We start from the raw sequence: 115,343 nt of genomic DNA on the forward strand, positions 1-115,343 counted from the left end.
TACCCCGACCGTGACGGCCAGTGGATCGTCGAGGATCTCGGGTCCACCAACGGCACGTATCTCGACCGGACCCGTCTCACCACCCCGACGCCCGTTCCGCTGGGCGCGCCGATCCGGATCGGCAAGACCGTCATCGAGCTGCGGAAGTAGTACGACAATGAGCGAGCGGAGCGAGCGAGCCGCGGCCGTCCGGGCAACGGACCCGGCCCGGCTCCCGACCGGAGGGTGGGCAGTGTGGCTCGAGACCGGCTGTACCCCGAGCCGACGGGCGAGGTGCGCATGAGTCTGTCCCTGCGCTTCGCCGCCGGATCGCACAAGGGCATGATCCGGGAGGGCAACGAGGACTCCGGCTATGCCGGTCCGCGCCTTCTCGCCATCGCCGACGGCATGGGCGGTCAGGCGGCCGGTGAGGTCGCCAGCTCCGAGGTGATCTCCACGCTCGTCCAGCTCGACGACGACGTGCCTGGTTCGGACATCCTCACCTCGCTCGGTACGGCGGTCCAGCGGGCCAACGACCAACTGCGCATGATGGTCGAGGAGGACCCCCAGCTGGAGGGCATGGGCACCACGCTCACCGCCCTGCTCTGGACCGGTCAGCGCCTGGGCCTGGTCCACGTCGGCGACTCCCGCGCGTACCTGCTGCGCGACGGCGTACTCACCCAGATCACCCAGGACCACACCTGGGTGCAGCGGCTGGTCGACGAGGGCCGGATCACCGAGGAAGAGGCCACCACCCACCCGCAGCGCTCCCTGCTGATGCGCGCGCTGGGCAGCGGCGACCACGTCGAACCCGACCTCTCCATCCGTGAAGTCCGGGCCGGCGACCGCTATTTGATCTGCTCCGACGGACTCTCCGGCGTCGTCTCCCACCAGACGATGGAAGAGACCCTCGCCAGCTACCAGGGCCCGCAGGAGACGATCCAGGAGCTCATCCAGCTCGCCCTGCGCGGCGGTGGCCCGGACAACATCACCTGCATCGTCGCCGACGTCCTCGACGTCGACAGCAACGACACCCTGGCCGGGCAGCTCAACGACACCCCGGTCATCGTCGGTGCGGTCGCCGAGAACCAGGCCACCCAGCTCCACGACGGCGGCGCGATGGAGACCCCCGCCGGACGCGCGGCGGGCCTCGGCCGTCCCGTCCCACCGCCCACGGGCGGCTTCGGCCCACCCGGAAGCGGTGACGGCCTCGGCTACGGCGGAATGCCGAACGGCTCCTTCGACGCGTACACCGACGACGACTTCATCAAGCCCGGCGGCGGCCGCAAGTGGTTGAAGAGGTCCCTGTACATCGTGCTCGCGCTGGCCGTCATCGGCGGCGGTGTGTACGGCGGTTACCGCTGGACCCAGAACCAGTTCTACGTGGGCGCCAAGAACGAACACGTCGCACTGTTCCGCGGCATCAGCCAGGACCTCGCGTGGGTCTCGCTCTCGAAGGTCGAGAAGGACCACCCCGAGATCGAACTCAAGTACCTCCCGCCCTACCAGCGCAAGCAGGTCGAGGCGACCATCGCCGAGGGCAACCTGGCGGACGCCCGCGAGAAGATCAGCGAGCTCTCGACCCAGGCATCCGCCTGCAAGAAGAACGCGCAGCGCCGCGCGGCCGAGGCGGAGAGCAACGCCCGCACCGGCGAGGGCGAAGCCGGCGGCACGGGCTCGGAGGTCACCAAGACGTCCGCCCGGTCCGACGCCACCAAGACCAAGCCGACCACAGCGACTCCCACTCCCGGCCCCAGCCTCTCGGAGGAAGAGCAGAAGCTGGTCCCGCAGTGCGGTAAGCAGTAAGCCGTAGGGGAGCCTTCAGCACCATGAGCGTTGTCACCAATACGACCACGATCGGCGCGATCGACGCGCCGAGCCGTCGCAACACCGAGCTGGGCCTGATGGCTTTCGCCATCGGCATCTCGGTGTTCGCGTACGCCAATGTGGGCCTTGCCATCGACGGCGAGCTGCCCTCCGGCATGCTCGGATACGGGCTCGGCCTGATCCTCCTCGGCGGCGTCGCCCACCTCGTAGTGCGCAAGTTCGCTCCGTACGCGGATCCGCTGCTGCTGCCACTGGCGACCCTGCTCAACGGGCTGGGGCTGGTGTTGATCTGGCGCCTGGACCAGTCGGAGCGGCTGATTGCACTGGCCAAGAACGCATATGGCGTATTCACCCCCTCCGCCCCCAGACAGCTGTTGTACTCGGCGGTCGGCGTGGCCCTGTTCGCCGCCGTGCTGTTCGCGCTCAAGGACCACCGCATCCTGCAGCGCTACACGTACATCTCGATGGTGGCGGCTCTGGTTCTGCTGATCCTGCCGATGTTCTTCCCCGGCAAGTTCGGAGCCAAGATCTGGATCACGATCGCCGGCTTCTCGATCCAGCCCGGAGAGTTCGCCAAGATCATCATTGCGATCTTCTTCGCCGGTTATCTGATGGTCAAACGCGATGCGCTGGCCCTGGCCAGCCGCCGCTTCATGGGCATGTATCTGCCCCGCGGCCGCGACCTCGGACCGATCCTGGTCATCTGGGCACTGTCGATCCTGATCCTGGTCTTCGAGACCGATCTCGGTACATCCCTGCTGTTCTTCGGCCTGTTCGTGATCATGCTGTACGTCGCGACGGAACGGACCAGCTGGATCGTTTTCGGCCTGCTGATGTCCGCAGCCGGTGCGGTCGGCGTTGCCACCTTCGAACCGCACGTCCAGTCCCGTGTGAACGCCTGGATGGACCCGTTCGCCTGCTACTCGACCGACCCGAGCGGCGCCTGCGAGCAGATCTCCAACGCCATCATGTCCTTCGGTTCCGGCGGCACCCTCGGCACCGGCTGGGGCCAGGGGCACTCCGACCTGATCGGCTTCGCCGCCAACGCCGACTTCATCCTCTCCACCGTCGGCGAAGAGCTCGGCCTCGCCGGAATGATGGCCGTCCTGCTGATCTACGGTCTGATCGTCGAGCGCGGTGTGCGCACCGCTCTCGCCGCCCGCGACCCGTTCGGCAAGCTCCTCGCGATCGGCCTCTCCGGCGCCTTCGCGATCCAGGTCTTCGTCGTCGCCGGCGGTGTCATGGGGCTCATCCCGCTGACCGGTATGACAATGCCGTTCCTCGCCGCCGGCGGTTCCTCCGTGATCGCCAACTGGGCCCTGATCGGCATCCTGATCCGGATCAGCGACACCGCACGCCGCCCCGCACCGGCCCCCGCTCCTTCCTCCGACGCCGAAATGACCCAGGTGGTCCGACCGTGAACAAGCCCCTGCGCCGGATCGCGATCTTCTGCGGCGTCCTCATCCTCGCCCTGCTCGTGCGGACCAACTACCTCCAGTACGTCCGCGCCGACGAGCTGAACACCCGCGACGAGAACCGCCGCGTGCGCATCGAGCGGTACGCCCATGAGCGCGGCAACATCATCGTCGACGGCAACCCCGTGACCAGCTCGGTCGAGACCAAGGGCAGCGACTTCAAGTACAAGCGGGCCTGGAAGAACGGCCCCATGTGGGCGCCCGTCACGGGGTACTCCTCACAGGCCTTCGACGCCTCGCAGCTCGAAAGCCTTGAGGACGGCATCCTCACCGGCAACGACGACCAGCTCTTCTTCGACCGCACCCTGTCGATGTTCACAGGCGAGAAGAAGCAGGGCGGCAACGTCGTCACCACCCTCAACGCAGCCGCCCAGAAGGCCGCCTTCCAGGGACTGGGCGACAAGAAGGGTGCCGTCGCCGCGCTCGACCCGCAGACCGGCGCCATCCTCGCCCTCGCCAGCACCCCCTCGTACGACCCCTCGACTTTCGCGGGCAACTCCAACTCGGACACGAAGGCCTGGCAGAAGCTCCTCAAGGACAAGGACAAGCCGATGCTCAACCGGGCATTGCGCGAGACCTACCCGCCCGGCTCGACCTTCAAGGTCGTCACCGCCGCCGCGGCCCTGGAGAACGGCCTCTACACCGACATCGACGGCAAGACGGACTCCCCGTTGCCCTGGCAACTCCCGCAATCCAGCGACAACCTCGCAAACGAGGGCAACATCCCGTGCGAGAACGCCTCGCTCAAGGAAGCGCTGCGGATGTCCTGCAACACCGTCTTCGGCAAGATCAGCGACGACCTCGGCAACCAGAAGATGATTGACGAAGCCAACAAGTTCGGCTTCAACAAGGAAATCTTCACGCCCGTCCGCGCCGACGCCAGTATCTACCCGAAGGACAACCGGCCGCAGAACGCCATGGCAGGTATCGGCCAGGCGTCCAACCGCGCCACTCCACTGCAGATGGCCATGGTCGCTGCCGCGGTCGCCAACGACGGCAAGCTCATGCAGCCGTACATGGTCGCCGAGCGGCAGGCTCCCAACCTCGACGTCATCTACACCCACGAGAAGGAGCAGCTCAGCCAGCCCCTCTCGGGTGAGAACGCGCAGAAGCTCCAGCAGATGATGGAGACCGTCGTCAAGAGCGGCACGGGAACCAACGCCCTCATCGACGGCGTCACTGTCGGCGGCAAGACCGGTACCGCCCAGCACGGTCTGAACAACAGCGAGAAGCCGTACGCCTGGTTCATCTCGTACGCGAAGACCGCCAGCGGCTCCCCGGTCGCAGTGGCCGTAGTGGTCGAGGACAGCCAGGCCAACAGGGACGACGTCTCCGGTGGCGGCCTCGCCGCTCCGATCGCCCGGGACGTGATGAAGGCGGTCATCGACAACAAGTAGTGACGCCCATCACATGGGGCGCCATATCTGCACATTGGGATACCGGTCAGATATCAGGTGACGGCTCTGGGCCGATCAGGTAGTGCGTGGCCGGTAGCGTATGCGCGAGCAGCACACCGCCGGACCACACACCGGTGTGGTCGGGACTGACGGAGAGGGCTGGAACAGTTATGGAAGAGCCGCGTCGCCTCGGCGGCCGGTACGAGCTGGGCTCGGTGCTCGGCCGTGGTGGCATGGCCGAGGTCTACCTCGCTCACGACACCCGGCTCGGCCGCACCGTCGCTGTGAAGACGCTGCGGACCGATCTCGCCCGCGACCCGTCCTTCCAGGCCCGGTTCCGCCGTGAGGCCCAGTCCGCCGCCTCGCTCAACCACCCGGCGATCGTTGCCGTCTACGACACCGGCGAGGACTACGTCGACGGGGTCTCCATCCCGTACATCGTGATGGAGTACGTCGACGGGTCGACGCTCAGAGAACTTCTGCACTCCGGCCGCAAACTGCTGCCCGAGCGCACCCTCGAAATGACGGTCGGGATCCTCCAGGCACTGGAGTACTCGCACCGGGCAGGCATCGTCCACCGCGACATCAAACCGGCGAACGTCATGCTGACGCGTACCGGCCAGGTCAAGGTCATGGACTTCGGCATCGCCCGCGCCATGGGTGACTCCGGCATGACGATGACCCAGACGTCGGCCGTCATCGGCACCGCCCAGTACCTCTCCCCGGAGCAGGCCAAGGGCGAGCAGGTCGACGCGCGTTCCGACCTGTATTCGACCGGCTGCCTGCTCTACGAGCTGCTGACGGTCCGGCCGCCGTTCATCGGTGACTCACCTGTCGCGGTTGCCTACCAGCACGTACGGGAAGAACCGCAGCCCCCCAGCAACTTCGACCCCGAGATCACGCCCGAAATGGACGCGATCGTGTTGAAGGCCCTGGTCAAGGACCCGGACTACCGCTACCAGTCGGCCGATGAAATGCGCGCCGACATCGAGGCCTGCCTCGACGGCCGACCGGTCGCCGCCACTGCGGCGATGGGCGCGGCCGGCTACGGCGGCTACGACGGGTACGGGCAGGACCAGCCGACCACGGCGCTGCGCGCTGCCGACCAGCACGGCGCCCAGACCTCCATGCTTCCCCCGGTCAACCCGGACGACGGCGGCTACGGACACGACGACCGCCCGGACCGCCGGCGCCAGAAGAAGAGCAACACCTCGACGATCCTGCTGATCGCGGCGGGCATTCTGGTGCTGATCGGCGCGATCCTGATCGGCAGATCCGTCTTCGGCGGCGACAACAGCGACAACGGCAAGGTCGACGTGCCGAACATGGTCGGGTCGACCGTGGACGAGGCGAAGGATCTCGCGACCAACGCCGGCGTCCTCCTCAAGGTCGGCTCGAAGGAACCCTGCGAGGACCAGCCCAACGGGAAGATCTGCAGCCAGACCCCCAAGGACGGCCAGATGCGGGAGAACGAGACCGTCACGGTCGTCGTCTCCAGCGGTGCGCCGAAGGTCGAGGTCCCGGACGTCACGAATCAGTCCGAGGACGACGCCCGCAAGACACTGGAGGAGAAGGGCTTCACGGTGCGGGTCGTCGCGTCCGAGTCCTCCGACGCGGAACCCGGCACCGTGCTCGACCAGAACCCCAAGGGCGGCGCGAAGGCCAAGCGGGAGTCCGAGGTCAAGATCACGGTCGCCAGGCAGAAGACCCAGAACATTCCCCCCGTGATCGGCAAGTCGTACGACGAGGCGGTGGCCCAACTCAACGGAGTCGGCTTCCAGAACGTCTCGCAGACCCCCGTCGACTCGGAGAAGCCGGCGGGTGAGGTCATCGACCAGACCCCTTCGCCGACGGATGGCAAGAAGCCGCTGGACACCCAGATTGTTCTGAAGGTCTCCAAGGGCCCCGCCCAGCCGGAGCAGGTCACGATCCCCGGCGACATCTACGGCAAGCGGTACCAAGATGTGAAGGCCCAGCTCGAAGGCATGGGTCTGGTGGTCGCGCTCGCCCCCAACTCGGTCGACAAGCCGGGCGCCACGGTGGTGAACAGCAACCCGGCCCCCACCAGCCCGGTAGCCAAGGGCAGCACGGTCACCCTCTTGACCGTCGGGGGCGGCGGGGACGGCAATATCTTCGGCGGCCCGTCCGGCTTGACGAACTGACCCTCAGAACACCGCACCACTCATCGGGCCCCGGCACCGCAACGGTGATCGGGGCCCTTTGCTGTGCGCGCCGCGATGCCTGCTGTCCCGGCATACCGCACGTGCAGTCGCAAACCGATCGTATCGTCATATGTCCCGAATCGTTGGACCGTTGGGGTGGCGTGGGGATCAGACCTCACCCAGCTCGCACCGGCATCCGAGACGAGTCGAAAGGACATGAACGTGATCAACGATGCAGTACTGCTGGAGTTGAGGTCTCTACGAGCAAGCATCGGGGAACAGACGGAAGCGTTGGACAGGGTCAAGGTGTTGTCGCTGCTGCCGGACGGCATGCATGTGACGACGGCGATGGTGGCGGCGTGCTTCGAGGTAGGAATTGCAGCCATCAAATCGTTGGTCAAAGATCACCGCGAGGAGATACGAAGCAACGGCTACCGTCTCCTGACTGGGCCGGAACTGAGGTCCTTCAAGGACCTCAGTCAGGTCAAGTCGCGCACACCGTCGCTCGCCATCTTCAGTCGCCGAGCCGTCCTCAACGTCGCCATGCTCCTCCGGGACAGCGAAGTCGCACGTCAGGTGCGTACATACCTGCTCGACAGGGAGTACGCGGCGCGGACCCAGCCTGTGGATAACTTTGTCCATGGTGAGCCCGAGTCCCTCGACGCCTGCATCGACCGACGCATCACCCACATTCTCGGCAAGACCGTCGTCCCCATGTTCAACGCCCTCATCGAGGCCTCCGGTGAGCAGCACAAGGAGCTGATCTCTCTACGGGACGACGTCAAAAAGATCGAGCGGAAGCTCTGCAACCATCACCACCGGCTCAGGCGCCTCGAACAGGCTCAGGGCCCGCGCCCGTACACCGGCGTCATGGCGTCGATCGACGCCATGAGCTGGAGGGAGTTCGAGCATCACGTCGCCGTCCTGCTTCGCCGCGACGGCTGCACCGACGTCGTGGTGCACGGCGGCCCCGGCGACCGTGGAGTGGACGTCACCGCACTGACTGCGGACGGCCGCAGTGTCGTCGTGCAGTGCAAGAGCTTCGCCCCTTACCGTCCGGTCTGGAGTGGCGAAGTACAGAAGTTCCTGGGCGCCTCCAGGGTCCAGCACCGGGCAGACGTGGCTCTCTTCGTAGCGACCACCTCCTTCACACCCGATGCACGCGCCATAGCCGAGACCCACGGCATCACGGCCGTGGACCGAGGCCACCTCGAGAAGTGGAGCGCCGGGGTGCCACTCCCGGTCCTGCAGTAGCCGATCAAGAGTCCACCGGACGTAGAGAGGCCCGAAGTCGCAAAAGGAAGTTGCGGCTTCGGGCCTTTCGCCATCCTAGGGTCAGCGCAGCTCCACCGGTTTCGTACGGTCCTTGTCGACCTTCTCCGTACGCACCAGCTCGCCCCACACGATGTACCGGTACCTCGACGTATAGACCGGCGTGCACGTCGTCAGCGTGATGTAGCGGCCGGGCTTCTTCACGCCCGCTTCCTTCGGGACCGGCTGGAGCACCTTGACGTTGTACTTCGACGTCTGGGGAAGCTCCTTGAAGACCTTGTAGACGTACCAGGTGTCCTTGGTCTCGAAGACGACCGCGTCGCCCGTCTTCACCTTGTCGATGTTGTGGAACTTCGCCCCGTGCCCGTCGCGGTGCGCCGCCAGCGTGAAGTTGCCCTGCTTGTCCCAGGGGAGAGCCGACTTCACCGGGTCCGTGTAATAGCCGGCGATGCCGTCGTTGAGGTTCTCGGTGTCGGTGCCCTTCTTGACCAGCACCTCGCCGTTCTTCATCGCGGGCACGTGCAGGAAGCCGATGCCGTCCTTGGTGTCGAGGGCGCCTGGTCCGTCGGCCCAGCGGTCGCGGACGGTGTGTCCCTGCTTCTCGGCCTCGCGGTCGGCGAGCACATTGGTCCACCACAGGGAGTAGACGACGAACAGGCCCAGCACCAGGCCTGCAGTGATCAGCAGCTCACCGAAGAGACTGACCGCGGTCGCCACGGGGTGACGGTCCCTGCTCCGCACCGGGGGCGCGGACTCGTCGGTCTGTTCTTCCTGCTGCTGGGTCCTCGCTGCCACCGCACCCGTCCCTGTTGTGATGATGTTCAGCCGACGAGCGCGTCGGGCTTTCCCTTGCTGCGCGGCCGTTCGTCGACCATCTTGCCCCAGACGATCAACCGGTACGTACTTGTGAATTCGGGCGTACAGGTCGTCAGAGTGATGTAGCGGCCGGGCTTTGTGAAACCCGATCCGGGTGGCACCGGTCCGATCACGGAGACGTTGGACGGCGACGTCTGCGGAAGGACGCTGGTCATCTCGTACGTGTAGTACGCGTCCTGCGTCTCGACCACGATCGGGTCACCCTTGCGCAGCCTGTTGATGTAGCGGAACGGTTCGCCGTGCGTGTTGCGGTGACCGGCCAGCGCGAAGTTGCCCTTCGCGGCCGACGGCATCGCCGTACGGAGCGCGCCGTCGCCGTAGTGACCGACCATGCCGCGGTCGAGGACCTTCTCCTTGCTGGTGCCCTCGGCGATCGGCGCGACCACATCGAGTTTCGGGATGTGGATGATGGCGAAGCCCTGCCCCGGCTCGAAAGCTCCGGGCTTGCGGTCGCCCTTCGCCCAGTCGTCCTGGATCTTGTGCGTCTCGTTGCCGGCGATCTGGTCCGCGCGCACATTCGTCCACCACAGCTGGTATGTGACGAACAGCAGCATCAGTACACCGAGCGAGATGAACAGCTCGCCGACGACCCGGCTGGCGACGACGGCGGGGCTGTCCTTGGCCGCGCGGGCGGCGCGCCTCGCCTCGACGCGCGTCAGCGGTCTCCCGTCCGGCGCCGTCGATTCCGACCGGCCTTCCGGCCGCGGGTCGGCGCGTCGACGGCCGTGCCCCTTGGCGGCGCGCCGGCGCTCGGCGCGGCCGCCGACGGGTGGGTCCGTCCGCGGTCCGGGTTCGGCCGGCTCCGGGCGGGAGTCGGCAGCCGCCGTGCTGTCCGCGTCGGGCTCCGGTGCGTACTCGGACACGTACTGCGGCTCCGCCACCGGTCGCAGTGGAGGTGCGGGTGGAGGCATCGCACGATCGGCCGTGCGCCGGGGATCGGCCGTCCGCAGACCGACCGTCTCGTCGTTGAGGGGGAGCGGCTGAGGCGAAGACGCCGTGACGGGCTCCTGCTGCCCGTACCAGTCCCGTTCGTACCCCTCGGGGTCGTACCACTCGCGCGGCGGCCCCTGGGGCTCTTGAGCCCCTTGTGACGCCTGTGGCTGCCCGCCCTGCGCCGCCCCGGTGTCGGCCCCCTCCGCCGGAGGGTTCTCCCCCTGGAACCACGGCGAGGCGTGCTGCCCCGGCAGTGGATCGTTCAGGGGATCCGCCAACTGGTCGACTGCCGCCTCGAACGCGCCCGTGGCCTCGTACGCATGTTGCTCGTACGGGCCGTCCTGTCCGGGGTCGTGCTCGGGACGGAGTGCGGTCACGCGACGGCCTTGCCCACCACCGGCGCGAGCCCCACCGACCTCGCGACAGCGCCCGCATCACCGCACTGCGTCAGCCAGTTGGCCAGCATCAGATGGCCGTACTCCGTCAGCACCGACTCCGGATGGAACTGCACGCCCTCCACCGCCAGGTCCCGGTGGCGCAGGCCCATGATGATGCCGTCGGCCGTGCGCGCCGTGACCTCCAACTCCTGCGGGATCGTGTCCGGTTCGGCGGCGAGCGAGTGGTAGCGGGTCGCGGTGAACGGGGACGGCAGTCCGGCGAAAACGCCCTTGCCCTCGTGGGTCACCGGCGACGTCTTGCCGTGCAGCAGCTCCGGGGCGCGGTCCACCACACCGCCGTATGCCACGGCCATCGACTGCATGCCGAGGCAGACACCGAAGACCGGAACGCCGGTCGCAGCACAATGGCGCACCATGTCGACGCAGACGCCGGCCTGCTCGGGGGTGCCGGGGCCGGGCGAGAGCAGGACGCCGTCGAAGCCGTCCTGGGCATGGGCCGTGGTCACCTCGTCGTTGCGCAGCACTTCGCACTGGGCGCCGAGTTGGTAGAGGTACTGAACGAGGTTGAAGACAAAACTGTCGTAGTTGTCGACGACAAGGATGCGGGCGCTCACTGGCCGGCCCCCGTTCCGCTCGTGCCGTCGACCGTCACGTCGCCGAACGGGAGCAGCGGTTCGGCCCACGGGAAGACGTACTGGAAAAGCACATAGACGACGGCGAGCGCCAGGACGAGCGAGATGAGCCCGCGCACCCACACATTGCCCGGCAGATGCTTCCAGATCCAGCCGTACATGCTGTCCCCTCCATTCGGTACGGGACCAGACTAAAGGGCCGGGGCTTGGGCGTGGGTCAGCTGTGGAAAGCTGCGGGTCTGCCGTCGGTCACAGGCTGGGTCGCGTCGAGATGCGCCCAGGCGATCAGCCGGTGGCTGCTACCCCATTCGGGGTCGCAGGTCGTCAGCGTCAGATAGCGTCCGGGGCCGTCGAAGCCGGACTTGCGGGGGACGGGGTCGATCACACCGGTGTCGTTCGGCACGGTCCGGTAGGGCTCCCTGTCGATTCGGTACGTGAACCATGTCGTGCCGTCCGTCACGATCACCGCGTCGCCGGGGCGCAGTTTCGGGAAATCCTTGAAGGGGTCCCCGTACGTGCGTCGGTGTCCGGCCACGGCAAAGTTGCCTGTCGCGCCGAGGGAGGCGGTTCCCCGGTAGTGACCGAGGCCCTTCTGCAACGTTCTGACCTTGGTGTTCTCCAGGATGGGCCACTCCCAGCCCTTGCCGAGGCGGGGGATGTACAGCATCGCGAACGCCTTCCCGTCCGGGTACGCGGCGGGTGCGGGCGGCGCGGGCGCGGTGGAAGCGGACGCATTGGCGGTGGGCGAGGACGAGGGCGACACGGTCGGCGCGGGTGCGGACACGGCCCCGCGAGCCCACCGGTCCTGAAGGCCGTCGATCTGCCCCTCGGTCGCGCCGGCGGCCTTCACCCCGGTCCAGAACAGCACGTACACCACAAAGAGGATGATCAGGGCGCCAACGGTGATGCACAGTTCGCTGAACGTCCTGACGATCAGTCGCACCGACACCGGTCGGCCTCCCCGGAACCGCTCGCTACTTCACCGGCTTCGCATAGTGGAGATCCACTGTGCCCGAGTAGCCGGGAAGAGTCACCGCCTCGCGCTCGTCGACTTTCCAGCCCAGACCGTACGCCTTCACGTACAGCAGGTAGTTCTGGATCGCCGGGGAGTTGTCGAGGGCCTTCTTGAGGCTGTCCGGGTTGCCGACCGCGGTGATCTTGTACGGGGGTGAATAGACCCGGCCCTGCAGGATCAGGGTGTTGCCGACGCAGCGCACGGCACTGGTGGAGATCAGTCGCTGGTCCATGACCCGGATACCGCGGGCGCCGCCCTGCCAGAGAGCATTGACGACCGCCTGCAGATCCTGCTGGTGAATGACCAGGTCATTGGGTTGCGGGTCGGGGTAGCCGGGCTTCGCGGTGGCGTCCGGCGGGGCATCGTCGAGGGTGACGGCGACGGCCCGGCCGGAGAGCTTCGTGGTGCCCGCCTCCCGCTCCAGCGCCTTGAGCCTGGCGTCCTCCGCCTTCGTGCTGCCGTCGTCGCGCTGGGCGAGAGCATCGATGTCGTCGCGCAGGGACGCGTTGGAGTCGTCGAGCGCCGCGTTCTTCCCGCTGCGCTGCTGGATCAGGTCGGAGAGCTTCAGCAGCGAGGAGTCGGTGCGGATGTTGGTGCCCTTGGCCGTGTTGGCGCTGGTGACGAAGATCAGTCCGGCGAGGGCGAACACGGCAGCGGTGAGCACCCGGACCGGGTGCCTGAAGGGGCGCCGGACCGGGTCTTGGGGAGAGTCGGCAGAATTGCTCAACGTACCCTTATCTCCTTCGGCGCCACGGAAGCACTACGCTAACGGACGCCCGGGGGAGGCAGCATTCCCCCTCGCGCCCCGGCGCCAGCCATAGTTCCCTGCGCGGTCACGCAGCGCATCGACAGGAGAGTTCCTCGTGCCGAAGTCACGTATCCGCAAGAAGGCCGACTTCACGCCGCCCCCGGCGAAGCAGACAACCAACATAAAGCTGACCAACCGCAGTTGGGTGGCGCCGGTGATGCTGGCGTTCTTCCTGATCGGTCTGGCCTGGATCGTCGTTTTCTATGTGACCGACGGCGATCTGCCGATCAATGCGCTCGGGAACTGGAACATCGTCGTCGGCTTCGGCTTCATCGCCGGCGGCTTCGGCGTCTCCACACAGTGGAAGTAGCTCCACCTCGTACCCGGCACCACAGCTGACCCCGGTATTGCAACCCTTGCCCTGAGTTACCCACAGCGTTATCCACAGGCGGGGGAAAAGGTCAGACGATCTGTGGATAACTCCTTGGATGTTGACGCCGGTGTGACTGCAGCCTCCCCCGTCGAGGGGTGGCACGCCCCTTGTCCGGGCTGGAAAAACCCAGCTCAGCGACAAGGGGCACAGTTGTACCCACAGAATGCACAAGATCACGCCCCTGCTGTGGACAACTGCACGAAGGGCGACCTCGGCCGGTCCGCGATCACCCCTGTGATCAGGTCAGTGCGGCCGTTCTCGCGACCACGATGAGGATCACTGCCGCCAGGACCAGCGCACAGGTGCCGTACTGCACCAGCGCACGCCGCCCGCGCGGTGCATGCACCATGGCGATGGCGATCACCGTGCCCGCGATCAGACCGCCGACATGCGCCTGCCAGGCGATTCCACCCCAGGTGAAGGTGAAGAGCAGGTTCAGCGCGAGGAGCACGAGGACCGGCCGCATGTCGTAGTTCAGGCGGCGCATGAGCACGGCGGTGGCGCCCAGCAGACCGAAGATGGCGCCGGAGGCACCGAGCGAGGGCTGATTCGGTGCGGCGAGCCAGTAGGTGAGAGCGCTGCCCGCCAGGCCTGAGAGCAGATAGAGCGCGAGATAGCGGGCGCGCCCGAGCGCTGCCTCCAGGGGGCCGCCGAGCCACCACAGTCCCAGCATGTTGAACGCGATGTGCCACACCTCCTGGTGCAGGAACATCGATGTCACCAGCCGGTACCACTGGCCCTCCGCAACACCTTCCGGCGGGCCGCCGTAGTAGAGGTTGGCCCGGCCGAAGAGCGTCAGGTCCTGGAGCAGCGCCCCCTTCACGTGAACCACGATGAACAGGGCGATATTGAGAGCGAGCAGGATCTTGGTGACCAGCCGGGGGTCGGCCGCGACGGTGCCGCCGGCGAGGGTGCGCGGCTGATTGGCCGCCGGTCCGTGCCCCGTGCCGGATCCCTGGCGGACGCAGTCCGGACACTGGAAGCCGACCGAGGCGCTGACCATGCACTCGGTGCAGATCGGGCGGTCGCAGCGGGTGCAGCGGATCCCTGTCTCACGGCCCGGGTGGCGGTAGCAGCCGAGCGGGCCGTCGGTGGCGGCGGAGTGGTCCCGGCTGCCGGGCGGCTGCTCGTCCATCGGTCCCATCACTTCCTGGTCCCCTCGGTATCTCTCGTGAGCGGCAGCGCACACAAAGCCGCCCTGCTCATCCGCTATGTAAGCAGTACGGACAAGCAGGGCGGTTGGTTCCCGTCAGAGGAATCAGAGAGTGATCACCTGGTGACCACCGGAGATCATCGGGTCTCGACGACGACCGACTCGATCACCACGTCCTGCACCGGACGGTCGGTGCGGGCGTTGGTCTGGGTGCCGGCGATGGCGTCCACGACCTTCTTGCTGGCCTCGTCCGTCACCTCACCGAAGATGGTGTGCTTGCCGGTCAGCCACGCGGTGGGCGAGACGGTGACGAAGAACTGCGAGCCGTTGGTGCCCGGGCCGGCGTTGGCCATGGCCAGCAGATACGGCTTGTTGAAGCTGAGGTCCGGGTGGAACTCGTCACCGAACTCGTAGCCCGGGCCACCGGTGCCGTTGCCCAGCGGGTCGCCACCCTGGATCATGAAGCCGCTGATGACACGGTGGAAGACGGTGCCGTCGTACAGCCGGTCCTTGGACTTCTTGCCGGTCGCGGGGTGGGTCCACTCGCGCTCGCCCGTGGCGAGCTCGACGAAGTTCTTGACCGTCTTGGGCGCGTGGTTCGGCAGAAGCCGGATCTCGATGTCGCCTTGGTTGGTCTTCAAGGTGGCGTAAAGCTGCTCGGCCACGATCTGCCTTCCGTAAGTCTTCGCTGACGTCCACCGATCCTCGCACGGACCATCCCTCACGGCGCCCGACCGCCACCCGCGAACGGACATCCCTCACCTTCTTGCCTGATTTCACGCCGCTCGCCTGCCGCTTCCCGCAGGAACAAATGAGGCCAAGCGCGTGACGAACCGGCGCGTACTGAGCTGAACCGTGGCATTGTCGTCGGCAAGCTCCCCTTGCACCGCATTGCCCGAGGACGTCTCTCACGACCGTCCCTCACAACGGTCGCTCATGACCCGGATGCCCGCCCCACATGCCACTTGGGCCACCGGCAGGCATGATCTCGAAATGGGTGGAAAGGCGGAGTACTACCCGCCACCAAGGAGGAGGATCCCGTGACCCGCATCGACAGCGTGCGCGCCGCAACCGACTCGGCGAAGGAGAGCGTGCAGCACGCCGCGGAAGTGGTGGCGCCCTACGCCGAAACGGCCAAGGACCAGGCCGCACGCTATGCGCACGAGGCCCGTACGCGGCTCGCGCCGAAGGCGTCGAAAGCAGCCCAACAGGCCCGCGTCCAGTACGACGCATATCTGGCACCACATATCGAACTGGCCCGCTCTCATGTGCCACCCAAGGTCGACGAGGCCGCGCAGCGCGCCGCGCTCCGCACCCGCCGGGCCGCCAAGAACGCCGCGGAGTACACCGTGCCCCGCGTCGAGTCCGCGGTGGCCGCCGCCCAGCCCGTCGCCGAGGAGGCCACGTCCCGCAGCATCGCGGCCCTGGCCGCCCTGCGCGGGCAGGTCACGCCGAAGGAGATCCAGCAGCTGGCCAGAAGGAACAGGAGGCGGGCCAAGGCCGGCCGCGCGCTCAAGGGTTTCGCCGTGGTCTCCCTGCTGGCGGCCGCCGCCTATGCCGCCTGGCGGTGGTGGGACAAGCAGGCCAACCCGGACTGGCTGGTCGAACCCCCCGCCCCCACGGAGGTCTCCGACCGCGCACCGTTGGCCTCGGTCGACGGCAGCGGCCCGACGGTCCTCGACCCCGAGGTCCGGGCCAAGCAGGACGACACCGGCCCCGACGGGACGGACGAGGTGGACGGAACTGACCTCGACGACCGCCGCTGAGCCACCGGCCCAACAGAACGGGCGCCGGAAAACCCTGAGGTTTTCCGGCGCCCGTTGTGTTGTCCGTGGTGACCATCGGCAGAAGAGAAGAGTGGACTTTCCGCTTCCGCCCCGATCCTCTCCCACGAATGCACTACGCCGTCGTCCATGAAGACGAGGGAGTCGCCGACTTCGCGTGCGCGGCCTGGCCGACAAGGCCGGCAACTACCCCCTCCCAGCTCTCCGGTGGGCAGCAACAGCGCGTCGCCATCGCCCGCGCCCTGGCGATGGAACCCAAGTTGATGCTCTTCGACGAGCCCACCTCCGCTCTCGACCCCGAACTCGTCGGCGACGTCCTCGACGTCATGCGCGGCCTCGCCGAAGACGGCATGACCATGGTCGTCGTCACCCACGAAATGGGCTGGCACACGTATCGCTCGAAGAACTCAGGCACGACGACTGGATCGGCGCGGCCGATCCCCGTGACCCGTGCGAACGCCTCGTGTCGTGGGCCTGCGCCCAGCACTCCTTCGAGCCCGTGCACACCCTGCGTACGGACGACTACGCAGTCGTCCAGGGATTCGTCGCAGCAGGCGCGGGCGTGGCGCTCATCCCCCGGCTCGCCCTCGGCCCCGCGCGCGAGGACGTCGCCGTACGACGGCTCAAGGGCGCCCCGCTGGCACGGGAGATCAGCGTTGCCGTGCTCCGTACCACCGCCGCGCGCAGCATTCGCGAGCTGGTGGAGGCCCTCACCGAACAGGCGAGGCTGATCCAGCGGCGCTGGAGCGATGCGGACGCCGACGCCGGACTCGCGTAGCGGGCTTCGCGCGGTCCTCGTCAGCCACTGCCGCGGACTCGCTTTCGTCCCGCTTCCCGATGGATGCCACACGGCGGCGGTACAGCGGACCCGCACTGACACGGTGCTGACGTCAGAAACGCAGAGACTCCCCTGGTCTGCGTTTCCACAGGCCAGGGGAGTCTCTACAGATGTGGAGCCTAGGAGATTCGAACTCCTGACATCTGCCTTGCAAAGGCAGCGCTCTACCAACTGAGCTAAGGCCCCGAAAAGCGGACAGCACCGGACGCATCAGCGTCTCGGTCACCGCCGCAGACCAGACTACCGGGTGACCCCCTGAATCTTCCAAAAAGATTGGGGCTCCCGGTCGGCAACCCCTCTCCGTAAGATGCTCGTCGAGGTTCGCAGCAGCGAAGCCGCAGCGAAGGGGAGACGCAATGGACGCAGCTCAGCAAGAGGCAACGGCAAGAGCCAGGGAGCTTCAGCGCAGTTGGTACGGAGAGCCACTGGGGGCGCTCTTCCGTAGGCTGATCGATGATCTCGGCCTGAATCAGGCCCGGCTCGCCGCCGTACTCGGGCTGTCCGCCCCCATGCTCTCCCAGCTGATGAGCGGCCAGCGCGCGAAGATCGGCAACCCGGCGGTCGTCCAGCGTGTCCAGGCCCTGCAGGAACTGGCCGGCCATGTCGCCGACGGCAGCGTCAGCGCGGGGGAGGCCACCGACCGCATGGAAGAGATCAAGAAGTCCCAGGGCGGTTCCGTCCTCACCGGCACCGGTCAGACCTCGACCACCGGCGGGGCACCCACCGTCCGGCGTGTGGTCCGCGAGATCCAGTCGCTGCTGCGGTCGGTATCGGCCGCCGGGGACATCATCGATGCCGCCGACTCCCTCGCCCCGACCCACCCGGAACTGGCAGAGTTCCTCAAGGTGTACGGAGCAGGGCGCACCGCGGACGCTGTCGCGCACTACGAGGGACACCAGGGCTAGGGCCTGTCCGACAAGTCCTAGGGCACTACCCCGAGAGCCGGGCACGAGCCGAAACAGGAACTGGGAGCGGGCGCAGCGCAATGGGTGAGGTCTTCGCGGGTCGGTACGAGCTGATCGATCCGATCGGACGTGGTGGCGTCGGCGCCGTCTGGCGTGCCTGGGACCACCGGCGCCGCCGGTACGTGGCGGCCAAGGTGCTCCAGCAGAGCGACGCGCACACGCTGCTGCGCTTCGTCCGCGAGCAGGCACTGCGGATCGAGCATCCGCATGTGCTCGCCCCGGCCAGTTGGGCTGCGGACGACGACAAGGTCCTGTTCACCATGGATCTGGTCAGCGGCGGCTCGCTGGCACATGTCATCGGCGACTACGGCCCGCTGCCCCCGCGCTTCGTCTGCACGCTGCTGGACCAGCTGTTGTCCGGGCTGTCGACGGTGCACGCGGAGGGGGTCGTGCACCGCGACATCAAGCCCGCCAACATCCTGATGGAGGCCACCGGCACCGGCCGGCCGCATCTGCGGCTCTCCGACTTCGGTATCTCCATGCGCAAGGGCGAGCCGCGCCTCACCGAGACCAACTATGTGGTGGGAACGCCGGGTTACTTCGCGCCCGAGCAGATGATGGGTGCGGAGCCCGACTTCCCGGCGGATCTCTTCGCCGTCGGTCTCGTCGCGCTGTATCTGTTGCAGGGTCAGAAGCCCGACTCCAGGGCTCTCGTCGAGCATTTCGCGTCGCACGGCACGCCCAGCGCCCCGCAAGGCATCCCGGAACCGCTGTGGCAGGTCCTCGCGGGCCTGCTCCAGCCGGATCCTCATGCCCGGTTCCGGACGGCCACGGGCGCGCGCAAGGCCCTGACCGCCGCTGTCGAGATGCTGCCGGAGCCCGGCGTCGACGACGAACCGGTGGAGGTCTTCGACCAGATCGGCCCGCTGCCCGCCGGATTCGGTCCCGCAGGCCCCCTCGCGGCCCCCCGAACTCCCGCCCAACCCACGCATGCCTCGCAGAACGTACAGATCACACCCACGGGCCAGGAACTCCAGCAGGACGCCCATCTGTCCAAACAGCCGCCTGTACAGCCGTCCGTACCGCAGCCGCACACCCCGTCGCCGTCCCAGATGTCGGAGACGGGCAGCTTCCACCTCGCCCCGCCTCCGCAGCAGCCACCCAGCCCCCAGCCACAGGCCCAGCCCCAGCCGGTGCAGCCGGCCGTTTTCCCCCATCCGCTCCCGGCGCATACAGGCTCCCCTTTCCCTGCCGCCGCGCCGGATCCCTCCCAGGCCCCGACAGCCGCGGTGCAGCACGAACAAGCTCTCACTCGTGCTTACACCGCTCAGCAGCCGCAGGTTCCCCATCCCACAGTGGGAGTTCCCGCGCACGTTCCGCAGAAGCGTCCGGGACCGCCCCCGAAGGTGGCGGTCCCGGTCCTGCTGGTGGCGCTGATCTGTTTCGCCGTGGGCATCTGGGCGCTGACGCAGACCTGAGTTCGCCGCCCTCAGCCGCTGACGGCTCCGGACCGCCAGGCCCGCGCCCGGAATCACCAGGCCTGCGGCGGACCTCCGTACGGCGGCTGTCCGGCCGTGCCCACGGCTGCCTGCCCGCCCGCGACGGTCTCCGCGCGTCGCCGCGCGAGCAGCGTCCACGCCCCGAGCCCGAGCACGAGCACGGCGCCCGCGCCGATCCCGACGGCGGCAACCACCTTCATCGTGTCGCTCTTGGCGGCCTGCGGGGCGCTCTGCCCGCTCCTGGCCATGTCCTTGTCGTCCTGTGTGACACCGAAGACCCCGGCGGAACCCTCGTACGGCGACGGACCCGCGGCGTTCTCGACCTTCACCTTGAGGGTCATCGGGATCGCCTTCTTGCCGTAAGCTTTCTCGACCTCCGGGCTCAGCGTCACCGACAGGTAGTACCAGCCCGCGAACCGCATGGCGCTGACATCGGCGCCGGAGGCGAACCGGTTCTCGTACGCCACCGGGGGCAGCGGATCCAGTGACACGGAGGCCGGCCTGCCGGAGTACGACAGCGGCGAGGCCTCGTCGACATGGCCGTGCGCCGGATTGTCCAGGGACAGCGCGAGCGCGCTGCCTACGTATTCGTCCGATCCGTCGACGCTGTTGCCGAGATCGACGGTGGCGAAGATCTGCTGTCCCCAGTCCACCGGCACCTGGTAGAAGCGGGTCTGCCCCGGCTCGATGCTGTCATCCCACTCGCCGGTCTCCAGGCTGGTGGCGTCGTAATAACTGGTGCCGCCCGGCCGCTCCTGCGCGGCCTGGGTGGGCGGTGACGGCGACGCCGACGGCCAGTTCGCCGGCGCCTCGGTCGGTACCGACCCGCCCTTCTTCAGCTTCGGCTCCGACTCGTAGCGGAGCTCCAGGTCCCACTCCTCCGGAGTCGAGGTCTCCTTGCCCTCCCGCTCGACCAGCACGTTGTACGTACCGGCCTCGTTGCAGGTGGTGCTGTCCTTCTCCGGGACCCGGTACGCGTAAGCGGCGATCGGGCGGGGGAACTCCGCCGACTCGAACCTGGCATCCTCCGAGCTGCACTGCAGGTCGGTGCTGTCCCGGATGCTGACCTTAATGCCGTCCCCGTACGCGACCTGACCACCGAGCTTGGGCACCGCCACCGCCGAGACATACGCATTCGTGTCGGCATCGAGGTCGAGGCGGTAGTAGAGCTTCTCGCCCGGCTTGATCGAGCTCTTGTACACGGATCCGGGGGTCAGTGCCGACGCGTCGGTGCTGACCTCCGCGCCCCGAACCGCCTTGGCCTCGGGGTCGAAGGTGTACGGAGCAGGCTCCCCGGCCGCGTACGCCTGCCCCGGCAGCGCCGCCACCGCGCACATCGCCGCGACCGCGGTCAGCGTCGCCCGGCCCCTGTTGCGCTGCCTCATCACGCGCTTCCCCTCGTCGTCTGGGTGGCCACCCTGCGGCGGCTGCGCACGAACACGAGCCCCGCGATCACAACCACCACGGCGCCCGCCCCGGCAGCGGCCGCGATGCCCGTCCATCCTGCCCCGCCCGTACCATCGCTGTCTGCGGCCGCAGTCGAATTGCCCCTCTTGTCCGGCCCGTTGTCCGTCTTCTTCCCGAGGACGGCCGCACCGTGCTCCGGTCCGGCCCGCTCGTCGCCGAGCACTGATACCCGAAGCACCACGCCGATCTGCGGGTTCTCGGCGATCTCAGCGGCCCGCGCACCCAGCGTCACGGAAATGCAGAACTCGCCAGACCGTCCACGACCGTGCCCACTGCGCTACGCGCAGTCTCCATCCGGGTCCGGCCGGTGCCGTCGTCGTCCGCCATGGATCCGGAGGAGTCGAGCACCATGACAAGGCTGCTGTTGTCCGGGGCAGCCATGCCCGGCGGCGCGGCAGCTGCACCATGGGCGCCGTGGGCTCCGGATCCCGCCGCCGCGGCCGGCAGCGCTCCTGCCATCAGGGCGAGCAGCGCCCCGCCGGCCCATGTCCCCACTGCTGTTGCAGTCCAGCGGTGATTGAGTCCTCTCACCCGTGCCCCCTCGGCCGAAATTCCGGCTTCTTTGCTCACGCAACTTATTGATTTGCGTAGGTGAACTCAAGGGCACAGGTGTCACGGTCCCGCAACAGCACGAGGCCCCGGCCGCTCAGCGACCGGGGCCCCGCAAAAGGCTGTTCTGTCTCACACACCCGAACCTGCGGGCACGGAGTCAGTCGCCTCCGTCCACAGATCCTGCTCGGCGCGATCCGCCTGGATCTGGCGGTACACGAGGAGCCCGCCGATGGCGGCCAGTGCGACCAGGAGAAGCTTCTTCACCGCGCGACCTCGTCTTTCCTTGACGTAGGAGACTTCTGCCGCCCGACTATACACACCGGCCGATATCGATCGGTTACCTCCCCGCGACCCGGCCGGCGCCCGGGCAAACCCCACCATCCCGACCAGCCCGCGCCGACTCGTCCAGCCCGGTTGAACCATACGAGTGGTGTTCATCTGAAGATCGGCGGATCGCTGGCGTCGATCCCTGAAATCGCAAGCCGGATCCACATCATCAGAAAGGTAAGCAAACCGGACCACCCGAAAGCGAGGGGCCATGAGCGCCTTCAAGGTCAAGAGCATCTGGACCGCCTTCATCACCGCCTTCTTCGCGCTTCTCGCGTCGATGGGGCTCATCAGCGCCCCCGCCGCGACCGCGCAGCAGCCGACGGCCACGAACCAGGAGCACACGGGTGCTGCCACCGCAACCGCGACCACTCCGTCGGTGCGATGGACCCTTCCGCGTGACAGGGCGCTGCCCCCCACCATGAAGCAGCGCATCCGCGCCGAGGCGCACGGCTCGTCACCGGCCGCCAGGAATCTGACCGTGGACACGAGGAACACCCTGGGCGCCACAGGCACCACAGGTGCCGCCCGCATCGCTCACGGCGCCCCGGCGGGAAAGGCATCACCCCTTCCACCGTGAGAGCGGCGCACCCGACGCACAGGGCCCCTGGTCCGGTTCACACCGGACGGGGGCTTTTTCGTGCGCCCGCGGACGCCCTCGCGGCGTTGCACCGTCCCACGCGCGACAACCGCACCCGGCCGGCCCGTAAGCCCCCACCACAACCGCCCCCGGCGCAACCGATCCCCCAACAGCGCCAGGCGAACCGCAGACAACGGAGAACCCCGACACGCGCAGGCAGCCCGCACACCCCCGCGCACACAGAAGGCCCGGTATCTCCGAAGAGATACCGGGCCTTCTGTTGTCCCTGTGGGGCCAACAGGATTTGAACCTATGGCCTCATCCTTACCAGGTCGGTCCGTGGGCGTCGCGCACCACGGCCAGTCCTGGCCGGTGCTGGGTCCACCTGCCGCGTGAGTCCGGCGGGATTCGCCGGTACCGGCAGTGTTGGTGTCAGCCACTGATGTCATCGCCGGATGGCTCTCTTGGGGCGCCTTGTGCCGCCTCGCCTTCCTCGTCCTCGTCGCACCCATGGCGTCGGGCAAACGCTGCCGTGCCTGCTCCAGACGACCGGCGTGGTCGCGCATGAAGATCTCAACGAGCGACTTCTCCAGGGTGCCGGAGATCGCGTAGATGCCTGACGGCGCGGTCCGGGACGATCGCATCGAGTGGATGACGACCCGCGGGAAGCGGCGGCCATGCTCGCCGACCTTCTGGGAGATCCGCTCATCGGCCTGATGTCGGCCGACAATCACGAGCGCAAGCATGATCGGCGAGAGGGCTAGGGGCTCCGCTGAGCGAAGGCCCAAGCGAACCACGCCACGCCGATCACGCAGATCACGAATCCCGCGAGAAGGATCCAACGCACAAAGGCCCAATCCAGCTTCCCGCGCTCGAAGGGATCCCCGTCATCGGTGCTGTCGGACCAACCGTGATCAGTCATGGCGCCCCCGCTGTCCCTGAGGTGTGAGCCTCGGCACAGCAGCCGAACCCACTGCACTCGGGGCTGCTGGCAGATCTGCTCATTGGCTGATGTCAGCCGGAGATGTCAAAGACCCCCAACCATGATCGGTTGGGGGTCTTTGTACTGGTGGGGCTAACAGGATTTGAACCTGTGGCCTCATCCTTATCAGGGATGCGCTCTAACCAACTGAGCTATAGCCCCGCCGCGCTGCGCGCTGACTTCTGAAGATTAGCGCACGTCGGGGCCAGTCCCAAAATCGATACCCGAAGCCCTACTCGTCCTCGGCCAGCGTGAGCTCCACGCCGCCCACGAAGCCCGCCGACAAGTTGTAGATGAAGGCGCCCAGCGTCGCCAGCGCGGTGGCCAGCACCACGTCGATCACCGCGATGACCGACGTGAAGATGAGAACGCGCGGAAGCGACAGGAACGACTGCAGATCGAAGCCGTTGCTCTCGTTGGAACCGGTCGCCTCGCTGATCGTGCCGCCCACGGTGGAGAAGACGCCCATGGCGTCCATCACCATCCACAGGACCGCGGCCGCCACGATGGTGCAGATGCCGAGCGCGATGGAGAGCAGGAAGCTGACCTTCATCACCGACCACGGGTCGGCCTTCGCCACCCGCAGTCGCGCCTTACGGATGCGCGGAGTTGTCCGCGCCCCCGTCCGGGGCAGACGGGTCGCCTGCGTGCCACCGGCGCCCTGTGTGCCGTGCTGCTGCGCTCCTTGGGGCCGGCCGCCCTGCGTCCCGCCCGCGGGCGAGGCGTACGCCTGTGGCGGGTGGTAAGGCCCGCCTGCCTGCCCCGGTGCGGGCTCGCGCTCACCGGGCAGCGGCCCGGTCGCGTATCCCTCGTACTGGGGCTGAGGCCCCCGGGTGTCTGTCACAGTGCCCCCTTGGGAGTCCGTGGCAGGGCCACGGGCACCGTTCGCTCCAGCTCCGGAAGCGGCCGAACCGGCGCCCGTGGCTCCACTCACGCTCTACTCCTCGTGCTCCCCGGCCGAAGGCGACATGCCTTCGACAGTGCCCTCGACAGTCGACTCGGCTGTCGTCACCTCGGCAGTCGTCTCAGCCGTCTCGCCCTCGGCGTCATCGGCCCCGTCGACCTCTTCGGCCTCGCGGCCGGCCTCGGCGTTACGAGCGATACCGACGACGGCATCGCGCTTGCCCAGATTGATCAGTTGGACGCCCATGGTGTCACGGCCCGTCTCCCTGACTTCATTGACTCGCGTACGAATCACACCACCGCCGAGCGTGATGGCAAGGATCTCATCCGTCTCCTCGACCACCAGCGCGCCGACCAGCGAGCCCCTGTCCTCCACGATCTTGGCGGCCTTGATGCCGAGGCCGCCGCGACCCTGAACGCGGTACTCGTCGACGGCGGTCCGCTTCGCGTACCCGCCATCGGTGGCAGTGAAGACGAACGTACCTGGCCGGACGACATTCATCGAGAGCAGTTCGTCGCCCTCGCGGAAACTCATCCCCTTGACACCCGAAGTGGCACGGCCCATCGGGCGCAGCGCTTCGTCCGTCGCAGTGAACCTGATCGACTGGGCCTTCTTGCTGATGAGCAGCAGATCGTCCTCGGCCGAAACCAGCTCCGCACCGATCAGCTCGTCGTCGCTGCCGTCCTCCGTCTCACGGAGGTTGATCGCGATGACACCGCCCGAGCGCGGCGAGTCGTAGTCCTTCAGCACGGTCTTCTTCACCAGGCCGCCCTTGGTGGCCAGGATCAGATACGGCGCGGCCTCGTAGTCGCGGATCGCCAGGATCTCGGCGATCTGCTCGTCCGGCTGGAAGGCCAGCAGGTTGGCGACATGCTGCCCACGCGCATCACGGCCGGCGTCCGGAAGCTCGTACGCCTTGGCCCGGTAGACCCGGCCCTTGTTGGTGAAGAACAGCAGCCAGTGGTGGGTCGTCGACACGAAGAAGTGGTCGACGATGTCGTCTTCCTTGAGCTTCGTGCCGCGTACGCCCTTGCCGCCGCGCTTCTGCGAGCGGTAGTCGTCCGTCTTCGTACGCTTCACATAGCCGCCGCGCGAGATCGTGACGACGATGTCCTCCTCGGCGATCAGGTCCTCGATGGACATGTCACCGTCGAAGGGCACCAGCTTGGAGCGTCGGTCGTCGCCGAACTTGTCGACGATCGCCCCCAGCTCTTCGCTGACGATCTGCCGCTGCCGCTCGGGCGACGCCAGGATCTGGTTGTACTCGTTGATCTTCGCCTGGAGCTCGTCGTGCTCGGCCGTGATCTTCTGGTGCTCCAGCGCGGCCAGTCGGCGCAGCTGCATCTCCAGGATCGCGTTCGCCTGGATCTCGTCGATCTCCAGGAGGCCCATCAGGCCCTCACGGGCGATCTCGACCGTCTGGCTGCGCCGGATGAGGGCGATGACCTCGTCGATCGCGTCGAGCGCCTTGAGCAGACCGCGCAGGATGTGCGCCCGCTCCTCCGCCTTACGCAGGCGGAACCTCGTACGCCGGACGATGACCTCGATCTGGTGCGTCACCCAGTGGCGGATGAACGCGTCGATCGACAGCGTGCGCGGCACCCCGTCGACCAGGGCCAGCATGTTCGCGCCGAAGTTCGTCTGCAGGTCGGTGTGCTTGTACAGGTTGTTCAGTACGACCTTGGCGACCGCGTCCCTCTTCAGCACGACCACGAGGCGCTGGCCGGTGCGCGAGGACGTCTCGTCACGGACGTCCGCGATCCCGCCGACCTTGCCGTCCTTGACCAGGTCGGCGATCTTCTGCGCGAGGTTGTCGGGGTTGGTCTGGTACGGAAGCTCCGTGACGACCAGGCACTGCCGGTTCTGGATCTCCTCGACCGCGACGACCGCGCGCATCGTGATGGACCCACGGCCCGTGCGGTACGCCTCCTCGATGCCCTTGCGGCCCACGACGAGCGCACCGGTCGGGAAGTCCGGGCCCTTGATCCGCTCGATCAGGGCGTCCAGCAGCTCCTCGTGCGAGGCCTCCGGGTGCTCCAGGTACCACTGCGCACCGGACGCGACCTCGCGCAGGTTGTGCGGCGGAATGTTGGTCGCCATGCCGACCGCGATACCCGCGGAACCGTTGACCAGCAGGTTCGGGAAGCGCGCCGGCAGGACCGTCGGCTCCTGATTACGGCCGTCGTAGTTGTCCTGGAAGTCGACGGTCTCCTCGTCGATGTCCCGGACCATCTCCATGGACTGCGGCATCATCTTGCACTCGGTGTACCGCATGGCGGCAGCCGGGTCGTTGCCCGGAGAACCGAAGTTGCCGTTGGAGTCCACCAGCGGCATCCGCATCGACCACGGCTGCGCCAGTCGCACCAGTGCGTCGTAGATCGACGAGTCACCGTGCGGGTGGTACGTACCCATGACGTCACCGACGACACGGGCGCACTTGTAGAAGCCCTTCTCAGGCCGGTAGCCGCCGTCGTACATCGCGTACAGCACACGGCGGTGGACGGGCTTGAGACCGTCCCGTACGTCGGGCAGCGCACGCGACACGATGACGGACATCGCGTAGTCGAGGTAGGAGCGCTGCATCTCCGTCTCGAGCCCGACGGGCTCGACACGCATGCCCACACCCGCGGTTGCGGGTTCCTCTTCGGGCGTCACAGGGGTGTTCTCGTCGGCCATTGCTGGTCAAAGTCCTTTCGAGCGGCGGCTTGCTGGTACGGCCGACTCAGATGTCGAGGAAGCGGACGTCCTTGGCGTTGCGCTGGATGAACGAGCGCCGCGCCTCGACGTCCTCACCCATCAGCACCGAGAAGAGGTCGTCGGCCTGCGCCGCGTCGTCCAGCGTGACCTGGCCGAGCACCCGGTGGTCGACGTCCATCGTGGTGATGCGCAGCTCCTCGGCGTTCATCTCGCCGAGACCCTTGAAGCGCTGGATCGAGTCTTCCTTGATCCGCTTGCCGTTCTGCTTGCCGAGCTCGACAAGGGCGTCGCGCTCGCGGTCCGAGTACGCGTACTCGAAGTCGTCCCGACCCCACTTGATCTTGTAGAGCGGCGGGCGGGAAAGGTAGACGTGCCCGGCCTCGACCAGCGGACGCAGGAAGCGGAAGAGGAACGTCAGCAGCAGGGTGTTGATGTGCTGACCGTCGACGTCGGCGTCCGCCATCAGAATGATCTTGTGATAGCGGAGCTTCTCGATGTCGAAGTCCTCGTGGACTCCGGTGCCGAAGGCCGAGATCAGCGCCTGGACCTCGGTGTTCTGCAGGATCTTGTCGACCCGGGCCTTCTCGACGTTCAGGATCTTGCCTCGGATCGGCAGGATGGCCTGGTACATCGGGTTGCGGCCGGACTTCGCCGAACCACCGGCGGAGTCACCCTCGACGATGAAGATCTCGCACTTCGTCGGGTCGTTGGACTGGCAGTCGCTCAGCTTGCCCGGCAGCGAGGCGCTCTCCAGGAGACCCTTGCGACGCGTCAGATCGCGCGCCTTGCGGGCCGCAACGCGGGCCGTGGCCGCCGCGATGCCCTTACGGACGATGTCCGCAGCCTCGTTCGGGTTCCGGTCGAACCAGTCCGTGAGGTGCTCGTGGACGACCTTCTGGACGAAGGTCTTCGCCTCCGTGTTGCCCAGCTTGGTCTTCGTCTGACCCTCGAACTGCGGCTCGCCCAGCTTCACCGAGATGATCGCCGTCAGACCCTCACGGATGTCGTCACCGGTGAGGTTGTCGTCCTTCTCACGCAGCAGCTTCTTGTCCCGCGCGTACTTGTTGACCAGCGTGGTCAGCGCCGCACGGAAGCCTTCCTCGTGGGTGCCGCCCTCATGCGTGTGGATCGTGTTCGCGAAGGAGTACACACCCTCGCTGTACTGCGTGTTCCACTGCATCGCGATCTCGGCCGAGAGGAGTCGCTCCTTGTCCTCGGCCTCGATGTCGATCACCGACTGGTGAATGACGTCGCCCTTGCGGGAGTTGAGGTACTTCACGAAGTCGACGATGCCGCCCTCGTAGTGGTACGTGACCGTGCGGGCCGCTTCCTCCTCGGCGATCTCGACCGCCTCCGCGACATCCGCACCCGCCGTCGCCTTCGCCGACTCACGCTCGTCGGTGAGCTTGATCGTCAGACCCTTGTTGAGGAACGCCATCTCCTGGAAGCGGCGCGCCAGAGTCTCGAAGGAGTACTCGGTGGTCTCGAAGATGTCACCGTCGGCCCAGAAGGTGACCGTCGTCCCCGACTCCTCGGTGGCCTCGTTACGGGCCAGCGGCGCCGTCGGCACACCGAGCTTGTAGTCCTGGGTCCAGCGGTAGCCGTCCCGCCTGACCTCGACGGAGACGCGCGACGACAGCGCGTTCACCACGGAGACACCTACACCGTGGAGACCGCCGGAGACGGCATAACCGCCGCCGCCGAACTTACCGCCGGCATGCAGCACGGTCAGCACGACCTCGACGGCCGGCTTCTTCTCCGACGGCACGATGTCGACCGGGATACCACGGCCGTTGTCGATCACACGAACCCCGCCGTCGGGGAGGATCGTAACGTCGATCGTGTCCGCGTGCCCGGCCAGGGCCTCGTCGACCGAGTTGTCGACCACTTCCTGCACCAAGTGGTGCAGGCCACGCTCACCGGTCGAGCCGATGTACATACCAGGTCGCTTGCGGACCGCGTCCAAGCCCTCGAGGACGGTGATCGCGCTGGCGTCGTACGAGGCAGTTACCCCGCCGCTCTCACCGGGTGTGGACGGAATGTTCTCGTTGGGGTTGCCGGAATCGGCCACGAAGCGCCCTTTCTGGCACAGCACAGGCCGTTCTCCGGGCAGGCGGGAGCGGCTGCGTCGTTCGGCTTGTATCGACGACTCCCGCGAAGATGCGGGATTGTTCACCAGTCTACCGGTAGCGCCGACATGAATGGGGGTTTGCCGGTACCTGAGTCCGCATGTGCCGCCCTGAATGAGCGCCTGACGACTCCCCATATTCAGGATGGGGCCCTAAGAGGCTCACGCGGGCATTGAGCGCTTCGGCCTGTCAACCTCCCGCTACGGTGAGGGACGCATCAGCCGATCCGTACGGTTTCAATCGCCACAGAACGACATATCCCGGAACCCGCGGGCAGCACAACGCACCAGGCAGCACACCGCCACAGCCGAGCCTCGGCGGAACCGGGAACGGTTGCCGCCGGAGGCCGACAGAGGGCCGAACAAGGAGAGAAAGTGCAGGTCAGCCGTACGTGTCGCCCGGGCCGGTGCTCCCCGGCGCGCGCAGCGGACCGAACCTGCGCTGCGGACCGCCCGGCCCCAGCACCTTGATCAACTTCACTGTGCCGTGCCCCAGATCCGCATTGAGCCGCGCCACCAGCTGCGGCGCCAGCAGCCGCAGCTGCGTCGCCCACGCCGTCGAGTCGCACTGCACCGTGAGCACCCGCTCCTCGGGGTCCTCGTCATAACGCAACGGCACACAGTGATTGGCCAGATCCTCACCGACGATCTGCGGCCACCGACCCATCACCCCGCCCACCGCAGCAGGCGCCTCCCAGCCACGCTCGGTGATCAGACGATTGATCGCAGCGCCCAGCGGCAACGGATCACGGCCGTCCGCCCGCGCCCCGGAACGCAGACCGCCACCCCGTCTGGCCTGCTTCTTCTGCTGGGCCGCAGCGCCCCGCGCCCGGGCCTGCTCCTTCGCGGCACGCAACGCCACCCGAGCCAGATCGACCCCCGACGCCTCCGGCTGCTTCGTCTCGCGCGCCGGTTCCTGCGGGCCCGAGCCGCCGGCAGCGCCCATGCCCTTCGCCGCACCACCGGAGCCACTCATACGCGCTCCACCTCGCCCGCCGAAACCGTGTACCGCGTACCCGCCAACACGCCCGGAACGTCATCGTCCACCGCGGCCGTCACCAGCACCTGCTCGCCCGGAGCCACCAACTCCGCCAACCGCTCCCTGCGCCGCGCATCCAGCTCGGCGAAGACATCGTCCAGGACGAGCACCGGCTCATTGCCCTCGCTGCGCAGCAGATCGTACGAAGCCAGCCGCAGCGCCAACGCGTACGACCAGGACTCGCCATGGCTCGCGTACCCCTTGGCGGGCATGCCGCGCAGCCCCAACAGCAGATCGTCGCGGTGCGGGCCGACCAGCGTCACACCCCGCTCGATCTCCTGCTTACGCACCTCCGCGAGGGCGGCGATCAGCTGCTCGTACAGCTCGTCCCGGGTACGGGCCGGCTCCACGCCCGCACCGACCGAACTGCGGTACTCCAAGGTCACGGGGCCACCGCCGGGCGCGACATCCGCATACGCCTTGTCGGCCAGCGGCTGCAGGGTCGCGATCAGATCGAGCCGCTGCGCCAGCAGCTCCGCGCCCACCCGGCCCAGATGCTGGTCCCACACATCGAGGGTGGACAGATCCATCGACCGGCCACCGTGCCGGCGCGCCATCGCCGCAGATTTCAGCAGGGTGTTGCGCTGCTTCAGCACCCGCTCGTAGTCCGAGCGGACCCCCGCCATCCGCGGCGAACGCGCCGTGATCAGCTCGTCGAGGAAGCGCCGGCGCTCCCCGGGATCGCCCTTGACCAGCGCCAGATCCTCCGGAGCGAACAGCACCGTCCGTACGATCCCCAGCACATCACGCGGCCTGACCTGCGACGATCTATTGATCCTGGCGCGATTGGCCTTGCCCGGGTTGAGCTCGAGCTCGATCAGCTGGGAGCGCTCGCCCTGTGCGACGGCGGCCCGGATGACAGCCCGGTCCGCGCCCATCCGTACGAGCGGCGCGTCGGAGGAGACGCGGTGGCTGCCGAGCGTCGCGAGGTAGCCGACGGCCTCGACGAGATTCGTCTTGCCCTGACCGTTGGCACCCACGAACGCGGTGACGCCCGAATCAAGAGGTACCTCGACCCGGGCGTACGAGCGGAAGTTGGCCAGCGAGAGATGCGTGACATGCATGGGTGTACGCCGACCTTCCCGGCTTCCTGCTCCGTGCTCCGTAGCGCGGGCCGGTGATGCTGGTCCGGCCCGCCTTGCGTTGCGGTTACTTCTTGTTCTCGACCGCGTGGCCGCCGAACTGGTTGCGCAGCGCCGCGATCATCTTCATCTGCGGGGAGTCGTCCTGCCGCGAGGCGAAACGCGCGAAGAGCGACGCGGTGATCGCGGGCAGCGGCACCGCGTTGTCGATCGCCGCCTCCACCGTCCAGCGTCCCTCACCCGAGTCGGCGGCGAAGCCGCGCAGCTTGTCGAGGTGCTCGTCGTCGTCCAGCGCGTTGACCGCCAGGTCGAGCAGCCAGGAACGGATGACCGTGCCCTCCTGCCAGGAGCGGAAGACCTCACGTACGTCGGTGACGGAGTCGACCTTCTCCAGCAGTTCCCAGCCCTCGGCGTAGGCCTGCATCATGGCGTACTCGATGCCGTTGTGGACCATCTTCGCGAAGTGGCCGGCGCCGACCTTGCCCGCGTGGACGGAGCCGAAGTCACCCTCCGGCTTCAGGGCGTCGAAGATCGGCTGGACCTTCGCCACGTGGGCGGCGTCGCCGCCGTACATCAGCGCGTAGCCGTTCTCCAGGCCCCAGACGCCACCGGAGACACCGCAGTCGACGAAGCCGATGCCCTTGATGCCCAGCTCGACCGCGTGCTTCTCGTCGTCCGTCCAGCGGGAGTTCCCGCCGTCCACGACGATGTCGCCGGGCGACAGCAGCGCGGCCAGCTCGTCGATCGTGGACTGTGTCGCCGCACCGGCCGGGACCATCACCCAGATGACCCGCGGGCCCTTCAGCTTGCCCACAAGCTCTTCGAGACTGTGGACATCGGAGACGTCCGGATTGCGGTCATAACCGAGGACGGTGTGGCCTGCGCGGCGGATGCGCTCGCGCATGTTGCCGCCCATCTTGCCGAGGCCGACGAGACCGAGCTCCATCAGAGATTCCTTAAGCGTTGTGCCGATTCGTACCCAAAGCCGAGCGTACGCCCGGGCGGGGACAGGCCGACGGGCATGCTCGGCGCTGAGCGTGCCCGTCGGGATCTGCCGTGACGGACCGACGGTCGTATCAGCCGGAGAGGCGGACCGGCATGATCAGGTACTTGTACGCGTCATCCGCCTCGGCATCCACCGCGGGCCGGCCGCTGAGCAGCGCAGGCTTGGTGGACGTCGTGAAGGAGAGCTGGGCGACCGGGGAGTCGATCGCGCTGAGCCCGTCGAGCAGGAACGTCGGGTTGAAGGCGATCGAGATGTCGTCGCCGTCCAGCACGGCGTCGACACGCTCCACAGCCTGTGCATCGTCGCTGGAACCGGCTTCCAGGATCAGCACACCCTGCTCGAAGCTGAGCCGCACCGGGGTGTTCCGCTCGGCGACGAGAGCCACACGCTTGACAGCCTCGACGAACGGGGCGGTCTCGATCACCGCGACCGAGTTGAACTCGGTGGGGAACAGCGTCCGGTACTTCGGCAGATCACCTTCGAGCAGCCGCGTGGTGGTTCGCCGGCCCGCGCCCTCGAAGCCGATGAGGCCCTCACCGGCACCCGAGCCGGACAGGGCCAGAGTCACCGTGTCCCCACTGGTCAGCGCCTTGGCGGTATCCAGCAGCGTCTTGGCGGGCACCAGGGCGACGGCCGAGGCGTCCGGGTTCTCCGGCTTCCACAGGAACTCACGGACCGCGAAGCGGTAGCGGTCGGTGGAGGCCAGGGTGACCGTGTCGCCCTCGATCTCGATCCGCACACCGGTCAGGACGGGCAGCGTGTCGTCGCGACCCGCCGCGATGGCGACCTGGGCGGCGGCGGAGGCGAAGACCTCGCCGGGGACCGTGCCCGTCGCGGTCGGCATCTGCGGCAGCGCCGGGTACTCCTCCACAGGAAGGGTGTGGAGTGTGAATCGCGAGGAGCCGCAGACCACCGTGGCCCGTACACCGTCGGTGGAAATCTCCACCGGGCGGTTGGGAAGGGCGCGGCAGATGTCGGCGAGCAGTCGGCCGGAGACCAGCACCGTGCCGTCCTCCTCGACCTCGGCGTCCACCGAGACCCGGGCCGAGACCTCGTAGTCGAAGCTCGAGAAGCTGAGAGCCCCGTCCTCAGCCTTCAGCAGAAGGCCCGCAAGAACGGGCGCCGGCGGACGGGCCGGAAGGCTGCGAGCCACCCAGGCCACCGCCTCCGCGAGTACATCGCGCTCCACCCGGATCTTCACCGGAACCGCCTCCTGCTGTTGCTCGCTCGCCCTGCTGGCCTTCGTCGTCTGGTCGGGGTCACTCCGCCGATGGCAGGAGGAGGACGCCGGGGACCAGTCTGACGTACGGCACCGACACTCGGTGCTGCTCGGGGTCAAGTCGCGACAAGAGGTTCGGGGAGCTCCGGCGTCGAGTTGTGCACAGGCCCCACTTCGAAGCAGATTCCGAGCTAACTCTAAGTGGCAGTAGTAGTAGGGGCTGTGGAAACCGTGGATAACGTCGTTTCCGCAGGTCAGACCCCATTTTTTGTCCACCGGCCCTGTGGGCGGCACCGGTGGACAACCCGGTGTTTCTGTGGACACACGAAAGTTCTGCACACCCGATGCACAGGGCGGGGGTGTTTCTCCCCAGGGCTGTCCCCAGCTTTACCCAGGTTCCCCACAGCCCAACCAGGCTCCTTGGTGTGACGCCTTTCACTCTGCGCGGTGAAAGGCGGTGTCACGTTGCCGAACAGTGGACAGGGGTGTGGAGAAGCTGGGGACAACATGGCCCTGCCTGTGGGCCGCCAGTGGACAACATCGGATGCTCCTTGTGGACGAATATTCTGTCCACAGGCTGTGGATCACTGTTGGCCACAAATCCCCAGGCTCTTGACCTGGCCTGATGAAGTATCGGCCGTCGTCCCTGTGGAAGCAGTATGGACAACTTGGTGGTCCCCAGGCTGTGGAGGGCGAATTCTCCCCAGATCTGTGGAGAACCCCAGGTCGGAGGCATGTATTCGAACACCGGGGTCGCGACGGAGACGCACGGAAGCCGTTCGAAGGGGTCTCGGACGCGCTCCGGACGCCCGTCGGAAGCGTTCTTGAGGCCCGTCGAGACGGTGCGGGGGTCCGCGGAGACGTTTCAGAAGCCCCCTGGAGGACCTCGGGGAGACCTTCGCGGGCGTCCCCGAAACGACGAAGGGCGCCCCGAGGACTGTGTGAGAGTCCGTCCGGGGCGCCCGTCCGGCGCCGTACAGAGAACGTGACAGATGCCGTACCGGCGCTCCGTCAGCCGTTCTTGATGCGGTTGGTGAGTTCGGTGACCTGGTTGTAGATGGAGCGTCGCTCCGCCATCAGCGCACGGATCTTGCGGTCAGCGTGCATCACGGTCGTATGGTCGCGACCGCCGAACTGCGCGCCGATCTTGGGCAGCGAGAGATCGGTCAGCTCGCGGCAGAGGTACATCGCGATCTGGCGAGCTGTCACCAGCACCCGGCTGCGCGAGGATCCGCAGAGATCCTCCACCGTCAGACCGAAGTAGTCCGCGGTCGCCGCCATGATGGCCGACGCCGTGATTTCCGGGGCCGAGTCCTCGCCGCCCGGGATCAGGTCCTTGAGCACGATCTCGGTCAGTCCGAGGTCCACCGGCTGCCGGTTGAGGCTGGCGAAGGCCGTCACCCGGATCAGCGCGCCCTCCAGCTCGCGGATGTTGCGCGAGATACGGGACGCGATGAACTCCAGGACCTCCGGCGGGGCGTTGAGCTGCTCCTGCACAGCCTTCTTGCGGAGGATCGCGATCCGCGTCTCCAGCTCCGGCGGCTGCACATCGGTGGTCAGCCCCCACTCGAAGCGGTTCCGCAGCCGGTCCTCCAGGGTGACCAGCTGCTTGGGCGGCCGGTCCGAGGACAGCACGATCTGCTTGTTGGCGTTGTGGAGCGTATTGAAGGTGTGGAAGAACTCCTCCTGCGTCGACTCCTTGCTCGCCAGGAACTGGATGTCGTCGACCAGCAGGATGTCCACATCGCGGTACCGCTTGCGGAAGGTGTCGCCCTTGCCGTCGCGGATCGAGTTGATGAACTCGTTGGTGAACTCCTCGGAGCTCACGTAGCGCACCCGGGTGCCCGGGTAGAGGCTGCGCGCGTAGTGCCCGATGGCATGCAGCAAGTGGGTCTTGCCGAGCCCCGACTCCCCATAGATGAAGAGGGGGTTGTACGCCTTCGCGGGTGCCTCGGCGACGGCGACGGCAGCCGCGTGCGCGAACCGGTTGGACGCGCCGATGACAAAGGTGTCGAAGAGGTACTTCGGGTTCAGCCGGGCATGCGGCTCGCCGGGACCGGGCGCGGGTGCGGGCTGTGCGCCCATCGGCCCGGTGGCGCCGCCGGGGCGTCCGGTGCCGGGACCACCCTGCCGGTGCTGGGGCTCGGGCAGGGCGTGACGCCCCGGGCGCTGTTGCTCGTAACCCTGGCGCTCGGGCGGCTGCGACCGGTAGTCGTGCTGCGGCTGCTGCGGACGGTAGTCGTGCTGCTGCTCACGCCACTGCTCCGCGGATGTGTCGCGCTCCTGGAAACCGCCGAGCCGGGGCTGCTGCCAGGAAAGATCCTCAGGAGTGCGCGGCCAGGCGCCCGGCTCGGGGCGCTGCTGCTGGTAGTCGGGGTAGGCCGGCCGGGCCGTCGGCATGCCGTCGTCCGCGGGCCGGTGGCCGTAACCCTCGTACCCGTCGTCCTGCTGCCGTTCGTCGTGCTGCGGTCCCTGGTAGCGGTGCTGCTGCGGCTGCTGGGACTGGTGCATCGGGGGCGCCGGCGGGTTCGGCGGTTCGCCGGCGGAGTCGTCGACGGTGATCGCGATCCGGATCGGGCGGCCGCACTCCCGGCTCAGCGTTTCGCTGATGAGCGGCGCGAGCCGGCCCTCCAGGACACGCTTGCCCCATTCGTTGGGGACGGCGAGCAGTGCAGTGTCGGCGACGAGTGCGAGCGGCTGGCAGCGCTCGATCCACTGCTTGTCCTTCGGCTCGATGCCCTGCTGGCCCTCCCCGAGGAGCTGCTCCAGCACTCGTGGCCACACTGCGGCAAGATCGGCAGGTACGTCAGCCACAAGGCACGCTCTCTCGCTGGTCCCACGAATGTGTGGTTCTCGGGACGGGATGGGTAAGGCCCGGCAGGCGGGAAGAAAAAGAACCGGAGTTCAGCCACGGTAGTCAGGCCGACCCGCGTCGTTCAAGTTGTTGTCCACAGGCTGTGTACAGCGCGGGTCGTGGTAAGGCCGTCGCAGGGCCACCGCAGAGCCGGTTTGACCGGATGGCGTAGCCGCGCGTACCGTGACCAGGTCGAGTTGTCGATGGCTGCTGCCGCCTGCCTCCGATGGGCAAAGATCACGATCAGTGATTGTGAAGCGGTGCACTAAGGCGTTTACGCGAGTCTCTCGTGGGCGCACGGTGACAGCCAGGCGATGTCCCGCCAACACACGATCATTTCTGGAGCCCCCGAGTGAGCAAGCGCACCTTCCAGCCGAACAACCGTCGTCGCGCGAAGACCCACGGCTTCCGGCTGCGTATGCGCACCCGTGCCGGCCGCGCGATTCTCGCGTCCCGCCGTGGCAAGGGTCGCGCCAACCTGTCCGCCTGATCGCGTACAGGTCATGACGTGCTGCCTACCGAGAATCGGCTGAGGCGGCGCGAGGACTTCGCGACCGCAGTACGTCGAGGACGCCGGGCCGGCCGCCCGCTACTCGTCGTTCATCTACGCAGCGGTGCAACGGACCCGCACGTGACTGGGGAGAGTGCTCCCCCGCCGCGTGCGGGTTTCGTTGTCAGCAAAGCCGTGGGTGGCGCGGTCGTACGCACAGCGGTGAAGCGGAGGCTTCGCCATCTGGTCCGCGAACGACTGGCCCTGCTGCCCCCCGGTAGCCTGGTTGTCGTACGAGCGCTGCCCGGATCGGGCGACGCCGACCATGAACAGCTGGCCCGAGACCTGGACGCCGCCCTTCAGCGGCTGCTGGGAGGGGGCGTGCGATGAAGTACCCGCTGCTGGCTCTTATCAAGCTGTATCAGTGGACGATCAGCCCACTACTCGGGCCCGTCTGCCGTTACTACCCGTCGTGTTCCCACTATGGATATACGGCGATCGACCGGCACGGAGCGATCAAGGGAACGGCGCTGACCGCATGGCGCATCCTGCGATGCAATCCGTGGTCACCCGGCGGCGTGGATCACGTTCCGCCACGCAAACGCCCGCGTTGGCACGAACTGCTGCGTAATGCAATACGTGGCAACAAGGGCGGGGACTCCGCCGCTGATGTGCCTCCTGGGGGGACGGTCTCCGAACCTCCCAGCCTGGCCTCAGAGACCTCGCCCAAAGCTCAAGGAGCCTGATTAGTGGACACGATTGCCAGTCTGTTCAGCTTTATCACCTACCCCGTTTCGTGGGTCATCGTCCAGTTCCACAAGCTGTACGGAGCGATCTTCGGCGATGACACAGGGTGGGCCTGGGGCCTGTCCATCGTGTCCCTGGTGGTGCTGATCCGGATCTGCCTGATCCCGCTTTTTGTTAAGCAGATCAAGTCGACCCGGAACATGCAGGTGCTCCAGCCGAAGATGAAGGCGATCCAGGAGCGCTACAAGAGCGACAAGCAGCGTCAGTCCGAAGAGATGATGAAGCTGTACAAGGAGACGGGTACCAACCCGCTCTCCTCGTGCCTTCCCATCCTGGCGCAGTCGCCGTTCTTCTTCGCCCTCTATCACGTGCTCTCGGCCATCGCCTCGGGCAAGACGATCGGTGTCATCAACCAGCCGCTGCTGGACAGTGCCCGGCAGGCACACATCTTCGGCGCTCCACTGGCTGCGAAGTTCACCGACAGCGCGTCGGAGGTCGCCGCTCTCGGTGCCTCGCTGACCGACGTCCGCGTCGTCACCGCGGTCATGATCGTGATGATGTCGGCGTCGCAGTTCTTCACCCAGCGCCAGCTGATGACGAAGAACGTCGACCTGACGGTCAAGACGCCGTACATGCAGCAGCAGAAGATGCTGATGTACATCTTCCCGCTGATCTTTGCCGTCATGGGCATCAACTTCCCCGTCGGTGTCCTCGTCTACTGGCTGACCACCAACGTCTGGACCATGGGTCAGCAGATGTACGTGATCAACCAGAACCCGACCCCGGGCAGCAAGGCGCAGGACCAGTACCTGGGACGTCTGCTGAAGAGCGTTACCGCTCACGGTGAGGTGCGCGGCAGGACCAAGCGCAACACCGTCAAGCGGATCGTCTCCAAGGGCTCGGACCGCAACGACATCGAGCGGAAGTTCATCGCCGGACTGTCCAAGCTCGGCCTCGCCGCCCAGGAGGACGGCACGGTGATCAAGAGCGACACCGCTCTCGCCGAGGCCGAGGGCGGAGCCGCGCAGAAGCGCCAGCAGCCCAAGCGCCAGACCAAGGCGAAGCGTCAGAGCGGTGCCGCCCAGCAGGGCGCGGCGAAGGAGGCCGATTCCCCCGAATCGGAGCCCAAGACCTCGCTGGAGAAGCAGGACGCACCGCAGGACGACAAGCCCAAGCCGGCGGGCAAGCCCGCGTCCGGCTCCTCACGCCAAGCCAAGTCCGGACAGCGCAAGGGTCCGCAGCGGCCCAAGCACCCGTCCAAGAAGTAAGAAGGAGTCCATCCGTGACGGAAGGCACCACCTCCACGGCCGCTGAGGGCAGCGACACCTTGACCCGCCTCGAGCAGGAAGGGGAGATCGCAGCCGACTACCTCGAGGGCCTGCTCGACATCGCCGACCTCGACGGTGACATCGACATGGATGTCGAGGCGGACCGGGCCGCGGTCTCGATCATCAGCGACTCGGCACGTGAACTGCAGAAGCTCGTGGGCCGCGACGGTGAGGTGCTGGAGGCGCTCCAGGAGCTGACGCGACTGGCCGTGCACCGGGAGACCGGTGACCGCAGCCGGCTGATGCTGGACATCGCGGGCTTCCGGGCCAAGAAGCGTGCGGTCCTCGCGGAGCTGGGTGCCAAGGCCGCGGACGAGGTCAAGAAGACCGGCGAACCGGTCAGGCTGGACCCGATGACGCCGTTCGAGCGCAAGGTTGTGCATGATGCGGTTGCGGCCGCAGGTCTGCGCAGTGAGTCGGAGGGCGAGGAGCCGCAGCGCTTCGTCGTCGTACTCCCGGCCTGACCGGACCCCTGTTCTGTCGGCCCCGTCTGTTCGCAGGCGGGGCCGATCTTTGTCAGCCTGATAGTCAGCCACCCACAGTGCGGTAATGCGGTACGGAAGGACGGTTCCCGTGACGGCGGAGGTAGAACTTCCCCAGGCGCCCGAAGGGGCGCGGGCGGTTTTCGGTGAGTTCTTCCCGGAGGCTGTCCGGTACGCGGAGCTGCTTGCCGATGCCGGGGTCAAGCGAGGGCTGATCGGTCCTCGTGAGGTGCCGCGGCTGTGGGAGCGGCACCTGCTGAACTGTGCGGTGCTCTCCGAGGTCGTGCCCGAGGGCGTCACGGTCTGCGATGTGGGTTCCGGCGCCGGTCTCCCGGGTATTCCGCTGGCGCTGGTGCGTCCGGATCTGAAGATCACCCTGTTGGAGCCGCTGCTGCGGCGGACGAATTTCCTTCAGGAAGTTGTCGAGCTGCTGGGGCTGGACCACGTGACGGTCGTCCGCGGCCGGGCCGAGGAGGTCCTGGGGACGCTGCAGCCGGTTCATGTCGTGACCGCTCGCGCCGTGGCGCCGCTCGATCGGCTGGCGGGCTGGGGCGTGCCACTGCTGCGTCCGTACGGAGAGATGCTTGCGCTCAAGGGCGATACCGCCGAGGAGGAGCTCAGCGGCGCGCGTGCGGCCTTGAGCAAGCTCGGTGTGGTGGACACCGAGGTGCTGCACGTCGGTGAGGGCGTGGTCGAACCGATGTCCACCGTGGTGCGGGTGGTGGTCGGTGAGAGTCCGGGCGGTGTGAGGTTCGCCGCAAAGAGGGCGAAGGCTGCCAGGGTCAGCCGTACACGGCGGCGTCGCTGAGGCCGCGCCGTAACGCTGTGGCATAGCCAGTTACATACGGTTTGCGCCGTTTACCAGTGATGCTCCGCGCAAGCGGCCATATGCACCGCATGCGGAGTGTCGTGCCCCTGTAGCTACGCTGCAGGGGCATCGTGTTTCACGTGAAACGTCGCTCTCTGCTGCATGGAATCATCAGTCGCGGTCGCGCGGCTGCCGCGCCGCGGCATCGCAAGCCCGTCAGGGCTACGGGGTTGTCCACAGGAGTGGATTCATCCACAGAAGAGTGGGCCTCGCTGGTTCGCGACCCCGAAAGCATGGCAGGCTCTGCTCATTGCGAGCCTGAAGTCGAGGAGAGTGAATCCGTGCGGTCCGACGCCAACATCGCGGGACCGATGACCGATCCGGTCCCCGGTCCCCGAACCGAATCGGCGGGGGACGGTGTTTCACGTGAAACACCGCCGCCGATGGATGACACACCCATCGGCCGTGCAGCCCAGCTGGCCGTCGAGGCCCTCGGCCGTGCCGGCGAGGGGCTGCCCCGTCCTGACCAGACGCGCGTCATGGTGGTGGCCAACCAGAAGGGCGGGGTGGGCAAGACCACTACGACGGTCAACCTTGCCGCCTCGCTGGCCCTTCACGGCGCACGCGTTCTCGTGGTCGACCTCGACCCGCAGGGCAATGCCTCCACGGCACTGGGCATTGATCACCATGCCGAAGTTCCCTCGATCTATGACGTCCTGGTCGAGAGCAGGCCGCTCTCCGACGTGGTTCAGCCCGTCCCGGACGTCGAAGGTCTCTTCTGCGCCCCGGCCACCATCGATCTCGCCGGTGCGGAGATCGAGCTGGTGTCGCTGGTGGCGCGGGAGAGTCGACTGCAGCGGGCGATTCAGGCGTATGAGCAGCCGTTGGACTACATCCTCATCGACTGCCCGCCTTCGCTCGGTCTGCTGACGGTCAATGCCCTGGTCGCTGGCGCCGAAGTGCTGATTCCTATTCAGTGCGAGTACTACGCGCTGGAGGGATTGGGGCAGCTGCTGAGGAACGTCGACCTCGTTCGGGGGCACCTCAACCCCGATCTGCATGTGTCGACGATCCTGCTCACCATGTACGACGGCAGGACCAGGCTCGCTTCTCAGGTGGCGGAGGAGGTGCGCAGCCACTTCGGTAAGGAGGTGCTGCGCACAAGCATTCCTCGATCCGTACGGATCTCGGAGGCGCCGAGCTACGGACAGACCGTGTTGACCTACGACCCGGGTTCCAGCGGGTCCCTGTCGTATCTTGAAGCCGCTCGTGAGATCGCCTTTCGGGGGGTCGGGGTGCATTACGAGGCTCAGCATGCCCAGACGGGCAGCCAGAACAGCCAGCAGAACATTTCGGAGGGGATCCAGTGAGTGAGCGTCGTAGAGGGTTGGGGCGTGGGCTCGGTGCGCTGATTCCCGCTGCCCCGCAGGAACGTCAGGTGCCGGCCTCCGGAGCGGGTTCGGACTCGCCGGGGGTGAGCCCGGTGATGACCTCCGAGCGAGGCGTGGCCGCCGCGAAGGTGACCACACTCACGGCTGCTCCCGTGGTGCCGGAGCCGAGCGCACCCGCCGACTCCGAGTCGTCCGCGGGACCGACGGATGCCGCGGGGGCGTACTTCGCCGAGGTTCCTATCGGATCCATCACTCCGAACCCTCGTCAGCCGCGTGAGGTGTTCGACGAGGACGCGCTCGCGGAGCTGGTCACCTCCATCAAGGAGGTCGGCCTGCTCCAGCCCGTAGTCGTGCGGAAGCTGGGGCCGGAACGGTACGAGCTCATCATGGGCGAGCGGCGCTGGAGGGCCTGCCGTGAGGCCGGTCTGGAGCGGATCCCGGCCATTGTCCGGGCCACGGACGACGAGAAGCTGCTTCTGGATGCGCTCCTGGAGAACCTGCACCGGGCTCAATTGAACCCGCTGGAGGAGGCAGCCGCGTACGACCAGCTGCTCAAGGACTTCAAGTGCACGCATGATCAGCTGGCCGACCGGATCGGGCGCTCCCGTCCGCAGGTGTCCAACACGCTGCGACTGCTGCGCCTGTCTCCGCCGGTGCAGCGCAGGGTCGCTGCCGGGGTGCTGTCCGCTGGCCATGCGAGGGCGCTGCTGTCCGTGGACGACTCCGAGGAGCAGGACCGGCTGGCCCATCGCATCGTGGCCGAGGGGCTCTCCGTGCGAGCGGTCGAGGAGATCGTGACGCTGATGAGCTCCCGCCCCAGCAGCACTCCCAAGTCCAAGGGACCTCGGGCCGGCGGCCGGTTGTCGCCCGCGCTCTCCGACCTTGCTTCGCGGCTCTCCGACCGCTTCGAGACCAGGGTGAAGGTCGACCTCGGACAGAAGAAGGGAAAGATTGTCGTCGAGTTCGCCTCGATGGAAGATCTCGACCGCATTCTCGGCAGCCTGGCGCCAGGAGAGGGCCGGGTGCTGGAGCGGGGTCTCTCCGACGAGACTGCCGAGGACGGCGAGAGCTGACGTCCGGCGGAACGTCGGGGCGGGCTGTATTCCGGAACATGCCGGAATACAGCCCGCCCTTTGCTTTCTCACGGTATCGACTTCATCTCCGGGTGGATACGATTCGTTCTGGTATGGCACATCAGCTTGATCCACCTCGGCGGAGGGAGGGCCATGCGATCAGTGAGCCGCAGCCAACTGGTGACAGTGGGGCTGGGCCTGGGGGCTGTCGGAGGATTTGTCGGCGGCCTGCTCCGTGAACGGAGCGCATTGGCCGCCGCACGCGATGCGGCGGGCGAAGGAAGCGAGGAACAGCCTTCATGGGACGGCGGCTCGTACCGCTCACACTGGATAACCTTCCCGATCTCCCCAAGCGGTGCCGCTCGTGTGTCTTCTGGGAACTTGATCCGGTCAGTGGGGAAGCTGCGATAAAGGCAGGGACCCCGGAGCTGGAGAAGGAGGCCTGGATCTCCGCTGTCCTTCTGGAATGGGGATCCTGCGGCCGTGTCGTCTACGTGGACGACGTACCGGTCGGCTTCGTTCTCTATGCACCACCGGCGTATGTGCCGCGCTCGACGGCCTTTCCCACCAGCCCGGTCTCCCCTGACGCCGTGCAGTTGATGACTGCTTGGATCACGCCCGGCTACCAGGGCCAGGGACTCGGGCGTGTCATGGTGCAGACCGTCGCCAAGGATCTGCTGCGACGGGGATTCAAGGCGATCGAGGCGTTCGGGGATGCCCGGTGGAAGGAACCGGCGTGTGTGCTCCCGGCAGACCATCTGCTGGCGGTGGGCTTCAAGACCGTACGTCCGCATCCGGTTCATCCACGGCTGAGACTGGAGCTGCGCACGACGCTCTCGTGGAAGGAAGACGTCGAGCTGGCGCTGGACCGGCTGCTCGGTGCCGTGCAGAAGGAGCCGGCGCTGCGCCCGCTGTGATCCGGGAGCCACGACAACGTGAAACGGGTCCATCCCCAGGGGATGGACCCGTTTCACGTGAAACAGCGGACCGTGGCCTTACTCGGCGATGAAGCCTTCGAGGTCGCGGAGGATGGCGGCCTTCGGCTTGGCGCCGACGATGGTCTTGGCGACCTCGCCGCCCTGGTACACGTTCAACGTCGGGATGGACATCACGCCGTACTTGGCAGCGGTGGCCGGGTTCTCGTCGATGTTGAGCTTGACGATCTCGATCTTGTCGCCGTGCTCAGCCGCGATTGCCTCCAGCGACGGGGCGATCTGGCGGCACGGACCGCACCAGGCGGCCCAGAAGTCCACCAGTACGGGCTTCTCGCTCTTCAGGACGTCCTCGTCGAAGGAGTCGTCAGTCACGTTCTTCAGGGCGCCGGCCACGGCGGCCTCCTTAACTTTGCGGGGTGTGGGGTGAGAGGCGTGGATCAGACGGCGGCCGCAGCGGCCTTCTCCTCGTCGGCGAGCGCGGAAAGGAAGCGCTCGGCGTCGAGGGCGGCGGAGCAGCCGGTGCCGGCAGCGGTGATGGCCTGCCGGTAAGTGTGGTCGACGACGTCGCCGGCACCGAAGACGCCGGTCACGTTGGTGCGCGTCGACGGAGCACTGACCTTGAGGTAGCCCTCGTCATCGAGGTCGAGCTGGCCCTTGAAGAGCTCCGTACGCGGGTCGTGGCCGACAGCGATGAAAAGGCCGGTGACCGCGAGCTCGGACATCTCGCCGGTCTTGGTGTTGCGTAGCGTCAGCCCGGAGAGCTTCTGCTCGCCGTGGACCCCGGCGACCTCGCTGTCCCAGGCGAACTTGATCTTCGGGTCGGCGAAGGCTCGCTCCTGCATGGCCTTGGAGGCCCGCAGCGAGTCGCGGCGGTGGACGATCGTGACCGACTTGGCGAAGCGGGAGAGGAACGTTGCCTCCTCCATAGCCGTGTCGCCACCGCCGACCACGGCGATGTCCTGGTCCTTGAAGAAGAAGCCGTCACAGGTCGCGCACCAGGAGACACCACGTCCGGAGAGGGCGTCCTCGTTCGGCAGGCCGAGCTTCCGGTGCTGAGAGCCGGTGGTGACGATGACGGCCTTGGCGCGGTGCACCGTGCCTGCCGTGTCGGTGACGGTCTTGATGTCACCGGCCAGATCGACGGCAACCACATCGTCGGGGATGAGCTCGGCACCGAACCGCTCCGCCTGGGCGCGCATGTTGTCCATGAGCTCGGGGCCCATGATGCCGTCCTGGAACCCCGGGAAGTTCTCCACGTCGGTGGTGTTCATCAGAGCGCCACCAGCAGTCACGGCGCCCTCGAACACCAGGGGCTTCAGCGACGCACGCGCGGTATAGAGGGCCGCGGTGTAGCCCGCAGGCCCGGAGCCGATGATGATCACATTACGGACGTCGCTCACGGGTTTCTTCCTCGTCTCTGCAGACTGCCTACTGTCCACGCCTAATGGGGTCGGTTCAACGACTCACACCCCACCCAACGGATCCTACGGGGGATGCATTCCCGACGTGCCGGAGCGGCGCCCGGCACGATTCTCAGGGGCGGGCGTAGCTGTGGGTCAGGAGCAGCTTGCCCTTGCCCGTGGGGTCTGCGTCGACACAGCTGGCGTCCATGACATAGGCCTGGACGAGCGCCGCGCTGGTCTGGTGCGGCAGGACTACGAGGTAGGCGTGCGTTCCTTCGTAGGTGCCTTCCTCGATGGCGAGAGCGGCAGTCCTTCGTCCGATGCCCTGCTGGATGCAGGCCGGGACTGTCACTGCGGGGGTACGCAGCGGCGTTTTGGGCGAGGAGGGCGTGGCGGACTCGGTATCCGGCGTCGACTGCATCTCGACGGACGGTGCTCGCTTCTCGTCTGATTCCCCTGAGGCGGGCATGCCGGTGTTGTTCAGGAGCGCTTCCACGTGTCGGCTGAGCGGAGAACCCGAGAACGCGTTCACTCCGTCCTCGGGGGCGCTGACGCCGCTGTCGGCAGCCTTGGCCTTGCTGGCCCCTGAAGAGTCCGCGGAATTCTGGACCGTCTGCAGCATGAGGACGCTCACGCCGACCATGGCTGCACCGAGGGCTGTGCCGAGAACGATGCCGCGGCGGCGGCGTCGTGCGGGTCGGCGGCCGGGGCCGGTGGTGGCCCGCGGGTGTCCCGTGGGGCGGTCCGCGAGGGCGGGCTGTGTCTCCTGGCCCTCTGCCTCCTGATCTCCGGCTTCCTGATCGTGTCCTACGACGGCCTCTGTTTCACGTGAAACATCTGCCGCGTCGTCCGGGGTGCGAAGTGGTTCGGCGGCCAGTGCGGCATGGATGCGGTCTGCGATGTCGTCGGGCATGCGCTCGGGAGCAGGCAGGGCGCCGAGCAGCGCACGGATCTCTTCGAGAGAGACCAGGACCTCTCTGCAGATGCCGCACTCGTCCACGTGACGGCGTACTTCCGCCGTGCGGGACGGAGACAGCAGCCCTTCGGTGAGGTCGGAGATCTCCGAGACATCCGGGTGCTGGGTCGTGTCGGCCGTTGATGTCATGTTTGCCCACCTCCGCCCTTCGCTCCGGCAGGATCACTGGTTCCTGCGTCCCTCGGCCCCGACGCGGGTGGGACGGATGCTCTCTGCGTCCGGTTCCTTCTGACGCCTAGTTCACCGGCCTCTCCGCCCTCGCTGCGCAGATGGACAAGCAGAGGAGCGAGCCGGGCCCGGCCCCGCGCGCAGCGGCTCTTCACCGTGCCGGTCGGTACGTCGAGGATGCGGGCGGCCTCGGCCACGGGGTATCCCTGCATGTCCACGAGGACAAGCGCGGCGCGCTGCTCGGCGGGAAGGGTGCCGAGCGCTGCCAGAAGTTCACGGTGCAGATCCTGGCGTTCGGCCGGCGCCTCGGCGGATTCGTGAGGCTCAAGAAGCTGCTCGAGCCGCTCGGTGTCGTCGACCGGTGAGGTCCTGCGTGTGGCGGCCTTACGGACCCGGTCGAGGCATGCGTTGACAGTGATGCGGTGCAGCCAGGTGGTGACGGCGGACTGGCCACGGAAGGTATGGGCGGCCCGGAAGGCGGAGACCAGGGCGTCCTGGACCGCATCGGCTGCTTCCTCACGGTCACCCAGGGTCCGTAGTGCCACGGCCCACAGCCGGTCTCGGTGGCGTCGGACGAGCTCACCGAAAGCATCCGGTTCACCGGCTACATGGCGAGCGAGGAGGTCTGAGTCGCTGAGTGGCTCTGACGGCTCGGAGGCCACCTCCCCTCCCTCCCTCTGTGCGTCGGGGCCGTCTGTCTATCACGATTCATATGTCGTGCGGCATAGAGATGAGGAAGATCGGTTCAGCGAAGGCTGCGATCACCACCGGCCGGACATGCGGCAGGCCGGCAGGGAGGTTGGTCCCTGCCGGCCTGCTCGGTCAGCCGAGTACGGAGATCTCCGAGATCCCGCCACGGAAGGAACTTGCCGAACCGTCCGGTGGGAGTTCTGTGACATGGATCAGCACGTAGCGGGTGCGTACGGGCTTGGTGAGTGTCTCCTCCAGGATGCTTCCTGCCTTGCTCAGCTTGGTGAGGCGCTGCGGGAAGTCCGAAAGCGACGACGGAGCGGAGGTGTCTTCGGCAGCTGCGAGCACTTCGATCTTCTGGCCGCTGCGGTACAGCTGGGCCTTGATGCCTCTGACGTTCTGCACACTGCCCAGGTCAACGACTATGCCGCTGCCGTCTCTGCGGGGCGCGAGGTTCCCGAAATTCGGGTAGCCCTCGTACCTGGGGGTGATCCAGGCCGTGTCGGACTTGCCGTCGACGGCGTTCGGTGCGTCCTGTTGCTTGATTCCCGACCCGCTGGGCATGAACTCTGTCGCACCGCTGAGCCGCAGCGGCTTGGCCGGGGCAGGCGAAGGTTTGTCACCGTTCTCCGGATCCGTCTGTGTGGTCCCCGGGTCGTCCGTCTCCTTGCCTCGGTCGAGGAGTGTCTCCGCGAGCTGCCAGCTGCCGAGGCCCAGGGCCGCGATGAGGAGGGCTGACACGGCCCACTTGAGCGCCTTGCCGGTGCGACTCTGGAGCGGTGCCGGCGGTGTGGCCATCACGGGCTGCGTCACGGGAACGCCGGGGCTGGCGGGCGGACGCCCGTAGCTGCCCTGCTGATAGGTCGTGCGCTGGTACTCCGGCGGAGCCGTGAAGGTGGGCTCCGGCGGGCGGATGCGGGGCATCGCCGCGACCGCCTTGGCCAGCTCGTCCGGTGTGGTGCACGGCTGCTCCTGCCGGGAAGCGGTGGCCCCGTCGTTGACGAGGGCACGCATGGCGAGTTCGGAGAGACCGCGGTGAACTCCGGCCCGCACCTGGTCGGGGGCGATCAGCCCCACACCCTTGGGGAGCCCGGTGAGACCGTAGGCATCGATCTCGTACGGCCAGCGCTGCGTCAATGCGGCATAGAGCAGGGCGCCGATCGCCTCGGTGTCCGCGCGCTGCGGACCGTCGGCGGTAATGCCGCGCAGGGCGGCGTTCACGGCGAGGCCACGGATCCGGTACTGGCCGGTCGAACTCCGCAGTACCGCACCCGGGGTGAGCCTCAGATGCGCGAGGCCCTCACGGTGCGCGGCCGCCATGGCCTGGGATACCTGGCTGACCAGTTGGTAGGCGTCGTGAGCGTCCATCGGACCGGCGGCCAGCAGAGCCGTCAGCTCGGTGGCGTCGGGGAGCCATTCGTGGACGACATAGACGAGGTCGTCCTCCTCGACCGCGTCGAGAACCTGCACGAATCGCGGGTCCCCGAGCAGCGCGGAGGACCGGGCCGCGGCCAGCACGGAACGGGCTCGCGGATGGTCCGCCGGGAGCAGATGGACACCCACCGCGCGGCGCAGTTTCTCGTCGACAGCACGCCAGCTGCTGAATCCGTCCAGACGGGTGACGCACTCCTCCAACCGGTAGCGTCTGGCCAGTTTGTGACCGCTGTGCAGGTCCGGGGTCGCTGCGGCGGCTTCAGAGCTGCTTCGCTCACCGTCCGCGTCCTGGGGGCTTGTGCCCTCCGTGTCCTGGGCTTCTGTCGTCCCGTCGGTCGTGGCCTCGTCCGCCTTGGCGGTCAGCGGTTCATCACCGCTGTTGTCGGCCACGTCGACGGCAGCCGTGCTACGTTCCGCCACCGTCGTTCCTGCCTCCCCATCCGTTGCGCGATGCCAGCCAGCTCTGCACAGTCACGCCAATTGTGCCCACACTCCAGCGCTATGCACGACACACGGAGACCGGCGATGGTTGTGCGGGCTGCCGGTCTTCAGCGTCCGAGCCGTCCGCGGACCATACCGACCATGCCGTTGATCTCTTCGATCCGCATCCGCTTCGCAGCGACGAAGAAGACCCCCATGAGCGCGGCCCCGCCCAAGATCAACGCGACCAGCGAACCGAAAGCACCCTCGCCCAGGCTCAGCAGCAGGGCGAAGCCCACGCCGCCGCCGATGATCGCTGCAGGGATCGCTGCGAGGCACAGGCGGGCGTACGTACGCACGACATGGGCGCCGTCCAGGTCGCCGCCCAGCCGGTTGCGCAGTCGACGCCAGGCGATGCCCACGCCGACGGCGTAGGCCAGCCCGTACGAGGCCGCCATGCCGACGACCGCCCACTGGGCCGGAAGGACCACGTAGCAGAGAGCGGAGGCGGCAGCGTTGACCGCGGCGACGATGACCGTGTTGTAGAACGGCGTGCGGGTGTCCTCGTACGCATAGAAGCCGCGCAGCACGACGTACTGCACGGAGTACGGGATGAGGCCGAGTCCGAACGCCATCAGGATGAAGCCCATGGACCGGGCAGCCTCGGTGCCGCTGGACGAGTACAGCAGGGTGCACATCGGGACGCCGAGCGCGAGAAATGCGAAGGCCACCGGCACGATCGCCACGGCGGAGTTGCGCAGCCCCTGGGAGATGTCGTCACGGACCGCGCCGGGGTCGTTGTCGTGGGCGGCGCGGGAGATACGGGGCAGCAGGGCCGCCATGACCGAGACGGTGATGATCGCCTGCGGCATTCCCCAGATCAGCTGGGCATTGGAGTAGGCGAGGAAACCCGCGCCGTTCCTACCGGAAGCCTTGCCGGCCGCGGTCGCCAGCTGCGTGACGACCAGGACACCGGCCTGGTTGGCGAAGACGAACAGGACGGTCCACTTGGCCAGCTTGACCGTTTTACCGAGGCCGTGGCCCTTCCAGTCGAAGCGCGGACGGAAGCGGAACCCGGCCTCGCGCAGATACGGAATCATCGCCAGGGCCTGGACGACCAGACCGAGCAGCGTGCCGATGCCCAGCAGCCGGATGCCCTCCGGCGGAATGGTCTGCACACCCATGTGGGATTCGGCGGAGGTGCCGTAGACCCAGATGAACATGCCGAACGTGAAGATCATGACGATGTTGTTGAGGACCGGGGTCCACATCATCGCGCCGAACCTGCCGCGGGCGTTCAGGATCTGGCCCATCACCACATGCACGCCCATGAAGAAGATGGTGGGCAGGCAGTACCGGGCAAACGTGGTGGCGACGTTGTCGGCCGCCGGGTCGTTCGCGATCGTGCTCGACATCAGGTGGATCAACAGGGGTGCGGCGAAGACCGCGATCGCCACGATCACGCCGAGCGCGACCATCACAAGGGTCAGCAGACGGTTGGCATAGGCCTCGCCGCCGTCCTCGTCGTCCTTCATGGAACGGACGAGCTGAGGAACGAAGACCGAGTTGAGTCCGCCGCCGACGGTGAGGATGTAGATCATTGTCGGCAGCGTGTAGGCGATGGTGAAGCTGTCACCGAGCAGCGCCGCACCCAACGCAGCGGTGATCACCAGGCTGCGTACGAATCCGGTGAGCCGGGACACCAGGGTGCCGGCCGCCATCACCGCGCTGGACTTCAGCAGGCTGGAGGCCCGGCCGCCGGACTTCGGCGGGGCGGGCGTCGGAGCCGGTTCGGGCTCGGGCGGAACGGGGGGCCCGGCCGGCCCCTCCTGGTCCCGGAACAGGTGCGCGAACGCATCCGGTTCCTCGTGGCCCCCGGACGCCTGGGTGACGAGGTCGTCGACGCCGACGAACTGGGTGGTTGCCGCGTCTTCGCCGTACGGCAGATGCCGGGACGGCCCGGCGGGCTCGGGCGGCGGGGTCTGCGCCCAGACGCGCGGATCGGGGGCGTACTGCGCCGCGGGCGGCTGCTGGTAGAGCGGCTGCGGAGACTGGTATGTGCCAGGGGGCGGGGGCGGGTGCGCGGCGCGGTCGTACAGCACCTCGGCCACCGGGTCCTGGGCGGAGAGGTCCTGGGCGCGGTAGGGATCGTGGTTGTACGCGTCCTGGAGGTACGGGTCCGGCGCCGGATCCACCTGCCCCGGGTCCGAAGGCGTCGGGGATCCGTCGGAAGGCCCAGCTCCGCCCGCACCCTGACCGCGGTCACCGTCGTACGGCGCGTTCATCGATACCCCACCTCATTGTCCCCGGCCGACCGGCCACGACAGACATCGCTCAACGGTCCACTTTCTCACCCGTGCCCGACGGCTCCCCGCTTTCCGGACCGGTGTCCGGCGTCGGGTCACTCGGCTGCTCGGGTTCACCGCCTTCGCCTCCGGACGGGCCGTCCGCGTTGGCACGCTTGCGATGGGTGTACATCCTGATGCCCGCGAGGACCAGCAGCAACAGTCCGCCGGCGATCACCAGCAGCACGGTCGGTGTGACCTCTGAGACCTTCACCGTGAAGGTCATCTCCTCGCCGTACGGCGTGTTGTCCTCGGTGTAGAGCTGCGCCCTCACCTGCACCTGGCCGTTGGCGTTCGCCGAGGCGTCGAACTTCACGGACTGGCTGTGGCCACCCGCGATGCGGATCGGTTTCTCCGCCACGGCGCCGCCGTCGTTCAGCCTGAGCCGCGTCGCGTTGTCCGACTTCAGCCGGAGAACAAGATGATCGACACCCTGCACCAGCTTGTTCTGCACGGTCACCGGGATGGTGGCACTGCGGCCGGACAGGGTGACGTCCGACTTGGAGATGAGTTGCACCTCGTTGGTGAGGCCGTGCAGATACGTGCGAACCGCGTCCCGGTACTGCTGTGCCTCCAGCGGCTTGCCGCGCCACGAGGTCGACATGGACCGGTTGATCGCGTTGCCGAAGGGTGTGACCACCCGCTCGGGCTGGGTGAGGATGACCCGGAAGCTGTCGAGTGAGGCCTGGGTGGCCTTGATGTCCTGGAAGGCCTGGGTGGGCAGCTCCTGGCTGCGGAGCTTCCTCGGGTACTGGGAAGTCCCGGGAACCCTCGTCGTCGCGTCGGCGTCGGGCTTCGCCTCGGCTGCGTCCACCAGGTCGAGGGGCTGCGTCCACCGTTCGTCGTCGAGGGCGTGCAGGGCGCGTGCCATCGACTGTGCCTGAGCGGCGGTCGGCATCCTCTGCGGTGCGACGACGATGCTGCGTTCGGCGTCCGTGTCCTGGTTGTTCAGGGCGAGGGTCGTGGCGAGGAACTTCTGAACGGCGAGGGTGGAATTCCCCGCATTGGACATGTCCCCCTCGAAGGCCCTGGAGAGCCGGTAGTCGGCGACGACAGCGGTGGTGCCGCCACCGATCGGACGGGCCGCGCTCGGCGTGTACGGCAGTCCCCCGGTCTCCTGGAGGCTGTCGCTGCGGGCGATCACGTTGTGCGCGCCGGCCGATGTGGCGACATCGACGATCGACGGATCGATGGCGCCTTCGACCGGCCACGCGAAGTCCGTGGACGGCTTCACATGCAGGACGGTCTCCACCGTGGGGCCGGCCACCTCGGTGGCGTTCTGCAGGTGGCTGAGGCTTCCCGAGACGTTCTTTCCGCGGTGGGCGAGGGACGCCAGATCCGGGTCGGCGAACGGCAGCGCGACGACCTTGTCGTCCGCCACAGCTGTCTCCAGCTTGGTGAGCCACTGCTTGGCGACGGCCTGGTTCTTCCCGGCGATGGTGGTATCGCCGACCTTGATGCGGTAGCTCTTCGTCATCGCGTCGACACCGGCCAGCAGATCCGGGTCGATCACCCAGGTCACAGGAAGCTGGGTGCCCAGCGAGACCATCTGCTCGAGGCGCCCGCCCGGAGCGAGCTCCGCGGCGAGGTCGTCGTCGGCGAAGACCGGGGTCTGCTGCTCGTCGGAACCCGTCTCGGCAGTGAGGTGGGCCGACGCGATCAGCGGCCAGAGATAGGTGATCCGGGTCCTGGAGTCACTTTCGTCCTCCTGCCAGGGAAGGAAGGTCCGCTCGATGCCGAGGACCTGCTCGTACGGGGCACGGGAGGTCTGTCCGGACAGCGAGACGCCGAACTGGTAGACACCGGCGTCGTCGAGCCCCAGCTTGCCCACGGGCACGGACAGCGTGAAGTTCTGGGTGATCCCGGACGGGAGCTTCGCGATCTTCAGCGTGTACTTGCCGCCGATCGCCGCCGGATCGCTGCCGGGCACATACCCGGTGCGTTCGGCTGCCGCGTCGATGGATGTCCTGCCGAACAGTCGCGGCCCCACCCGCAGGTCGACCCGGGCATCGGTGACCGCTTCCTTGCTCCTGTTGGTCAAAGTGCCGGAGACAGTGAGTGTGTCCCCCTTCACCGGCGCGCTGGGCGCCAGGGAGTCCAGGGTCACGTCGACGGTGCTGGAGCCGGTCGGAGCCTTGCTCGCCTCGTCGGCCTGCGCTCCGGGCACGGCCGGACCGGCCAGGAGAGCGGCGACGAGCGGCGCTCCGAGGATCACGGAGGCTGTGCGCCGCAGCCACCGGCGGGCAGGAGAGTGACTGATCCCCTGAATGTCTGCCGCCTCGGCCACGCGCCTGTCCGTCCCTCGTCGTAGTCAGCTGCTGTCGATCGTTGTCGGTTGCTGCGTCCCCGCATGGTAACGATGTGCGCGGGGGCCACGTGCTGGGGAGTGCGCTTGGTGGTGATCGGGAGAGTCTTGCAGGGCGGAAAGAAACGATGACGCCCGGGCCGGTCCGGGCACGTACCCTTTTCTGTTGTGCCGAACGCCAATGAAGACATCTCCAGTGCCCTGACCCAGGTGCAGCACCGCGCAGTCAGCGAACTGCTGCGAGTGTCCCCGGTCGCCGACGACCTCGCCCGCCGTTTCCAGGATGCCGGATTCAGTCTCGCCCTGGTCGGCGGCTCGGTCCGGGACGCGCTTCTCGGCAGGCTGGGGAACGACCTGGACTTCACCACTGATGCCCGCCCCGAGGACGTCCTGAAGATCGTCCGTCCGTGGGCGGACTCGGTGTGGGAGGTCGGTATCGCCTTCGGCACGGTGGGGTGCCAGAAGAACGGCTACCAGATCGAAGTCACCACGTATCGGTCAGAGGCGTACGACAGGACCTCGCGCAAGCCGGAGGTTTCCTACGGCGACTCCATCGAGGAAGACCTCGTACGTCGCGACTTCACGGTCAATGCGATGGCCGTCGCGCTGCCGCAGAAGGACTTCATCGACCCGCACGGCGGCCTCGAGGACCTGGCGGAGCGCGTGCTGCGCACCCCCGGGACGCCCGAGGAGTCGTTCTCCGACGACCCGCTGCGCATGCTGCGCGCCGCGCGCTTCGCCGCGCAGTTGGACTTCGACGTCGCCCCCGACGTGGTCACCGCGATGACCGAGATGGCAGGACGCATCGAGATCGTCTCAGCGGAACGGGTCCGTGAGGAGCTCAACAAGCTGCTGCTCTCCGCTCACCCCCGGAAGGGCCTTGGCCTGCTGGTCTCCACGGGACTGGCACAGCAGGTGCTGCCGGAGCTGCCCGCGCTGCGACTGGAAAGTGACGAGCATCACCGTCACAAGGACGTCTACGAGCACTCGCTGACCGTCCTGGAGCAGGCGATCGATCTGGAGGAGGACGGGCCCGATCTGACCCTGCGGCTCGCTGCGCTGCTCCATGACATCGGCAAGCCGCGGACCCGGCGCTTCGAGAAGGACGGGCGCGTCTCGTTCCATCACCACGAGGTGGTGGGCGCCAAAATGGTCAAGAAGCGAATGGCCGAGCTCAAGTACTCCAACGACATGATCAAGGACGTCTCGAAGCTGGTGGAGCTGCATCTGCGCTTCCACGGCTACGGCGACGGGGAGTGGACCGACTCCGCAGTTCGTCGGTATGTGCGCGATGCGGGTCCGCTGCTGGAACGGCTGCACAAACTGACCCGCTCGGACTGCACGACGCGGAACAAGCGCAAGGCCGGTGCCCTCTCGCGGACGTATGACGCACTCGAGGAGCGCATTACACAGCTGAAGAACCAGGAAGAGCTGGATGCCATCCGGCCCGACCTGGACGGCAACGAGATCATGCAGACGCTGGGTGTCGGTCCTGGGCCGGTCATCGGCAAGGCGTACGCGTTCCTGCTGGAGCTGCGGATGGAACACGGCCCGATGGGGCACGACACCGCGGTCGCTGAGCTCAAGAAGTGGTGGGCCGCGCAGACCTGAGGTCGGAGCCGGCGTCATGTTTCACGTGAAACATGACGCGACCGATGGGGCGAGGGGCACTGTTTCACGTGAAACAGTGCCCCTCGTCGCGGTCTTCCTGGCGGTTCACGGCGTCCTCGTTTCCGTGGTGGCGCTCGGTGCGCTCACAGGTCTGAAGTTTTGGGGCGGCCGGCCCTGCGGTGGCGGAACGCCGGGGTGGCCGCCGTCATAGCACTCCAGCGACACGGCTCCACCGGAACATCGTCACTGCGACGATCGTGTAGAGCGCGGCAACTCCGATCACCACTGCGGCCGACTCGCCGTCAGGAGGCAGGACAAGGGCGGCCACTGCGGCAGCGCCCACAAAGGCCACGTTGAACAGCACGTCGTACAGGGAGAAGATCCGGCCGCGGAAGGAGTCGTCCACCGACGTCTGTACGACGGTGTCCGTTGCGATCTTCGCTCCCTGGGTGACCAGTCCGAGGACGAACGCCGCGACCAACATCGGGCCCGGGCTGAACCACAACCCCAGTGCGGGTTCGAGGACGGCGGCCGCGGCTGCACAGGCCGCCATCCAGCGGAACCGGCCGAGCCACCCCACCGCCCAGGGCGTCACCACGGCCGCCGCGAAGAATCCCGCACCTGAGAACCCCGCGGCAAGGACGAGCAGCGCCAGTCCGCCGGAGTTGCTGTCGGACCAGGCGTACCGGCACAGCATCAGCACCATGACGGTCAGCGCCCCGTAGCAGAACCGGATCACCGTGATGGCGGCCAGCGCCCGTGCTGCGTCCTTCCGTTCCGCCAGATGGCGCAGTCCGCCGACGAGTCCCCGTGCGGTGGCGGCCAGGGCGTCCCTCAGCCGGAGACGGGGGCTGCCCGGATCCGGCCCGAGGAGATCGGCCGCAAGGCGCAGGGATGCGAGCGCCGACGCAAGGTAGAGCCCCGCTCCCAGCAGCACGACCGCCGCATCGGAGTCCGCCGCGACCAGACGCACGGCGAAGGCAAGGCCCCCGCCTGCCGTGGCGGCGAGCGTTCCCGCTGTCGGTGAGAGCGAGTTGGCCATGACCAGCCGGTCCTCGTCGACGACCCGGGGCAGTGCGGCCGAAAGGCCCGCCAGCACAAAGCGGTTGACGGCGGTGACGCACAGGGCCGAGGCGTAGAAGAGCCAGTCGGGCGCGGTGCCGAGGATCAACAGGGCGGTGCAGCAGGCGAGGGCGCTGCGCAGCAGATTGCCGTACAGAAAGACCTGGCGGCGCGGCCAGCGGTCCAGGAAGACGCCGGCGAAGGGGCCGATGAGCGAGTACGGAAGCAGTAGTACGGCCATCGCGGAGGCGATGGCTCCCGCCGATGTCTGCTTCTCCGGGGAGAAGACGACGTGTGCGGCGAGGGCGACCTGGTAGACGCCGTCGGCGGACTGGGAGAGGAGCCGTACGGCGAGCAGACGACGGAAGTTCCGAAGGCGCAGGAGTACGCGCAGATCACGTACGACGGGCATGAGGGCAAGGGTCACATACGTTGAGGGTCCCCGGGCGGATTACCCGGGGACCCTCAACGATGCGGGAGAGGAAGAGCGTTGCCGCTCATCGCCCTCCTACGATGACGCGCCGTTTCCGGTCGGGTCAGCGCTCGACGTCGCCGTTGATGAACTTCTCGACGTTCTCGCGGGCCTCGTCGTCGAAGTACTGGACCGGCGGGGACTTCATGAAGTACGAGGACGCGGAGAGGATCGGGCCACCGATGCCGCGGTCCTTGGCGATCTTCGCGGCACGCACGGCGTCGATGATGACACCGGCGGAGTTCGGGGAGTCCCAGACCTCGAGCTTGTACTCCAGGTTCAGCGGAACGTCACCGAAGGCGCGGCCCTCGAGGCGCACGTACGCCCACTTGCGGTCGTCCAGCCAGGCCACGTAGTCAGACGGGCCGATGTGCACGTTGTCCGCACCCAGCTCACGGTCACGGATCTGGGAGGTGACGGCCTGCGTCTTGGAGATCTTCTTGGACTCGAGGCGCTCACGCTCGAGCATGTTCTTGAAGTCCATGTTGCCGCCGACGTTCAGCTGCATCGTGCGGTCCAGGACGACGCCCCGGTCCTCGAAGAGCTTCGCCATCACGCGGTGCGTGATGGTGGCGCCGACCTGCGACTTGATGTCGTCACCGACGATCGGAACACCGGCCTCGGTGAACTTGTCAGCCCACTCCTTGGTGCCGGCGATGAAGACCGGGAGGGCGTTGACGAACGCGACCTTGGCGTCGATGGCGCACTGCGCGTAGAACTTCGCAGCGACCTCGGAACCGACGGGCAGGTAGCAGACGAGAACGTCGACCTGCTTGTCCTTGAGGACCTGGACGATGTCGACCGGGGCCTCGGTGGACTCCTCGATGGTCTCGCGGTAGTACTTGCCCAGACCGTCGTGGGTGTGGCCGCGCTGGACCGTCACGCCGGTGTTCGGCACGTCGGCGATCTTGATCGTGTTGTTCTCGCTCGCGCCGATGGCGTCCGCGAGGTCGAGGCCGACCTTCTTCGCGTCGACATCGAAGGCGGCGACGAACTCGACGTCACGCACGTGGTACTCGCCGAACTGGACGTGCATCAGACCGGGCACCTTGCCGGCCGGATCGGCGTCCTTGTAGTACTCGACGCCCTGCACCAGCGAGGCGGCGCAGTTGCCCACGCCGACGATGGCTACGCGAACCGAACCCATTCCGGTTGCTCCCTGTGTTGAGTGTTCTCGGTGATTCCGATGAAGGCCCTGCGGAACTGCCGGGACTTCATTTGCCGGTGTCGTCGGACGGATCCGGCGGGGTATGACCCCGATGCCGGGGCAGGCCGTCCGACTCTCCTGCTGTGTTCTGCGGAGCCGAGCCCTCGGGCGAGGATCGTCGCTGATCCCGTCCCGACCGCTCGCTCTCGATGAGCTCGTTCAGCCAGCGCACTTCGCGCTCCACGGACTCCATGCCGTGTCGCTGCAGCTCAAGTGTGTAGTCGTCGAGTCGTTCGCGGGTTCGTGCCAGAGAGGCGCGCATCTTCTCCAGGCGCTCCTCCAGCCGGCTGCGGCGGCCTTCCAGCACGCGCATCCGCACCTCGTGCTCCGTCTGCCCGAAGAAGGCGAAGCGGGCTGCGAAGTGCTCGTCCTCCCAGGAGTCGGGGCCGGTGTGCGAGAGCAGCTCCTCGAAGTGCTCCTTACCTTCTGCCGTCAGCCGGTAGACGATCTTGGCGCGGCGCCCAGCCAGTGAAGAAGCAGGGGCGACCGCACGGCCGGTGACGGGCGGGAGGTCGACGGGAGCATTTCCCGTCTCCTCGATCAACCAGCCGTTGGCGACCAGCGTCTTGAGGCAGGGGTAGAGGGTGCCGTAGCTGAAGGCGCGGAAGATCCCCAACGAGGTGTTGAGGCGTTTGCGCAGTTCGTACCCGTGCATCGGCGACTCGCGGAGCAGGCCGAGTACGGCGAATTCGAGGATGCCGGAGCGTCTGCTCAACTTCGCCTCCTCCTTACTCCGAGTGCTCTCGCGGAGCCCTATGCCGAGCTGATGTATCGACTCGATACATCCAGACGATAGATCGCTCGTCGCGTTGCGACAAGTGGGACCGTCGTGAACGGCGTCACATCATCAATTCGTAGGAAGCGACTTGCGTTATTTGGGGTGAACTTCGGCTCTAGGGGGGTTTTGGCCGTGCGTAGTCTGTGCGGGATGCAGACCACCGGGAACCGTGTGGCGTCCGCGCGCGTCAGTCATCGCGGACCGACCGGATCGGCTGCGGATGAGCCTGTCGCAGGGCTGGTCCGTAATTCGGGGGGACCGGATCTCAACTGCCGCTTCCAGGCGTTCTCGCCTGCCCGAGGAGTAGTCGTTCGATGAGCGAGCACCGTCGCAAAACGCAGCAACCGCAAGGTGGCGGGCGTGCCGCGGCCAGACGAGCCGCCCAGTCGTCCTCAGGACGCCGTGCAGCGCCGTCACGCGGAGTAACGTCCGAGTCACCTTCCGATTCTTATGGCGGGGAGAGTCCGTACGGCGGACGCGCCGAGGCCAGGAGGGCCGCCCAGCGTGGCGGGCGTCGTGCCGCCGAGGGGGGTGGCGCAGGTTATGGCGGAGGAGGTCGCCGTCGTGGTGGCGGCGACGGGCGCGAAGGCCCCGGCCGGGGTCGGGGGCGCGGCAATCAGCCTCCTGCCAAGAAGCGCTTCATCGACTACCCGCGCGCCGGCAAGTACGGAGCAAGGCGCTGGCTGCCGTCGTGGAGGCTGGTCTCCGGTCTGTGCATCGGCTTCCTCGGCCTGCTCATGGGCTTCGCCGGGCTGGCGTACGCGATGGTCGGCACGCCCAAGGTGAAGGATGCTGCCAAGGCGCAGAACAACGTCTACTACTGGGCGAACGGCAAGCAGATGGTCGCCACGGGTGGTGGGACCAACCGTCAGATCATCGATTACTCGCAGATCCCCGCAGCCATGCGGAACGCTGTCATCTCAGCAGAGAACAAGTCGTTCGAAACGGACAGTGGTATCGACCCCATGGGTATCGCCCGGGCCCTCTACAACATGGCCAAGGGTGGTGAGACCCAGGGTGGCTCGACGATCACCCAGCAGTATGTGAAGAACTCGCGGCTCTCTCAGGATCAGACGCTGAGCCGCAAGTTCGAGGAGTTGTTCATCACGCTCAAGGTCGGCAAAACGATGGACAAGAAGGACATCATGGCCGACTACCTCAACATCTCGTACTACGGACGAGGTGCATCGGGGATCCAGGCCGCGGCTCGTACGTACTACGGGACGGACGCCAGGGACCTGGACGCGAGCCAGTGTGCCTTCCTGGCCACGTTGCTCAAGGGCGCGACCTACTACGACCCGGCGGGTGCGCCCGAGTACGACCCCATACAGGCCACCCGGGCGAAGAACCTGGATCGCGCGAAGAAGCGCTGGGCCTGGATCCTCGAGGAAGAGGTGAAGGACGGCCGGATGAAGCCCGAGGATCGCCAGAAGTTCCTGAAGCAGGGATTCCCCATGCCGGACCCGCCGAAGAAGGGTGCGGAGTTGGACGGCCAGATCGGTTATCTGGTGGACCTGGCCAAGTCGAACTTCCTCAACAACAACACCAAGGGCATCACCGCGGACAAGCTTGCCCAGGGCGGATACGAGATCCACACCACCTTCGTGAAGGGCAAGGTGGACAAGCTCAACGCCGCGGTCAAGAAGGTCTACGACAACAAGATCAAGCCGAAGCAGCGCCCCAAGACGGACACGCACGTCCAGTTCGGTGGAGCTTCGGTGGATCCGAAAACTGGTGCCATCGCCGCGATCTACGGCGGCCAGAATGCGACGACGCACTACACCAACAACGCCGACACCACCGGTGCGCAGGTCGGTTCGACCTTCAAGCCGTTCGTGCTGACGGCCGCGATGGAGTACGGCAAACGTGACCCGGCCGGCGGCCCGGATCAGGACGAATCGCAGACTACGAAGGTCTCGCCGAAGAGCATCTACAACGCCGACGACCTGCTGAAGATCAAGAAGTACAACGGTGAGGTCTGGACCGACGAGAATGGCAAGGAGTGGCTGCAGTCGAATGACGGCCATGAGTCGAGGGGCAACATCACCCTTCGCGAGGCCATGCAGTGGTCCGCCAACTCCCCGTACGTCCAGCTCGGCATGGACGTCGGCACCGACAAGGTGAAGGACGTCGCCATCGCCGCAGGCCTGCGCGACGACAGCTCCATGGCGGACTCGACCGTTCCGTCCTTCTCCATCGGTACGTCCCAGCCGAGTGCCATCCGGATGGCGGGGGCGTACGGCACCTTCGCCACCAGCGGCATGCAGCACGATCCGTACTCGGTCGAAAATGTCAAGTACCGCGGCGAGGTCATCTATCAGCACAAGAAGGTCAACAAGCGCGCCTTCGACACCGCCATCGCCGACAACGTCACCGACGTTCTGAAGAACGTCGTGGAGAAGGGGACCGGCACGCCTGCCCAGCTCCCCGGCCGCGACGTGGCGGGCAAGACGGGTACGACGGACGACAACAAGTCCGCCTGGTTCGTGGGCTACACCCCGCAGCTGTCGACGGCCATCAGCATGTACCGGCTGGACGACAACGAGAAGCACAAGAACCGTAAGTTCGAGAAGATGTACGGGACGGGTGGCGAGAGGACGATCCACGGTGCGTCGTTCCCGGCCCAGATCTGGCACGACTACATGCTTGAAGCGCTGAAGGGAACTCCGCCCGAGAGCTTCCCGAAGCCGGAGCCCTGGGGCGACACGGTCTATGGCGGTGGCGCGAAGAGCCCCAGCCCGACGCCGAGCATCGTCCCTTCGGAGACCCCCTCCAGCACACCGTCCTCGACGCCTTCGAGCACCCCGTCCTTCCCGAACCCCGGCCCGAGCAAGAGCTGCAAGGCGTGGGACTGGAACTGCCAGGACAGCAATGGCGGCACCAACACAGGCGGCAGCACCGGAACGACCGACGGCAGCACGGGAGGAACGCCCGTGCCCTCGACAGACCCGACGTCGTCCCCCGGGGGCGCCGGTGGCGGCAACGGCAACGGCAACGGGAACGGGAACATCTTCGGAGGTCCGGCCGGGTAGCGCCCGGCAGGCAAGCGCTCCACTCGGCCGACAGGCCGGCGAAGGGGGAGCCGCAGGAGACGTCCCCAGGGCCGCCGCACCACTCGGTGCGGCGGCCCTCGCCGTTTCCACAGTCCCGTACGGCAGGATGTGCGGCATGCCAAGCGCAGAGGACACGAGCGTGCACCAGGAGCGGCCCGTCGTACGGCCCACGCAACAGGACGAGATCGCGGCGGCCGGCAGCGAGCTGATCGGCGGCCGGTCGGGACGCTGGGCGAGGACCGGCACCAGCCCGCTCACACCCGTGCGTGTCGTCGCGCTGGTGGCCATCGGGATGTTTGCGCTCGGCATGGTGCAGAAGGCGCCCTGCTACAACTGGGCATGGTTCAGAGGTGCCAGTTCGCAGTACACGCATGCCTGCTACTCCGACATTCCGCATCTCTTCGTCGGGCGTGGCTTCGCCGACGGCCTCGTGCCGTACTTCGACCGGCTGAGCGGCGACATGCAGTACCTCGAGTACCCCGTACTGACGGGTGTGTTCATGCAGGTCGCGGCCTGGCTGACGCCCGGCGGCTCCATGCAGTACCGCGAGCAGATGTACTGGATGGTCAACGCGGGCATGCTCATGATCTGTACCGCGGTCATGGCCGTGTGTGTCGCCCGTACGCACCGGCGCCGCCCGTGGGACGGGCTGCTGGTCGCCCTGGCGCCCGCCTTCGCGCTCACCGCGACGATCAACTGGGACCTGCTGGCCGTCGCCCTGACGGCCGCGGCCATGCTCATGTGGTCCCGGCAGCGGGCGCTGGCGTTCGGCGTCCTCATCGGCCTCGCCACGGCCGCCAAGCTCTATCCCGTATTCCTGCTGGGGCCGATCTTCGTGCTCTGCTGGCGCGCGGGCAAATGGCGGGAGTTCTTCGTGGCGACGCTCGGCGCGGCCGCATCCTGGCTGGTGGTGAACCTGCCGGTGATGGTGTTCGCGCCCGAGGGGTGGAAGAAGTTCTACACGTTCAGCCATGACCGGCCGCTCGACTTCGGTTCGTTCTGGCTGATCATCGCGCAGCGTGCCGGGATCTCCATCTCGGTCGACACCGTCAACAACATTTCGCTGCTGCTGACGATCCTGCTGTGCGCGGGCATCGGCGTGCTGACACTGATGGCCCCGCGCCGGCCCCGCTTCGCTCAGCTGGCGTTTCTCGTCGTCGCGGCGTTCATCCTCACCAACAAGGTCTATTCACCGCAGTACGTGCTGTGGCTGATCCCTCTTGCGGCGCTGGCCAGGCCGCGCTGGCGGGACTTCCTCATCTGGCAGGCGTGCGAGGTCATGTACTTCCTGGGGATCTGGATGTACCTCGCGTACACGACGAGCGGCGACAAGCACCAGGGGCTGCCGACGGAGGGCTACCAGCTGGCGATCGCCGTGCATCTGCTGGGCACGCTGTACCTCTGCGCCGTCGTCGTACGGGACATCCTGATGCCGGAGCGGGACGTCGTACGCCGCGACGGGTCGGACGATCCGTCGGGCGGGGTGCTCGACGGGGCCGAGGACGTCTTTGTGCTGGGCCACGCAGCGACGCACCGGCCGCGGCACGCGGCGCACGCGGTCGAGGGACCGTGGGTGGAGTGGGGCGCGGCGCAAGAATCGGCCGCCGACTGAACAGGGCTTCGCCGGAAGGCTGCGAGCCCTCGGCGAGGCCCTGGCCTCAACGGTCGTTCTCCGGGTCGGCCCAGCGCCTCAGCGGTCGACGAGACGGTCGAACTGGGTGGTCGTGTGGCGCAGATGGGCGACCAGCTCGTCCCCGACCTTCGGCTCCGGCGCGTCCGCAGGTACGAACAGGATCGACACCTGCATGTGCGGCGGCTCGGCGAACCAGCGCTGCTTGCCCGCCCAGACGAACGGTGACAGGTTGCGGTTGACCGTGGCCAGGCCGGCGCGGGCGACGCCCTTGGCCCGCGGCATCACGCCGTGCAGGGCCTTCGGGGCCTCCAGACCCACGCCGTGCGACGTACCGCCGGCGACGACCACCAGCCAGCCGTCGGAGGCGGCCCTCTGCTGGCGGTAGCCGAACCGGTCGCCCTTGACGACACGTGTGACGTCGAGGACGGAGCCCCGGTACTCCGTCGCGTCGTGGTCGCCGAGCCACAGCCGCGTGCCGATACGGGCGCGGAAGCGGGTCTGCGGGAACTGCTGCTGAAGCCGGGCCAGTTCCTCGGCACGCAGATGGCTGACGAACATGGTGTGCAGCGGCAGCCGGGCCGCCCGCAGGCGGTCCATCCAGCCGATGACCTCCTCGACGGCGTCCGAGCCGTCCGTCCGGTCCAGCGGCAGGTGCAGGGCAAAACCTTCGAGGCGTACGTCCTCGATGGCGGCGTGCAGCTGCCCCAGCTCCTCCTCCTTGACGCCGTGACGCTTCATCGAGCTCATGCACTCGATGACGACACGGGCCCCGACCAGGGCGTGCACACCGTCCACGGAGGACACGGACCGGATGACGCGGTCGGGCAGCGGCACCGGCTCCTCGCCCCGCCGGAACGGGGTGAGCACCAGCAGATCGCCGCTGAACCAGTCCTTTATGCGGGCCGCCTCATAGGTGGTGCCGACGGCCAGGGTGTCGGAGCCGAAGCGGATCGCCTCGTCGGCGAGCCGCTCGTGACCGAAGCCGTATCCGTTGCCCTTGCAGACCGGGACGAGCCCGGGGAACTGGTCGAGCACGGATTTCTGGTGCGCCCGCCAGCGCGCGGTGTCGACGTAGAGGGAGAGCGCCATGGCTGGTCCGGAACCTTTCTGGTGGCTGCGGTGTATCAGAGGTATGCGGAGCTTGATGAAGTGCCTGAGATTGTTGGCCTGCCTTCAGGCATGCCTGCTGAAGCACCTATTGAAACGAATGAAGCCGGTTTCGTCAGCGGCGCGACATGTACATATCGAGAGCCTTGTGGAGCAGCTTGTTGAGCGGGAAGTCCCACTCGCCGACGTACTCGACGGCTTCGCCGCCGGTACCGACCTTGAACTGGATCAGACCGAAGAGGTGGTCCGTCTCGTCGAGCGAGTCGCTGATGCCGCGCAGGTCGTAGACGGTCGCGCCCATCGCATACGAGTCGCGCAGCATGCGCCACTGCATCGCGTTCGAGGGCCGGACCTCGCGCCCGATGTTGTCGGATGCGCCGTACGAGTACCAGACGTGGCCACCGACGACGAGCATCGTCGCCGCCGACAGGTTCACGCCGTTGTGCCGCGCGAAATAGAGCCGCATGCGGTTGGGGTCCTCGGAGTTGAGTACCGTCCACATGCGCTGGAAATAAGAGAGCGGGCGCGGCCGGAAGTGGTCGCGGACCGCGGTGATCTCGTACAGCCGCTGCCATTCGGCGAGGTCCTCGTAACTGCCCTGGACGACCTCGACACCGGCCTTCTCGGCCTTCTTGATGTTGCGGCGCCACAGCTGGTTGAAGCCCTTGAGGACGTCTTCCAACGACCGGTTGGCCAGCGGGACCTGGAAGACATACCGCGGCTGTACGTCACCGAATCCGGCGCCGCCGTCCTCGCCCTGCTGCCAGCCCATCTTCCTCAGCCGGTCAGCGACTTCGAAGGCACGAGGCTCGATGTGGGTGGCCTCGACGTCGCGCAGACGCTTCACATCAGGGTCCTGGATACCGGACTTGATGGCGGCCGCGTCCCAGCGACGGATGACGACCGGCGGGCCCATCTTCACGGAGAAGGCCCCCTGCTGCTTGAGATGCGCCAGCATCGGCTGCAGCCAGTCGTCCAGGTTCGGGGCGTACCAGTTGATGACCGGGCCCTCGGGGAGGTACGCGAGGTACCTCTTGATCTTGGGCAGCTGGCGGTACAGGACTAGGCCGGCGCCGACCAACTTGCCGCTCTTGTCGAACCATCCCAGATTCTCCGAGCGCCATTCGGTCTTCACATCAGCCCACGCCGGGACCTGGCAGTGACTGGCCGAAGGCAGACTCTGGATGTACGCCAGATGCTGCTCTCGGCTGATGGTCCTCAGGGTCAGGCTCATGTCGGGGCGCTCCTCGGCAGGTGTGTCCCCATCGGTCAGGGGCTCCGGCTCTCGCGCCGAAGCCTACTGCGACCGGGGAGCGCCCCGTCTGGCCCTATGGGACCTTGCCGACCCGGTGGAACCCGGCGGCCCGGTCCACCGGGACCTGGACGGTCCCGTGGTGTGGACCGGCGCCGGGTCCCGATGTGTTCGGCCGGGTCCGGGCCGGGATCAGCCGACCACGCCGCCGAAGAGGCCTCCATGGGCCATGCCCAGGAAGAATCCGATGGCGGACGCGCCCATGCCGAGGATCAGCGGGAACCTCTCGCGCGTGGTCACCGAGATGTACTGCCCGTACGCACCCGTCAGGATCCCGACGAGTCCGGCCCACGAGCTGATCAGATGCAGACTGTGGAACATCGCCGTCACGAAGGCGAGAAGGCCGAGAACGATGGTCACCGCCACCAGGGTGTCCTGGAGCGGATGGGGCCTGCCGTCCGTGGCCAGCAGGGAAACGGCAGGGCGGGTTCGCATTGTCTGTGCCATGGAGTACCTCCTGGCCGAAAGGCGGCGCATGGTGTCGCCGCTCACACCCGATGTGTACAGATTGCGTCTCCTGAGCACCGGATTTCAACCGGAAGCCGGTGTGCGGGTACTCTGTACGGTCTGCACCGGTGTCTGCCCAGGCCAGCACATCAGCCCCTCTCGATGGAGGGCGTTGTCAGTGTCGGCTGTTTTACTCGGAGACACTGTTGCTTTACGCATCACGACCCTCCTGCCACGGAACGACCGTGGCCGCTGAGTCCAAAGGAGGTGGGTTCCACATGCGTCACTACGAGGTGATGGTCATCCTCGACCCCGATCTCGAGGAGCGCGCTGTCTCCCCGCTGATCGAGAACTTCCTCTCCGTCGTCCGTGAGGGCAACGGAAAGGTTGAGAAGGTCGACACCTGGGGCCGTCGTCGTCTCGCTTACGAGATCAAGAAGAAGCCCGAGGGCATCTACTCGGTCATCGATCTGCAGGCCGAGCCTGCGATCGTCAAGGAGCTCGACCGCCAGATGAACCTGAACGAGTCGGTCCTCCGGACCAAGGTCCTCCGTCCCGAGATCCACTGAGCATCTAGCTCAGCGGTCATCGGGTTCGAGTAGCAGCAAGCAGCCAGAAGCAATCCCCGCCGAGAGGTTCACCCATGGCAGGCGAGACCGTCATCACGGTCGTCGGCAATCTCGTCGACGACCCCGAGCTGCGCTTCACCCCGTCCGGTGCGGCGGTCGCGAAGTTCCGTGTCGCGTCCACTCCCCGCATCTTCGACCGGCAGACCAATGAGTGGAAGGACGGCGAAGGCCTGTTCCTCACCTGCTCGGTCTGGCGACAGGCGGCGGAGAACGTCGCCGAGTCGCTCCAGCGAGGCATGCGCGTTGTCGTGCAGGGCCGGCTGAAGCAGCGGTCGTACGAAGACCGCGAGGGCGTGAAGCGCACGGTCTACGAGCTGGACGTCGAGGAAGTCGGCCCCAGCCTCAAGAGCGCCACGGCCAAGGTCACCAAAACCACCGGTCGCGGTGGCCAGGGCGGCCAGGGTGGTTACGGCGGTGGCCAGCAGGGCGGCGGCAACTGGGGCGGCGGTCCCAGTGGCGGTGGCCAGCAGGGTGGCGGCGGTGCTCCCGCCGACGACCCGTGGGCCACCAGCGCGCCGGCCGGCGGCCAGCAGGGCGGGGGTCAGCAGGGCGGCGGAGGCGGTTGGGGCGGAAGCTCCGGCGGTTCCGGCGGTTCTGGTGGCGGCTACTCGGACGAGCCTCCCTTCTAGGGAAGCTCGTACCCCCACTTCTTGATCACACAGGAGAAACACCATGGCGAAGCCGCCTGTGCGCAAGCCTAAGAAGAAGGTCTGCGCGTTCTGCAAGGACAAGACCCAGTACGTGGACTACAAGGACACGAACATGCTGCGGAAGTTCATTTCCGACCGCGGCAAGATCCGTGCCCGCCGCGTCACCGGCAACTGCACGCAGCACCAGCGTGACGTCGCCACGGCAGTCAAGAACAGCCGTGAGATGGCGCTGCTGCCCTACACGTCCACCGCGCGATAAGGGAAGGGTGACCGAATAATGAAGATCATCCTCACCCACGAGGTCTCCGGCCTCGGCACTGCCGGCGACGTCGTCGACGTCAAGGACGGGTACGCCCGTAACTACCTGGTTCCGCGTGGCTTTGCCATCCGCTGGACCAAGGGCGGCGAGAAGGACGTGGCGCAGATCCGCCGCGCCCGCAAGATCCACGAGATCGCGACGATCGAGCAGGCCAACGAGGTCAAGGCCAAGCTCGAGGCCGTGAAGGTCCGTCTGGCTGTTCGCTCCGGCGACGCCGGCCGTCTCTTCGGCTCCGTCACCCCGGCCGACATCGCCTCGGCGATCAAGGCTGCCGGTGGCCCGGACGTCGACAAGCGTCGCGTCGAGCTCGGCTCGCCGATCAAGACGCTCGGCGGACACCAGGTGTCCGTGCGTCTGCACCCCGAGGTTGCGGCGAAGCTCGGCATCGAGGTCGTTGCTGCCTAAGGGCAGAGCTCACCAGAGCAGGTGAGGGGCCGCACTCCACGGGAGTGCGGCCCCTCGTCGTTTCACGTGAAACAGGCTCCGCGGCCGGTGGTCAGCGGGTGGCCCCGGTGACGATCCACTTGCCCGAACGAGTCCGCAGCCAGAGCGTCACCATGCGCACTGTCATCATCAGGGTCATCGCCCACCACAGAGCCGTCAGCCCCCCGCCGATCGTGGGCACAAGCAGGGCGACCGGAGCGAAGACGGTCAGAGTGATCAGCATGGCCCAGGCGAGGTAACGGCCGTCCCCCGCGCCCATGAGTACACCGTCCAGGACGAAGACCACGCCGGCGATCGGCTGGGACAGCGCCACCACCAGCAAGGCCGGGATGAGTGTGTCCTGCACTGCTCCGTCGCCGGTGAAGAGCGGGATGAACAGGGGTCTGGCGAGCATGATCAGTGCCCCGAGCACCACACCCGAGGCAATGCCCCACTGGACCATGCGACGGCATGCCTCACGTGCGCCCTGGGTGTCATTGGCTCCCAGATAGCGGCCGATGATGGCCTGCCCGGCGATGGCAATGGCATCGAGGGCGAAAGCCATCAGGCTCCACAGGGAGAGGATGATCTGGTGGGCGGCGATATCGGTGTCGCCGAGGCGTGCGGCGACGGCGGTGGCGATCATCAGTACGGCACGGAGCGACAGCGTACGGACCAGCAGGGGGACGCCGGCCCGCGCGCTGGCCCTGATCCCTGTCGCGTCGGGGCGCAACGAAGCCCCGTGCCGACGTGCTCCCCGTACCACCACGATCAGATAGGCGGCAGCCATCCCGAACTGGGCGATGACCGTGCCCCAGGCCGATCCGGCGATGCCGAGCCCGGCGCCGTAGACAAGACCCGCGTTGAGGGCGCCGTTGGCCGCGAAGCCGCCGATGGCGACATAGAGCGGGGTTCTGGTGTCCTGCAGGCCGCGGAGCACGCCGGTCGCGGCCATCACGATGAGCATGGCGGGGATGCCGAGACTGGATATCCGCAGATAGGTGGTGGCGTACGGGGCAGCGGTGTCGGAGGCGCCGAAGATCCCGACGAGCCAGGAGGCCGAGGGAAGCGTCACGGCTATGACGGCGACGCCGAGGAGCAGGGCCAGCCAGATGCCGTCCATACCCTGCCGTATCGCGGAGGCAAGATCGCCTGCCCCTACCCGCCGGGCGACCGCTGCCGTGGTGGCGTACGCGAGGAAGACGAAGATGCTGACGGCGGTGGTCAGCAGTGCCGCGGCGACGCCCAGGCCGGCCAGTTGCGGTGTGCCCAGATGACCGACGATGGCGCTGTCGACCAGGACGAAGAGCGGCTCGGCCACGAGTGCGCCGAAGGCGGGGACGGCGAGCGCGATGATCTCGCGATCGTGCCGTCGGCGGCTGGAGTGCGAGGTCGCTGGGGCCAGGGTCATAGGCGCCAATCTAACCTTCCACAGGTAACGGATGCAATGCGATAGTGGTCCTTACATTTGCTGGTGTGTTGTGTTCTTCTGCACCTGGTTTGCCGTGATCTTGTGCCGAGTCGGAAAGTTTTTCTCCCCCACAGCCCGTGGACGGAGAAAGGCCAGGTCACGGCAGTGGTCATGGCCGCGTTATGAGTTTGTCCACAGTGCTGTCCCCCGCTCCGTGCACAGGTTCTGCGGAGTTCTCCACAGCATCTGATCCGTCGTCCACATGCCCTGTGGATAACCAGATTGGCTGACGGTGCCGGGGCGCCTACCGTGGACCGGCGCCCACACCCCGTTTCAGCCCTGGAATCCCACAGAAGCTCGACGTGATGGAACCGGAGTCGAGCGTCTTGATTGTCGGTGCTGTGCCGTAAGAAGGAGTGGCACGGCGAGGGTCCGCGGAGCGGACGGGAGGAGGTGGCCGGTGAGTATTCCCGAGCCTTTGGACGACCCCTGGACCGACGCCGGTCCCAGTGACCGTCTGCCTGTTTCTCGCCAGCGTCGCGGTGACAGCCGGGAACGTGGTGAGCAGCACGACCGCGGCCGGGAGAGCAGCGGCTGGGACAGCGGATCGCCCGGCTTCGAGCGTGTACCTCCGCAGGACCTCGACGCCGAGCAGTCGGTTCTCGGCGGCATGCTGCTGTCCAAGGACGCCATCGCCGACGTTGTGGAGATCATCAAGGGGCACGACTTCTACCGCCCCGCCCATGAGACCGTCTTCCAGGCGATCCTCGACCTCTATGCCAAGGGCGAGCCGGCCGACCCGATCACGGTCGCGGCCGAGCTGGTCAAGCGCGGCGAGATCACCAAGGTGGGCGGCGCCCCCTATCTGCACACTCTCGTCCAGTCCGTGCCGACCGCGGCGAACGCTTCGTACTACGCGGAGATCGTCCACGAGCGGGCGGTCCTGCGGCGGCTCGTCGAGGCCGGCACGAAGATCACGCAGATGGGATACGCGGCCGACGGCGATGTCGACGAGATCGTCAACTCCGCGCAGGCCGAGATCTACGCCGTCACCGAGCAGCGCACCAGCGAGGACTATCTGCCGCTCGGCGACATCATGGAAGGCGCACTCGACGAGATCGAGGCGATCGGATCGCGCTCCGGTGAGATGACCGGTGTACCGACCGGCTTCACCGACTTCGACGCGCTGACCAACGGCCTGCACCCAGGCCAGATGATCGTCATCGCGGCACGCCCGGCCATGGGTAAGTCCACGCTGGCCCTGGACTTCGCCCGGGCCGCTTCCATCAAGCACAACCTGCCCAGCGTGATCTTCTCCCTCGAAATGGGGCGCAACGAGATCGCGATGCGTCTGCTGTCCGCCGAGGCGCGGGTGGCGCTGCACCACATGCGCTCCGGCACGATGACCGACGAGGACTGGACGCGGCTGGCCCGCCGGATGCCGGACGTCTCGGCCGCCCCGCTCTACATCGACGATTCGCCGAACCTGTCGATGATGGAGATCCGGGCGAAGTGTCGCCGTCTGAAGCAGCGGAACGACATCAAGCTGGTGATCATCGACTATCTGCAGCTGATGCAGTCCGGTGGTTCGAAGCGGGCCGAGAGCCGTCAGCAGGAGGTCTCGGACATGTCCCGAAACCTCAAGCTGCTGGCGAAGGAGCTGGAGCTGCCGGTCATCGCGCTGTCCCAGCTGAACCGTGGTCCTGAGCAGCGCACGGACAAGAAGCCGATGGTGTCCGACCTGCGTGAATCCGGCTCCATCGAGCAGGATGCCGACATGGTGATCCTGCTGCACCGCGAGGACGCGTACGAGAAGGAGTCCCCGCGAGCGGGCGAGGCGGACCTGATGGTGGCCAAGCACCGTAACGGTCCGACGGCGACGATCACCGTGGCGTTCCAGGGCCACTACTCACGCTTCGTGGACATGGCGCAGACCTGAGGTGTGCCCGGCGGAACATCGCCGTGACCTGGGTGCGTTCCCCGGTGGGCCGTGTGTGACGCACCGGGGGCCGGGATTGCGCGAGGGCGGCCCGGCCATGCTTGCCGCGTTCGCCCGACGTGGTCACTCCGTCGGGATGATCCGCGTGACGATCGTCTCCACCAGCCGGGCCAGGTCGCGGTCGGCGGTGTCGCCGCCGGTGAGCATGCCGGGCAAGGTGAAGTGATCCAGCAGCAGGCCCGTCATGGCGAGGTAGAGCACGAGGAAGGCGTCGGCATCGCCCGGCAGGCCGGCCTCCCGGTGGAAGCGGGCGTTCTCGTCCAGGTCGGCGCGAACAGTTCGGTTGAGGTGGTCGCGGAGGGCCGGCCGGCGGGTGGCCTCCAGACGCAGTTCCAGCATGGCGAGATAGCCGGTGCGGTCGTCCGCCATGCGCTGCACCAGCCACTGCATCAGCTCGGTGACCAGCTCGCGTGAGGGCGTCGGGCGCATGGCCTCCTCGACCCCGACCGGGTCCGGTGTCATCCGGTCGGTGATCCGGACACCCGTCTGCATGAACAGATCGTCCCGACCGGTGAAGTAGTTGGACGATGTGCCCACGGGGACGCCCGCCCGTGCATCGACCGCGCGGAAGGTGAGTCCTCGTGCGCCCTCTTGCGCCAGCACCTCGATGGCCGCGTCGACGAGCGCCGTCCTGCGCTCGGGGTTCCTGACCATGCGTATCTCCGCATCCTTTGGCTCATCGGTGGAAAGGGATTGCTCAACCACTACATATGAAGCACTATGAGTGTAGTGGTTGAGCGCTCCGCCAACCCTCATCGAACGGGGACCTCGTGCGAAAGCTGACCTACTTCATTGCCTGCTCCATCGATGGCTTCATCGGGGACCCGGGCGGCGACGCGTCGTCCATGTACCCGTTCGTGAACGAGGAGTTCATCGAGTTCCTCACGTCCCAGTATCCGGAGACGGTTGCGACCGAGGGCCGCCGCCAGCTCGGCTTTCACGACGCGGAGAATCAGAAGTTCGACACCGTGATCCAGGGAAGGGGCAGCTACCAGCTGGCGCTGGACATGAACATCACCAGTCCGTACGCCCAGCTGCGTGAGCTCGTGGCCTCGCGGACCCTGAAGGAATCGCCCGACCCGAACGTCGAGCTCATCTCGGACGATGTGGTCGGCAGGGTGCGGGAACTCAAGGCGCAGGACAGCGAGCTCGGAATCTGGCTCTGCGGCGGCTCACAGCTCGCGGGGGAGTTGCTCGACGAGATCGACGAGCTCGTGATCAAGACGTATCCGCTGGTCTACGGATCGGGCATGCCCATGTTCGGTTCGGATTTCGCGGCCACCGAGTTCGCGCTGGAGTCGGTGCGTATCTTCGACAACGGGGTGTTGGTCAGGACGTACAGCCGCAAGCGCTGACCTCTCGGCCCGCATACAGCGAAATGAGGTCGCCACGGAGCGGTTGCGCCGGTACTTGTTGACCATGACCTACCACTCAGAAGAACTGCTTCCCGGCACACAGCGCGCTCTGCTGCACCGCATCGCCACTGCGCAGGCCGAAGGCCGCGCCCCCTCAATCGTCGCCGCGGTGCAGCGCCAGGGCCGGACCGTCTGGAGCGGCTCCCGCAGCTGCGTCGACGGCCATGCCCCTGACGCCGATACGCAGTTCAGGATCGGTTCCCTCACCAAGACCTTCACCGCCGTACTGGTTCTGCGGCTGCGCGACGAGGGCCTGCTGGATCTCGACGACCCACTGGAGAAGCATCTGCCCGGCACAGGCGTCGGCGGTGTCAGCATCCTTCAGCTGCTCGGCCACAGCGCGGGACTGGGCGCCGAGTCGCCCGCACCCTGGTGGGAGCGGACGCCGGGCACGCTCCGTCCCGAACTCGCCGATGTCCTCGGCGAGCAGACCCGGATGCATCCTCCGGGCCGACGGCATCACTACTCCAACCCCGGCTACACACTGCTCGGCGCGCTGATCGAGGCGGTACGCGGGGCATCCTGGGCGGAGGTGCTGGAGCGCGAGATTCTGGAGCCGCTGGGCATGAGCCGTACGTCCACCCAGCCGCAGGCGCCGCACGCGGGTGGCTGGGCGGTGCATCCCTGGGCCGATGCCTTGCTGCCCGAACCTGCCGAGGACCTCGGCCTGATGGCTCCGGCAGGGCAGCTCTGGTCCACGGCCACCGACCTCCTCCGATTCGCCTCCTTCCTCGCCGAGGGGGACGACCGGGTTCTCGGCGCCGCCTCGGTGGAGGAGATGCGCGCGCCGTCGGCGCCGCCCGAGTCCGGTGACTGGGAGGGCAATTACGGTCTCGGCCTGCAGGTTGTACACCAGGACGGGCGCACCCTTCTCGGGCACACCGGTTCGCTGCCGGGCTTCCTGGCAGCGCTCTGGCTCAGCACCGAGGACGATGTGGCTGCGGTGGTGCTCACCAACACCACCTCGGGACTGTTCGTCGGTGAGGTCGCCGCAGACCTCGTGGGGATCGTCGCCGAGGCCGAGCCCCGTATCCCGGAGCCCTGGCGTCCGCTGACCGAGGTCGACGCGGAACTCCTCGCCCTCACCGGTCCTTGGTACTGGGGCACGCGTCCGAACATCCTGCAGCTGACCGCGGACGGGGGGCTGACACTGCAGCCGCTGCGTGGCAGTGGCCGTGGCGCCCGCTTCGTCGCGCAGCCTGACGGCAGCTGGATCGGTCTGGACGGGTACTACGCCGGAGAGACGCTCCGCGTCGTCAGGGCCGGCGACGGCAGCGTGAGCCACCTCGACCTGGGGTCGTTCGTCTTCACGCGTGAACCGTACGACCCTGCATCGGCCGTCCCCGGTGGGGTGGACGCAGAGGGCTGGCGAGGCCTCGGCGCCTGAGTGTCACGCCGTCGCGGCCCTGTGCCGCGTCGGCCTCAGGTTTCACGTGAAACGCGACGCGCGGTGACCGATACAGGCCGCCGACGCGGGCCGCTCAGGCCGTCAACTCCCTTTCCAATGGCGTACGGAAACGCGGAGTGATCCGCGTTTCACCCACCCATCCCGACAGCCGGGACGCCTCCGCCTCGATCGCGGTGGTGGCCTCCCGGCCGGCGTCGGTCAACAGCCGCCACATCGTCTCACCGTCGGCGCGCTGAGCCCAGCCGCCCACGATCCGGCCGTTCCACCACACCGTCGGTCCGACATTGCCGGCCCGGTCGAATAGCGCCGCCCGGTACTCGGCCGGAAAGTGGAAGCCGCGATCGGCCCAGCCCATCGCGCTCGGGTCGAGGGCCGGCAGCAGCGCCGCCCAGGGTTCCAGGACCGGTTCGGGTTCCGTGTCCCCCGGCGAGACCCAGCCCGTGGCACCGTTGTCGAGCCGGACCTCCTCGGCTCCGGCGGCTTCCAGCGCCTGGCGTACCTGGCCCAGGCTCCAGCCCGTCCACCACTTCAGGTCGGCCTCGGTCGCTGGGCCGTACGAGCGGAGCCAGCGCAGGGCCAGTTCCGCCTGTGCTGCTGCGGGCTCCCGGGCGGGCCAGGGCTCGGCTGCTGTCCATCGGAACTGGCTGGACGTCCAGGAGCCGCGCGGCCTGTCCCTGCGGATCAGGCCGTCGGCCGCCAGCACTCGTATGACGCGTGTGGCGACGCCCTGCACCGTCTCCTGCTTCTTGCCGGGAAAGACCGTGATCTTCGTACGCAGCGCCGGTACGGCGGCGGACAGCTCACTGCCGGTGGCGGAGCCGCGAGCCGTCAGGGCGGCGAGAGTCTCCTTCTCCGTCTCGGCGAGCCAGTGCGCGTCCAGTCCGTGCCCGTCGTCCCGCAGGTGCTTGAGGAAGGTCCGGCGCTCCTTGGCGGCCACAGCCCGGGCGTTCGACGCGTCGACGTACGGAGCGAGCCCGTGCGACACGGTGAAGAGGGTGTTGCGCATGGAGAGCAGCCGGACCAGCGAGACATCCTCGTAGAGAGCCCGTTCCACCGCGCCGACGCTTGCCTCGGACAGCCGGGCGCAGACGGAGAGAAAGACCGTGGCCGCGTCGGTGGCGTGCAGAGCCACGACCGCGTCGGCCACGGAGTCCGCCGACGCTGCCCGTACGGAGGGTGCCAGGAGATGGCGCCGGCCGAGCCTGGTCCTGCGCTGTGCGTCGCTGATGCCGTGCACCGGGACCTCCTTCGGTCCTTGGGATCCCGCCGTCCGGCTGGGAGCAGCGGTCAGAGGGCGAGCTTGAAGCCCACATGGCTGGCGATGAAGCCGAGTCGCTCGTAGAAGCGATGCGCATCGGTCCGGGTCGCGTCGGACGTCAGCTGGACCAACTGGCAGTCCTGGCGCCGGGATTCGTCCACGGCCCACTGGATCAGCCGAGTGCCGAGGCCGCTCCCGCGCTCATCGGCATGGACACGGACGCCCTCGATGATCGAGCGCGTCGAGCCGCGCCGGGACAGCCCGGGGATCACGGTCAGCTGCAGGGTCCCCACGACAGCGCCGTCGCGTACGGCGACTACCAGATGCTGGTTCGGGTCGTGGGCGAGCCGCTGGAACGCGGCGCGGTACGGGGCGAGGTCATCCGGTGACTCGCGCTGTGCGCCCAGTGGATCGTCCGCCAGCATGGCCACGACGGCCGGGATGTCGGTGAGGGCGGCAGGCCGTATCTCCAGATCGCTCATGACCGGCAGACTACGCAGATCACACGGTCCGCGCGGGGACCTTCAGCTCTTCGACCGTCCTGACGAGGGGAGCCAGCTCGGGATTCTTGGCGGCCTCGTCGAGAGCGGCACGCAACGCCGTGTCATTGGTCGGCCGGGCCTCGGCGAGAAGAGTGAGGCCGGCTTCGGTGACATCCGTGTAGATGCCGCGGCGGTCGGTGTCGCAGAGGTACCGGGTCAGCAGCCCCCGGTCCTCGAGACGGGTGACCAGGCGAGTGGTGGCGCTCTGACTGAGTACGACGGCGTCCGCGACCTGCTTCATCTGGAGATGGCCGCCCGGGCCGTTGTGCTGCCGGCTCAGGACGTCGAGCAGGGAGTACTCCCGCACGCTGAGGCCGTGCCCGGACTGCAGGGCCCGTTCGATGCGGGCCTCGATGTTGCCGTGGAGCAGGGAGAGGGCGCACCAGCCCTGGGAGAGGGCGGTCAGTGCGGGATCCGTCGCTGTCATGGTCTCTCCTCCGTGCGGGAGCTGCTTCCGTCCAGGATAGGGGACATCTGCAATAGCCCGCGCTTGCAATTAATCGGCGTCTGCAATTATTGTCGACGCTTGTAAGGCGCAGACGCAATCTTCTGGGAAGGTGAAACCCATGCCGCTCGCGCTCCTCGCCCTCGCCATCGGGGCATTCGGTATCGGAACCACCGAGTTCGTGATCATGGGGCTGCTCCCCGAGGTTGCTGCGGACTTCCAGGTCTCCATCCCGACCGCAGGATTCCTGGTCACGGGCTACGCCCTCGGTGTCGTACTAGGTGCCCCGCTGATGACGGTCCTCGGCACCCGGGTCACCCGCAAACGCATGCTGTTGCTCCTGATGGGGCTGTTCATCCTGGGCAATGCGGTGTCCGCCGTAGCCCCCGTCTTCGGCGTGATGCTCGCGGGACGGGTGATCGCCTCACTCGCCCACGGCGCCTTCTTCGGCATCGGCTCGGTCGTCGCGGCCGATCTGGTCGCCCCGCAGAAGAAGGCCGGCGCGATCGCCATGATGTTCACCGGCCTCACCGTCGCCAATGTCGTCGGCGTACCGCTGGGCACGTACATCGGGCAGAGCGTCGGGTGGCGCACCACGTTCTTCATCGTCGCGGCCCTCGGAGTCGTCGGCCTCCTCGGTGTGGCCAAGCTGGTTCCCGAGCAGCCGAGGGCCGAGGGCGTACGGCTCCGCCACGAGCTGGCCGCGTTCCGCAATGTGCAGGTGCTGCTCGCCATGGCGATGACCGTCCTGGGCTTCGGCGGTGTCTTCGCTGCGATCACCTACATCACGCCGATGATGACCGAGATCGCGGGCTACTCCGCGTCCTCCGTCACATGGCTGCTGGTCCTCTTCGGGCTCGGCATGGTCGGGGGCAATCTGCTCGGCGGCAAGTTCGCCGATCGCCACCTGATGCCGATGCTGTACGTGTCACTGGGCGCCCTCGCCGTGGTCCTGGCCCTGTTCACCCTGACCGCCCACAACAAGATCGCGGCAGCCGTCACCATCGTTCTGATCGGCGGCCTGGGCTTCGCGACCGTACCGCCGCTGCAGAAGCGCGTGCTCGACCAGGCCGCGGGTGCCCCGACCCTTGCCTCCGCCGTCAACATCGGCGCCTTCAACCTCGGCAACGCACTGTCGGCGTGGCTCGGCGGCATCGTCATCGCGGCGGGCCTCGGCTACACCGCACCCAACTGGGTCGGCGCCGCACTGGCCGCATCTGCCCTGGTCCTCGCCGTCCTCTCCAGCGTCCTGGAACGCCGGACGGTCACGCACAGCCGACGCGTCGCCGGTCACGTCCCCGAGCCGGTCGCAGTCGCCGAAGCCCGGCGCTGACACCCCCGCAGCCACCACACGTACATACGCCCCACCGCACCAAGGAGATATCCCGCATGACCACCACCCTCTCGCCGGCCGCCGTCACACCGCTGACCATCCAGGACGCGGAAGCGCTCATCGCCACTGCTCGCACCGCCGCGGAGGCCGCCGGTGTCACCGCTGCCGTCACGGTCCTCGACGCGGGCGGTCACCTGCTGGCTTTCCGGCGCGACGACCGGGCCGTTCTCATCGCGGGGGAGACCAGCACCCGCAAGGCGTACACGGCCCTCCAGCTCGGTGCCCCGACCGCCGACCTCGTCGACGCGGTCCAGCCGGGCGGGCTCTTCCACACCCTGCCGACCGCCCTTGACCGGCCGCTGCTCTTCATCGCCGGTGGGGTCCCGGTCTTTCGTGACGGCCGGCTGATCGGCGCCGTCGGCGTGGGCGGCGGCGCACCCGAGCAGGACCACGGCTTCGCGACGGCTGCTGTGGAGGCGCTCGCCTAGTCGGCGAACCACCGCACAGACAGAGGAAACGCATGAATGTCCGTTCCCGAGCGCCTGGAGAGCCACGGCACTCGGGGGCGGACATTCGCGGTTGCGCGGGCTGACAACACTTCGGCCGACCGGTCGGCGTCAGCCCGTCGCCACAGTCAGCGGCGCGAAGCGACGGGTCCAGTCGCCCGGCAGCTCCGGGGCCCGGTAGGTCATCACCGTGGTACCGGAATCGGCTTGCAGACCGCACTCCTTGAGCAGGCTCAGCAGCTCCTCGTGGCGTGCGTCGATATCCACGCGAAGGGGACGGTCCGTTGCCTTCGCGAGCGAGGTGACGAGCGCCTTCGCCGTGTCGGTGTCCCGGGCGATCAGCGGACCGACCGCATGGATCCGCTCACTCGGCCAGATCGCCGCGTAACCCACCAGCTCACCGTCGTCCTCCGCGACCCGCAGGTGGTCCGCGAACGCCGGCAGCCGGGCGAGAAGGTGCGTCCGGTCGGCACCGAAGACCTCGGTATCCAGCCGGAGCATGGCATGCAGATCCCCGGCGGCGGCCGGGCGGACGGTTACGGCACCTGCCGTCGGAACGCCGTCGCTCGATGCGTCGCTCGGCCGGAAGTGCCCGATCACTCGCTCTGCCCGCCCCACCGTTTCGAAGCCGAGCTCTTCGTAGAGCGGCCGCCCCGACTCCGTCGCGTACAGACTGAGCGAGGTATCCCCGGTCGCCTCGATCACATGGCCCATCAGACGACGGGCGATCCCCTGCCGTGTGTACCGCTCGGCGACGAGCAGCATGCCGATGGCGGCGAGGCCCTGGCCGTAGGAGGTCAGCACACAGGCGGCCATCAGGCCTTTGCCCTCGGGGTCGTCGATGCCGTAGCCCGTCCCCGCGGAGAGGAGCAGGCCCCATCGGAGCTCATCACGCGGCCAGCCGCGGTCCTCACAGAGATCGGCACAGGGGACCAGGTCTCCCCGGGTGAGACGCCGGACGGGTGCGTCGGCGTGCGGACGGGGCAGTGGGCTGGGCATGAGGTTCAGGCTGTCCGACGCAGTGATCGCTCGTCCACCGCTTTACCGGAACTGGCCGAGACGCGTAGCCGTCGGCCGCGCCGGGTCGGCCCCCATGGCTTCAGTACCGAGACCGCGGTGATGAAGAGATATGTGGCTGTTGCCACGGAAGGCGCGACGACCAGATTGATGTCGACGGCGCCCTGTGCCGCGGCTTCGTTGATGCCCGGTCGCAGCGAGAAGATCGACAGGGCCGTGGTGATCAGAGTGAGCCAGAACTTCGTCCAGACCCAACGGTGTCTGGCCAGGCCCCACGGGGTGCCGAGCGCCAGCACGAGACCGCTGAGGAGCGAGACCAGAGCGACGGGCACGACCAACCAGTCACCGAAGATCTTCATGGCGCGGGTCGCGGCCTGCGCGGTGGTGGTATCGCCGGTCAGGAAGGCCGTGATCCCGAGTGTCAGCAGGCCGACGGTGAGGCCCAGCCAACTGACGGAGACCGCGACATGGGCGACCAGGAGACTTCGGCGAGCGGGACGCTTGAGTGGTTTCACGTGAAACACGGTGCCTGGCAAAGGCAGTTGGGCGTCCGGCAGCGGGAGTATCCGTGCGTACTTGCTCGGGCGTACGTGGTGCCCTCCTGTCGCACTCTCCGGGCGGGTGCGGTGGGTCGAAGCCCTGCCGTGGATTCCGGGTACGGCCATGGGGCAAGGGAGCGTAACGGGAAACGTGGTTCGGATACCCGGACTTTCCGTTATTTGTCCGGCCTGGAGTCGGCGCAGGCATGCTGGGGCGAGGGGCCGCACGCGGTGGCTGCGAGCACTGTCGGCACGCAAGGCGACCAGAAGATGTTCGAGGCGAGGCACAGTTATGGACGCTCCGGCCACCATGCCCGGCGACGAAACTCTCAGATCTCCCGATGCGACCCTGATCCACCGCACCTTGACGGAGATCGTCCCTGTCGCGGACCAGGCCACCTCGTACTTCTACGCCTTGCTCTTCGTCCGCCACCCCGAACTGCGCGCCCTGTTCCCGGCCGCGATGGACACCCAGCGAGACCGTCTCCTGCGGGCGCTCCTGACGGCCGCCGACCGCATGGACGACCCCGATGGGCTAACCGCGTACCTCGGCGGACTGGCCCGGGGACACCGCAAATACGGCACCCTGCCCACGCACTATCCGGCGGTCGGCGAGGCCCTCCTCGGCGCCCTGAGCCGCTACGCCACCACGTGGGACGGGGCGGCCGAGGCGGCCTGGATCCGCACCTACACCACCCTGTCGCAGATCATGATCGACGCGGCCGCCGAGGACGAGGAACGAGCGCCCGCCTGGTGGGTCGCGGAGGTCGTCTCCCATGACCTCAGAACGCCCGACATAGCGATTCTCACGCTCCGCCCCGACCAGGCCTACCCCTTCCTGGCCGGCCAGTACACCGCCCTGGAAACCCCGTGGTGGCCGCGGATCTGGCGGCATTACTCCTTCGCCTCGGCGCCACGGCCCGACGGTCTGCTCACGTTCCACATCAAGGCGGTTCCGGCGGGCTGGGTCTCCAACGCATTGGTGCACCGGACCCGCCCCGGCGATGTCCTGCGGCTCGGCCCGCCCACCGGCTCGATGACGGTCGACCACACCACCCACAACGGTCTGCTCTGTCTGGGAGGCGGCACGGGCATCGCACCCATCAAGGCGCTCGTCGAGGATGTCGCCGAACACGGCGACCGGCGCCCGATGCAGGTCTTCTACGGTGCACGCAGCGACCGCGACCTGTACGACATCGACACGATGCTGCGGCTCCAGCAGACCTTTCCCTGGCTCGCTGTCCGCCCGGTGGTCTCCGGCGGGTCGGGCAGGGGACTGAAGGGCCTGTTGCCCGACGCGGTGCGCGAGCTCGGCCCGTGGCACGAGTACGACGCCTATCTCTCGGGCCCGCCGGGGATGATCCGCAGCGGCGTGGACGTACTCACGGGCATCGGCATGCCGCCCGGGCGCATCCGATACGACTCCGTCGAGGAACTGGCACCCACGACGGGCCCGGCCTGAACACGAGCCTGCCCCAGCTGGAGCAGGAGCAGGCAGAAGCAGGTCCCGGTGTCCCGGATCAGCCCAGGTCCGGCGCGTGCATCGCCCGCACGCCCTCGATATTGCCGTCCAGGTAGTGCCGCAATGACAGCGGTACGAGATGAACGGCGGCGATCCCGATCCGGCTGAACGGCACCCGTACGACGTCGTACTCGCCGCACGGATCCTCGATCTCGGGGCCGTGCCGGCGGGACAGGTCCATCGAGTCCAGCCGGCAGACGAAGAAGTGCTGCACCTTCACGCCTTTCACCCCACCGCCCTCGATGTGCTCCACGGTGTCGACGAAGCAGGGGACCACATCGGTGATCTTGGCGCCGAGCTCCTCGTCCACCTCGCGGTGCAGAGCGTCGACAACGGTTGCGTCCTCGGGCTCGACCCCGCCGCCCGGCGTGAGCCAGTACGGATCCACCCCAGGCTTGGTGCGCTTGATGAGGATGAGGTCGTTGCCGTCGAGCAAGATGGCGCGTGCGGTGCGCTTGACCACAGGACGTTCGGTCATGGCAAGAGAGTGGCCCACAGAACCCGTTCTGAAACACCCGCACGCCCGGGGGTCACCAGTCGGCTGCAGCGCGCACCAGCCACTCGTGCGCCCGCGCGATGTGAGCCAGGGCGAGTGTGCCGGTCCGCGCGGCCAGGAAGTAGGTGCGCAGCGGCGGGACCGGCGGGTCCAGGAGCGCCACCACCTCGCCGCGCTCCAGCGGCCCCTCGCAGAGATAGCGCGGCAGTACGGCAAGCCCGGCGCCCGCGGCGGTGCACTCCAGGACAGCCCGCAGATCCGGTGCTATGACGGTGCCCGCGGCCGTGGGACGGCAGTCGAAGACAGCCGCCCAGTAGCGGGAGACGAACGGCAGGCTCTCGTGCACTTCCACCACCGGCAGCTGCTCCAGCACCACAGGACCTTTGTGCCGCAGCGTGCCGGGGCCGAGGCGCGCGGCCCAGCGCGGGGAAGCGACCAGCACATGCTCCTCGTCGCAGAGCGGAGTCGCGGTGAGCAGCCCACCGCGCGGCCGGGCCGTTGCGATGGCCAGATCATGGTGTCCGGCGGCGAGGCCTTCCAGCGTCTCCTCGGCGTTGGCGAGGAACGAGCTGCGCAGGGCGAGGCCGTGGGAGACGAGGGGGGTGAGTGCGGGCAGAGCGCGCAGCGAGACGAATTCCGGGGGCCCGGCCAGATGCAGCGTCCGTACGGTCGACTCCTCGTCGACCCCGCTCTCGGCGATCTCGACCAGCGCGTCCAGATGGGGGGCGGCCCGGTGCGCGAGTTCGTCGCCCATGGTCGTCGGGGTCACGCCGCGGGCCCTGCGCAGGAAGAGCGGGCGGCCCAGCTGCCGTTCCAGTGTGCGTATCTGCGAGGTGACCGCGGGCTGGGAGAGGCCGAGCAGCGCGGCGGCCCGGGTGAAGGATCCGGCCCGGTGCACCGTCACGAAAGTACGCAGCAGGGCCAGGTCCACGTCCTGTCCCCTCCCACCCTTGCGAAGCGTCCGACCCGAACAACTATAAATATGTCGATAGGTCGCTGTCGCTACTGTGATTGGACACTGACGCAGAGTCAATTAGCCTTGTGCAGGCGGTTCTTCGCGCGTGGAACCGGGACGGTCCGAGCCACGAGGGGGGAGGCTCGGACCGTCCGTACGGCCATGTCTTCCTGTGCGCGGCCGGCTCAGCGCCGGCCCACCGCCTCGTCCAGCGCCCGCTCCACGTCGGCCACCAGGTCGTCCGCGTCCTCGGCCCCGACCGAGAACCGGATGAAGCCTTCCGGCACGGCGTCGCCGCCCCAGCGCGCCCGCCGCTCGGCGGTGGAACGCACGCCGCCGAAGCTCGTGGCGTCGTCGACCAGCCGCAGCCCGGCCAGGAAGCGCTCGGCGATCTCGCGGTCGGGCAGCACGAACGACACCACGGAGCCGAAGCGCCGCATCTGCCGCACGGCCACCGGGTACGAAGGGTCGGTGGGCAGCCCGGGATACCGCAGCCCGGTGACCTCCTGGCGCTTGCCCAGCGCCTCGGCCAGAACGAGCGCGTTCGCGCACTGCCGGTCGATCCGCAGTTCCAGCGTGGCCAGCGAACGGTGCGCGAGCCAGGCCTCCATCGGTCCGGGGATCGCCCCGACGACCTTGCGCCAGCGCCGCACGCCCGCCGCCAGTTCCGGATCGCGGCACGTCACGTGGCCGAGCAGGATGTCACCGTGTCCGGTCATGCCCTTGGTGTCACTGGCCACCGAGAAATCGGCGCCCAGCTCCAGCGGACGCTGACCGAGCGGGGTGGCGAGCGTGTTGTCGACAGCCACCAGGACGCCGGCCCCGTGCGCGGCCTCGATGAGCCGCCGCAGGTCGCAGACGTCGAGCCCAGGGTTGGACGGTGTCTCGATCCACAGCAGCCGGGCCCCTTCCAGGACCGCCAGCTGTGCGTCGCCTCCGGTCGGCGCGGTCCGCACCTCGACGCCGTACGCCTCCAGCTGCTGACGCACGAGCGGCAGCGCCTGATAGCCGTCGTCGGGCAGGACGACCGTGTCACCGGACCGCACCTGGGACAGCAGTACGGCTGAGATCGCCGCCATGCCGGAGGCGAACACCGTGGTCTCGACCGTCTCCCCCGGCGCTTCGAGCTCGCCGATGGCCCGCTCCAGATGGGTCCAGGTCGGATTGGTGTCCCGGCCGTACGTGTACGGGCCGGTCGGCTCGCCGGAGAGGTGGAAGTGCGCGGCGAATACCGGACCGGGCAGTGTGGGTTCGTACTGCTCCGGTTCGGGAAGCCCCGCCCGTACCGCCCGGGTTCCGTCACCCATGGTGCTCATGCTGTTCCTTCTGTTCTCTGGTCGTGCCGGCACTTCTGATCCAGCTGATCCTGCTGGTTCTGCTGATCGCTCTGATTCGGTCGGATCAGTCCTCGTCCGGCAGGACGACATTCAGTGCCCAGGACACGACCGAGATGATCAGGCCGCCGAGCACGGCGGTCCAGAAGCCCTCGACATGGAAACTGAGGTCGAACTGGTCGGCCAGCCAGGAGGTCAGCAGCAGCATCAGCGCGTTCACCACAAGGGTGATCAGACCCAGTGTGAGGATGAACAGCGGCAGGGTGAGCACCTTGACTATGGGCTTCACCACGAAGTTCACCAGCCCGAAGAGCAGGGCCACGAGTATCAGGGTGAGCACCTTGCGACCGGTACTGCCGCCGGACAGCGTGATGTTGTCGAGCAGCCAGATGGCCACGGCCAGCGCACCTGCGTTGGCGATCGTCTTGACTACAAAATTCTTCATGTGTCTGATCGTGGCAGACATGATCGGTGGCGAACACCGGCAGAACGAAAGCAAGGGGCGGACGGGCCATGAAGGCATTCAGACTGGACGAACTGGAGGCGGAACGGGCCGCCAACGACGGCGCGTATCTGCAGTTCCTGCGGGAGCGGAACATGTCCGTCGGCCTGTACGCGCTGGACGCCGGCGACCTCGATCCGCAGCAGCCGCACAACCAGGACGAGGTCTACCTCATTGTCAGCGGCCGCGCCTCGATCACCGTCGGCATGGAGACCACGCAGGTGGGCAGGGGAAGCGTGGTGTACGTACCGGCCGGTGTGGCCCACAAGTTCCACCACATCACCGAGGATCTGCGGGTCATGGTGGTGTTCTCTCCGCCGGAGAGCTGAGCCGGGCCCTCAGGGATCCCTAAGGGTTCGATCAGGGGAGTTCGGGGGCTCCGGTGCCCCCGCAGGCCACCCCCGCGCCTCTAGCATCGAAGCAGGTGCTCATCGAAGCCGTTACGCACAGAGACGAGGTTGGGACGATGGCCGTTCGGGAGATATTCGCGGGGATGCCCTGGTGGGTGAAGTGGGTCGCGGTGCCCGTCATCGCGATCGTCGTGTTCGGCGGCCTGATCGCCAGCGTGATCGGGTTCGTGATCGGTCTGCTCTTCAAGGTCCTGGTCTTCGTGATCCTGGTCGGCGGGCTCGTGTTCGTCGTACGGAAGTTCATGTCGTCCTCGTCGTCACGCGGCGACTGGTAGGCGGCGGCCGGTCACCAGTCGGGCAATTAGCCCAGCTGAGCTAAGTACCAGACGAAACGACACCCCTTGCGGACGCTGCCGCTACAGTGGCGGTCCGCTGTCGTTGCCTGGGAAACAACTGTCCGTCACCACCCTGACCAGTGGTTTGTGTACACGCCCGGTCTCCGGACCCCAGGTCTGCGGCAGGTCCGTGGGGGCGGCCCCCACGAACGGGCTGACTGCCCGTCACCATGCCTGGGGGTGACCTTTGACCACGGCATCGAGTACCGCTGTCCCGACGTTGATCGGTTCGGTTCAGCGGGCATTGAGGCTGTTGGAGGCTGTGGGCGCCCATCGGGACGGGGCGCCTGCGAAGCAGCTCGCACGGGAAGCGGGGCTCCCCCTTCCCACTGCCTATCACCTGTTGCGCACCCTGACCCATGAAGGCTATCTGCGCCGGGAGAACGGTGTGTTCCTCTTCGGCTCCGCCGCCGAGAGGCTGGTCGACGACGGTGCGCTGCAGAATCGTCGCAGCACCATGGCCCAGTCGCTGGCCCGCTGGCGCGACATCATCGGTGCACCGGTGTACTGCGCCGTCTACCGCGAGGGCGAGATCGAACTCATCGCGGTCGCCGACACCCCCGCAGCACCTGCGGTCGAGGAGTGGGCCTCGTTCCGGGAGACCGGACATGCTCATGCGATCGGCCAGTGCCTACTGAGCCGGCTCGACGAGAAGGCCCGTGAGGACCATCTGGATCGTCACCCTGTGCAGCCGCTGACCCGGTACTCGGTGCGGGACCGACCGGCGTTTCTTGAGCGGTTGAGGTCGTTGGAGCGAACGGAACCTGTTGTCGAACGACAGGAGTACGCCCTCGGAACGGTCTGCGCCGCCATCCCGATCGCAGTCGGATTCACGGCCGCCGCCATGGCCATTTCGGTACCTCTCGACGAGGAAGATCGCTTGCTCCCCGCAGTCGAACGACTACGCATTGAAGTGTCGAGCCTCTTGCGTTCGTTCGTGTTCTCTATCAGTATCTGAAAAATCACTCCTTGTGATCTGCTATCGCGTGCACCACGATGGCGTCAATAGGGCCATGGGGGATCATTCCTGGCCAGATTCATCTACTGCGGGGTTGAACGATGCGCGAGTCGGTTCAAGCTGAGGTCATGATGAGTTTCCTCGTCTCCGAGGAGCTCTCATTCCGTATCCCGGTGGAGCTCCGGTACGAGGTATGCGATCCGTACGCGATCCGGATGACCTTCCATCTGCCCGGTGACGCCCCCGTCACCTGGGCTTTCGGTCGTGAGCTGCTGTTGGACGGCCTCAACAGCCCCAGCGGTGACGGTGATGTGCACATCAGTCCCACGGAGCCCGAGGGGCTGTCGGACGTACACATCCGGCTTCAGGTCGGCGCGGATCGCGCTCTCTTCAGGGCCGGCACCGCGCCACTCGTTGCGTTTCTCGACCGGACGGACAAACTCGTCCCCCTCGGCCAGGAGTGCACGCTGAGTGACTTCGAGGGCAACCTCGAGGAGGCGCTTGGCCGGATCCTGGCCAAGGAACAGAACGCCGGCTGAAAAGGTTTGCGCCGACGGTCGGCGCACCGGTCGAACGCGGTACTGCCGAACGGGTGATATCTGCACCGCGCCGACCCGCCACTGCCTTGAGCGTCAATGCCTCGCCCTGCGACGCCGGCCCCTTCCGTTCCGTGCGGGTGCCGAAGCTCCGGCTTCCGCGCCGAGCCCTGTGCGGTCCGCGGAGACGACCAGCGCCGCCAGCACCGTCGTCACCGGCACCGAGGCGACCAGCCCGATCGACCCGACCAGCGTTCGTACGATCTCCTCCGCCACGAGTTCGCTGTTGGCCACCGTGCCCACGCTGCTCTGCGCGATCGAGAACAGCAGCAGAAGGGGAAGCGCGGCGCCGGCGTAGGCGAGCACCAGCGTGTTGACCACTGAGGCGATGTGGTCGCGACCGATCCTGATACCTGCCCGGTACAGCTTCCGCGCACCCATCGTCGGGTCGGCCTGGTGCAGCTCCCAGACCGCCGATGTCTGGGTGACCGTCACATCGTCCAGCACGCCGAGCGAGCCGATGATGACACCGGCCAGCAGCAGGCCGCTCATGTCGATGTGGGGGTACAGACCGTGGATGAGGCCGGTGCTGTCGTCGGTGTTGCCGGTCAGGCTCGCCCAGTCGATGAAGAGTGAACCGAGCAGCCCGATCAGCAGCAGCGAGATCAGCGTGCCGATGACCGCGACCGAGGTGCGGGCGGTCAGCCCGTGACACATGTAGAGCGCGATCAGCATGATCGCGCTGGCCCCGACGACCGCGACCAGCAGCGGGTTCGAACCCTGCAGGATCGCGGGGAGGATGAACAGGGTCAGCACGGCGAACGACACGGCGAGCGCGATCAGCGCCATCACCCCGCGCAGCCTGCCCACCACGACCACTGCGAGAGCGAAGATCCCGGCCAGCAGAGCCATCGGGACTTTCCGGTCCACATCCGTCACGGAGTACTGAAGGTCATGGGGCGCGTCGGGCGCGTACGCGACGATCACGTCCTGTCCCTCGTGCAACTGCCGTGGCGCGTCGGGCTGAACGATCTCGACGAAGGTCCTTCCCTTGTCGTGGCCGGTCGTCACCTCGATCGTGGCCTTCTCGCACAGCCCCGGCTCCTGGCCGGGAGTGGCGTTCCCCGTCGGCGTCGTGGTGTTGCCGGTGGCCGGGGTCTGCGCGGCGTTCACGTCCTTGCAGTCGACCTTGTCGACGTTCACCACCGTGGCCTGCTGGGTCTGCCGGTCGAAGCCGACGCCGGTGCGCTCGTGCGCGGGTGCACCACCCGGCCAGAGCACCACCATGCCGACGACGACGGCGGTGGCGAACGGGATCAGGACGGCCGCGATGACCTTGCGCAGATGTTTCGAGACCGGCGCGGCAGGCCCGTGGCTGTGCGAGTGACCGTGCTGATGGTCCTGCGGTCCGGAGTCATTTTGAGGGGACGTCACCGGGGGATCATCGCAAGAAGAGAAGGGGTCCACTGTTCAGTACGCCTCGAAGGGCGCTAGCTTGGTGGCACCTTTGTACACGCGGGAGCTCGGAGCACCGGGCTGAGAGGGCGCTGATATCCGTACATCCGTACGGGACAGGCTGCGCCGACCGCCGAACCTGTTACCGGGTAATGCCGGCGTAGGGAGTAGGTCTCATGACCACATCGGACGCACGCACGCCTGCCTCGAACCAGAGCGACGAGGCCGGAAAGTCCATCGGCTGGCACAAGGGATACGTCCAGGGCTCGCGCCCGGACCTCCGGGTGCCGGTCCGGCAGGTGCACCTCACCAACGGCGACGCCGTGACGCTGTACGACACGTCCGGGCCGTACACCGATCCCGCCACCGACACCGACGTCCGCCGCGGCCTCGCGCCGCTGCGGGAGAACTGGATCGTCGCCCGCGGCGACACCGAGGAGTACGCGGGCCGCCCGGTCCGCCCCGAGGACGACGGGCTCAAGCACACCTCGCCCCGCGGCGGACTGCGCAACCTCGACGCGGTCTTCCCCGGCCGCCCGCGGCAGCCGCGCCGCAGCCGCGACGGGCAGCCGGTGACCCAGCTCGCGTACGCCCGCCGGGGCGAGATCACCCCGGAGATGGAGTACGTGGCGATCCGGGAGAACGTCGAACCCGAGGTCGTGCGTGAGGAGATCGCCGCCGGCCGGGCGGTCCTGCCGGCCAACGTCAACCACCCGGAGATCGAGCCGATGATCATCGGTAAGCGGTTCCTGGTGAAGGTCAACGCCAACATCGGCAACTCCGCGGTCACCTCCTCCATCGAGGAGGAGGTCGAGAAGATGACGTGGGCGACGCGGTGGGGCGCCGACACGGTCATGGATCTCTCCACCGGCCGCAACATCCACACCACCCGCGAGTGGGTTCTGCGCAACTCCCCGGTGCCGATCGGCACCGTTCCGCTCTACCAGGCCCTCGAAAAGGTCGACGGCAGGGCGGAGGAACTGACCTGGGAGATCTACAAGGACACCGTCATCGAACAGGCCGAGCAGGGTGTCGACTACATGACGGTCCATGCCGGCGTGCGCCTCCCGTACGTCCCGCTCACCGCCCGCCGCAAGACCGGCATCGTCTCCCGCGGCGGTTCGATCATGGCGGCCTGGTGCCTGGCGCACCACAAGGAGTCGTTCCTGTATGACAACTTCGAGGAGCTCTGCGAGATCCTCGCGGCGTACGACGTGACGTACTCGCTGGGCGACGGGCTGCGTCCCGGCTCGATCGCCGACGCCAACGACGAGGCGCAGTTCGCCGAACTGCGCACGCTCGGCGAACTCAACACGATCGCCAAGCGGTTCGGCGTCCAGACGATGATCGAGGGCCCGGGCCATGTCCCGATGCACAAGATCAAGGAGAACATCGACCTCCAGCAGGAGATCTGCGAGGAGGCGCCGTTCTACACGCTCGGCCCGCTGACCACCGATGTGGCCCCGGCGTACGACCACATCACCTCGGGCATCGGCGCCGCGATGATCGCCTGGTGGGGGACGGCGATGCTCTGCTACGTCACGCCCAAGGAGCACCTGGGCCTGCCCAACCGGGACGACGTGAAGACGGGCGTCATCACCTACAAGATCGCGGCCCATGCGGCCGACCTCGCCAAGGGGCACCCGGGTGCTCAGGACTGGGACGACGCGCTGTCGGACGCGCGCTTCGAGTTCCGGTGGGAGGACCAGTTCAACCTGGCTCTCGACCCGGACACGGCGCGGGAGTTCCACGACGAGACGCTGCCGGCGGAACCGGCGAAGACGGCTCACTTCTGCTCGATGTGCGGCCCGAAGTTCTGCTCGATGAAGATCTCCCAGGACATCCGTCGTGAGCACGGCGGTTCGCAGTCGGAGATCGAGGCGGGCATGGCGGAGAAGTCCAAGGAGTTCGCGGCGGCCGGCAACCGCGTCTATCTGCCGATCGCGGACTGAGTCATCGGGTGGAGCACTGCGCCGGGGCGCTGCGGGAACCGTCCCGGCTCAGTGCACCTCTGCGGGGCCGAAGACCAGAAGGAAGAGCAGGGCCACGGGGACAACGAGACCCGCTCCGATCGCCGGCACGAGGACGACGAACAAGGGATTCGGCCCCGGTCAGTCCAGCTCGTGTTCCGGGCCGCCGAAGTCCGGGCTGGTGAAGTCGGGGCTGGTGAACGACGGGCGGGGACCCGCCGCCGGGCCCTCCTCCGGGCCCGAGAAGTCCGGCCTGGAGTAGCCGATCTTCGGGATGCGGTTGGCCGAACGGTGCGGTGTACGAGATGCAGGGCCGGCCGTGGGATCGGCGAGCGCATCCCGCAGGAACGGCAGGATGCCCCGCTCCAGCAGCGCATGGCGCCAGGCCTCCCTGGCGCGCGCCACATCCTCCGGCAGCTCGTCCTCGGTGTCCTCGGCCGGCAGCGACGTCGAGCCGTTGCGCAGCGCCGTGGTGAGCAGTCCGATGGCGGCGGCCAGTATCGCTGCCGCCATGACCGCCGCGAAGAACCAGCCGGCGGTGACCATGGTGTCGGCGAACGACGGGGGCCGATTGAGCATCTTCAGGATGTAGCCGACCAGCAGGAAGATCAGCGCGGCGGTGCCCGCGAGCATCGGCGCCAGGACGGTGACGACCGCCCCTATGCCGGCGCCCGGCCGGTCCGGATCGTCCGCTTCGGACCCGAGGCCCGAACCCTGGGCCGAGTCGGCGGCCGGTCCGCGCAGCTCCTCGCGGACCTTCACGTAGTGGTCGTACTCGGTGGCTGCCGCCGCGGTGATCAGGGCCGTGGCGTTCAGCGCCATGGTGCGCAGCTGTTCGGTGTTGAGTCGTTCGCCGACTCCGGCCAGATCCGGTCGCTCGTGCGCGTGACGTAGCGCATCGCCGAGGATCCGCTCGTACTCGGGTCGGTCCTCGGCCAGCAGGTGCGGAGCGCTGTTCATGTGCATCCCCCGATGCTCCGTTGGGCCTGAGTACCCGCTTGGACCGGGCAGTTGGGCGGAAACGGAGGAGAGCCTGCTACTGATAGGCCGATGGTAGAGCGCCCACGGCACGGGGTGACAGGGGGTTTCCGTAAATAGGCCCAGTGGTCGGCGTGGTCAGGTCGTGGATGCGTCTTCCCCGAAGACCGTCAGTCATGCAACGGAAGCCGGACGACCAGCAGCTTTCCGGCCATGGTCACACCGCCGTCCATGGCGATGGCGAGCCCGTCCGCGTACAGGTGAGGGCCGTCCACCACGGGGCCGGCGCTGTCCTCGCCGTCCTCCGAGCCGACCTCGCCGAGCAGATACGGAATGGGGCTGTGACCATGGACGATGCGCTGTCCGCCGTACGCCGCCATCAGCTCCTGGACCGCCTGCGAGCCCCCCTCGTCGCGGAAGGCGAACCGCTTGGTGAGCTTGCGGAACAGGTCCCAGCACTCGTCGGCGTCGTTACGCGTGAGAATGGCGTGCACGGTCTCGTTGACGTCTTCGATGGTGGAGCCGTAGTCGAGGTACGCCGTCGTGTCGGAGTGCATCAGAAGGTGCCCGTCCTCCTCGACGACCGCGTCGAGACGGGACATCCACTGGAGGTGGACGTCCTGGAGCCGCTCCATGTCGGTCTTCTGGCCGCCGTTGAGCAGCCAGGCGGCCTGGAAGGTGGCGGTGCCCGCACCGGAGTTGACCGGCGTGTCGGCGAACCGCTTGGCGCCGATGAGCAGCAGTTCGTGGTTGCCCATCAGGGCCTTGCAGTAGCCGCCCGCGGCCGCGGCCTCGGCGGACAGACGCATGACCAGGTCGATGACACCGATGCCGTCCGGACCGCGGTCGGTGAAGTCGCCGAGGAACCAGAGCCGGGCGTTGCCAGCGGCCCAGGCACCTTCGGCGTCGATGAGGCCCTGTTCCATGAGGGCGTCGCGAAGCTCGTCCAGATAGCCGTGGACGTCGCCGACCACGTACAGCGGTCCGAGCCCCTGGTCCGTGGCGGGCCGCGGATCCGGGACGGTCTGCACCTGGACGGTGTCACCGCGGTTGATCACGGGAAGATCGCGCGCGGTGGGTGTGTATCCCTCCGGCTCGTCGCCCGGTACGGCATTGCCGGGGTGCGGCGCCGCGGGCGGCGCCGGAGTCTGCGCATAGGGCGGCACACGGAAGTCACGCAACGTCGCCGTCCGCTCCACGGGTTCCTGACCGGCCCCCTGTGTCATCGACCCCTCCACCACCGTCGCGCCGCCGTACACCTGACGGGCCCTGCTGGTCGGGGTGGTCCGCGGTGTCGTGCGCCCATCATAGGAATGCGGATCGTGCAGTGTGATGCACCAGGGGTGGTGAATCCGGGCGCACGACAGGTTCACCGGGCGATTGGTCCCAATTGGCCTGATCAATCCCTGGACGGGGACCGAGGTGGGCTGACCGTGGTGCGGGGCGGACGGCGTTGCGAGGACGTCCGGACGATGAGTTCGGTCGGTATGACCCGCTCCACCGGACCGTCCTGGTCGACGCCTTCGATCGCGTCGATGAGGAGCTGGACGACCGCGGTGCCGATCTGGCGCGGTTTGAGTGAGAGCGTGGTGATGGGGGGCTCGGTCGTCGCGTACACGGTGGACTCGCTGCAGCAGACGAGCAGCAGATCCTCGGGGACGCGCAATCCGTACCGGCGGGCGGCCGCCAGCAGGTCGGTGCCGTTGGGGTCGAAGAGCCCGTACACGGCGTCGGGCCGGTCCGGGCGGGCGAGGAGCCGGTCGGCTGCGACCGCTCCCGCGCACGGGTCGTGGGCGGGATAGGACTCGTACACCGGATCCTGGCCCACACGCTCGCACCAGTGGAGGTATGCGGTGGTGGAGAGCCGGGTGTACGTGTCGGTGGTGGTGCCGGTGAGCAGGCCGATCCGGCGGGCCCCGGCGGCGGCGAGGTGGTCGAGGAGGTCGAGCACGGCGGCCCGGTGGTCGTTGTCCACCCACGCGGTGACCGGCAGGGTGCCGGCGGGGCGGCCGTCCGAGACGACGGGCAGCCCCTGGCGGACGAGTTCGGTGACGACCGGGTCCTGGTCGGAGGGGTCGATGACGACGGTGCCGTCGAGGGCGACGTTCGACCAGACGTCGTGGCGTGAGGTGGCGGGAAGGATGACAAGGGCGTAGCCACGGGCGAGCGCGGCGGACGTGGCCGCTCTGGCCATCTCGGCGAAGTAGGCGAATTCGGTGAAGGTGAAAGGTTCATCCCCGTACGTCGTCACGGTCAGGCCGATGAGGCCGGACTTGCCGGTACGGAGGGTTCGGGCCGCGGCGGACGGGCGGTAGCCCAGGCGCTCGGCGACCTCGCGGACATGGCGGCGGGTGGCGTCCGGGAGCCGTCCCTTGCCGTTGAGCGCGTCGGAGACGGTCGTGATGGAGACCCCGGCGGCGGCGGCCACATCCCGGATTCCCGCTCGTCCCTGCCGGCCGCCGCGCCGGGGTGTCTCCGTCCGGCTCACCTGGTGCTTCCCTGCTGCTGTCATGGCGAGCCGATAGTAGGGCTCGGGCAGGCGGTTGGGCCGGTCGCATATTCACGCATTGACAGGCACGTTTCTGCATGATCATTTGATGCCAAATGCCTTGCAAAGCAAGGATGTTGATGGAGTCGACGGCAGTGTGTGATGCGTCGATGAGGATGGGCCTACCAAATGGCCGATGTTTCGAAGAGGTCTCAACTCACCTCTTCGGGGGATGCGCGCTACGGAGTGAGCCACCGGCGCACGCCGGGATGAGGGACGCTCCCCCCATTCCCGGCCCACCGGACGATTCCTTCGCTCGCCCATTCGCACCGGCGCGCAATCCTCATAAGGTGAGCAGTATTGATGTGTACGACGGTCGAGGAGGACCTGCGGTGAGCGAGACGAGCCCCAAGCTGCGTGCCGAACTGGACGGTGTCCCCGCCTATGTGCCGGGCAGGCCGGCGGCGGCCGACGGGCCGCTCGCGTTCAAGCTGTCCTCCAACGAGAACCCGTATCCGCCGCTGCCCGGCGTGATGGAGTCGGCCCTGGCCGCGGCCGCGAACTTCAACCGCTACCCGGACATGGCCTGCACCGGTCTGATGAACGAGCTGGCCGACCGGTTCGGCGTGCCCGTCTCGCACCTCGCCACCGGAACCGGCTCCGTCGGGGTGGCGCAGCAGCTGCTCCAGGCCACGTCGGGCCCGGGCGACGAGGTCATCTACGCCTGGCGCTCCTTCGAGGCGTACCCGATCATCACCCAGGTCAGCGGCGCGACCTCGGTGAAGGTGCCGCTGACCGACGGCGAGGTGCACGACCTCGACGCGATGGCGGACGCGATCACGGACCGTACCCGGATGATCTTCGTCTGCAACCCGAACAACCCGACCGGGACGGTGGTGCGCAGGGCCGAGCTGGAGCGGTTCCTGGACCGGGTGCCGGGCGATGTGCTCGTGGTGCTGGACGAGGCGTACAAGGAGTTCATCCGCGATGTCGAGGTGCCGGACGGCATCGAGATCTACCGGGACCGGCCCAATGTGGCGGTGCTGCGGACGTTCTCCAAGGCCTACGGTCTGGCCGGTCTGCGGGTCGGATTCGCAGTGGCCCACGAGCCGGTGGCGGCCGCACTGCGCAAGACGGCGGTGCCGTTCGGGGTCAGTCAGCTGGCACAGGATGCGGCGGTCGCCTCGCTGCGTGCCGAGGACGAACTGCTCGGCCGGGTCGGATCCCTGGTCTGCGAGCGCATCCGGGTGCACAAGGCTCTGGTGAGCCAGGGCTGGACCGTTCCGGAGTCGCAGGCCAACTTCGTCTGGCTGCGGCTCGGCGACCGCACGCTGGACTTCGCCGGGGCGTGCGAGCGGGCCGGAGTCGTGGTCAGGCCGTTCGCGGGCGAGGGCGTGCGGGTGTCGATCGGCGAGGACGAAGCGAACGACGTGTTCCTGAGGGTGGCGGACGCGTACCGCAAGGAGCTGTAACCGAAGTCCCGCTTGCGCGTACGGCGCGAGCCTCGTGCGTGCAGCGGTGGGTGTACATGCCGCGGCCGGGCTCGCGCTTGCCGCGACCAGTCGTGGCGCGGCGTGTACGCGTGCACCGGAAGGCCCCGTACCTCTCGTTCGTCGAGGTGCGGGGCCTTCGCGTGGGAGCGTCCCGATAGGGGGACCCCCCTCGAACACCCCGAAAGTCCGTGCGCCATAATGCTTGTGAATGTGAACGCGTTCACAAGCGCGTCCTGTTCCTCCCGTGATCGGTCGGTTTGCAGTGCACACTTCCGCTCACTACGGCGACGTAAGGAGAAGACGACGTGGAGCTAGCTCTGGCGCCCGAGACCTTGGCGCGATGGCAGTTCGGAATCACCACCGTCTACCACTTCCTCTTCGTTCCCCTGACGATCTCTCTCGCCGCGCTCACCGCCGGCCTGCAGACCGCCTGGGTGCGGACCGAGAATGAGAAGTACCTCAGGGCCACCAAGTTCTGGGGCAAGCTCTTCCTGATCAACATCGCCATGGGTGTCGTCACCGGCATCGTGCAGGAGTTCCAGTTCGGCATGAACTGGTCCGACTACTCGCGCTTCGTCGGCGACGTCTTCGGCGCCCCGCTGGCCTTCGAGGCGCTGATCGCCTTCTTCTTCGAGTCCACCTTCATCGGGCTGTGGATCTTCGGCTGGGACAAGCTGCCGAAGAAGATCCACCTCGCCTGCATCTGGATGGTCTCCATCGGGACGATCCTCTCCGCGTACTTCATCCTCGCGGCGAACTCCTGGATGCAGCACCCGGTCGGCTACCGGATCAACAAGGAACGAGGCCGGGCCGAGCTCACCGACTTCTGGCATGTGCTCACCCAGAACACCGCGCTCACCCAGTTCTTCCACACCATCACGGCGGCCTTCCTGGTCGGCGGCGCGTTCATGGTCGGCATCGCCGCCTTCCACCTGGCGCGCAAGCAGCACATCCCGGTGATGCGCACCTCGCTGCGGCTCGGACTGATCACCGTCGTGATCGCCGGACTCCTCACCGCCGTCAGCGGCGACCTGCTCGGCAAGGTCATGTTCAAGCAGCAGCCGATGAAGATGGCCGCCGCCGAGGCTCTCTGGGAGGGGCAGAACTCGGCACCCTTCTCGATCTTCGCGGTCGGCGATGTGGCCAAGGGGCACAACACCGTGGAGATCTCCGTCCCGGGGATACTGTCGTTCCTCGCGGACGACAACTTCCACTCGTACATCCCCGGCATCAACGACATCAACAAGGCCGAGCAGGAGAGGTTCGGACCCGGCGACTACCGGCCCAACATCCCGGTCGCCTTCTGGAGCTTCCGCTGGATGATCGGCTTCGGCATGGCGTCCTTCGGTCTCGGACTGCTCGGACTGTGGCTGACACGGAAGAAGTTCATGCTGCGACCGGGGCTGCGGACCGGTGAGGACGAGGTGCCGCATCTGGTCCTCTTCAAGAGCAAGGCACTCAGCCCGAAACTCACCAAGCTCTACTGGATCGTCGCCCTCTGGACGCTGCTCTTCCCGCTGATCGCCAACTCCTGGGGCTGGATCTTCACCGAGACGGGCCGCCAGCCCTGGGTCGTCTTCGGGGTTCTGCAGACCCGAGACGCCGTCTCCCCCGGCGTCTCGCAGGGCGAGGTGCTCACCTCGATGATCCTCTTCACCCTGCTCTACGCGGCGCTCGCTGTGATCGAGGTCAAACTGCTCACGAAGTACATCAAGGCCGGGCCGCCAGAACTCACGGAGTCCGACCTCAACCCGCCCACCAAGATCGGCGGCGACGACCATGACGACGCCGACCGGCCGATGGCCTTCTCCTACTGAGAGCAGAGGAGCGGAGAGATGGAACTCCACGACGTCTGGTTCGTCCTCATCGCCGTCCTCTGGACCGGCTACTTCTTCCTGGAGGGATTCGACTTCGGGATCGGTGTCCTCACCAAGCTGCTGGCCCGTGACCGCCAGGAACGGCGGGTCCTGATCAATACGATCGGGCCCGTCTGGGACGGCAATGAGGTATGGCTGCTCACCGCGGGCGGCGCTACCTTCGCCGCCTTCCCGGAGTGGTACGCCACGCTGTTCTCCGGCTTCTACCTGCCGCTGCTGATCATCCTGCTCTGCCTGATCGTGCGCGGTGTCGCCTTCGAGTACCGGGCGAAGCGGCCCGAGGAGAAGTGGCAGACCAACTGGGAACACGCGATCTTCTGGACTTCGCTGATCCCGGCCCTGCTCTGGGGCGTGGCCTTCGGGAACATCGTGCGCGGCGTGAAGATCGATGCCGACATGGAGTACGTGGGCAACTTCGCGGACCTGCTCAACCCGTACGCGATCCTCGGCGGTCTGGTCACGCTCTTCCTGTTCACCTTCCACGGTGCGGTGTTCGCCGCACTCAAGACGGTCGGGGACATCCGGGAACGGGCGCGGGGCATGGCGCTCAAGCTGGGTCTGGTCACCGCGGTGCTCGCGCTCGGTTTCCTGATCTGGACCCAGGTCGACAACGGCGACGGCGAGAGCCTTGTCGCGATGATCATCGCTGTGCTGGCGCTGGTCGGAGCGATCGGTGCCATAGCGGTGGGACGTGAGGGCTGGTCGTTCGCGCTCTCCGGAGTGACCATCACCGCTGCGGTCGCGATGCTCTTCCTGACGCTCTTCCCGAACGTCATGCCGTCCTCGCTGAACGACGCCTGGAACCTCACGGTCACCAACGCCTCGTCCAGTCCGTACACGCTGAAGATCATGACCTGGTGCGCTGGGATCGCCACCCCCGTGGTGATGCTGTACCAGGGATGGACGTACTGGGTGTTCCGCAAGCGGATCGGCACGCAGCACATCGCCGAAGCGCACTGACGCACCCGGGCCTCTCTTTCGGGCGGGCGAAGGGCCCCGTCCCTTCGCCCGCCCCGGTCCACCGAACGAGCTCTCTGGGGGCTGTTTCACGTGAAACCGATCGACCCGCGTCTGCTCCGTTACGCCCGCGCCACCCGGCTCTTCCTGGCGGCCGTGGTGGCACTCGGAGTGGTCGGGGCTGCGCTGGTCATCACCCAGGCCATGCTCATCGCCGACGTGGTGGTGGGCGGGTTCGAGGACGGGCTCACCGTTCCCGGGCTGCGCACCCCGCTGATCCTGCTCGTGGCGGTCGCGCTCGGCCGCGGGCTGGTCTCCTGGCTGACCGAGCTGGCCGCGTACCGGGCCAGTGCGGCGGTCAAGTCCGAGCTCCGCGGCCGGCTGCTCGACCGGGCGGCGGCGCTCGGGCCGGACTGGCTGAGCGGCCAGCGCACCGGTTCACTGGTGGCGCTCGCCACCCGTGGTGTCGACGCGCTGGACGACTACTTCGCGCGCTATCTGCCGCAGCTCGGACTCGCGGTGGTCGTTCCGGTGGCAGTCCTCGCCAGGATCGTCACCGAGGACTGGGTATCGGCAGCGATCATCGTGGTCACGCTGCCGCTCATCCCGCTCTTCATGATTCTGATCGGCTGGGCCACCCAGTCCCGGATGGACCGCCAGTGGCAGCTGCTCTCGCGGCTCTCCGGACACTTTCTCGACGTGGTCGCCGGACTGCCGACGCTGAAGGTCTTCGGCCGCGCCAAGGCCCAGGCCGAGTCCATCCGCACCATCACCTCGCAGTACCGCAGGGCCACCCTGCGGACCCTGCGGATCGCCTTTCTGTCGTCCTTCGCCCTGGAGCTCCTCGCCACCCTTTCGGTGGCACTGGTCGCCGTCACCATCGGCATGCGGCTCGTGCACGGTGAACTCGACCTCTACACCGGCCTGGTGGTGCTGATCCTCGCGCCCGAGGCCTATCTGCCGATCCGGCAGGTCGGGGCGCAGTACCACGCGGCAGCCGAGGGGCTTGCGGCCGCGGAGGAGATCTTCGCGATTCTGGAGACCGAGCCGCAGGCGGGCGGTACGGCGGACGTCCCGCCGTCGCTGCGGCTGGAGCTGGAGGGGGTGACCGTCCGGCACGAGGGCCGTGCCGAACCTTCGCTGGACGGGGCCTCGCTGGTGGTGGACGAGGGGGAGACCGTCGCCCTGGTCGGCCCGAGTGGTGTCGGGAAGTCCACGCTGCTCAATGTGGTGCTGGGGTTCGCGGCGCCCGACGAGGGACGGATACGGGTCGGCGGCGTCGATCTGGCGACGCTCGCGCCCGAGCGCTGGCGGGAACGGATCGCCTGGGTGCCGCAGCGCCCACAGCTCTTCGCGGGCACGATCGCGGAGAACGTACGGCTGGCCCGGCCGGACGCGGACGACAGCGCGGTGACGGCGGCGCTGCGGGACGCGGGGGCGTACGACTTCGTGGCGGAACTGCCCGACGGCGCGCAGACGCTCCTCGGCGAGGACGGCGCGGGACTCTCCGCCGGTCAGCGGCAGCGGCTCGCCCTTGCGCGGGCGTTCCTCGCCGACCGGCCGCTCCTGCTGCTCGACGAGCCGACCGCGAGCCTGGACGGCGAGACGGAGGCGGGGATCGTCGAGGCGGTACGGAGGCTGGCGGCGGGGCGGACCGTGCTGCTGGTCGTGCACCGTCCGGCGCTGCTCTCGATCGCCGACCGGGTGGTGGAGCTGGAACCCGGTGCGGCACCGGAACGGCAGTGGGCAACGGCGCCGGACGAGGGGGCGGCCGTGGTGCCCCGTCAGGCGCGCACGGACGGCTCCGGGAACCGGGACACGTACGGAGCCGGGCAGGAGTCCGAGGTGCTGCGGGAGACCGCAGCCCGGTCCGGGCAGGTACTCGCCCGGGTCCGGGAGGCCGCAGGGGCACAGCGCGGACAACTGGCGCTCGCACTGCTGCTGAGCAGCCTCGCTCTGGCGTCGGCCGTCGGACTCATGGCCGTCTCCGGCTGGCTGATCTCCCGCGCCTCCGAACAGCCCCCGGTGCTCTATCTGATGGTCGCCGTGACAGCGACCCGCGCCTTCGGGCTCGGGCGCGCCGTCTTCCGCTACGCCGAGCGTCTCGTCTCGCACGACGCTGTGCTGAAGATGCTCGCCGAGCTGCGCGTCGCCGTGTACCGCGGACTGGAACGCATCGCGCCGGCCGGACTGGGCCGGACGCGGCGAGGGGATCTGCTGTCCCGGCTCGTCGCCGATGTGGACGCGCTGCAGGACTACTGGCTGCGGTGGCTGCTGCCTGCCGGAACCGCGGTCGTGGTGGGAGCTGCGGCAGCCGGGTTCACCGGCTGGCTGCTGCCCCAGGCGGGTGTCGTGCTCGCTCTCGGACTGCTGCTGGCCGGGGTCGGGGTGCCGCTCGTGAGTGGCGCCTGTGCCCGTCGCGCGGAACGCCAACTGGCGCCCGCGCGGGCCGATCTGGCCACCCGGATCACCGATCTGCTCGGCGGGACCGCCGAACTGACCGTCGCGGGCGCGCTGCCCGCGCGCAAGGAGAGGACGCGGGAGGCCGACACCGTCCTGACCCGGATCGCATCACGCGCGGCGACGGCCACCGCACTCGGCGGCGGCCTCTCCGCCCTTATCTGCGGCCTCACCGTCGTCGCCGCCGCACTCGTCGCTCTCCCGGCTGTTCACGACGGACGGCTGGAGGGTGTGGAACTCGCGGTGGTGGTGCTCACCCCGCTTGCCGCCTTCGAGGCCGTCACCGGGCTGCCACTCGCCGTGCAGTACCGGCAGCGGGTCAAGCGGAGCGCGGAGCGGGTGTACGAGGTGCTGGACGCCCCGGTGCCGGTGCACGAGCCCCTGACCCCGGCCGAAGCCCCCGCGACACCTTTCCCGCTGGAGGTACGGGGGGTGGCGGCCCGCCATGCGGGAGCGTCGCGGGACGCCCTGGACTCCGTCGACCTGACGCTGACCGCAGGCCGGCGCATTGCGGTCGTCGGCCCCTCGGGCTCCGGGAAGACCACCCTCGCGCAGGTCCTGCTCCGCTTCCTGGACGCGCGGGCGGGGACGTACCGGATCGGTGGTGTGGAGGCCTCGGCGCTGGACGGGGACACCGTCCGGCGGTTCGTCGGGCTCTGTGCCCAGGACGCGCATGTCTTCGACAGCTCCATCCGGGAGAACCTGCGGCTGGCCCGTACCGTCGCAACGGACGACGAGCTGCGGGCCGCCCTCGCCCGGGCACGGCTGCTCGACTGGGCAGAAGCGCTGCCCGACGGGCTCGACACCCTCGTCGGCGAGCACGGGGCGCGTCTCTCCGGCGGCCAGCGCCAGCGGCTCGCGCTGGCCCGGGCGCTCCTCGCCGACTTTCCCGTGCTCGTTCTGGACGAGCCCGCAGAGCATCTCGACCTGGCGACGGCGGACGCCCTGACCGCAGATCTGCTGGTCGCGACCGAGGGACGTACGACAGTCCTGATCACCCATCGACTGGCGGGGCTCGAAGCGGTCGACGAGGTATTGGTGATGGACGCAGGCAGGATCGTGCAGCGTGGTCCGTATGCCGCTCTCGCGGCGACGGACGGCCCGCTGCGCCGGATGCTGGAGCGCGAACGGGAGACCGTGCGGGAGGCGGATCGAGTGCCGGACGGTGCCGCGCGGGCGTAGCAGGAGGGCGGCGGCTGCCGGATCGATTCGCAGGACCCACCGGTCCACTTTCCTCCCCATATAGGACTAACTAGGCTCTGGGTATGGCAGAGCAGGACCCGAAGGACTCACTCGAAGCCGCAACGCAGGCGACCCGCGGTCTGCAGGGCCTGTCCACCGAGCTCACCGCCCGCGTCCCGCAACTGCTGGAAGCGATGCGATCCGTCGGCACCGGGCTCGATCTGCACTCCACCCTCGATCGGATCTGCGAGACCGCCGCCGAGCTCACTCACGCCGATTACGCCGCCATCGGCGTCGCCGACGAGGGGGGCAAGGGGCTCTCCGACTTCCTCACACACGGGGTGTCGACAGAGGTGGAAGCCGCCATCGGGCACCGGCCCGACGGGCACCGGGGGCTTCTCGGTGCACTGCTCCACGACCCGGCCCCTGTGAAGCTCGCCGATCTGACGGCCGATCCGAGGTTCGCCGGATTTCCGCCGGGCCATCCCCCGATGCGGACCTTCCTCGGCGTCCCGATCCGGGTGCAGGGCGAGATTTTCGGCAATCTCTATCTGGCCGAGAAGGACGGCGGGGGCGAGTTCACCGACTACGACCTGCACATGGTTCGGGTGCTCGCCACGGAGGCCGGGATCGCCATCGGCAACGCCCGGCTGTACGAGGCGGCACGCCAGCGCGAGCGGTGGATCGACGGATCGGTGGCCGTGACCACCGCGCTGCTCTCCGGCGGGGACGCCGACGATGCCCTCGCCGTCGTCGCCGAGCAGGCTCGCCATCTCGCTGCCTCCGCCGCGGGGATCGTGCTTCTTCCGGCCGAGGGGGGCGGGCTGGAGGTCGTCGCCGTCTCCGCCGACGAGCCGTCCGCCCCGCTCGGGGTGATCATCGGCCCGGAGAGCCCGGTGGTGGCGAAGCTGCTGGCCGGCGAGGCGGTCTTCACGGACGACTCGGCCACCGACTTCCGCATGGTCACCGGTCTTGCCCACCGGTTCGGCCCGAGCATGCTGCTGCCGCTGCACAGCGGCGGACGGGTGCTCGGCGCACTCGCCACCCCGCGGGCCCGGGGCGACCGGCCGTTCACCGAGACCGAACGGACCCTGGCCACACAGTTCGCCTCGCAGGCCGCACTCGCGCTGATGATGGCCGAGGCGCAGCGGGACCGGGAGCGGCTCGCAGTGTATGAGGACCGTGACCGGATCGCCCGTGACCTGCACGATCTCGTCATCCAGCGGCTGTTCGCCACCGGGATGATGCTGGAGAGCGCCCAGCGCCGGTCGGCGGTGCCCGAGGTGCAGACCGGTGTCGGCCGGGCGGTCGACGAACTGGACGTGACCATTCAGGAGATCCGTACCGCGATCTTCGCGCTGCAGCAGGAACCCGCCGAAGCACCGTCCGGGCTGCGCATCCGCGTCCTGCGCGAGATCAACATGGCGGCCGTCCCGCTCGGCTTCAAGCCCGCGCACCGCTTCCTCGGCCCGGTCGACTCACTGGTCGGCGAACTGACCGGCAAGAACCTGATCGCGGCGTTGCGGGAGGCGCTGTCGAACGCCTTCCGGCATGCCGGGGCGTCCCGCATCGACGTGGTGGTCGATGCGACTGTCACGCTGCCCGACGGACGCGACGCGGTACGTCTGTCGGTCGCCGACGACGGGGTGGGCATCCCGGAGGGCGGCCGGCGCAGCGGGCTGCGGAACCTGGCGCGCCGGGCGGAATCGCTGGGTGGGGCGAGCTGGTTCGGGCCGGGAATCGCTGAGGACGGGGGCGGCACGACGGTGGTGTGGGAGGCACCGCTGTGACGGCCGTCTTTCGGCGGTTCGGGCGGGCCTCGGGGTGAACGGCGTCTCAGCCTTCGCTACGGTGCCTCCGGCGCTCGGCCACGAGCTGCTCGATGACGACCGCGACACCGTCCTCGTTGTTGGTGACGGTCCGGCCGGAGGCGGCGGCCAGCGCTGCGGGGTGGGCGTTGCCCATCGCGTACGAGGTGCCCGCCCAGCTCAGCATCTCCACGTCATTCGGCATGTCCCCGAAGGCGACGACCTCGGCGGGCGAGATGCCGCGTTCGGCGCAGCAGAGCGCCAGCGTGCTGGCCTTGGAGACGCCGGGACCGCTGACTTCCAGCAGGGCCGTGGGGCTGGACCGGGTGAAGGACGCTCGGTCACCGGCTGCGGTGTGAGCCACTTCGAGGAATTCGTCCGGTGCCAGTTCCGCGTGGTGCGCGAGGAGCTTCAGCACGGGGGCGCCTGAGCCCCGCACCTCTTCGTGGAGCAGCTTCTCGGCGATGGCGACGGTGGCACCCGGGTCGAGGTGGAACGGCGGGTAGGACGGTTCGTAGTGGATGCCGGTGGTCAGCTCGACGGCGAACGAGGTGCCGGGGGCGGCCACACGCAGGGTGTGGACGACAGCGAGGGCGACGTCGCGATCCAGCGGCCGGACCTGGACCAGCTCGCCGCCCGCGTGCAGATCGGCGACCGCGGCGCCGTTCGCGCAGATCGCCAGACCATGGCCGTGGACATGGTCGCTGACGACATCCATCCAGCGGGCCGGCCGGCCGGTGACGAAGAAGACCTCGATCCCGGCCTCCTCGGCTGCGGCGAGCGCCGCGATTGTGCGGTCCGAGACGGTTTTGTCGTCGCGCAGCAGAGTGCCGTCCAGATCGGTTGCAATCAGCCGGGGAACGGCAGGCAGAGGCGAATCGATAGCTGAGGTCACCCAGCCATTCTCGCGTACGGGAGCGCACGGGTGTGCGGAGGGGCGCGCATTTGAGGATGCGCGCCCCTGAGCTGGGGAACATGCCTAAGGCATATGCCAGAGGATCCGACGAGCCGCTGCCGCGCTGTCGGTGGCGGGTGTGCAGCCAGTGGGCGCGGCGGGCGGCAGGTGCGGGTCAGCCGAGCTGGGACAGGCCCTCCGTGGCGATCCGCTCGAAGACCTTTTCGTCCGCCGCGAAGTCGGAGTCCGCGATCGGCGTGTGGATGACGATCTCCGTGAAGCCCAGCTCGAAGTGGGTGCCCGCGAAGTCCACGAACGCGTCGAAGGACTCCAGCGGGCGGTCCGGGGTGAAGCCGGTGAGCAGGATCTTGTCCAGCTCGGCCACATCCCGGCCGACGGCCTCGCAGGCCGTGCCGAGCTTGGTGATCTGCCCGCGGATGGCCTCCACGGACTGCTCCGGGGTGCCCGTCTCGAACAGCTTGGGGTCCCCGGTGGTGACCCATGCCTGGCCGTACTGTGCGGCGAGCTTCAGCCCGCGCGGCCCGGTGGCGGCCACCGCGAAGGGCAGCCGCGGCCGCTGTACACAGCCGGGGATGTTCCGCGCCTCGTTCGCCACGTAGAGCTCGCCCTCGTGCGTGACCGACGGCTCCCGCAGCAACCGGTCGAGCAGTGGCACGAACTCGGCGAAGTGATCCGCCCGTTCGCGCGGGGTCCACGGCTCTTCGTCGCTCCTGCGCAGCGTCGTGGCGTCGAAACCGTTGCCGCCTGCGCCGATGCCGAGGGTGATACGTCCGTCGGAGACATCGTCCAGCGTGATGAGGTCCTTGGCCAAGGTCACCGGGTGCCGGAAGTTGGGGGACGTGACAAGCGTGCCCAGACGCAGCCGCTCGGTGACGGCGGCCGCGGCGGTCAGGGTCGGAACCGCACCGAACCACGGTCCGTCGCGGAAGGTCCGCCAGGCCAGATGGTCATACGTGTACGCGGCGTGGAACCCCAGCTCCTCGGCGCGCTGCCAGACCTTCCGGCCGTCGCTCCAGCGGTGGATCGGCAGAATTACAGTGCTCAGACGCATACCTACGACCATACGGTGGACGTGCTGCGGACAAAAAAGCCCATGACAGCCCCTAACGACGGACGCTGCGGCTGAGCCAGGGCGACAGAGTTCCGCGCGGCACGAGCTCCTTGTAGGCCTCGTCGCCGGGCAGCGGCACAACCAGCCACCAGCCGGGCGGGAAGACCTTGCCCTTCACATGGGCCATCCCGGTGTGGACCGACCGCAGGAAGGCGGGCACGGAGTCGCGCGGGACGTCGGGGAACTCGATGCCGTCGACAGTGATCTTCGCGTCGTCCTCAGGGAAGACCTGAATGGTGACGGCCGGGGAGCCGCTCAGCTCGACGAAGGCCTCGTGCGGCAGCGAGCCGTCCGGATCGATGACCGAGAAGGCGCCGGCGGAAGTACGCCGGGAGACCTGGTCGGCGCCGATGTCATCGGTGGTCCGCACCTCCAGATCGAATGCGCGGGCGACCTCGCGGATCGCTACGACTACGGCTTCGGTGCTGGCGAAGTGCGGATGGTCCATGCTCACGATCATGCCGCGTGCCACCGGTCGGTGCACTGGGTCGGTGTGGTGGGCGGCGGTGGGATCGGACCCCGGTCGGTTCCGTTCGGGTTCAGCCGGGGAAGCGCAGGAACTCCGGCGGTACCGCCTCCGTGAGCCAGACCCCGTTCGCGCTGACGTAGAAGACGTGACCCGCTCGGTGCATCGCGGCCGCGTCCACGGAGAGGACGACAGGTCGGCCGCGCCGGGCACCGACATGGGTCGCCGTCTCACGGTCGGGCGAGAGGTGGACGTGGCGTCGGTTCATGGGGCGTAGCCCCTCGGCACGGATCGCGTCCAGGGCGTGGCCCACCGTGCCGTGGTAGAGGTACGCGGGCGGCTCGACCGGCGGCAGATCGAGGTCCACCGGGACGGTGTGGCCCTGACTCGCACGGATGCGGTCGCCTTCGATGGCGTAGCGCTGTTTGTCGTTGACCGCGACGACGTGATCGAGCTCGGCCCGGGTGATGGGGAAGTTGTGCCGGGCCGTGGCGCGGAGCAGCTCGTCGATCGGCACCCAGCCGTTCGCATCGAGAGCGATGCCGATCCGCTCGGGGTGATGCCGCAGGTGTTTCGAAAGGTACTTGGACACCTTGACGGTGCGTCTTTCGTCCATCCCGCAAGAGTGCCCGTGACGATCTCGTCGGCGCATCCGGATTTGCTCAGGATTCACACCGGCGATTTTCGTCCACAGGTTTGATCCACAGTCAACTTGAGTTATCCACAGGGGATTTGGCGATTCTGTGGACAAGTGACTGTGAAATCAATCCATTTGGTCAACTTGGCTGATTTTGAAGTGTGATGTGGCAAGTGCATCCAATGTCCGTGCCTGGACTTCGCGTTCGGTGGCCGCCATGACGAAGGCCGCGACGTTCTGTGGCCCAACGAGCTGTTCGACAGCCCGGATTGTGTCCGGTTCCAGCAGTACGGGACGGGATTCGCCCGCAGCCGGGGCCGGACCGAGCGGTGTGTCCGCACCGAGGTGATGCTGGAGGTGACGGGTCGCGAACGTCCGCATGGCGCGCGCCAGTTCCGCATCGACTGTCTGCTGGGCGAGCGGGCGGAGTCGCCGCACGAGCTCGGCGGCCTCGGCCGCATCCGCGTCCGTCGGCGGACGATGACCGAGGTAGCGCGCGAACACATGCTCCGTGGTGAACTCCAGGAACCGGCAAGCGATGTGTTCGACCTGGCCGCGAAGTTCCCTAAGATGACCGGAGATTGCGGTCAGCGGTACGCCGGCTCCATGCAACTCGACTGCTACCGAAAGCTCTTGTGGACTCGGCACCAGAAATTCGTCGGGCCGTCCCGGGATCGGCTCGAGCACACCGAGCTCGACCGCCTCGGCGACCGCCTGGTCGTCCTGCACACCTCCGAACTTCCCGTGCAGCTCGTCCCGGGTGATCCGGTCGGCCTGTTCGTCCGTCCAGGGCCCGTGCACCTCGGCGACGAGCCCGAGCACCCCGCCGAGACCGCGGCCCGCGTCCCACGCCTCCAGCAGTTCCTTGATGCTGGCCAGCGTGTAACCGCGGTCCAGCAGGTCGGCGATCTGCCGGAGCCGGGCGAGATGCGTGTCCCCGTACACATTGGCCCGGCCGCGTCGCTCCGGTGTCGGCAGCAGTCCCCGGTCCTGGTAGGCCCGGATCGTGCGGACCGTGGCGCCGCTTGCATGCGCCAGGTCCTCGATCCGGTACTCGGCGGCAGACCGGCTCGTCACCGCCGATGTTCCCTTCCCGGTCACAGCGGCGGCTTCAGCCGGGCGATCCCGCGCAGCGCGCCGGGGCCGAACCTGGACAGGAACCGGGCGGCGCGGGCCTCCGGTGTCACCGGCACCACGGCCCGGTTGTGCACCACGGCCTCGACGATCGCGTCGGCGACCTTCTCCGGAGGGTAGTTGCGCAGCCCGTACAGCCGGCTGGTCCGCTTCTGCAGCCGTTTCTCCTCGGCGGCGTCGGCCCCGGCGAAGCGTGTCGTCGCAGTGATGTTGGTGTTCACGATGCCGGGGCAGATCGCGCTGACCCCGATCGAGCGCTCGGCCAGTTCGGCCCGCAGGCACTCGCTGAGCATCAGCACGGCCGCCTTGGAGGTGCTGTACGCGGGCAGCGCCCGGGACGGCTGATACGCGGCGGCGGATGCGGTGTTGACGATGTGGCCGCCCTGGCCACGCTCGGCCATCTGCTTGCCGAAGAGCCGGCAGCCGTGGATGACTCCCCACAGATTGACGTCGAGGACGTTCTTCCATTCCTCGCTCGTGGTCTCCAGGAAGGAGCCCGACAGTCCGATCCCGGCGTTGTTGACCAGGACGTCGACGATGCCGTACTCGGCGGCGACCTTCTCGGCGAGCTTCTCCATCGCCTGTTCGTCGCTGACGTCGACCGCCTCGCCCCAGGCCGCGGGGGAGCCGATCAGACGGGCCATCTCGGCCGTTCTGGCCGCCCCTTCCGCGTCCCGGTCCACGGCCACCACCCGGGCGCCGGCCTCGGCGAAGGCGAACGCGGTGGCCCGTCCGATACCGCCGGCCGCGCCCGTCACCAGCACCAGCTGCCCGCCGAACCGGTCCGCGTGCGCCCCGGTCGGTGCGGGGTCGGGGAGCGGCCGCCCGTCCACCTGGGCCGACTCGATGCCGGCCACGAACTCGCTGATCCAGGAAGCCAGCTGGTCCGGCCGGGTGCGTGGTACCCAGTGCTTGGCCGGCAGGGTGCGCCGCACCAATTGCGGTGCCCACAGCTCCAGTTGGTCGTAGAGACGCTCCGAAAGGAAGATGTCACCGGTCGGTGTGATCAGCTGGACCGGCACATGTGCGAAAGCGTCTTCACGCGGCCTGCGCAGCCGGGCACGGACGTTGTCGCGGTAGAGCCAGGCGCCGTGCGCCGCGTCGTTCGGCAGGGACGGTGTCGGGTAGTCGCCCGCGGGCACGCTCTCCAGCCGCTGCAGTATCCGGGGCCACCGCTTGCCGAGCGGACCGCGCCAGGCAAGCTCCGGCAGCACCGGAGTGTGCAGCATGTACACGTACCAGGACTTGGCGCCCTGGCCGAGCAGCTGGCCGACCCGGCGCGGGGTGGGCCGGGACATCCGCTGCTTGATCCAGTGCCCGAAGTGGTCCAGGGAGGGACCCGACATCGAAGTGAAGGAAGCGATCCGGCCCTCGGTGCGCTTGACCGTCGCGAACTCCCACGACTGGACCGAACCCCAGTCGTGCCCGACCAGATGCACCGCCCGGTCCGGGCTCACCGCATCGGCCACGGCCAGGAAGTCGTCGGTCAGCTTCTCCAGCGTGAACCCGCCGCGCAGCGGCGTCGGAGCCGTCGACCGGCCGTGTCCGCGTACGTCGTACAGCACGACATGCCACTGCTCGGCCAGCTGTTCCGCGACCTCCGTCCAGACTTCCTTGCTGTCCGGGTATCCGTGCACGAGCACGACCGTGGGACGCGTCTCGTCGCCCAGTTCGGCAACGCACAACTCGATCCCGCCGGTGCTTACCCGGCGTTCGCGGATCCCCGGCACATCCTGAAGACTCACGCCGCCACCCTCTCCTCGGCCCAGCGCCGCACATGCGGCAGATCGTCGTCCAGCCAGAAGGCGCTCTGTTCGGGGTCCTTGGAGTCGGTGACGACCAGGATTTCTTCGAACTTGGCGCCTGTGCCACGGAATCCGAGATGGGGCTCGACCGCCCACAGCCCCGGCTGCGGCGGATGGTCGGAGAAGCTGTACGGACTCCACAGCGGCGACCAGCCGTCCCGGTGCCCGTGCAGTGCATCGCTGACCAGCCCCTTGAGCGACTGCGTACCGAACCCGAAGACACGCGGGGACCAACGGCGTTCGGCGACGCGGTCGATCTTGTGAGCGATGACTCCGAAGGGGTACGCGCGATGTCTGTTGGCGTACCCCTGCCTGATCATCAGGCGCTCGACGTCCTCATAGATCTCGCGCAACGAACGCCGCTCGCGCACCTCGCGCAGAATCAGCGCGCGGTGGGCCTCCAGATCGGCGAGGAGCTTGTCGTGCAGCGGGTTGAGCCCGAGACAGCCGGAATATCCGATGTCCGCCGTGAACCCCTTGTACACCGGAGCCATGTCGAGGATGAACGGCATCCCCGGCTCCAGCTTCCGGTTGGTCGGGAAGAACTGCAGCGGCACCTTGAAACCGGCGAACGCCGTACGGTCCCCGAACCAGGCGAACGGGAGATGGAACCAGTCCCGCACCCCGCGCTCGCGCAGCCACTCCCGCTGCATCCGGGCCGCCTCGCGCTCCGTCACGCCCGGTTCGAGCCGGGCGGCGACCGCCTCCGCGCATGCGTACGCGAGGCGCTGCACCTCTCTGAACCCCTGGAGTTCCGGGGCCGTTGCGTCCTTCACCGGTGATGCCATGCCACCGTCCGTCCCATGCCGTGTGCGGTACGTGCTCGTAACGTGACATTGATGAATGTGACAATGCTCGGCGGCTACGTCAAGGGGCGTGCGCAGACCTGTGGACAACTCCATGAGCACCCCGCACCGGCCCGCCTCCGGCCCCACCCCTTGCTTTCGTCCTTCTGCCCTCCGTCGTCCTCCTTGCTTTCGTCGCGCTCCGCCGTCCTCCTTCGTGGGGTCCCCCTACGGGTCCGTACGACTGGAGTCTGATGCGGATCCAGCCGCCTGGTCTGACGACCGGTGTGGCCCGCGCCACTACCTTCGAGTACGTGACTGTGATCGCAACCGAAAGCCTGAGCAAGCGGTTCCCCCGGGTGACCGCTCTTGACCGGCTCTCCCTGGACATCGGGCCCGGTGTAACCGGCCTGGTGGGTGCCAATGGAGCCGGCAAGTCCACACTGATCAAGATCCTGCTGGGTCTGTCCCCCGCCACCGAAGGCCGGGCCGCGGTGCTCGGGCTGGACGTCGCCACCAGTGGCGCCGCCATCCGGGAACGGGTCGGCTACATGCCCGAGCACGACTGCCTGCCGCCGGACGTCTCGGCCACCGAGTTCGTCGTCCACATGGCGCGGATGTCCGGGCTGCCGCCGACGGCGGCGCGCGAGCGCACCGCCGACACCCTGCGCCATGTGGGGCTGTACGAGGAGCGCTACCGCCCCATCGGCGGCTACTCGACCGGTATGAAGCAGCGTGTGAAGCTGGCTCAGGCGCTGGTCCACGACCCGCAGCTGGTCCTCCTCGACGAACCGACCAACGGGCTGGACCCGGTCGGGCGGGACGAGATGCTCGGCCTGATCCGCCGCATCCACACCGACTTCGGCATCTCGGTCCTGGTGACCTCGCACCTCCTGGGCGAGCTGGAGCGCACCTGCGACCATGTCGTCGTCATCGACGGCGGCGCGCTGCTGCGCTCCAGCTCCACCAGCGATTTCACCCAGACCACCACGACCCTCGCGGTCGAGGTCACCGACAGCGACACCCACCCGGACGGCACGGACGCACTGCGCCGGGCGCTGACGGCGGCCGGGGTCAGGCTCGTGGGCAGCGACGGCATCGAGGCCGACAGCCTGCCCGGCGCCGGTCACATCCTGCTGATCGAGGCCACCGGTGAGGAGACGTACGACATCGTCCGCGACAGCGTCGCCGGGCTCGGGCTCGGACTCGTGCGGATGGAACAGCGACGCCACCACATCGCCGAGGTCTTCCGTACCGAAGGCACCACAGAGGCCGCGGAGACAGCCCTGGCCGGCGCCGCACAGCAGAAGGGGAGCGGTCACGATGAGCACTGAGACCGGGGCCGTGACCGGGAGCGACAACACCCGGATCCACAACATCGGGTACCGCGCCTACGACGGCCCGCGCCTGGGCCGCAGCTATGCCCGCCGCTCGCTCTACTCGCAGTCCCTGCGGGGCTCCTTCGGACTGGGCCGTTCCGCCAAGTCCAAGGTGCTGCCGATGCTGCTCTTCGGTGTGATGTGCATGGTCGCGCTGATCACCGTGGCCGTCGCGATGGTCGCGCCCGACGCGACGAAGCTCATGATGAAGTACACGGACTTTGCCATCTATCTGCAGGCCGTCATCGGCCTCTTCATCGCTTCGCAGGCACCGCAGTCCGTCTCCCGGGATCTCCGCTTCAAGAGTGTCCCCCTCTACTTCTCCCGGCCCATCGAGCGGGCCGACTACGTCGTCGCCAAGTACGCCGCCATGGCATCCGCCCTGTTCATCCTCACCGTGACGCCGCTTCTGGTGATGTACGTGGGCGCCCTGCTGGCGAAGTTCGACTTCGCCGACCAGACCAAGTGGTTCGGGCAGGGGGTGGCGTCGGTGACGCTGCTGTCCGTGCTCTTCGCCGGGCTCGGTCTGGTCGTCGCCGCACTGACACCGCGCCGCGGCTTCGGGGTCGCGGCGGTGATCGCCGTGCTGACCATCTCGTACGGAGCGGTCTCCACGGTCCAGGCCATCGCCTGGGAGACGGGCTCGGCGGGCGCGGTGCAGTGGCTGGGGCTCTTCTCGCCCATCACGCTGATCGGCGGCGTCCAGACCGCGTTCCTCGGTGCCACCTCCGCCTTCCCCGGAGGGGAAGGGCCGGGCACCGGGACAGGCGTGGTGTACCTGATCGTTGTTCTCGCGCTTGTCGCCGGCTCGTACGCCGTACTGATGCGCCGCTACCGGAGGGTCGGGCTGTGACCACCATCGAGATCGACCACACCTCGCGCTGGTTCGGCAATGTGGTCGCCGTCAACGACGTCACCATGACCGTGGGCCCCGGCGTGACCGGGCTGCTCGGCCCCAACGGCGCGGGGAAGTCCACGCTGATCAACATGATGGCCGGGTTCCTTGCGCCGTCGACGGGCAAGGTCACGCTCGACGGCGCGCTGATCTGGCGCAACGAGGCCGTGTACCGGCAGATCGGCATCGTGCCGGAGCGAGAGGGGATGTACGACTTCCTCACCGGCCGCGAATTCGTCGTCGCCAATGCGGAACTGCACGGACTCGGTGATGCGGCGGCGCGAAAGGCGCTGGCCACGGTCGAGATGGAGTACGCGCAGGACCGCAAGATCTCCACGTACAGCAAGGGCATGCGCCAGCGCGTGAAGATGGCGTCCGCGCTGGTCCACGAGCCGTCGGTGCTGCTCCTCGACGAGCCGTTCAACGGGATGGACCCACGGCAGCGGATGCAGCTGATGGAGCTGCTGCGGCGGATGGGCGCCGAGGGCCGTACGGTCCTGTTCTCCTCCCACATTCTCGAAGAGGTCGAGCAACTCGCCTCGCACATCGAGGTGATCGTGGCCGGGCGGCATGCGGCGTCCGGTGACTTCCGGAAGATCCGCCGACTGATGACGGACCGCCCGCACCGCTATCTCGTACGGTCCAGCGACGACCGCGCACTCGCTGCCGCGCTCATCGCCGACCCGTCGACGGCCGGGATCGAAGTCGACCTGGGCGAACGGGCCCTGCGTATCCAGGCGGTCGACTTCGGACGATTCACCACGCTGCTGCCGAAGGTCGCGCGTGAACACGGCATCCGTCTGCTGACCGTCTCGCCGTCCGACGAGTCCCTCGAATCGGTCTTTTCCTATCTCGTAGCGGCCTGAGTAGCGGCCTGAAAGGAGCTGTGAAGCGTCATGTACAACCCCACAGTCGCCCGGCTCACCTACCGGGCCCTGCTCGGCCGGCGCCGGGCCGCGATCCTCTTCGTCCTGCCCGCGCTGCTGATCGTCATCGCCGTGGCGGTACGGATGTTCGCCGGGGCCGATGACCAGGTCGCCGCCAATGTGCTGGGCGGTTTCGCCATTGCCACGATGGTGCCGCTGATCGGTGTGATCGCCGGTACGGGGGCCATCGGCCCGGAGATCGACGACGGATCGATCGTCTATCTGCTGGCCAAGCCGGTGAAACGACCGACGATCATCTTCACCAAACTGATCGTGGCGATCGCCGTGACCATGGTCTTCTCCGCGCTGCCGACATTCGTCGCGGGCCTGATCCTCAATGGCAACGGCCAGCAGATCGCGGTGGCGTACACGATCGCGGCGCTGGTCGCCTCGATCGCGTACAGCGCGCTGTTCCTGCTGCTCGGCACGGTCAGCAGGCACGCAGTGGTCCTCGGTCTGGTCTACGCGCTGGTGTGGGAGGCCCTCTTCGGCAGCTTCGTGCCCGGGGCGCGCACGCTCAGCGTGCAGCAGTGGTCGCTCGCGCTTGCCGAGAAGGTCGGCGGGGAAGGCGCGATCACCTCCGAGGTCGGACTGCCGCTTGCGACGGTTCTGCTGGCGGCAGTAACGGTGCTCGCCACCTGGTACGCGGGCCAGAAGCTGCGCACGCTGAAGCTCGCCGGCGAGGAGTGAGCGGGAGTCCGTCGGAATCTCTTCACGCCTCATATGCGGCAACCCCCGTCCGGTGGACGGGGGTTGCCGCATGAGCGGACAGTCGTACGCGTAACTGTCCGTTTATCGGCTCGTTGTTCAGGGAGCGTGGAGGCAACTGGAATCCGTGGCGTCGTAGCGTTCGTGAAATCGGGGATTGCCGATGCCGGTGAGGGAACACCTGCCGGGTCGGTCATTGGGTGAGTGGCAACCGTGAGCGTCCTCCGCCTCTGAAGCCCGGGGACAGGGCTGTCCATCGTCGGTTTCACCATCGGAAGGCATGTCCATGCCCACGGAAGTCGCCCTGCTCGAATCGCGCGCGCTGCGTGTCGAGCAGATGGGGCGCGTCGACGTCCTCGACAGGGTCAAGAGCCTTGTCATGCTCCCGGGCGGAATTCACGTCCGCACAGAGGACGTGGCTCGTTATTTCGAAGTATCCACAGAGGTCATCAAAAAGGTGATCCAGCGCCATCGCGGTGAGATGGAGGAGAACGGTCTCACGCTGCTGCGAGGCGCTGAGCTGCGGAACTTCCATAGGGACATGGTGTCCCTATGGGAAGGCGAGGAGGCCGAAAGTTATCCACAGGCGGCCACTCAACTCACCCTCTACACCCGCAGGACCGTGCTCAATGTCGCGATGCTTCTTCGCGACAGCGACATTGCCCGATGCGTCCGTACCTACCTGCTCGACGCCGAGCATGACCTGCGTGCGGGGCACGCCTCGCTCGAACATCGCGTCACCCGGGTCGAGAGTTGCCTCGCCGGAGTCGGCAGCGCTCTCCAGGAGCTCGGGCCGGTCCTCAACCGGATGTCGCACCGGCTGGACAGCCTCGACCGTCGGCTGGACGTCACGCATCAGGTCGTCGGCGCCATGAGCGTACGGCTCGGCCACATGTCCGAGGACATCGTCCGCATCGACGGCCGGATGGGTGATCTTGCCCGCAACCTGAAGGATATGAGCCGCCGCAACAGGCAGCGTTGATCCGACGGCTGATCGCGGACTTCCGGTGCCACCCGGAAAATGGGTGGCACCGAAAGTCCGCCCCGGGCACAGTTGTTGGTGCGGCACAGGCCGACAGGAATTCCACAGACCGGGAGAGGAGCGCGGCGATGACCGAGAGTCCGAGTCCG

104 protein-coding genes, 2 tRNA genes and 1 pseudogene (1 of these 107 only partly in view) are annotated in these 115,343 nt (G+C 67.7%); 50 read left to right on the plus strand and 57 right to left on the minus strand.

The genetic code is table 11. The features are described 5' to 3' along the window. The 6 genes from OHA88_RS24085 to OHA88_RS24110 form a co-directional block, all read left to right on the plus strand. Window positions 1-150, plus strand: partial view of an FHA domain-containing protein FhaB/FipA gene (locus OHA88_RS24085; protein ID WP_030930391.1) — the 3' portion only. It extends 366 nt beyond the left edge of the window; 150 of the gene's 516 nt are visible here — the last part of the coding sequence; its start codon lies off the left edge, out of view; the stop codon is at window positions 148-150. A gap of 129 nt (window positions 151-279) precedes the next feature. Next, window positions 280-1,785 (plus strand): Stp1/IreP family PP2C-type Ser/Thr phosphatase, encoded by a 1,506-nt coding sequence (locus OHA88_RS24090; RefSeq protein WP_326628843.1) that lies wholly within the window; start codon window positions 280-282, stop codon window positions 1,783-1,785. Window positions 1,786-1,808: 23 nt separating this feature from the next. Continuing rightward, window positions 1,809-3,227: an FtsW/RodA/SpoVE family cell cycle protein gene (locus OHA88_RS24095; RefSeq protein WP_328627033.1), complete on the plus strand. Its 1,419-nt coding sequence runs from the start codon at window positions 1,809-1,811 to the stop codon at window positions 3,225-3,227. Continuing rightward, a complete protein-coding gene (locus tag OHA88_RS24100; RefSeq protein WP_328627034.1) occupies window positions 3,224-4,678 on the plus strand; it encodes a peptidoglycan D,D-transpeptidase FtsI family protein in 1,455 nt (484 codons plus the stop codon). Before OHA88_RS24095 ends, OHA88_RS24100 begins: the two co-directional genes overlap by 4 nt. A gap of 170 nt (window positions 4,679-4,848) precedes the next feature. Beyond that, window positions 4,849-6,840 (plus strand): Stk1 family PASTA domain-containing Ser/Thr kinase, encoded by a 1,992-nt coding sequence (gene pknB / locus OHA88_RS24105; protein WP_328627035.1) that lies wholly within the window; start codon window positions 4,849-4,851, stop codon window positions 6,838-6,840. Between the two features lie 216 nt (window positions 6,841-7,056). After that, window positions 7,057-8,094: a restriction endonuclease gene (locus OHA88_RS24110; RefSeq protein WP_328629779.1), complete on the plus strand. Its 1,038-nt coding sequence runs from the start codon at window positions 7,057-7,059 to the stop codon at window positions 8,092-8,094. A gap of 81 nt (window positions 8,095-8,175) precedes the next feature. On the opposite strand, the gene OHA88_RS24115 is transcribed toward OHA88_RS24110, so the two are convergent. From OHA88_RS24115 to OHA88_RS24140, 6 genes are read right to left on the minus strand one after another with little or no spacing between them, the layout of a single operon-like run. Then, window positions 8,176-8,907, minus strand: coding sequence for a class E sortase (locus tag OHA88_RS24115; protein ID WP_328627036.1), 732 nt, complete (start codon window positions 8,905-8,907; stop codon window positions 8,176-8,178). A 26-nt stretch (window positions 8,908-8,933) separates the two neighbouring features. Continuing rightward, entirely contained in the window at window positions 8,934-10,298 is a 1,365-nt protein-coding gene (locus tag OHA88_RS24120; protein ID WP_328627037.1) for a class E sortase, read from the minus strand. Next, window positions 10,295-10,933: an aminodeoxychorismate/anthranilate synthase component II gene (locus tag OHA88_RS24125; protein WP_030930417.1), complete on the minus strand. Its 639-nt coding sequence runs from the start codon at window positions 10,931-10,933 to the stop codon at window positions 10,295-10,297. Before OHA88_RS24125 ends, OHA88_RS24120 begins: the two co-directional genes overlap by 4 nt. Then, the gene (locus OHA88_RS24130) at window positions 10,930-11,112 is read right to left on the minus strand and encodes a hypothetical protein (protein ID WP_030930420.1); all 183 of its coding nucleotides are present in this window, start codon (window positions 11,110-11,112) and stop codon (window positions 10,930-10,932) included. The genes OHA88_RS24125 and OHA88_RS24130 overlap by 4 nt, the downstream gene beginning before the upstream one ends. A gap of 56 nt (window positions 11,113-11,168) precedes the next feature. Next, window positions 11,169-11,900 (minus strand): class E sortase, encoded by a 732-nt coding sequence (locus OHA88_RS24135; protein WP_328627038.1) that lies wholly within the window; start codon window positions 11,898-11,900, stop codon window positions 11,169-11,171. A gap of 25 nt (window positions 11,901-11,925) precedes the next feature. Then, window positions 11,926-12,693: a DUF881 domain-containing protein gene (locus OHA88_RS24140; protein ID WP_328627039.1), complete on the minus strand. Its 768-nt coding sequence runs from the start codon at window positions 12,691-12,693 to the stop codon at window positions 11,926-11,928. 136 nt (window positions 12,694-12,829) lie between these two features. Here OHA88_RS24140 and crgA point away from each other — a divergent pair, with 136 nt between their 5' ends. Then, window positions 12,830-13,084, plus strand: a complete 255-nt coding sequence (gene crgA, locus OHA88_RS24145) for a cell division protein CrgA (protein ID WP_328627040.1) — start codon at window positions 12,830-12,832, stop codon at window positions 13,082-13,084. A 301-nt stretch (window positions 13,085-13,385) separates the two neighbouring features. Here crgA and OHA88_RS24150 read toward each other — a convergent pair whose 3' ends face one another. Together OHA88_RS24150 and OHA88_RS24155 are read right to left on the minus strand one after the other, a co-directional pair. After that, window positions 13,386-14,282 (minus strand): rhomboid family intramembrane serine protease, encoded by an 897-nt coding sequence (locus OHA88_RS24150; protein ID WP_328627041.1) that lies wholly within the window; start codon window positions 14,280-14,282, stop codon window positions 13,386-13,388. Window positions 14,283-14,437: 155 nt separating this feature from the next. Beyond that, a complete protein-coding gene (locus tag OHA88_RS24155; RefSeq protein ID WP_030972436.1) occupies window positions 14,438-14,965 on the minus strand; it encodes a peptidylprolyl isomerase in 528 nt (175 codons plus the stop codon). A 375-nt stretch (window positions 14,966-15,340) separates the two neighbouring features. On the opposite strand from OHA88_RS24155, the gene OHA88_RS24160 reads away from it, so the two are divergent. The 3 genes and pseudogenes from OHA88_RS24160 to OHA88_RS24170 all read left to right on the plus strand — a co-directional run bounded on the left by OHA88_RS24160 (window position 15,341) and on the right by OHA88_RS24170 (window position 16,862). After that, a complete protein-coding gene (locus OHA88_RS24160; protein WP_328627042.1) occupies window positions 15,341-16,066 on the plus strand; it encodes a DUF5324 family protein in 726 nt (241 codons plus the stop codon). Between the two features lie 196 nt (window positions 16,067-16,262). Next, window positions 16,263-16,470: pseudogene (locus OHA88_RS24165) on the plus strand (ATP-binding cassette domain-containing protein); the annotation flags it as partial. A gap of 38 nt (window positions 16,471-16,508) precedes the next feature. Further along, window positions 16,509-16,862: a LysR substrate-binding domain-containing protein gene (locus OHA88_RS24170; RefSeq protein ID WP_328629780.1), complete on the plus strand. Its 354-nt coding sequence runs from the start codon at window positions 16,509-16,511 to the stop codon at window positions 16,860-16,862. 173 nt (window positions 16,863-17,035) lie between these two features. On the opposite strand, the gene OHA88_RS24175 is transcribed toward OHA88_RS24170, so the two are convergent. Continuing rightward, a tRNA-Ala gene (locus OHA88_RS24175) sits at window positions 17,036-17,108 on the minus strand. A 170-nt stretch (window positions 17,109-17,278) separates the two neighbouring features. On the opposite strand from OHA88_RS24175, the gene OHA88_RS24180 reads away from it, so the two are divergent. Further along, a complete protein-coding gene (locus OHA88_RS24180) occupies window positions 17,279-17,827 on the plus strand; it encodes a helix-turn-helix domain-containing protein (RefSeq protein ID WP_267004069.1) in 549 nt (182 codons plus the stop codon). A gap of 80 nt (window positions 17,828-17,907) precedes the next feature. After that, the gene (locus OHA88_RS24185; RefSeq protein ID WP_328627043.1) at window positions 17,908-19,305 is read left to right on the plus strand and encodes a serine/threonine protein kinase; all 1,398 of its coding nucleotides are present in this window, start codon (window positions 17,908-17,910) and stop codon (window positions 19,303-19,305) included. A gap of 53 nt (window positions 19,306-19,358) precedes the next feature. Here the strand turns inward: OHA88_RS24185 and OHA88_RS24190 are convergent, their stop codons facing one another. From OHA88_RS24190 to OHA88_RS24205, 4 genes are all read right to left on the minus strand, one after another. After that, window positions 19,359-20,711, minus strand: a complete 1,353-nt coding sequence (locus tag OHA88_RS24190; protein ID WP_328627044.1) for a hypothetical protein — start codon at window positions 20,709-20,711, stop codon at window positions 19,359-19,361. After that, a complete protein-coding gene (locus OHA88_RS24195) occupies window positions 20,711-21,025 on the minus strand; it encodes a hypothetical protein (protein WP_328627045.1) in 315 nt (104 codons plus the stop codon). Before OHA88_RS24195 ends, OHA88_RS24190 begins: the two co-directional genes overlap by 1 nt. Beyond that, window positions 21,022-21,324: a hypothetical protein gene (locus OHA88_RS24200; protein ID WP_328627046.1), complete on the minus strand. Its 303-nt coding sequence runs from the start codon at window positions 21,322-21,324 to the stop codon at window positions 21,022-21,024. The genes OHA88_RS24195 and OHA88_RS24200 overlap by 4 nt, the downstream gene beginning before the upstream one ends. A 150-nt stretch (window positions 21,325-21,474) precedes the next feature. Further along, a complete protein-coding gene (locus tag OHA88_RS24205) occupies window positions 21,475-21,609 on the minus strand; it encodes a DLW-39 family protein (RefSeq protein WP_003958712.1) in 135 nt (44 codons plus the stop codon). Window positions 21,610-21,883: 274 nt separating this feature from the next. Here OHA88_RS24205 and OHA88_RS24210 point away from each other — a divergent pair, with 274 nt between their 5' ends. Then, window positions 21,884-22,252, plus strand: coding sequence for a DUF6344 domain-containing protein (locus OHA88_RS24210; RefSeq protein ID WP_328627047.1), 369 nt, complete (start codon window positions 21,884-21,886; stop codon window positions 22,250-22,252). A gap of 1,067 nt (window positions 22,253-23,319) precedes the next feature. Here the strand turns inward: OHA88_RS24210 and OHA88_RS24215 are convergent. From OHA88_RS24215 to dnaA, 9 genes are all read right to left on the minus strand, one after another. Next, window positions 23,320-23,396 (minus strand) — tRNA-Ile (locus OHA88_RS24215). Window positions 23,397-23,466: 70 nt separating this feature from the next. Further along, entirely contained in the window at window positions 23,467-24,078 is a 612-nt protein-coding gene (locus tag OHA88_RS24220) for a DUF3566 domain-containing protein (RefSeq protein WP_328627048.1), read from the minus strand. Window positions 24,079-24,171: 93 nt separating this feature from the next. Continuing rightward, on the minus strand, window positions 24,172-26,814 hold the full coding sequence (gene gyrA / locus OHA88_RS24225) for a DNA gyrase subunit A (RefSeq protein ID WP_267004081.1): 2,643 nt from the start codon (window positions 26,812-26,814) through the stop codon (window positions 24,172-24,174). Window positions 26,815-26,860: 46 nt separating this feature from the next. Next, entirely contained in the window at window positions 26,861-28,930 is a 2,070-nt protein-coding gene (gyrB, locus tag OHA88_RS24230) for a DNA topoisomerase (ATP-hydrolyzing) subunit B (RefSeq protein ID WP_323181204.1), read from the minus strand. A 415-nt stretch (window positions 28,931-29,345) separates the two neighbouring features. Next, a complete protein-coding gene (locus OHA88_RS24235) occupies window positions 29,346-29,939 on the minus strand; it encodes a DUF721 domain-containing protein (RefSeq protein ID WP_443044290.1) in 594 nt (197 codons plus the stop codon). Then, on the minus strand, window positions 29,936-31,066 hold the full coding sequence (recF, locus tag OHA88_RS24240; protein ID WP_328627049.1) for a DNA replication/repair protein RecF: 1,131 nt from the start codon (window positions 31,064-31,066) through the stop codon (window positions 29,936-29,938). Before recF ends, OHA88_RS24235 begins: the two co-directional genes overlap by 4 nt. Before the next feature lie 85 nt (window positions 31,067-31,151). After that, window positions 31,152-32,030, minus strand: coding sequence for a phosphogluconate dehydrogenase (NAD(+)-dependent, decarboxylating) (gene gnd, locus OHA88_RS24245; protein ID WP_326604774.1), 879 nt, complete (start codon window positions 32,028-32,030; stop codon window positions 31,152-31,154). Between the two features lie 130 nt (window positions 32,031-32,160). Continuing rightward, the gene (gene dnaN, locus OHA88_RS24250) at window positions 32,161-33,291 is read right to left on the minus strand and encodes a DNA polymerase III subunit beta (protein ID WP_030930479.1); all 1,131 of its coding nucleotides are present in this window, start codon (window positions 33,289-33,291) and stop codon (window positions 32,161-32,163) included. A gap of 1,029 nt (window positions 33,292-34,320) precedes the next feature. Next, entirely contained in the window at window positions 34,321-36,123 is a 1,803-nt protein-coding gene (dnaA, locus tag OHA88_RS24255; RefSeq protein WP_267004088.1) for a chromosomal replication initiator protein DnaA, read from the minus strand. Between the two features lie 392 nt (window positions 36,124-36,515). Between dnaA and rpmH the strand changes: the two genes are divergently transcribed. The 9 genes from rpmH to OHA88_RS24300 all read left to right on the plus strand — a co-directional run bounded on the left by rpmH (window position 36,516) and on the right by OHA88_RS24300 (window position 43,399). Then, the gene (rpmH, locus tag OHA88_RS24260) at window positions 36,516-36,653 is read left to right on the plus strand and encodes a 50S ribosomal protein L34 (protein ID WP_030930485.1); all 138 of its coding nucleotides are present in this window, start codon (window positions 36,516-36,518) and stop codon (window positions 36,651-36,653) included. 18 nt (window positions 36,654-36,671) lie between these two features. Next, on the plus strand, window positions 36,672-37,043 hold the full coding sequence (gene rnpA / locus OHA88_RS24265) for a ribonuclease P protein component (RefSeq protein WP_326604772.1): 372 nt from the start codon (window positions 36,672-36,674) through the stop codon (window positions 37,041-37,043). Further along, a complete protein-coding gene (gene yidD, locus OHA88_RS24270) occupies window positions 37,040-37,399 on the plus strand; it encodes a membrane protein insertion efficiency factor YidD (RefSeq protein WP_267004090.1) in 360 nt (119 codons plus the stop codon). The genes rnpA and yidD overlap by 4 nt, the downstream gene beginning before the upstream one ends. 3 nt (window positions 37,400-37,402) lie before the next feature. Further along, the gene (gene yidC, locus OHA88_RS24275; RefSeq protein WP_326628891.1) at window positions 37,403-38,668 is read left to right on the plus strand and encodes a membrane protein insertase YidC; all 1,266 of its coding nucleotides are present in this window, start codon (window positions 37,403-37,405) and stop codon (window positions 38,666-38,668) included. 14 nt (window positions 38,669-38,682) lie between these two features. After that, window positions 38,683-39,192, plus strand: a complete 510-nt coding sequence (locus OHA88_RS24280) for a Jag family protein (protein ID WP_267004094.1) — start codon at window positions 38,683-38,685, stop codon at window positions 39,190-39,192. A 109-nt stretch (window positions 39,193-39,301) separates the two neighbouring features. After that, window positions 39,302-40,018: a 16S rRNA (guanine(527)-N(7))-methyltransferase RsmG gene (rsmG, locus tag OHA88_RS24285; RefSeq protein ID WP_328627050.1), complete on the plus strand. Its 717-nt coding sequence runs from the start codon at window positions 39,302-39,304 to the stop codon at window positions 40,016-40,018. Between the two features lie 293 nt (window positions 40,019-40,311). Next, complete coding sequence (locus OHA88_RS24290) at window positions 40,312-41,388, plus strand: ParA family protein (protein ID WP_313941610.1); 1,077 nt, start codon at window positions 40,312-40,314, stop codon at window positions 41,386-41,388. Beyond that, complete coding sequence (locus tag OHA88_RS24295) at window positions 41,385-42,482, plus strand: ParB/RepB/Spo0J family partition protein (RefSeq protein ID WP_328627051.1); 1,098 nt, start codon at window positions 41,385-41,387, stop codon at window positions 42,480-42,482. Before OHA88_RS24290 ends, OHA88_RS24295 begins: the two co-directional genes overlap by 4 nt. Before the next feature lie 299 nt (window positions 42,483-42,781). After that, window positions 42,782-43,399 (plus strand): GNAT family N-acetyltransferase, encoded by a 618-nt coding sequence (locus OHA88_RS24300; RefSeq protein WP_313938240.1) that lies wholly within the window; start codon window positions 42,782-42,784, stop codon window positions 43,397-43,399. Between the two features lie 78 nt (window positions 43,400-43,477). Here the strand turns inward: OHA88_RS24300 and trxA are convergent, their stop codons facing one another. The 7 genes from trxA to OHA88_RS24335 form a co-directional block, all read right to left on the minus strand. Next, on the minus strand, window positions 43,478-43,810 hold the full coding sequence (gene trxA, locus OHA88_RS24305; RefSeq protein WP_030930508.1) for a thioredoxin: 333 nt from the start codon (window positions 43,808-43,810) through the stop codon (window positions 43,478-43,480). A gap of 44 nt (window positions 43,811-43,854) precedes the next feature. Then, entirely contained in the window at window positions 43,855-44,817 is a 963-nt protein-coding gene (gene trxB, locus OHA88_RS24310) for a thioredoxin-disulfide reductase (RefSeq protein ID WP_328627052.1), read from the minus strand. Window positions 44,818-44,950: 133 nt separating this feature from the next. Next, window positions 44,951-45,925, minus strand: coding sequence for an anti-sigma factor family protein (locus OHA88_RS24315; RefSeq protein ID WP_328627053.1), 975 nt, complete (start codon window positions 45,923-45,925; stop codon window positions 44,951-44,953). Continuing rightward, complete coding sequence (gene sigM / locus OHA88_RS24320) at window positions 45,922-46,626, minus strand: RNA polymerase sigma factor SigM (RefSeq protein ID WP_328627054.1); 705 nt, start codon at window positions 46,624-46,626, stop codon at window positions 45,922-45,924. Before sigM ends, OHA88_RS24315 begins: the two co-directional genes overlap by 4 nt. 160 nt (window positions 46,627-46,786) lie before the next feature. Then, the gene (locus tag OHA88_RS24325; RefSeq protein ID WP_328627055.1) at window positions 46,787-48,508 is read right to left on the minus strand and encodes a protein kinase family protein; all 1,722 of its coding nucleotides are present in this window, start codon (window positions 48,506-48,508) and stop codon (window positions 46,787-46,789) included. 128 nt (window positions 48,509-48,636) lie between these two features. Next, window positions 48,637-50,793, minus strand: coding sequence for a murein biosynthesis integral membrane protein MurJ (murJ, locus tag OHA88_RS24330; protein WP_328627056.1), 2,157 nt, complete (start codon window positions 50,791-50,793; stop codon window positions 48,637-48,639). Window positions 50,794-50,842: 49 nt separating this feature from the next. Further along, window positions 50,843-53,140, minus strand: coding sequence for a DUF6049 family protein (locus OHA88_RS24335; protein WP_328627057.1), 2,298 nt, complete (start codon window positions 53,138-53,140; stop codon window positions 50,843-50,845). Between the two features lie 186 nt (window positions 53,141-53,326). Here OHA88_RS24335 and OHA88_RS24340 point away from each other — a divergent pair, with 186 nt between their 5' ends. Beyond that, complete coding sequence (locus tag OHA88_RS24340; protein ID WP_328627058.1) at window positions 53,327-54,769, plus strand: CCA tRNA nucleotidyltransferase; 1,443 nt, start codon at window positions 53,327-53,329, stop codon at window positions 54,767-54,769. Window positions 54,770-54,974: 205 nt separating this feature from the next. Here the strand turns inward: OHA88_RS24340 and OHA88_RS24345 are convergent, their stop codons facing one another. From OHA88_RS24345 to OHA88_RS24355, 3 genes are all read right to left on the minus strand, one after another. Continuing rightward, window positions 54,975-56,243: an MFS transporter gene (locus OHA88_RS24345; protein WP_328627059.1), complete on the minus strand. Its 1,269-nt coding sequence runs from the start codon at window positions 56,241-56,243 to the stop codon at window positions 54,975-54,977. A 124-nt stretch (window positions 56,244-56,367) separates the two neighbouring features. Then, window positions 56,368-57,450: an inositol-3-phosphate synthase gene (locus tag OHA88_RS24350; protein ID WP_030973768.1), complete on the minus strand. Its 1,083-nt coding sequence runs from the start codon at window positions 57,448-57,450 to the stop codon at window positions 56,368-56,370. A gap of 67 nt (window positions 57,451-57,517) precedes the next feature. Beyond that, window positions 57,518-58,225, minus strand: a complete 708-nt coding sequence (locus OHA88_RS24355) for a PadR family transcriptional regulator (RefSeq protein WP_267004122.1) — start codon at window positions 58,223-58,225, stop codon at window positions 57,518-57,520. A 377-nt stretch (window positions 58,226-58,602) separates the two neighbouring features. Between OHA88_RS24355 and OHA88_RS24360 the strand changes: the two genes are divergently transcribed. Next, window positions 58,603-61,320: a transglycosylase domain-containing protein gene (locus tag OHA88_RS24360; RefSeq protein ID WP_328627060.1), complete on the plus strand. Its 2,718-nt coding sequence runs from the start codon at window positions 58,603-58,605 to the stop codon at window positions 61,318-61,320. A 136-nt stretch (window positions 61,321-61,456) separates the two neighbouring features. After that, entirely contained in the window at window positions 61,457-62,953 is a 1,497-nt protein-coding gene (locus OHA88_RS24365) for a glycosyltransferase family 87 protein (protein WP_328627061.1), read from the plus strand. 78 nt (window positions 62,954-63,031) lie between these two features. On the opposite strand, the gene OHA88_RS24370 is transcribed toward OHA88_RS24365, so the two are convergent. The 3 genes from OHA88_RS24370 to OHA88_RS24380 form a co-directional block, all read right to left on the minus strand. Continuing rightward, a complete protein-coding gene (locus OHA88_RS24370) occupies window positions 63,032-64,063 on the minus strand; it encodes an alanine racemase (RefSeq protein ID WP_030973776.1) in 1,032 nt (343 codons plus the stop codon). Between the two features lie 133 nt (window positions 64,064-64,196). Continuing rightward, window positions 64,197-65,315, minus strand: a complete 1,119-nt coding sequence (locus tag OHA88_RS24375; protein WP_267004130.1) for a lipid II:glycine glycyltransferase FemX — start codon at window positions 65,313-65,315, stop codon at window positions 64,197-64,199. Between the two features lie 210 nt (window positions 65,316-65,525). After that, window positions 65,526-65,840, minus strand: coding sequence for a hypothetical protein (locus OHA88_RS24380; RefSeq protein ID WP_328627062.1), 315 nt, complete (start codon window positions 65,838-65,840; stop codon window positions 65,526-65,528). A 278-nt stretch (window positions 65,841-66,118) separates the two neighbouring features. Between OHA88_RS24380 and rpsF the strand changes: the two genes are divergently transcribed. From rpsF to rplI, 4 genes are all read left to right on the plus strand, one after another. Continuing rightward, complete coding sequence (rpsF, locus tag OHA88_RS24385; RefSeq protein WP_030930552.1) at window positions 66,119-66,409, plus strand: 30S ribosomal protein S6; 291 nt, start codon at window positions 66,119-66,121, stop codon at window positions 66,407-66,409. Window positions 66,410-66,483: 74 nt separating this feature from the next. Next, on the plus strand, window positions 66,484-67,098 hold the full coding sequence (locus OHA88_RS24390) for a single-stranded DNA-binding protein (protein WP_030930554.1): 615 nt from the start codon (window positions 66,484-66,486) through the stop codon (window positions 67,096-67,098). Between the two features lie 43 nt (window positions 67,099-67,141). Continuing rightward, entirely contained in the window at window positions 67,142-67,378 is a 237-nt protein-coding gene (gene rpsR / locus OHA88_RS24395; protein ID WP_003967857.1) for a 30S ribosomal protein S18, read from the plus strand. Window positions 67,379-67,396: 18 nt separating this feature from the next. Next, complete coding sequence (gene rplI / locus OHA88_RS24400) at window positions 67,397-67,843, plus strand: 50S ribosomal protein L9 (protein ID WP_030930556.1); 447 nt, start codon at window positions 67,397-67,399, stop codon at window positions 67,841-67,843. A 91-nt stretch (window positions 67,844-67,934) separates the two neighbouring features. On the opposite strand, the gene OHA88_RS24405 is transcribed toward rplI, so the two are convergent. Further along, entirely contained in the window at window positions 67,935-69,272 is a 1,338-nt protein-coding gene (locus OHA88_RS24405) for an MATE family efflux transporter (protein ID WP_328627063.1), read from the minus strand. Between the two features lie 478 nt (window positions 69,273-69,750). Here OHA88_RS24405 and dnaB point away from each other — a divergent pair, with 478 nt between their 5' ends. Then, entirely contained in the window at window positions 69,751-71,211 is a 1,461-nt protein-coding gene (gene dnaB, locus OHA88_RS24410; protein ID WP_267008045.1) for a replicative DNA helicase, read from the plus strand. Window positions 71,212-71,334: 123 nt separating this feature from the next. On the opposite strand, the gene OHA88_RS24415 is transcribed toward dnaB, so the two are convergent. Then, window positions 71,335-71,925: a TetR/AcrR family transcriptional regulator gene (locus OHA88_RS24415; protein WP_328627064.1), complete on the minus strand. Its 591-nt coding sequence runs from the start codon at window positions 71,923-71,925 to the stop codon at window positions 71,335-71,337. 116 nt (window positions 71,926-72,041) lie between these two features. Here OHA88_RS24415 and OHA88_RS24420 point away from each other — a divergent pair, with 116 nt between their 5' ends. Together OHA88_RS24420 and OHA88_RS24425 are read left to right on the plus strand one after the other, a co-directional pair. Further along, the gene (locus tag OHA88_RS24420; RefSeq protein ID WP_328627065.1) at window positions 72,042-72,626 is read left to right on the plus strand and encodes a dihydrofolate reductase family protein; all 585 of its coding nucleotides are present in this window, start codon (window positions 72,042-72,044) and stop codon (window positions 72,624-72,626) included. Between the two features lie 64 nt (window positions 72,627-72,690). Next, complete coding sequence (locus tag OHA88_RS24425) at window positions 72,691-74,073, plus strand: serine hydrolase domain-containing protein (protein ID WP_328627066.1); 1,383 nt, start codon at window positions 72,691-72,693, stop codon at window positions 74,071-74,073. A 94-nt stretch (window positions 74,074-74,167) separates the two neighbouring features. Here OHA88_RS24425 and OHA88_RS24430 read toward each other — a convergent pair whose 3' ends face one another. From OHA88_RS24430 to OHA88_RS24440, 3 genes are read right to left on the minus strand one after another with little or no spacing between them, the layout of a single operon-like run. Continuing rightward, entirely contained in the window at window positions 74,168-75,331 is a 1,164-nt protein-coding gene (locus OHA88_RS24430) for a winged helix DNA-binding domain-containing protein (RefSeq protein WP_328627067.1), read from the minus strand. Window positions 75,332-75,381: 50 nt separating this feature from the next. Further along, a complete protein-coding gene (locus OHA88_RS24435) occupies window positions 75,382-75,834 on the minus strand; it encodes a GNAT family N-acetyltransferase (RefSeq protein WP_328627068.1) in 453 nt (150 codons plus the stop codon). Between the two features lie 19 nt (window positions 75,835-75,853). Then, the gene (locus tag OHA88_RS24440) at window positions 75,854-76,321 is read right to left on the minus strand and encodes a MarR family winged helix-turn-helix transcriptional regulator (RefSeq protein ID WP_328627069.1); all 468 of its coding nucleotides are present in this window, start codon (window positions 76,319-76,321) and stop codon (window positions 75,854-75,856) included. A gap of 139 nt (window positions 76,322-76,460) precedes the next feature. On the opposite strand from OHA88_RS24440, the gene OHA88_RS24445 reads away from it, so the two are divergent. Then, complete coding sequence (locus OHA88_RS24445) at window positions 76,461-77,672, plus strand: MFS transporter (protein WP_328627070.1); 1,212 nt, start codon at window positions 76,461-76,463, stop codon at window positions 77,670-77,672. A 56-nt stretch (window positions 77,673-77,728) separates the two neighbouring features. Then, on the plus strand, window positions 77,729-78,160 hold the full coding sequence (locus OHA88_RS24450) for a GlcG/HbpS family heme-binding protein (protein ID WP_328627071.1): 432 nt from the start codon (window positions 77,729-77,731) through the stop codon (window positions 78,158-78,160). A 129-nt stretch (window positions 78,161-78,289) separates the two neighbouring features. Here OHA88_RS24450 and OHA88_RS24455 read toward each other — a convergent pair whose 3' ends face one another. Further along, window positions 78,290-79,177: a GNAT family N-acetyltransferase gene (locus OHA88_RS24455; RefSeq protein WP_328627072.1), complete on the minus strand. Its 888-nt coding sequence runs from the start codon at window positions 79,175-79,177 to the stop codon at window positions 78,290-78,292. 5 nt (window positions 79,178-79,182) lie between these two features. Further along, on the minus strand, window positions 79,183-79,710 hold the full coding sequence (locus OHA88_RS24460; protein ID WP_267004158.1) for a DUF2269 domain-containing protein: 528 nt from the start codon (window positions 79,708-79,710) through the stop codon (window positions 79,183-79,185). A 148-nt stretch (window positions 79,711-79,858) separates the two neighbouring features. Here OHA88_RS24460 and OHA88_RS24465 point away from each other — a divergent pair, with 148 nt between their 5' ends. After that, window positions 79,859-81,196 carry a globin domain-containing protein gene (locus OHA88_RS24465; RefSeq protein WP_443044381.1) on the plus strand — a complete coding sequence of 446 codons (1,338 nt, stop codon included), beginning with the start codon at window positions 79,859-79,861 and terminating at the stop codon, window positions 81,194-81,196. 58 nt (window positions 81,197-81,254) lie between these two features. Here OHA88_RS24465 and OHA88_RS24470 read toward each other — a convergent pair whose 3' ends face one another. The 4 genes from OHA88_RS24470 to OHA88_RS24485 form a co-directional block, all read right to left on the minus strand. Next, on the minus strand, window positions 81,255-81,734 hold the full coding sequence (locus tag OHA88_RS24470; RefSeq protein WP_267004160.1) for an NUDIX domain-containing protein: 480 nt from the start codon (window positions 81,732-81,734) through the stop codon (window positions 81,255-81,257). A 52-nt stretch (window positions 81,735-81,786) separates the two neighbouring features. Next, the gene (locus OHA88_RS24475; protein ID WP_328627074.1) at window positions 81,787-82,683 is read right to left on the minus strand and encodes a LysR family transcriptional regulator; all 897 of its coding nucleotides are present in this window, start codon (window positions 82,681-82,683) and stop codon (window positions 81,787-81,789) included. A 209-nt stretch (window positions 82,684-82,892) separates the two neighbouring features. Then, a complete protein-coding gene (locus tag OHA88_RS24480; RefSeq protein WP_328627075.1) occupies window positions 82,893-84,023 on the minus strand; it encodes a cystathionine gamma-lyase in 1,131 nt (376 codons plus the stop codon). Between the two features lie 85 nt (window positions 84,024-84,108). Then, complete coding sequence (locus OHA88_RS24485) at window positions 84,109-84,486, minus strand: phage holin family protein (RefSeq protein WP_030930596.1); 378 nt, start codon at window positions 84,484-84,486, stop codon at window positions 84,109-84,111. 68 nt (window positions 84,487-84,554) lie between these two features. Here OHA88_RS24485 and OHA88_RS24490 point away from each other — a divergent pair, with 68 nt between their 5' ends. The 4 genes from OHA88_RS24490 (at window position 84,555) to OHA88_RS24505 (ending at window position 86,785) form a co-directional block, all read left to right on the plus strand. Then, window positions 84,555-84,872 carry a cupin domain-containing protein gene (locus tag OHA88_RS24490; protein ID WP_328627076.1) on the plus strand — a complete coding sequence of 106 codons (318 nt, stop codon included), beginning with the start codon at window positions 84,555-84,557 and terminating at the stop codon, window positions 84,870-84,872. 137 nt (window positions 84,873-85,009) lie between these two features. Then, complete coding sequence (locus OHA88_RS24495) at window positions 85,010-85,228, plus strand: DUF5326 family protein (RefSeq protein ID WP_030930600.1); 219 nt, start codon at window positions 85,010-85,012, stop codon at window positions 85,226-85,228. Window positions 85,229-85,475: 247 nt separating this feature from the next. Continuing rightward, window positions 85,476-86,246, plus strand: coding sequence for an IclR family transcriptional regulator (locus tag OHA88_RS24500; protein WP_328627077.1), 771 nt, complete (start codon window positions 85,476-85,478; stop codon window positions 86,244-86,246). 101 nt (window positions 86,247-86,347) lie between these two features. Then, window positions 86,348-86,785: an SsgA family sporulation/cell division regulator gene (locus tag OHA88_RS24505; RefSeq protein ID WP_030930605.1), complete on the plus strand. Its 438-nt coding sequence runs from the start codon at window positions 86,348-86,350 to the stop codon at window positions 86,783-86,785. Window positions 86,786-86,878: 93 nt separating this feature from the next. Here OHA88_RS24505 and OHA88_RS24510 read toward each other — a convergent pair whose 3' ends face one another. Then, window positions 86,879-88,216 carry a YibE/F family protein gene (locus tag OHA88_RS24510; protein ID WP_328627078.1) on the minus strand — a complete coding sequence of 446 codons (1,338 nt, stop codon included), beginning with the start codon at window positions 88,214-88,216 and terminating at the stop codon, window positions 86,879-86,881. A 197-nt stretch (window positions 88,217-88,413) separates the two neighbouring features. On the opposite strand from OHA88_RS24510, the gene thiC reads away from it, so the two are divergent. Beyond that, window positions 88,414-90,189, plus strand: a complete 1,776-nt coding sequence (thiC, locus tag OHA88_RS24515) for a phosphomethylpyrimidine synthase ThiC (RefSeq protein ID WP_328627079.1) — start codon at window positions 88,414-88,416, stop codon at window positions 90,187-90,189. A 159-nt stretch (window positions 90,190-90,348) separates the two neighbouring features. Here thiC and OHA88_RS24520 read toward each other — a convergent pair whose 3' ends face one another. The 3 genes from OHA88_RS24520 to OHA88_RS24530 all read right to left on the minus strand — a co-directional run bounded on the left by OHA88_RS24520 (window position 90,349) and on the right by OHA88_RS24530 (window position 93,697). Then, window positions 90,349-91,173: a hypothetical protein gene (locus OHA88_RS24520; protein ID WP_326604740.1), complete on the minus strand. Its 825-nt coding sequence runs from the start codon at window positions 91,171-91,173 to the stop codon at window positions 90,349-90,351. A gap of 182 nt (window positions 91,174-91,355) precedes the next feature. After that, window positions 91,356-92,411, minus strand: a complete 1,056-nt coding sequence (locus OHA88_RS24525) for a metallophosphoesterase (protein WP_323181207.1) — start codon at window positions 92,409-92,411, stop codon at window positions 91,356-91,358. A 173-nt stretch (window positions 92,412-92,584) separates the two neighbouring features. Continuing rightward, window positions 92,585-93,697 (minus strand): LacI family DNA-binding transcriptional regulator, encoded by a 1,113-nt coding sequence (locus OHA88_RS24530; protein WP_326628943.1) that lies wholly within the window; start codon window positions 93,695-93,697, stop codon window positions 92,585-92,587. Window positions 93,698-94,065: 368 nt separating this feature from the next. Here OHA88_RS24530 and hisC point away from each other — a divergent pair, with 368 nt between their 5' ends. The 5 genes from hisC to OHA88_RS24555 all read left to right on the plus strand — a co-directional run bounded on the left by hisC (window position 94,066) and on the right by OHA88_RS24555 (window position 103,432). Further along, entirely contained in the window at window positions 94,066-95,145 is a 1,080-nt protein-coding gene (gene hisC / locus OHA88_RS24535) for a histidinol-phosphate transaminase (protein ID WP_328627080.1), read from the plus strand. A gap of 326 nt (window positions 95,146-95,471) precedes the next feature. After that, window positions 95,472-96,983, plus strand: a complete 1,512-nt coding sequence (locus OHA88_RS24540; protein WP_328627081.1) for a cytochrome ubiquinol oxidase subunit I — start codon at window positions 95,472-95,474, stop codon at window positions 96,981-96,983. Window positions 96,984-97,001: 18 nt separating this feature from the next. Continuing rightward, window positions 97,002-98,003, plus strand: coding sequence for a cytochrome d ubiquinol oxidase subunit II (gene cydB, locus OHA88_RS24545; RefSeq protein WP_328627082.1), 1,002 nt, complete (start codon window positions 97,002-97,004; stop codon window positions 98,001-98,003). Between the two features lie 90 nt (window positions 98,004-98,093). Continuing rightward, entirely contained in the window at window positions 98,094-101,642 is a 3,549-nt protein-coding gene (gene cydD / locus OHA88_RS24550) for a thiol reductant ABC exporter subunit CydD (protein WP_328627083.1), read from the plus strand. A gap of 83 nt (window positions 101,643-101,725) precedes the next feature. After that, a complete protein-coding gene (locus OHA88_RS24555; RefSeq protein ID WP_328627084.1) occupies window positions 101,726-103,432 on the plus strand; it encodes a sensor histidine kinase in 1,707 nt (568 codons plus the stop codon). 46 nt (window positions 103,433-103,478) lie between these two features. Here the strand turns inward: OHA88_RS24555 and OHA88_RS24560 are convergent, their stop codons facing one another. The 7 genes from OHA88_RS24560 to OHA88_RS24590 all read right to left on the minus strand — a co-directional run bounded on the left by OHA88_RS24560 (window position 103,479) and on the right by OHA88_RS24590 (window position 110,307). After that, window positions 103,479-104,345: a Cof-type HAD-IIB family hydrolase gene (locus OHA88_RS24560; protein ID WP_328627085.1), complete on the minus strand. Its 867-nt coding sequence runs from the start codon at window positions 104,343-104,345 to the stop codon at window positions 103,479-103,481. A 175-nt stretch (window positions 104,346-104,520) separates the two neighbouring features. Beyond that, window positions 104,521-105,558, minus strand: a complete 1,038-nt coding sequence (locus OHA88_RS24565; protein ID WP_389723831.1) for an LLM class flavin-dependent oxidoreductase — start codon at window positions 105,556-105,558, stop codon at window positions 104,521-104,523. Then, on the minus strand, window positions 105,470-105,925 hold the full coding sequence (locus tag OHA88_RS24570) for a hypothetical protein (protein WP_328627087.1): 456 nt from the start codon (window positions 105,923-105,925) through the stop codon (window positions 105,470-105,472). Before OHA88_RS24570 ends, OHA88_RS24565 begins: the two co-directional genes overlap by 89 nt. 91 nt (window positions 105,926-106,016) lie before the next feature. After that, on the minus strand, window positions 106,017-106,559 hold the full coding sequence (locus OHA88_RS24575) for an RNA 2'-phosphotransferase (protein ID WP_328627088.1): 543 nt from the start codon (window positions 106,557-106,559) through the stop codon (window positions 106,017-106,019). A 147-nt stretch (window positions 106,560-106,706) separates the two neighbouring features. Continuing rightward, window positions 106,707-107,657 (minus strand): MerR family transcriptional regulator, encoded by a 951-nt coding sequence (locus OHA88_RS24580; protein ID WP_328627089.1) that lies wholly within the window; start codon window positions 107,655-107,657, stop codon window positions 106,707-106,709. A 20-nt stretch (window positions 107,658-107,677) separates the two neighbouring features. After that, a complete protein-coding gene (locus OHA88_RS24585; protein WP_328627090.1) occupies window positions 107,678-109,459 on the minus strand; it encodes an SDR family oxidoreductase in 1,782 nt (593 codons plus the stop codon). Beyond that, window positions 109,456-110,307 (minus strand): M24 family metallopeptidase, encoded by an 852-nt coding sequence (locus OHA88_RS24590; protein WP_267004202.1) that lies wholly within the window; start codon window positions 110,305-110,307, stop codon window positions 109,456-109,458. The genes OHA88_RS24585 and OHA88_RS24590 overlap by 4 nt, the downstream gene beginning before the upstream one ends. A gap of 356 nt (window positions 110,308-110,663) precedes the next feature. Here OHA88_RS24590 and OHA88_RS24595 point away from each other — a divergent pair, with 356 nt between their 5' ends. The 5 genes from OHA88_RS24595 (at window position 110,664) to OHA88_RS24615 (ending at window position 115,194) form a co-directional block, all read left to right on the plus strand. Beyond that, window positions 110,664-111,638: an ABC transporter ATP-binding protein gene (locus tag OHA88_RS24595; RefSeq protein ID WP_328629782.1), complete on the plus strand. Its 975-nt coding sequence runs from the start codon at window positions 110,664-110,666 to the stop codon at window positions 111,636-111,638. Continuing rightward, entirely contained in the window at window positions 111,628-112,536 is a 909-nt protein-coding gene (locus tag OHA88_RS24600; RefSeq protein ID WP_328627091.1) for an ABC transporter permease, read from the plus strand. The genes OHA88_RS24595 and OHA88_RS24600 overlap by 11 nt, the downstream gene beginning before the upstream one ends. Then, a complete protein-coding gene (locus OHA88_RS24605) occupies window positions 112,533-113,444 on the plus strand; it encodes an ABC transporter ATP-binding protein (protein ID WP_267004206.1) in 912 nt (303 codons plus the stop codon). The genes OHA88_RS24600 and OHA88_RS24605 overlap by 4 nt, the downstream gene beginning before the upstream one ends. A 30-nt stretch (window positions 113,445-113,474) precedes the next feature. Further along, a complete protein-coding gene (locus OHA88_RS24610) occupies window positions 113,475-114,194 on the plus strand; it encodes an ABC transporter permease (RefSeq protein ID WP_267004208.1) in 720 nt (239 codons plus the stop codon). Between the two features lie 304 nt (window positions 114,195-114,498). After that, window positions 114,499-115,194, plus strand: a complete 696-nt coding sequence (locus OHA88_RS24615; RefSeq protein ID WP_328629783.1) for a hypothetical protein — start codon at window positions 114,499-114,501, stop codon at window positions 115,192-115,194. Window positions 115,195-115,343 lie beyond the last annotated feature (149 nt).

It is taken from the genome of Streptomyces sp. NBC_00353, assembly GCF_036108815.1.
GTDB lineage: Bacteria > Actinomycetota > Actinomycetes > Streptomycetales > Streptomycetaceae > Streptomyces.

Coding starts and splice junctions, on each gene's coding strand:
- OHA88_RS24090 (WP_326628843.1), top strand. CDS start 280: ATGAGTCTGTCCCTGCGCTTCGCCGCCGGATCGCACAAGGGCATGATC.
- OHA88_RS24095 (WP_328627033.1), top strand. CDS start 1,809: ATGAGCGTTGTCACCAATACGACCACGATCGGCGCGATCGACGCGCCG.
- pknB (WP_328627035.1), top strand. CDS start 4,849: ATGGAAGAGCCGCGTCGCCTCGGCGGCCGGTACGAGCTGGGCTCGGTG.
- OHA88_RS24110 (WP_328629779.1), top strand. CDS start 7,057: ATGAACGTGATCAACGATGCAGTACTGCTGGAGTTGAGGTCTCTACGA.
- OHA88_RS24130 (WP_030930420.1), bottom strand. CDS start 11,112: ATGTACGGCTGGATCTGGAAGCATCTGCCGGGCAATGTGTGGGTGCGC.
- OHA88_RS24150 (WP_328627041.1), bottom strand. CDS start 14,282: ATGGACGAGCAGCCGCCCGGCAGCCGGGACCACTCCGCCGCCACCGAC.
- OHA88_RS24180 (WP_267004069.1), top strand. CDS start 17,279: ATGGACGCAGCTCAGCAAGAGGCAACGGCAAGAGCCAGGGAGCTTCAG.
- OHA88_RS24185 (WP_328627043.1), top strand. CDS start 17,908: ATGGGTGAGGTCTTCGCGGGTCGGTACGAGCTGATCGATCCGATCGGA.
- OHA88_RS24190 (WP_328627044.1), bottom strand. CDS start 20,711: ATGAGGCAGCGCAACAGGGGCCGGGCGACGCTGACCGCGGTCGCGGCG.
- OHA88_RS24210 (WP_328627047.1), top strand. CDS start 21,884: ATGAGCGCCTTCAAGGTCAAGAGCATCTGGACCGCCTTCATCACCGCC.
- gyrA (WP_267004081.1), bottom strand. CDS start 26,814: ATGGCCGACGAGAACACCCCTGTGACGCCCGAAGAGGAACCCGCAACC.
- OHA88_RS24235 (WP_443044290.1), bottom strand. CDS start 29,939: ATGAGTGGCTCCGGTGGTGCGGCGAAGGGCATGGGCGCTGCCGGCGGC.
- recF (WP_328627049.1), bottom strand. CDS start 31,066: ATGCATGTCACGCATCTCTCGCTGGCCAACTTCCGCTCGTACGCCCGG.
- gnd (WP_326604774.1), bottom strand. CDS start 32,030: ATGGAGCTCGGTCTCGTCGGCCTCGGCAAGATGGGCGGCAACATGCGC.
- yidD (WP_267004090.1), top strand. CDS start 37,040: ATGAAGTACCCGCTGCTGGCTCTTATCAAGCTGTATCAGTGGACGATC.
- OHA88_RS24290 (WP_313941610.1), top strand. CDS start 40,312: ATGGCAGGCTCTGCTCATTGCGAGCCTGAAGTCGAGGAGAGTGAATCC.
- OHA88_RS24300 (WP_313938240.1), top strand. CDS start 42,782: ATGGGACGGCGGCTCGTACCGCTCACACTGGATAACCTTCCCGATCTC.
- OHA88_RS24315 (WP_328627053.1), bottom strand. CDS start 45,925: ATGACATCAACGGCCGACACGACCCAGCACCCGGATGTCTCGGAGATC.
- murJ (WP_328627056.1), bottom strand. CDS start 50,793: ATGAACGCGCCGTACGACGGTGACCGCGGTCAGGGTGCGGGCGGAGCT.
- OHA88_RS24345 (WP_328627059.1), bottom strand. CDS start 56,243: ATGCCCGTCGTACGTGATCTGCGCGTACTCCTGCGCCTTCGGAACTTC.
- OHA88_RS24350 (WP_030973768.1), bottom strand. CDS start 57,450: ATGGGTTCGGTTCGCGTAGCCATCGTCGGCGTGGGCAACTGCGCCGCC.
- OHA88_RS24360 (WP_328627060.1), top strand. CDS start 58,603: ATGAGCGAGCACCGTCGCAAAACGCAGCAACCGCAAGGTGGCGGGCGT.
- OHA88_RS24365 (WP_328627061.1), top strand. CDS start 61,457: ATGCCAAGCGCAGAGGACACGAGCGTGCACCAGGAGCGGCCCGTCGTA.
- OHA88_RS24370 (WP_030973776.1), bottom strand. CDS start 64,063: ATGGCGCTCTCCCTCTACGTCGACACCGCGCGCTGGCGGGCGCACCAG.
- OHA88_RS24375 (WP_267004130.1), bottom strand. CDS start 65,315: ATGAGCCTGACCCTGAGGACCATCAGCCGAGAGCAGCATCTGGCGTAC.
- OHA88_RS24380 (WP_328627062.1), bottom strand. CDS start 65,840: ATGGCACAGACAATGCGAACCCGCCCTGCCGTTTCCCTGCTGGCCACG.
- rpsF (WP_030930552.1), top strand. CDS start 66,119: ATGCGTCACTACGAGGTGATGGTCATCCTCGACCCCGATCTCGAGGAG.
- OHA88_RS24390 (WP_030930554.1), top strand. CDS start 66,484: ATGGCAGGCGAGACCGTCATCACGGTCGTCGGCAATCTCGTCGACGAC.
- rpsR (WP_003967857.1), top strand. CDS start 67,142: ATGGCGAAGCCGCCTGTGCGCAAGCCTAAGAAGAAGGTCTGCGCGTTC.
- rplI (WP_030930556.1), top strand. CDS start 67,397: ATGAAGATCATCCTCACCCACGAGGTCTCCGGCCTCGGCACTGCCGGC.
- OHA88_RS24405 (WP_328627063.1), bottom strand. CDS start 69,272: ATGACCCTGGCCCCAGCGACCTCGCACTCCAGCCGCCGACGGCACGAT.
- OHA88_RS24415 (WP_328627064.1), bottom strand. CDS start 71,925: ATGGTCAGGAACCCCGAGCGCAGGACGGCGCTCGTCGACGCGGCCATC.
- OHA88_RS24425 (WP_328627066.1), top strand. CDS start 72,691: ATGACCTACCACTCAGAAGAACTGCTTCCCGGCACACAGCGCGCTCTG.
- OHA88_RS24435 (WP_328627068.1), bottom strand. CDS start 75,834: ATGAGCGATCTGGAGATACGGCCTGCCGCCCTCACCGACATCCCGGCC.
- OHA88_RS24440 (WP_328627069.1), bottom strand. CDS start 76,321: ATGACAGCGACGGATCCCGCACTGACCGCCCTCTCCCAGGGCTGGTGC.
- OHA88_RS24445 (WP_328627070.1), top strand. CDS start 76,461: ATGCCGCTCGCGCTCCTCGCCCTCGCCATCGGGGCATTCGGTATCGGA.
- OHA88_RS24450 (WP_328627071.1), top strand. CDS start 77,729: ATGACCACCACCCTCTCGCCGGCCGCCGTCACACCGCTGACCATCCAG.
- OHA88_RS24455 (WP_328627072.1), bottom strand. CDS start 79,177: ATGCCCAGCCCACTGCCCCGTCCGCACGCCGACGCACCCGTCCGGCGT.
- OHA88_RS24465 (WP_443044381.1), top strand. CDS start 79,859: ATGGGGCAAGGGAGCGTAACGGGAAACGTGGTTCGGATACCCGGACTT.
- OHA88_RS24470 (WP_267004160.1), bottom strand. CDS start 81,734: ATGACCGAACGTCCTGTGGTCAAGCGCACCGCACGCGCCATCTTGCTC.
- OHA88_RS24480 (WP_328627075.1), bottom strand. CDS start 84,023: ATGAGCACCATGGGTGACGGAACCCGGGCGGTACGGGCGGGGCTTCCC.
- OHA88_RS24485 (WP_030930596.1), bottom strand. CDS start 84,486: ATGAAGAATTTTGTAGTCAAGACGATCGCCAACGCAGGTGCGCTGGCC.
- OHA88_RS24490 (WP_328627076.1), top strand. CDS start 84,555: ATGAAGGCATTCAGACTGGACGAACTGGAGGCGGAACGGGCCGCCAAC.
- OHA88_RS24495 (WP_030930600.1), top strand. CDS start 85,010: ATGGCCGTTCGGGAGATATTCGCGGGGATGCCCTGGTGGGTGAAGTGG.
- OHA88_RS24505 (WP_030930605.1), top strand. CDS start 86,348: ATGCGCGAGTCGGTTCAAGCTGAGGTCATGATGAGTTTCCTCGTCTCC.
- thiC (WP_328627079.1), top strand. CDS start 88,414: ATGACCACATCGGACGCACGCACGCCTGCCTCGAACCAGAGCGACGAG.
- OHA88_RS24520 (WP_326604740.1), bottom strand. CDS start 91,173: ATGCACATGAACAGCGCTCCGCACCTGCTGGCCGAGGACCGACCCGAG.
- OHA88_RS24525 (WP_323181207.1), bottom strand. CDS start 92,411: ATGACACAGGGGGCCGGTCAGGAACCCGTGGAGCGGACGGCGACGTTG.
- OHA88_RS24530 (WP_326628943.1), bottom strand. CDS start 93,697: ATGACAGCAGCAGGGAAGCACCAGGTGAGCCGGACGGAGACACCCCGG.
- cydB (WP_328627082.1), top strand. CDS start 97,002: ATGGAACTCCACGACGTCTGGTTCGTCCTCATCGCCGTCCTCTGGACC.
- OHA88_RS24555 (WP_328627084.1), top strand. CDS start 101,726: ATGGCAGAGCAGGACCCGAAGGACTCACTCGAAGCCGCAACGCAGGCG.
- OHA88_RS24570 (WP_328627087.1), bottom strand. CDS start 105,925: ATGGACCATCCGCACTTCGCCAGCACCGAAGCCGTAGTCGTAGCGATC.
- OHA88_RS24575 (WP_328627088.1), bottom strand. CDS start 106,559: ATGGACGAAAGACGCACCGTCAAGGTGTCCAAGTACCTTTCGAAACAC.
- OHA88_RS24590 (WP_267004202.1), bottom strand. CDS start 110,307: ATGGCATCACCGGTGAAGGACGCAACGGCCCCGGAACTCCAGGGGTTC.
- OHA88_RS24600 (WP_328627091.1), top strand. CDS start 111,628: ATGAGCACTGAGACCGGGGCCGTGACCGGGAGCGACAACACCCGGATC.
- OHA88_RS24610 (WP_267004208.1), top strand. CDS start 113,475: ATGTACAACCCCACAGTCGCCCGGCTCACCTACCGGGCCCTGCTCGGC.
- OHA88_RS24615 (WP_328629783.1), top strand. CDS start 114,499: ATGCCCACGGAAGTCGCCCTGCTCGAATCGCGCGCGCTGCGTGTCGAG.